Origin of the sequence: Bacillus sp. FSL K6-0268, from assembly GCF_038005425.1 — a bacterium.
GTDB lineage: Bacteria > Bacillota > Bacilli > Bacillales > Bacillaceae_G > Bacillus_A > Bacillus_A thuringiensis_S.
Map to the genome: position 1 here is coordinate 2732501 of NZ_JBBOTF010000001.1, position 115343 is coordinate 2847843.

Here is a 115343-nt window from a genome sequence, read left to right on the forward strand (position 1 = left end):
ACCTTATCTCAGGGACTTGACGCTGAAACGATGACAAAAGACGTAACTGACCCTCTCGAAAAACAATTTCGTAATTTGGAACATATCGATACCATCACTTCTTCTACGCACGAGGGATTATCACGTATCGACATTGCATATACATCAAAAGCAAACATGAAAGATGCAGCACGCGAAGTCGAAAAAGCCGTCAATACAATTAAATTACCTAAAGATGTAACCAAGCCCGTAGTTAGTCAATTAAACACTTCTATGATTCCACTCGCCCAAATTACTATCCAGAAACAAAACGGTTTTTCAAAAGCAGATGAAAAACAAATTGAAAAAGAAATCGTACCACAACTCGAAAACATTGATGGTGTTGCCAACGTTATGTTTTTCGGAAAATCCACCTCTGAATTATCTATCGTACTTGATCCGAACCAATTAAAAAACAAAAACGTAACATCACAGCAGGTACTAACTGTTTTACAAGGAAAAGAAACTTCTACTCCAGCCGGGGCAATTACTGTTAATCAGGAAGAATACAACCTCCGCGTCATCGGGGACATAAAAAATGTAAATGACATTAAAAACATCACTGTGGCACCCCAAGTGAAATTACAAGACATTGCTCAAATCGAAATCAAACAACACTACGATACAATCTCACATATAAACGGCGAAGAAGGCACAGGGTTAATCATCATGAAAGAACCGAGTAAAAATGCAGTTGCCATCGGAAAAGAGATTGATAAAAAAGTTAAAGAGATAAATAAGGAATATAAAGATCAATTTTCTATTAAACTTTTGGCTTCAACCCATGAACAAGTTGAAAATGCTGTTACTAGCATGGGAAAAGAAGTAATACTTGGAGCAATCGCTGCAACTCTAATTATCTTAATCTTTTTACGTAACTTCCGAACAACACTCATCGCTGTTGTCAGTATTCCATTATCTATTTTATTAACACTCTTTTTACTACATCAATCTAACATCACACTTAACATTTTAACCCTTGGTGGTTTAGCTGTTGCGGTTGGACGTCTCGTCGATGATAGTATCGTTGTCATCGAGAATATTTTCCGCCGTTTACAAAAAGATTCTTTCTCTAAAAATATTATTCTTGATGCAACGAAAGAGGTCGCCGTCGCAATTACTTCTTCTACTTTAACAACGGTCGCTGTTTTTTTACCTATCGGCCTCGTATCAGGAGCAATCGGAAAATTAATGTTACCTATGGTATTAGCAGTTGTATATTCTATTCTATCATCCTTAATCGTTGCACTAACAGTTGTTCCACTTATGGCTTTTTTACTACTCAAAAAAACAAAGCATCGAAAGCCAAGTTCTTCATCACGATATGTTGCTACCTTAAAGTGGTCTCTTTCTCATAAATTCATTATTCTACTTACTGCATTTTTATTATTTGCAGGATCAATTGCAGCCTATATATTACTACCGAAAGCAAACATAAAATCTGAGGACGACACAATGTTATCTATTAACATGACATTTCCAGCCGATTATAATGCTGAAGCTCAAAAACAAAAAGCATTCGATTTCGAAAAGAAATTACTTTCTAATTCAGATGTAACAGACGTTATTTTACGAATGGGATCTAGCGCAGAAGATGCACAATGGGGGCAAACAACTAAAAATAACCTTGCTAGTATATTTGTAGTCTTTAAAAAAGGTTCTGATATTGATCAATATATTAAAGAGTTAAAAAAGGAAAATAAAACTTTTGAACCTGCTGAACTTGATTATATAAAAACAAGTTATTCAAGCTCTGGTGGCGGCAACAACTTACAATTTAACGTAACAGCTACTAACGAAGCAGATTTAAAAGAGGCGGCTACTATCGTTGAAACAAAACTAAAAAGCATGGATGATCTTTCTAAAGTAAAAACGAATTTAGAAGACTCTAAGAAAGAATGGCAAATTCATATTGATCAAACAAAGGCTGAACAACTAGGTTTAACACCAGAAATAGCTGCGCAACAAGTAGCATTCCTTATGAAGAAGTCACCTATTGGCGAAATTACAATTAATAATGAAAAAACTACTATTATGATAGAACATAAAAAGGAAAACATTACTAAACAAGAAGATATTTTAAATACAAACATACTATCACCTATTAATGGACCAATTCCTTTAAAAGACATCGCAACTATTTCAGAAAAACAAACGCAAACAGAAATTTTCCATAAAGACGGAAAAGAAACAATTCAAATTACCGCCGAAGCTTCAAATGAAGATTTGAGTAAAGTAAACAAAGCAGTAAATAAAGCGATAACTGACTTAGATTTACCTAGCGGTTCAAAAGTAAATATCGCAGGAGCTACTGAATCTATGCAAGAGAATTTTACAGATTTATTCAAAATTATGGGGATCGCAATCGGGATTGTATATTTAATTATGGTTATCACCTTCGGGCAAGCACGTGCTCCTTTTGCAATCCTATTCTCCTTGCCGTTAGCTGCTGTCGGTGGTATTTTAGGATTAATCATTTCACGAACACCTGTTGATGTAAATTCCTTGATCGGTGCATTAATGTTAATTGGGATTGTCGTTACAAACGCTATTGTATTAATAGAAAGAGTCCAACAAAACCGAGAAAACGGACTGGAAACGAGAGAAGCTTTACTAGAAGCTGGATCCACAAGACTTCGCCCAATTATTATGACGGCTATAACAACAATCGTTGCTATGCTCCCACTCCTATTTGGCCAATCTCAAGCAGGAAGTATGGTATCAAAAAGTTTAGCAGTCGTTGTCATCGGCGGTTTGGCAGTCTCAACTGTTCTTACATTAGTAGTCGTTCCAGTTATGTATGAACTATTAGATAAAATCGGGAGAAAAAGACGCTCTCGTAGGAAAATAAACACTTCTACAGAAACACCTGATTTTTAAAAAGAAAAGGCGTTATCTTCACAAATGAAGATAACGCCTTTTCTCTATTTAGTCATATAATCCATCATTTTTTCCACATATTGCTCTATAGGTTTACTAGAATCCACAATAAGGTATTCATTATTTGAAGGTCTTTTACTACCATTTAACCACTTTTTAAAACCTACTTCCGACTCCACCTTTTCAATTTGACTTATCATACGCTTACGTGTTTGCAGTCTCCTATTAATCTCCTCCATATCATTAAGATAACACTCAATATATTTATATTTCACACCATGTTTATTTGATAATTCAATCCCTTTTTCAACCATTCCCTCATATAAACACGGACTATCCAATATAACACTATGCCCTTGTTCTAAATAAGAATCAATCAATACCCATTCGGCATCATACACAAGCCCACCAACAATCGTCGATTCAATTCCTTTTACTTTTAATGATTTTAACAACGCGGATTTCAAAACATCATGATCTATAATTACAGCACCTGTTAATTTCGCTATATACTTAGAAACTGTCGATTTTCCTGACCCAGGAAAACCTGACATTTGCAGAAAAAACAAATTAAATCCACTCCCTCATTTTCACCTCTTTATCTATATAACGAATTACAAATTCAACAATCGCTACACCTTTTCCTTCTATATTAAAATGCAAAAAGAACCCTCTACTTATAAATAGAGAGTTCTCCTTTGTAACTTATGCCGCTTTTATCTTCTTCGTCGTTTTACTTTTTCTTTTCGTTCCTGTAAAGCGCTTATGCAATACAGATGCTATCAAGCGTGAAATGACATTGAATAGTAATACCATAATAATTAATACAGCTGCAGATTTTGTCGCAATCAACTTCGCATCTGGAATAAACCCTTCAGAATTTAACTTCCAAATATGAACTGCTAACGTTTCAGCTGGTCTAAACGGATTTAAAGGATGCGCAGGACTCGAGAAGTCCGCTGCTGAATTTAAAATCGGAGATGTTAAACCCGCTGTGTAAATTAATGCTGCCGCTTCCCCAAATATACGACCCGCCGCTAAAATAATCCCTGTAATAATTTGCGGTAATGACGATGGGATAATAATACGAACGATTGTTTGCCACTTTGTTGCACCTAATCCAAGACTTGCCTCTTTTACATTATGAGGCACTTCTGAAATAGCATTTTCACAAACACGTGTTAAACCTGGTAAGTTTAAAATAGTTAAAGCAAGAGCACCACCCATTACTGTGTATCCCCAGCCTGTCATTGTAACGAACACTAACAAACCAAATAAACCAACAACAATAGATGGTAAAGACGCCATTGTCTCAATGCATAAACGAACAAAATTTAAAAAGCGCCCTTGTTTTGCATACTCTGCTAAATATATTCCAGCACCTAGTCCAAGAGGAATAGATATAATAAGCGTTATAACAAGCATGTAGAATGAATTGAATAACTGCGGACCAATCCCACCACCAGCTCTTGTATTACTTGGTTCTCCAAACAAGAAATTAGGATCCCAAAAACCCCATCCCTTTTGTAAAATTTCAAACACTAAGAACACTAGCATAGCTACGACCAAAGCCGCAACCGCATAAAAGATACCCGTCCAAACTTTATTTACCGTTCTTGCATTCATTATTATCGCTCACCTCTTTGCCCAATCGCTCGAATTACTAAAATAAACAGGAATGAAATAACAAGTAAAATCATTGCTAAAGTCCATAGCGCATTATTCCAAGCAGTTCCGTTCAATGTATTTGTCATGTCCATTGTCAAAATACCAGTTAACGTTGCTGTCGGACTATATATTCCTTCTGGTAATTTAATCGTATTCCCGATTACCATTTGAACGGCTAGCGCTTCACCAAAAGCTCGCGCTAAACCTAAAACAACACCTGTTAAAATTCCTTTTTTCGCAGCAGGAACAATCACTCGGCTAATTGCTTGCCATTTCGTTGATCCTAGGCCATAAGAAGCTTCTAAATAATCAAATGGAACAGAGCGTATTGCATCAGAAGCGATACTAGCAATAGTAGGTAAAATCATAATACTTAATACAACGATACCCGCAATTAAACTAAAGCCCACTCCCCCGAACGAATCACGTAATAACGGAACTAAAATCGTAACCCCTAATAATCCGTATACTACTGACGGAATACCGACTAATAATTCTAAAACAGGCTTCAATACTTTATTTCCAAACTTCGGCGAAATTAAATTCATGAATATAGCCAGAGCTATAGCAATTGGTGCACTAATAATAACCGCACCTAACGAAACCACTGTTGAACCTACAATAAAAATTAAAGCCCCAAAAGATCCTTGATCAGCATTTGGATTCCATTTTGTCGATGTTAACATCTCAGTAAACGAGATACCACTTTGTGTAAAAGATTGAATTCCTTTGCCACAAATAAACGCAATAATAGCTAATGTAATTAAAACAATAAAAATACCACAAAACGTAACAAGTGATCTTCCTATATATTCACTTTTCACGTAATTAATTTGTTTTTTCCCCTTCATCACAGGACAGACCCCACTTCACAGATTGAAATGAACAGGACTGGCCTTGCAGCCAGCCCCATAAATTTGATTACTTATTTAATTTAGACATTGGAATGTAGCCCATATCTTCTACTTGCTTTTCAAAGTCTTTACCTTTTACATAATCGATGTAAGCTTTTGTTGCTTCTTTCGCTTCACCTTTTGTTACCATATACTCGTAAGACCAGAATGGATATTTACCAGACGCAATGTTTTCAACTTTTGGATCAGCACCATCAATTTTCACTGTTTGCAGTGCACCTTTTTTATCACCCACCATGTAAGACATTGCTAAATAGCTTACTGAACCTGGAGTAGAATTGATAGCTTGCTCTACTGCACCGTTAGAATCTTGTGTTGTTCCAGTTCCATCATTGATTTTTGCGTCTTTCATAATTGTTTTTTCGAATGTAGCACGTGTACCAGATGAAGCTGGACGATTAATTACGTTGATTTTTTCATCTTTTCCGCCTACTTCTTTCCAGTTTGTTACTTTTCCAGTGAAGATATCTTGTACTTGTTGCACTGTTAAGTTATCAACTTTTACATCTTTATTTACAACAAGAGCGAATGCAATACCCGCTACCTTGTTATCTACTAATTCTTTCGCCTTTTCAGCATCTTTTATTTTATCTCCGGACGGAACATCTGAATTACCAATTTGCACTGCACCAGATGCTACTTGGTTAATCCCAGTTCCACTACCGCCACCTTGAACTTGAATAGAAACTTTTGAATTTTTCTCCATGAATTTCTTTCCAGCTTCCTCCGCAAGAGGTAGAAGAGCTGTAGAACCAGCTGCTGCAATCGTACCCGATAATTCTTGTTTTGTATTATCGCTTCCTTTAGCAGTTTCTTTACTAGTTGTATCTTCTGCTTTTCCACACCCAACTAATGCTCCTGCTACCACTAAAGCTGCTAAAGAGAATTTAATACCTTTTTTCATAACCATGTCTTGTACCCCCATTTGGATTATCACTTTTCGAATTCATTTTCTTTCGAACACAAATTCATTGTAGGACAACAATATTATGTGAGTGTTAAGCAATTTTTAATTTTAAGTAAATGACGATAATAACCCTTAAAATCTATGAATCCCAACATTTACAGTTAAAGAATCCAACAAAAACCACACTAACTATGCTGTAATGTAAATTTATTCTTAACAATGTAAATTCAATGTAAATGTTTTTCTCTCTTTTTCCCTTTTAGTTAAAGTTATATTTACAATTCCGCTGTATTTTGTAACTTTTACACGCCTAATTTATGCACATTAAAAAGAATTTCAGTAATATTTTTTAGTACAACTAAATAAATTGGAACAATTCTAAAATTAAATGAATATTTTTAAAGTACTAATTGACAGCATCATCCAATGTAGTCTACTATATTACTAACAAAAAGTTTACCCAAGGAAACTTTTTAAACTAACACTAACAATATAGAGAAGAGGTAACTTTTATGGTATCGGCTAATACTAAACCCCTTTCCGATTTTAAAACAGGGGAATTTGTACAAATTGAGAAGATACAATTAGAAGGAACTATGAAACGACGTTTATTAGATTTGGGATTTATCCCTGGGGCAACGATTAAAGTATTGCAACGCAGTCCACTTGGAGATCCGGTCGCCTATCAAGTGAGCAACACAACTATTGCACTGCGAAAAGAAGAAAGTTCCCTTATTTTCGGGGTATTAATAGGAGATGATTTCAGATGAGCAAACATCGTATTGCTTTAGCTGGCAACCCGAATACCGGGAAAAGTACATTATTTAATACTTTGACAGGTTTAAAACAACATACTGGAAATTGGACAGGAAAAACTGTTTTAAAAGCTGAAGGAGAATATGAACATAACGGAAGTACTTATACATTAATAGATTTACCTGGAACTTACTCATTATACTCAAATTCCGCGGACGAAGAAGTGGCGAGGGATTATATTATATTTGAAAAACCAGAAGTAACTGTAGTTGTCCTAGACGCAACTGCTATGGAAAGAAATTTAAATTTAGCACTCCAAGTGATGGAAATGACAAACAACGTAGTCATTTGCATTAACTTAATTGATGAAGCCGAGAAAAAAGGTATTGTTATTGATGAAAAAAAATTAGCAAAATCACTTGGTGTACCTGTAGTTAAAATTTCAGCACGTAACCGAGTAGGCATTGGTCATTTACTAAATGTTATTGCAAAAGTATCAAATAAAAAACTAATTCCAACACCAATTAAAATTACTTACAGCGAAAAAGTCGAAAATATGATTCAAGAATTAGAACCACAAATTTATAAGGTGTTCGGTGATACGTATCCAGCACGTTGGATTGCGTTACGTATATTGGATGGAGATAAAAATTTCTTAACTACACTTCAAAAGCACCATAATGAACCACTTGTAAGGGAGGTCATAATTAATGGAATCTCACTCAGCCAGTAAAGCTCTTCCATTAGACTATATTATTCAACATGCACAAACACTTTCAAATGAAGATATACGAGATGATATAGTCGGAGATATTTACCGAACATCTGCAAGCATATGTAAAGAATCCGTCCAATATACAAATACTGATAAATTATATCGTTCCGAAAAACTAGATAAAATTTTCACATCTCCAATCTGGGGATTCCCAATTATGCTCGGTATTTTATCTATTATTTTTTATCTTACAATCGCAGGCGCTAACGTACCATCTGATATGATTGCCGAATTCTTCGGATGGGCCGAAGGATATTTAACATCTTGGTTCCAAGCAGCGCATGCACCTGAATGGTTACATGGCATTTTAATACTTGGTTTATTCCGTGGTATCGGAGCTGTTATTAGCGTTATGTTACCACCTATGGCAATCTTTTTCCCTATGTTCGCGCTACTAGAAAACTACGGATACTTACCACGTGTCGCGTTTAATATGGACCGCTTATTCAAACGATCCGGCGCACACGGGAAACAATCTTTAACAATGGCAATGGGATTTGGTTGTAATGCAGCAGCCATTATGTCAACACGTATCATTGAATCACCACGTGAACGTATGCTAGCAATTTTAACGAACAACTTCGTTCCTTGTAACGGTCGCTGGCCTATGTTAATTTTAATGGCTTCACTATTTATGGCTGCTGGTTATACAGGCAGTATGCAAACATTGGTTACTGCTGGCGTTGTAGTTGGAATGGTTGTAATTGGTGTTATTATGACATTAACTGTTTCTTGGGTACTATCAAAAACAGCCTTAAAAGGGGTTCCAACTCACTACACACTTGAGTTACCTCCGTACCGCAAGCCAAAAGTTTGGAATACAATTGTTCGCGCAACACTCGATAAATCAATCTATGTTTTAAAACGAGCTATAGTTGTTGCTGCCCCTGCGGCTGCATTAACTTGGTTACTTGCTAACATTTTTATCGGTGACACAAGCTTACTTATGTATTTTGTAAACTTCCTAGATCCATTTGCTAAAATGTTAGGACTTGACGGGTTTATTCTAGCTGCATTCATTCTTGGACTACCCGCTAATGAAATTGTAATCCCAATTTTATTAATGTCTTACTTATCAACTGGGGCTTTAACTGAAATAGATGATTTTAATCAAATTAAAAATCTATTCCTAGAAAATGGTTGGACTTGGTTAACAGCGTTAAACACAATGTTGTTCTCACTTCTTCATTTCCCGTGTGGAACAACATTGGTTAACATATATAAAGAAACAAAAAGTGCAAAATGGACATTCTTATCGTTTGCAATCCCTACCGTTATCGCCATTGTTGTTACATTCCTCTCTACACAATTGGTACATTGGTTAGGGCTTGTATAAAGCAAAGCATACATAGAAGGTATCCCCCTTCACGTTTGCTTTGCACGAAAGAAACCTGAAAATCATTCAGGTTTCTTTTTTTGTACATCAGTATTCCACGGCTGTGCTCCATACGTTGTGAGTTTTTTATGAATAAAATATATAGCTCCTGGAAGAACTGCCATTAATATCGTGCAACTAATCCCTAAACCCGTAAACAACTTACATCACCTTATTTCACTCTTTTAGGTAAAGCCGAGCCTGAATGCTCAATCGTCGGGTGAACATGAACAGTAATTTCAGCTTTACTAAAGTAATTTTCGCCTTGATCCCAATTCTTACTTACCTTTTTCCACTCTTTATAATTATGTCGCTTATACACTTCCCCTAACTCTAATACATCTACCTTATATTTTTTTTGAACAAGTTTAATTGATTTTTGAATACGCTTCTCCATTTCTTCCGATATATCCTTCTCTAAACGCTTTTCATTCAAAACCTTTTTATGATCACTAAAATGCAACTCAGCTATTGTACCTTCCAGAGATAAATGAATATTAAACTTTGGTTTTGTAGCATTCGTTGTAGATACTTTAATTTTTCGACGCAACTTATGAATTTCATATGTAATAAGTTGATCCTTTTTACGAATGGTAAAAAAACCTCCAATTTTTTTACCTATTATATAATTCATCCCTAATGTTTCTTCCCCACTCAAGTTGCCTACACACTTATTATCCTTTCCACGAAACAATGCTGCACCGTCCATTTGCACCCCTTGTTTTGTTAGTTCAAGAATAGGTAATACAAAACTCCGGTTAGAGATCATCTTTTCCTGTACCTCACCAATTCTTGCAGCCTCAATCATTTGGGCATTTTTCGGAGGGTGTTCAGCTAACATATCAATATACTGCGCCGGTAAATTTTCAGGTTTTGCACTCTGTTTTAAAATAGATTCTGCATTTTTCTTTGAAACAAACAAACGAATATTTCTTCTCATTTCATGATCGCGAATATATACATCTAACGTATTTTGTAAAATGTATGGATGTGAAAGTAATTCTTCAGAGAAAATAATCACTTGTATATGAGGGAAAAATAATGTACGACTAATTTTTTTAGCGATTATTCTTATTTGTTCAAACACACTATCTGCTTTCGCACTAACATTAATATAATTTTCGCCATCTCCATCACCTTGTCCACCTTGCTGCGCTAACTTACTAGGAAGTACCATTTGATACGTCCCTTTCATAATTGGATTCGCTTTCTTCTCCTTCACGATATCATAAGCCGCTCCTACTACAAATCCTCTTTCTTCTATCTCTTCTAACTCAGAACACCCACTCATAAATCCAGTTAAAGTCATAACCATTATAATTTTAAGAAGGTGTTTCATTTCCACCATTCCTTCTTTTTATTTTATATACAATTAAAACGAGCAAAGGCGCTAACACAACAAACCCCATATCTATCCAAGCTAAATAAGTCCCATAACTTGATAAAGCATTCAAACTACTAGGTATCATATTCGCCATAAAAATAATAGGGGCACTTACGAAAATAAAAATATGTTTCTTCACTTTCGGAAACATAGCACAAAACAATAAAGATGCGACGTCATAATACATTGCTGTAGTGTTATAAATAGTAATAATCCAAGTCGTAAAAAAAATCGCATCGAACCTTTCTAAAAACCCTCCGCCAATTTCAATTTCTTTCCCTAATTCAATTGTTGGATATGTCAATCCACGTGTGGTCATATACGTAAAAACACTAATACAAGTTACATAAATTAAAATGTATGACAACACGTTTACCATCACCGCTTTCGCGACTGCCATTGGCGCTTTTTTCGCTGACTTATCATTCAGCAACACCGCATAAAATAAAGCTACTTCAAATCCAATAAACGTAAAAATAGAATTTTTAACTCCAACAGCATATTGACTTACTTTCGTTTGAAAAGCTGGTAGTAAATTATTTATTTCCATTAAATTTATATTCAATAAAGAAAGAAGTACTATCGCAATTAAAACAATAGGTAAGAATAAAACATTTAACCTTAATAAGGCTGCTCTTGATCCTGCTATTCCATAAATAACAACTAGCAAGAAGAAGAAAGACAGTAGTTGTATCGGTGTATCACTAAATAAATACGTTTGAGAAATAATTGAAATCATTCGCGATTCATATGCTGTCAAAGCAGCAAACGTTAATACTAAAATACTACTAATTGTGTATGCAACAGGCTTCGTCAAATGCGCACTCGTATATTGAACAAAATTTTGTTTCGGAAATAAGATCGCCACCCTCGTCACAAACCAACCTAAAACTGTACAGATCAATCCACCCAAAAGCAAAATAATCCAACCGTCCGAAAATAAAGTTTGGTTAGCGATATCTCTTGGCATAGACAATGCTCCTATACCAATAATGGTCGATGATACCGCAAACCCAATTTCCCGAGATCCAATCTCTTCATCGCCATACTCAAATGGTTTCAATTATTTTCGCTCCTTTGGACGTATTGTAGAATCTTTTGTTTGTAAGTACTCTGGTCTATCTTTCAACATCGATTTTGGCATGCGAATAAATTCTTCTTTCCAATCTTTATAAAATGCAGGAGCAATTGGAGTTGTATACGGTATACCAACGCTTGTTAAATTTGTAATATGAATAGCAAGTGCGATCAGAGCTAGAATAATCCCATACAAACCAAAAGCCGTTGCAGCTAATACAAAGACGAAAAGTAAAATTCGGAACGTAATTGTAATGCTATATACAGGAAGCGAAAATGTAGCAATCGCAGTAACTGCAATAATAATAACTAAAAATGGATTTACAATCCCTGCATTTACCGCAGCTTCTCCAATTACAAGACCTCCTACAATCCCTATCGTTTGTCCCATCGGTTTCGGCAATCGGATTCCAGCTTCTCGTATTAATTCCATAGTCAAGGCCATCATTAACGTTTCAATATACGCTGGAAACGGAACACCTTCCCTAGCACCTGCAATTGAATAAGCCAGTTTAGAAGGAATAAGTCCTTGATGGTAAGATACAAGTGCTACATACATAGCTGGTAACAAAACCGCAATTATACCTGAACCCATACGTAAAAATCGTAATAACGTTCCAATCACCCAGCGCTCGTAATGATCTTCTACAGATTGAAAAATATCAACAAATACGAGTGGCGCAATAAGAGCAAATGGGGATCCGTCTACCAAAATGGCTGCCTTTCCTTTCGCTAATGAGGCTATAATATTATCAGGCCTCTCTGTATTCAAAAACTGTGGAAATGGGGATAAATTATTATCCTGAATTAATTGTTCAATCGTACCTGTTTCCAAAACGACATCTGTCACTATTGATTGAAGACGGCGATCCAACTCTTTTACAATGTGAGGATTAATAATATCTTCTATATATACTAGGGTTACTTCTTTCTGCGATCGCTTCCCCATAATATAAGATTGGAACCTCAACTTTGGATCACGTAAACTACGTCGGATTAACATTTTATTCACATTAATATCTTCATTTAATCCGATCCTCGGTCCACGTATTAAATCTTCAGTTACTGGTGGTTCTAAACTTCTTTTTTCCCAAGCTCTACTATTAATCACGATAGCCGTTTGAATATTATCAATTAATATAACCGTATCTCCCGCTAAAATCGCATTCATAATGTCTGGAAACTTCGTCTTTACACCCACTTCTGCGATAGAAATAAAACGATCCAATAACGTTTGAACAACGGCTTCCTCACTTGGAATTTCTTCGTATTGCAGCGTACGAACGACATATTTATAAACATTATCCTTGTCTGTTAATCCACATAAAAACACAACCGCACAACGTGTAAAACTCCCAGCAAGAGCAACTTCTCTAATTGTTAAATCATTAGGTGAACCTAACTCATCCCTAATTTCTTTCATAACTTCAAATAAGTTACCTTCAAGCTCTAACAATTTCCCCACCTAACTTCCTTTTCAACAAGTTTTTAGTTAGATTCCGCTAATAGAAGAAAATATATACAAAAAAGAGCTATCTCTTTTCAAAGATAGCTCTAATAAACGAATTACTTTTCTACTATTATGCTGTTTTTCTTTATAGATACACTTTTTGTAAATCCACTAACTACAAACATCACAATCATATTAATTAACAATGCGACTATACCTACATTTAAATCTTTTATAGACTGCGGAAAACTCGGAAACATCGTAGCTATATTAGAGCCCGATAAAGTGATATATGCAACAACTAATAACCCCATTCCCATTCCTGCAATCGCTCCTTGCTTTGTAATAACCTGACGTGGAAACAAGCTACATACAAGTGCAGGGAAAAGTTGTGTAACAATACTGTACCCCATTAATAGAAGGGCTCCTATTGTTTCTCCTCCTTTAAATGTAAATAAAACTGCTACGAGCGTTACTACAGGTACAAATAACTTTGCAGCTTTAGCAACTTGTCTATCTGAAGCAGATGGAACCATCGTTCGATAAATATTTTTCGCTAACAGTGTAGAAGCCGCCATAACAAGCATAGAGCCTGGAACTAACGCCGTTAATACTCCCGCACTACCAATAATTCCAATAAACCAAGGATCAAAAGTTTGTAAAGCAAGACGGAATAACGAAAGATCCACATCCGCTCCCTTTAACCCAGGAACTTGCAATATAGCAGCAAACCCTGCAAAAAATACGAAAAGTAACACTAAAGAATACAATGGCATAATTGCTGCATTTTTACGAAATACTTTTTCATTTTTTGCAGAAAAAGCAGAAGCAAATGTATGAGGCCACATATAAAAACCTAGGGCCGTTAATATAATAGTAGAAACAAACCAAGAAATACTCATTCCTTCTTCAGGTAAAGATAAAAATCCCGGCTTTGCTGCTTCTACAGCCTCAAACATAGGCTGAAATCCTCCATAATAATGATACGGTAAATATATACCTAAAAACATAACGATAAACAGTATCATAATATCCTTCAAAGCAGCCGTCCAAGCCGAACCGTGTATACCTGAAACCATTACATATATAGTTATAACAATAGCACCAATCCATACTGCAACAACAGGTGACACCCTTCCGTAAGAAGCTTCTGAAACGATAATCCCCAGTCCCTTTAACTGTAAAACAAGATATGGGATGATGGAAACAACACCAACAACTGAAACAATAAGTCCAAGCGCTTTACTTCTATATTTCTTCGCAAAAAAATCCGACTGCGAAACAAGGTTATGCTCTTTCGCATACTTCCAAATTGGTGGTAATAAAAAATACGATAAAAGATAAGCTAAAGCACCATATCCCAAAATATAAAAGGTAGGTGCTCCTTTACTATACGCCCAGCCGCTTCCCCCTAAAAATGTAAACGTCGTATAAATCTCACCTGCCATCAGGAGAAAAACAAAAATAGTGCCAAATCCTCTTCCCCCAACTGACCATTGCTCTAAATTCATATCTTTTCCATGTTGTGCCCGAATCCCTAAAAATAGTGCGAGAAACAAAAATAAAATAATGATAAGTAATGCAGTCATTTTACATCCTCCTTATTAGCGGGATCAAACACGTACACAAGCCCCATACAAAGAGATGTAATAAACACTGATAATAATACCCAAAATAATAAAAATGGCATCCCTAATACGTAAGGAGTAACTGAATTCGCAAATATTGGCCCAACTACTAAACAAAGAACTGGAATAAGCGCTAGGATGTATATTTTCTTCATCTCATTCTCCTTTACTTATAAAATTCATAATGGCTGATACAAAGACTTCCACTCCAATCGGTAATGCATCTTCATCAATTGTAAAACGAGGATGATGATGAGGATATATAATACCTTTCTCTTTATTTCCCGCTCCGATAAAAAAGAATGTCCCTGGTACCTTTTGTAAAAACGCCGAAAAATCTTCTCCAGCCATCGTCGGCTGCAAACGAACAACTCTATCTCTTCCATAAAGTTGTAATGCCGTTTGTTCAATAAGCTCTGTAACTTCATAATTATTTACAACTGGTCGATATCCATATTCATAAGAAAACGTATATTTCGCTCCGTAAGATTCCGTAATATGCTTCACAATCCGCTCAATCTTCTTCTCTGTTTCACCTCGTAACTCATGTCTTAAACTTCGCACTGTCCCTTCAATCTCCGCTTGCTCTGGTATTACATTATGAGTTGTCCCCGCATGAAATTGAGTAACGGATATTACGAGAGAATCTAATGGATTCGTGAGGCGAGATACAATTTGCTGAAGTTGCGAAACGACTTGTGTACCGATTGCGATACTATCCACCGTTTCATGAGGGATTCCAGCATGTCCACCTTTTCCCTCTATCCTAATTTTAAAAACATCCGGTGCAGCCATTGCAGGACCATAAATAACGCCTATTTTCCCAACCTCTAACGACGCCCAAAGGTGAGCACCAATGATATAATCCACACCTTCCATTACACCTGCCGCAATCATCTCCTCTGCACCACCAGGAAAATTTTCTTCAGCATGTTGGAATAGAAAACGAATCTCCCCTTTAATCTTCTCTCTTGCTTCTACTAACTTATATACAACCCCAAGTAATATCGCTATATGTCCATCATGACCACACGCATGCATCACACCTTTATATGTAGAAATAAAATCAAACTCATTTTCTTCATGAATAGGAAGAGCATCCATATCGGCTCGAACCGCAACTGTTTTGCCCGGCTGTTTACCTACTAACTTTGCCATCACACTATATTTAGTCGGCCGTGACACTTCTAAATATGGGCATTTCCGAAGTATATCGAACACAAACTGCGATGTTTTTTCTTCTTGAAAAGATAACTCTGGATACTTATGAAAATGCCTTCTCCACTCAACTAACTGATTTTTTGACAAAACAAGTTCCTTTGCAACATCCATACCCCTTCACTCCTTCTTCACCAAGTTAAATGTTATTATAACGCGAATTGTTAACTTTTAAAAGAATCTTCTGAATTTTCAATTATGATAAACCAAAAAGAAAAAGCCATCCAAAAGATGACTTTTTCTTTATTATAAAATAGTAATCGCTTGTTTTCCCATTTGCTCCCAAGCTTTCTCAAATTCTGCTCGTGGAACAGCCAAACGTGGATTATTTTTCAGAGGATCATTTACATATACAAAGTTTTGATCATATCCAATTACTACTGCACTATGCTCATAATATGTAATTTTCACTTCGCCTGAACTCGTATTCCATGTTTCAAAACTACTTTCAGCTAGCGGCTTAAACGTCGTATTAATAATGACCCATACCGGGGAGCCAGAACTAATTACTTTATATATATCTTGCATGTCTCTACCTGTTAAATTAATTACTTTTTCAGGAACATATTTTTCTGCTAAATCAAAGATTGGTTTATTGTATACACCATATCCAGGCTTTGCCTTTGTATAAATATTTCCTACAAACCCCTCGTAAGGATTTCCACGCAAACCATTTTGTTCAAATGGAACACGATAAATTTCGCTAGCAAGTTGCATCTTATCTACTTGTACACCTTTATATTGCAGCAACATAGCTAAACTTGTCACTTCACATCCTCGAGGTAATTCTGGTAATTGTTTAATAAACGGAACATCTTCAATCATAGCTGCTTCTTTCATTTCAGATAGAAACTCTAAGCGTAAAACTTGCGCCTTTTGCATGATTTTATCTTTCCCTATAAAAAATGCAGCAGCAAGTATAATACCAAAAACAAAAAGATATTTTAACTTTTTCATTATAAACAAAACTCCATTAATTATTATTTTACAGACACAACTCTTATCATTGTACCCTTCTTCTTACTAGTTTGCTAGAAAGATCATGTGAATTATCGCTCATAGAATTAATGTAACTACTCAGCCACCTTTCGGTGGCTTTTTTTAATTTTACTAGTTTCATATGCCTCCTATTTGTAAATACTGAGTATATCAAACAGGGGAGGTGAATATTATGGTCGATCGAAAAATTATTTTAGATACATATAAAAAAGGACCTGAAGCTGTTATTTCTTTATTTGAAGAAACATTTTCTAAATTAGAAAAACGTATACAAGAACTAGAAAATGCTTCAAAAAAAAACTCCAAAAATAGTCATAAGCCACCTTCTACAGATGGTTTAGGTAAGCCTGTTACAAAAAGTTTGCGCAAACCGTCTCATCGTCAAACCGGTGGCCAGTTAGGCCACAAGGGACATACTCTTGGTTTGACAGCGACTCCAGATCATACGATTACACATTCTCCTACATATTGTACTTGTTGTCATACTTCCTTGAACCACGAGCCTGTAAAAGGGTATCGCATTCGCCAAGTGTATGACTTACCACCTATTCAGATTGAAGTGACAGAACATAAAGTAGAACAGAAAGAATGCCCACATTGCCATTCTATCCAAGAAGCCCAATTTCCTTCGACAGTATCTCGTCCTGTTCAATATGGTCCAAATATAAAAAGACTGATTCCCTATTTAACGCATTATCAATGCATTTCTTTGAAGCGAACAAAAGAATTCTTTCAGGATTGTTTTGGACATTCTATAAGCGAAGGAACCCTGGTAAATCATACACAGGCTTTCGCTTCTCAATTGCAGCCATTCATAAAAAAAGTAACGGAAAAGATCCTGCAGTCTCCTATTGTCCATTTTGATGAAACCGGTATGCGTGTAGAAAACAAAACACAATGGTTACATACTGCCAGTACACCGGAGGTGACATTGCAACATATTCATCACAAACGCGGAAAAGAAGCAATGGATGCGGGCGGAATTTTACCGTCTTTTTCTGGAATTGCGATGCATGATGGTTGGAAATCGTATGATGCGTATACAGATTGCCGACATGTATTATGTAATGCCCATCTCTTACGAGATTTGCAAGGAATTATAGATAGTACGGGGCAAAAATGGGCGCAACAGATGCAGAAATTTCTCACGCAAGCTTTAACGCTGAAAAAACAATACAAAGGAAATCTGCCAAAAGTAAAGCAACAGCACCTGTTTACTGTTTATCAAGCTATATTGAAAGAACAACCAGTCTTTTCTACAGAATTAAAAAAGAAAAGAAAGCAGACGCCTGCTCAAAATTTATGGAATCGCTTCGTCAAATATGCTGACAGAATTCTAGCATTCTTAGAACATCCAGACATTCCATTTGATAATAATCAAGCGGAACGGGATATTCGAATGACGAAAGTCAAACAGAAAGTGTCTGGGACTTTCCGAAGTAAGAAAGGCGCAGAATCTTTTTGCCAGATACGAAGCTTTATGAGTACCATGAAAAAACAAAAACAATCTGTCTTACAAGCGATAGGACAAGTTATAGAAACCGGAACGGTTCCTTGGAATCGCACAACTTCATAAGAGAAATTCTCTGTTTGATTTAGATTCTTTCTCTTATTGGAGTCTTTTCTTTTTTATGTTTTCGAATGAAAACATGTATTTGGTATGCCCTTTTTCCTAATTAAGCTGAGTAGTTACGAATTAATTATAAAAATTCTAATTATTTTTAATAAAAAGAAAAATAAATATACATTTCCAGAATATTTTGCTAAAATCAAAATTGTTAACATGGTGAAGATATCACCATGTTAACAAACATTCTTAGAGTATTTAGTCATAGTTCATTTTTTACATACTCCATTCATTTCATAGCAAATAAACCGAGTGTGTGTTGCATCCCCCACTAATGATTAAAAACTCAGAATAAAATGAAGTTCACACATTCAAGAAAATACGGGGTGAGGGGCATATGAATCAACAAATTGAACAAACAAATTTAAAACGAACAATGAAAAGTAGACACCTATTTATGATTGCACTCGGTGGTGTTATCGGAACCGGGCTATTTATGGGATCTGGTCAAATCGTCCATAATGCCGGACCTGGTGGCGCTATTCTTGCATTTTTAGTCGGTGGATTTGTTATGTATTTAACGATGTTATGTCTTGGTGAATTATCTGTTGCTATGCCAGAAGCAGGTTCATTCCAAAGCTATGCAAGCAAATTCATTTCACCTGGTTTTGGATTTGTTGTCGGTTGGATGTATTGGTTAAATTGGGCTGTTACAGTTGGCGTAGAGTTAACAACTGTAAGTATTTTAATGAAACGCTGGTTTCCAGACGTTTCTTCATGGATTTGGTGCGTTACATTTGCAGCAGCGCTCTTCCTCGTAAACGCTTTATCAGCAAAAGCATATGCAGAAGCAGAGTTTTGGTTCGCAAGTGTAAAAGTTGCAACAATCGTTATTTTCATCGTACTTGGTGGCGCTGTTATGTTCGGTTTACTAGACTTTAATGGAAAGCCAGCTCCGATGCTTCATAATTTCACTGAAAATGGCGGGCTATTTCCAAACGGTGCATTAGCTGTTCTTCTTACGATGATTACAGTAAATTACTCCTTCCAAGGAACAGAATTAATCGGAATCGCTTCAGGAGAAAGTGAAAATCCTGAAAAAACAATTCCAAAAGCGATCAAAAATACAATTTGGCGAACTCTCTTCTTCTTCGTCTTAGCGATATCAGTTGTTGTAGGTTTACTCCCATGGCAAGAGGCTAATCTAGTCGAAAGTCCGTTTGTACTTGTTTTTGATGTAGCCGGGGTCCCATATGCAGCAGACATTATGAACTTTGTTATTATTACAGCTGTATTATCCGTTGCTAACTCTGGTCTATACGCAAATTCTCGTATGCTGTGGGCGATGGCAAAACAAGGAATGGCAAGCCCAGCATTTACGAAATTAACTAAAAAAGGTGTACCGCTAAATGCATTAATTTTCAGTCTGATTTTTGCTAGCCTTTCCTTATTAACAAGTGTATTTGCGGCAGATACTGTCTTTCTAGTTTTAACATCTATTGCAGCAATGGCTGCCGTTGTCGTTTGGATGTCAATTGCCGCTTCACAGTTTTTCTTCCGTAGAAATTTCGTGAAAAATGGTGGCGACATAAATGATTTAAAATATCGTACACCGCTCTATCCGCTAGTTCCAATCGTGGCGTTCTTACTCAATTTCATTACATTTGTTAGTTTGGCTTTCATTCCAGATCAAAGAATTGCTCTTTATTGTGGCATTCCATTTATGATTATTTGTTACATTTTATACCAAGTTAAATATAAAAAAATTGTCACACTTGAACAGCCACGAACTATCACACAAAAAATAAACTAAATATACAAAATATTCAGCTATCTTTCTTATGATAAGATAGCTTTTTTCTATTTCTTGGATATCCTGGTATAACTTTATTTATCTTAAAATTTTCACAATCACGTTTTTCTCTGGAAAATAGTTTACAATGTAATCAAGTTACAAATGATATTCACCTTAAAAAGTGTGCATTTGTGTCTATTTTTTAACAATATATCAAAAACTATTGCCTTCTATAAATTAATAGGTTTATATTGTTTTATTGGCATAGTTTCAATCCAAGGAGAAAGGAGATTTTCAATCGTGCAACTAAAGAAAGCGTTTTGGAAGTTGGCTTCGCTTCTTCCGTTATCATTACTTCTGTTCCTCGGTGGCTGTGATAAAAAACTCGCAGTATTAAATCCGCAAGGACCTGTTGCAAAAGCACAGTATGATTTAATTGTTTGGTCATTCTTGCTTATGTCATTAATTATCGCAATTGTATTCATTCTGTTTACAGTCATCTTGATTCGTTATCGTGAAAAACCAGAGAATATGGACTATGAGCCACCTGAACAACACGGTAACACATTACTAGAAATTATTTGGACGCTTGTTCCTGTTATTATCGTTATCGCATTATCGATTCCAACAGTAAAAGCAACTTATGCTTCGGAAGAGGTTCCGAAAGAGTCCAAACATATTAAACCAGTTGAAATTTATGTTACATCTGCAAACTGGAAATGGTTATTCAGTTACCCAGAGGAAAAAATTGAAACCGTTAACTATTTAAATATCCCAGCTGGTGTACCAATTCAATTCAAACTGACTTCTGTCGGCCCAATGAATGCTTTCTGGGTACCAGAACTTGGTGGTATGAAGTACACAATGGATGGCATGATTATGGATCTTTATTTACAAGCTGATAAGCCAGGTTCTTACCTAGGCCGTAGTGCGAACTTCTCTGGTGAAGGATTCACACACATGGAGTTCGAAGTTGAAGCAAAAACTAAAGAGAAATATGACAAGTGGGTTAAAGAAGTACAAGAAAAGGCTGATAAGTTAACCGAAGAGAAGTACAACGAAATTATTAAACCTGGTGTAGTTGGACGCATGACGTTCTCTAGTCACCACTTAAGTTATGTAGATCCAAAATCACTTGAATATTGTGATTACAACTACTACAAAAACAAAAAATAATAGCTATTATTCCAACAGATTGGAGTGAACACAGTGAAGCTTGATGAATTCTTTGTCACAGGTGACCCGATTATTTACGGTGCAGACGCTTCTATCGTTCTTGTGACATTAGCAATCATTTTCGTACTAACAAAGTATAAAAAATGGAAATGGCTTTGGGACGAATGGTTGACAACTGTTGACCATAAAAAAATCGGAGCCATGTATATTATTTCTGCGGTTATCATGTTATTCCGTGGTGGTATGGATGGTTTAATGATCCGTGCACAGTTAACATTCCCAGAAACAACTTATTTAAACGCTGAACACTATAACGGAATCTTTACAACGCATGGTACAGTAATGATTCTTTTCATGGCAATGCCATTCGTTATGGGATTAATGAACCTTGTAGTACCATTACAAATTGGTGCTCGTGACGTTGCATATCCGTTCTTAAATGCTTTAAGTTTCTGGTTATTCTTTGTCGGAGCAATGTTATTCAACATCGCTTTCGTAATCGGTGGTTCTCCAGACGCTGGGTGGACTTCTTACTTCCCAATGGCAGGTACAGAGTTTACTTCAGGCGTAGGAAATAACTACTACGCAATTGCATTACAGATTTCAGGTCTCGGTACGCTAATGACCGGTATTAACTTCCTTGTTACTATCTTAAAAATGCGTACACCTGGTATGACTTTAATGAGAATGCCAATGTTTACTTGGTCAATCTTAATTACAACAATTATCATTATTTTCGCTTTCCCAGTATTAACAGTTGCTCTTGCATTAATGACATTTGACCGTCTATTCGATGCTCACTTCTTTACGATGGCGAGCGGCGGTATGCCGATGTTATGGGCCAACCTGTTCTGGGTATGGGGTCACCCTGAAGTATATATCGTTATTTTACCGGCATTCGGTATTTTCTCTGAAATCATTAGTACATTCTCACGTAAGCGTCTATTCGGTTACAGTGCGATGGTATACTCAATGGTTGCAATTTCTTTACTAAGTTTCGTCGTATGGCTTCACCACTTCTTCACGATGGGTGCAGGTCCAGCGGTTAACTCATTCTTCTCGATTTCGACAATGGCGATTTCGATTCCAACCGGGGTTAAGATCTTTAACTGGTTGTTTACACTGTATAAAGGACGTATTCGTTTTACAGTTCCAATGCTTTGGTCATTGGCATTTATTCCAAACTTCGTAGTCGGTGGGGTTACAGGGGTTATGCTTGGAATGGCAGCAGCTGATTATCAATACCATAACAGCTACTTCCTAATTGCTCACTTCCACTACGTATTAATCGCAGGTACAGTATTCGCTATGCTTGCTGGATTCACATTCTGGTATCCAAAAATGACTGGTCATATGTTAAATGAACGCCTAGGTAAATGGACATTCTGGATCTTTATGAGCGGATTTAACATCTGTTTCTTCCCAATGTACTTCTTAGGTTTAGACGGTATGACTCGTCGTATGTACACTTACTCTGAAAGTCTTGGATGGGGATGGCTAAACCAAATCGCATCTGTTGGTGCGGTAATGATGGGTATTGGCTTCCTACTTCTTTGCTACAACGTAATTTGGAGTGCACGTCACGGTGAACGTGACACAACTGGAGATCCATGGGATGGTCGTACACTTGAATGGGCAACTCAATCTCCTGTACAACATTACAACTTCGCAAAGCTTCCTGAAATTAAAGAAGCTGATGCTTTCTGGTACATGAAAAAACGCGGAGAAACAGTTACACCAGCAGCAGAAGATATCAAACCAATTCACATGCCAAGTAACTCTGGTGTGCCTATTATTGCGTCTTTATTCTTCGGTCTTGCAGGTTTCGCATTAGTATTTAGCTGGTTCTGGCTTGCAGCAATCGGTGGTATTGGTATTTTAGCTTGCTTAATCTATCGTTCATTCGATTATGACGATGGTTACTACGTAAGTGTTGATGAAATTAAAGAAACAGAACATATAGCATGAGAGGTGAAATGACATGGCGGCTTTAGATAAAAGCTTACCTTTGGAATATCAATCCGAACAAAGCAGATTGAATATCCTAGGATTCTGGATTTTTCTTGGGGCTGAAATTATGCTGTTCGCAACACTTTTCGCCTCTTATCTAGTCCTTGCTGGTCGTACGGCAGATGGCCCAACTCCAGCGCAACTGTTTGAACTTAAAACGCTTTTAATTCAAACATTACTACTTTTAACAAGTAGTTTCACATGTGGTATCGTAATTCACGAAATGCGTAAGCACAACCAAAAAGCGATGCTTGGATGGTTCGTCCTTACATTACTTTTAGGTGCAGGTTTCCTATTCTTCGAGATTGAAGAGTTCATTATGTATATTGGTGAAGGCGCAACAATTCAAACAAGTGCTTTCCTATCTGCATTCTTCGTTCTTCTTGGAACGCATGGAGCCCACGTAACAGGCGGTATCATTTGGGCAATTTGTGTTATTATCCAAATTTTAAAACGAGGTCTAACACCAGTTACAGCTCGTAAAGTATTCATTATCAGCTTATACTGGCATTTCCTTGACCTTGTTTGGGTCTTCATTTACACACTAGTTTACTTGAACGGGATGGTGGCGTAAATGGCTCAAAACAACAATCAAGCAAATGGGCATGCGCATAGCGGATTCCCTTGGTCACACGTTTTCGGATTTATTTTATCGCTTGCATTAACGTTTCTAGCGTTATACGTGGCACTTTACACAACATTGCCACTTTCAACAGTCTTAACAACTATTATCATCATGGCTGTTGCGCAAGCATTGTTACAATTAATTATGTTCATGCATTTAAAAGAAGGAGAAGGAAGAGTTCAAATTCTTACAATGATATATAGTTTCTTCGTTGCAACTGCAACAGTTGGTTTAACTGTATGGATCTTCTTCTCAATGTAATGTACATGAAAAAGACTGCTGAGATTCCTCAGCAGTCTTTTTTTATCCCCTCCCCTATTACATCCACATTACGGAATTAACAACAGAATCATGAAAAATATACTTATTATGACAAATGTTAAGAAAAGTCTTTCTTTATGAAATCGAATCCATATGCGTTGCTTTTCTACCTATTATATGGCTAAATAGGTACTATATTTATTTGAAGGGAGAGAACGCAATGGAACATCATACTTCTGTTCTATCACTTATGGTTATCGTTGCAATCGCGTTTTTCGTTCCCCTTTTGTTACAACGCTTTAAATTAAAAGCACTTCCTGTTGTCGTTGCAGAAATTATTGCAGGAATCTTTGTAGGTAAAAGTGGGTTTAATATTATTGAGCCAGATATATGGCTTCAAGTTTTATCAACATTAGGATTTATCTTCCTCATGTTCTTAAGCGGTTTAGAAATTGATTTTTCTATCTTTAAACAAAAAGGGAAAAAAAATACGACAAACGAGCCAAATACATTTCAAGCAGCAAGCATTATCTTCTTATTTATTTTCATCTTATCTTATGCCCTATCATTACTATTCGTATGGCTAGGATTCGTAGATAATGCAATGTTCATGACTTTAATTATTTCAACTATTTCTTTAGGTGTTGTTGTACCAACATTAAAAGAGAACAACCTAGGAAAAACTGCAATCGGACAAATCATTTTATTAGTTGCTGTTATTGCAGACTTAGTTACAATGATTTTACTCGCTGTTTTCGTCGGATTAAATTCCGAAAGCGGCCAAAGTATGTGGCTCTTACTTCTTCTATTCGGTGCCGGTATTGTCATTTACTTTATTGCAAAACGCTTTAAAAACATTCCATACTTAGATAGTTTAAAAGCTGGTAGTGTACAAATTGATACACGGGCTGTTTTTGCACTCATTTTAATCTTAGTTGGTTTATCAGAATCTGTTGGAGCAGAAAATATTTTAGGTGCCTTCTTAGCAGGCGTACTTGTATCGTTATTATCACCAAATGAAGATATGGTTGAAAAACTTGATTCCATCGGCTATGGTTTCTTCATCCCTATTTTCTTCGTAATGGTTGGTGTAAATCTAGAGGTATGGTCTATTTTCAAAGAACCTTCTAGCATGCTAATGATCCCAATCTTAATTGTAGGACTCTTTATTTCAAAACTCTTACCATCACTCGTCTTACGAAAATGGTATCCACGTAATATCGTACTTGGAAGTGCAATTTTATTAACATCGACACTTTCTTTAGTTATTGCGGCTGCACAAATTGGTGAAAAACTGGGGATTATCAGTCCAAGTTTATCTGCCTCTCTTATTTTAAGCGCAGTTATTACTTGTATTTTTGCACCTATATTATTTAAAAAAATGTTCCCAAAAGTAGAAACACCAAAACCAAAAGTAGCTATTATTGGCGCGAGCAGAATTACCCTTCCGTTATCACTAGATTTAAAACGAGAAGATTATGACGTAACGCTATATATGATGCGTCAAAACAAAATAAATGATGAAGAAGCGAAATCACATGACTTTCCTATCGTGAAATTAGATGACATCACAATTGCATCATTAACTGAACAAACAGCATTTGATGCAGATCGCGTCGTTGTTGCAACAAGCGATGATGAACAAAACTTATTATTGGCAGAACATGCAAAAGAGCTAGGTGTTGAACATGTTATTGCAAGTGTAGAAGATCCACTTCTACAAGAAAAAGCAACGCAAGAACATATCGCTGTATTCTCAACAATTAACTCTACACGTATTTTATTACGTGCACTTATTGATAAACCTAGTCTCGTTCGCTTAATTACAACAGCAAACGAAACAGTACGCGAAGTTGAACTGCGCAGCAATAAATATAACGGCATTGCGCTTCGCCGCCTCCCGTTTTTAGGTGATGTACTTGTCATTCAAATCTACCGCGGTAATAAAGCATTAATACCACATGGTGATACAAGACTACAACACGGTGATACATTACTTGTAACAGGTTCGAAAGAGCATATCGATACACTAAAAAACATATTAGAGTAAAAAAAATGCCCCCCACATAATTGAGGGGCATTTTTTAATTTTCATATGGTAAAATGTTACTATCACATATTATGAGGATGGATTACATTATGTCTATTGTAACTTTAGCTCTCTTATTATTAGCAGAAGTACTCGTCGCCATTATTCTCATCGGTGTTAGCATTGAAATTTGCAGCTATGGTTGGAAAAAATCAAATGGAGTTAAATACTCATGCCTTTTTCTTTCACTCCTTCTAGGAACCGCTAGTATACTCGGCCTTCTCGCTGCACCTGCATACTTCTTTATACAACTTATAGAAAAAGGTTTATAAGAAAGGATGATAATATGATTACTGTGCAGTATATTGATGCATCCGAGACACACTTATTACGCCAAGCGGTGTTGCGTCCCAATCAGTCCCTAGCAGACTGTAAATACTCTTCTGACTACGAAAAAGACACATTCCACTTAGGTGCCTTTATAAACGATGAGTTAATTAGCATCGCTTCCTTCTCAAAAGAAATATATCCTGATTTGCAAAATGGTATCCATTATAGACTACGAGGAATGGCAACATTACCTAACTTTCGGAACAAAAGAGCTGGAAGCTCCTTAATTCAGAAGGCAGAACAAATTTTAAAAGAACGGAAAGCAAACATTCTATGGTGTAATGGCCGTATTACTGTAACTGACTATTACAAGCGATTAGACTTTCAGGAGCATGGTGAAATCTTTGAAATTGAACCGATTGGCCTTCATAAAGTTTTGTATAAAAAGATATAAGAAAAGCTTTCCTCAATACGGGAAAGCTTTTCTTATATTTCAATCTTCACTTTTTATCTTTTTCATATATATGTAGATAAATAAACTAGGAACTAAAAAACAAGCAAACATAATAAGTGCTGTTATACTTATTTCTTTTATCGAGATATCTGGTGTTACAATGATACAAACAGCTAATATCCCAATAATAATACCTACTGGAATTAATAATAATTTCATGAAATAGCTACGTGACACTCCGCCTGTGTGCTCATATACCTCTACAGAATGTTTTAAATTTAAGAAGTTAATAACTACGATCCCGCCAATAAATATCATTAATAAATCCGAAACACTTTCATATCCTGCCTCTTGCAAGACATAGCGGTAAAAGATGATAGCTAGTATGACGATATTTTGTAAGATGAAAGCCAATCTAATATGTTTTAACCCTTCAATCATTAAACGTTCATCTTTCACGATTTTCATCCTATCACTCCTTTTCCTCCCAAAACAACTCATTCAACGTTTTATCTACTGCATAACAAATTTTCAAACATAAATCTAAAGATGGATTGTATTTCCCCTTCTCAATTAAACTAATCGTTTGCCTTGTAACGCCTACTTTTTCTGCTAATTGTTGCTGTGTTAAATCTAACTGAACACGCGCGACTTTTATTTTACTTACAGCCATTCATGTTCCTCCTCCACCTTTATTGTAACATATATATTCCTTTAAGTAATTTATATTTTACAAAATCAATTAAGTTTTCACCTTATTCCAATTAGTGCGGGCTAATACACAGTGGGGATCCTCCCTACTGCCTATAGTCTCACTTTATTATACACAAAAAAGGAGCCTCTCATAAGAAGCTCCCTCTCCTATATCTATATTATAAGAATAAATGACATCCAAATAAAATTGTAAATAAGTATAGTAATGGATGTACTTCCTTTCCTTTACCCTTCACAATTTTCAAAACTGGATATACTAAAAATCCAATTGCGATTCCATTTGCAATACTAGATGTTAACGGAATACCTATAAAAATCAAAAATGCTGGTAACGCATCTTCAAATTCATTCCAATTAATATCTCGAATGCTTTGTGCCATTAAACTACCTACTATAATTAATGAAGGAGCTGTAATAGCGGCCACACTTGATAAAGAAGCAATAACAGGACTGAAAAATGCCGTTATAATTGTTAGACCAACAACTACAATCCCTGTTAATCCAGTTTTCCCACCTGCAGCAATACCTGCTGACGATTCAATCGTCGCTGCTGTTGGGCTTGTTCCAAAGATAGAACCTGTAGTCCCTCCAATTGCATCTGCAATAAACGCTTTACCAAAACGCTTCTCTGTATTGTCTGTAATTAAACCTGCTTGTTTAATTAAACCAAGTAATGCACCTGTTGTATCGAATAAAAGTACAAGTAAAAATGAAAATACAACACCATATAATCCGTATTCAATTACATCTGAAAATGCATTGGTTGGGTTTGAAACGATAATACCCTCTGGCAAATGAGGCATCGCCACAATTTTATCAGCAAACTTCAATTGCCCTGTAAAGAAAGCGATAATTCCTGTCACAATCATACTAATAAATAATGCACCACTCACACGTAATGCCATTAATACCGCCGCTAATATTAAACCAATTAAAGTTAAAATAACAGCTGGAGAATGAAAATCACCAATCGTAACTAAATTAGACGGATGATCTACGATAATTCCAGAAAGGCGCAATCCAATAAAAGCAATAAATAGTCCAATTCCACCTGCAATTGCATGCTTTAAACTATCAGGAATTGCTAAAATTAACTTTTGCCTAAACGAAGTAAAAGATAATAAAAGAAAAATAATCCCCGTTACAAATACAGCTGAAAAGGCAACTACATATGTAATCCCTTCTGCCTTCTGTACAACAGAATAAGCAAAATATGCATTCATTCCCATAGCTGGAGCAATAACAATCGGGTAATTCGCGAAAATTGCCATACCTACTGTTCCAACAACGGTGGCAATAATTGTTGCTGTAAACGCTTGGTCAAATGGTACACCTGCATCAGATAATATTTTTGGATTGATGACAAGAATATACGCAAATGTAAAAAAAGTTGTGATGCCAGCTAAAAACTCTTGCTTCACAGAAGTGTTATATTTTTGTAATTGAAACATGCTTATGTACCCTTCCTACACCTGAATTATTATCACACATTCTTTTCTTACTAGTATGTGAGAAAATATAATACTTAATCTTAACAATCAATAAAAAGAAGAGTCAATATATTCCCTAATAGTTCGAATTTTAAGTTTAAGTCTGACAAGTACAGATGTAGTACAGTTCATTATGATTATTTTTGTAGCATAACAGATAGAAATGTTTTATAATTTGAAATAGTTAAATATTTAGCAAACGCATTCAAATATCGTTCACTCTACAAGGGGGATTCTTCTTATGCAGCACACAAACAAATCTGGAACTTTAAATCGTGGTTTAAAAGAACGACATATTACTTTAATGTCACTTGGCTCAGCTATTGGTGTTGGGCTATTTTTAGGATCCGCTTCCGCTATTAAACTAGCCGGTCCTTCTATTTTACTAGGCTATATGATTGCCGGACTCGTTATTTTTTTCATTATGCGAGCTCTCGGGGAAATGGCAATTGAACAACCTGTTGCCGGTTCTTTTAGTAAATATGCATATGATTATATCAGCCCACTCGCTGGTTATATTACTGGTTGGAATTACTGGTTCTTATGGGTTGTTACTTGTATGGCTGAAATTACAGCAGCTGGTATTTACATGCAGTACTGGTTCCCAGATATCCCGCGCTGGACTTGGGCATTACTTGCTCTATTGTTAATGAGCGCTTTTAACTTCTTATCGGTAAAAGTATTTGGAGAACTTGAGTTTTGGTTTGCTCTCATTAAAATTGTCACAATTATCTGTATGATAGTAGTCGGAGCTGGTATTATTTTATTCGGATTCGGAAACGGTGGTATCGCTACTGGTATTTCAAACCTTTGGTCACATGGCGGCTGGTTCCCAAATGGTTTTTCTGGGTTACTACTCTCCATGCAGATGGTACTATTCGCTTATTTAGGCGTTGAATTAATCGGTGTTACAGCTGGTGAAGCTCAAAATCCGAAGAAAACACTCGCAAAAGCAATTGATAACGTGTTTTGGAGAATATTACTGTTCTACGTAGGAGCTCTATTCGTTATGATGGCAATTTATCCATGGAACGAACTTGGTGAGAAAGGAAGCCCATTCGTATTAACATTCCAGCAAATTGGTATCGCAAAAGCAGCAGGTATTATTAATTTTGTCGTATTAACAGCAGCTCTTTCTTCTTGTAACGGTGGTTTATTTAGTACAGGCCGTATGCTATTTACATTAGCTCAGCAGAAAAAAGCTCCTGAAAGATTTGGTCGTTTAAATAAAAACGGCATTCCAAGCCAAGGAATTGTAGCAACTGCTATCGTTTTACTCATTGGTGTTATATTAAACTATCTCGTACCTGCAAAGGTATTTACATGGCTTACTAGCATTTCAACTTTCGGCGCAATTTGGACTTGGGGAATTATATTAGTTGCTCAAATTAAATTCCGTAAAAGCTTACCTACTCAAAATAAACAAAAGTTATCATATAAAATGCCTTTATACCCATTAAGCTCATATTTCTCACTCGTTTTCCTTGTATTAGTACTAGGTATAATGGCGTATTCAGAAGATACACGAATTGCATTGATTGTCGGCCCAATTTGGCTTATCGGCTTAGCAATCGTATATTACATGAAAGGGTTTCATAAGATTGATGAAACACCTAACTCAAAAATTAGTTAAGCAAAACACCCCTTCCTTATTACTTGGAAGGGGTGTTTTTATATCTATATAAATATTTCTCAACAAAATTCACGGTATTTTTACAATCTTTTAATATTTTTTATGTTTTCCGTCTTTATTTTTACAGAAAAATAAATTACATTATTAAAGCACATATATTTATTATTAGGGGGATTCTTCTATGAAGAATAAAAAATGGATTACATTTTCTTTAGCAACAGCAATTACACTAAGTATAGGGACCTCGTTCATACCGTCTACTTATGCCGAAAGCTCTGTAGACCCAGCTCCTGAAATTGCTGCAAAAGTTGTAAATCAAAACAATGGGAAGAAAGTATTATTCGATAATACACACGGTCAAACTGCTGGGACAGCTGACTGGGTTATTGACGGCGGCTTTTCTGACTTCGGAAACGGCATTGCAAAAAACGGATATCACGTAAAAGAACTTCGTAAATCAACACCTATTACGTACGAAGACTTAAATGGTTACAATGTATTTATCGTTCCAGAAGCTAATATTCCTTACAAAAAATCTGAGCAGGACGCTATGTTACAATATGTAAAAAATGGTGGTAGTATCTTCTTTATTGCCGATCATTACAATGCGGATCGTAATAAAAATCGCTGGGACTCTTCTGAAGTATTTAATGGATATAGACGCGGTGCTTGGGATAATCCAGCAAAAGGAATGTCTAATGAAGAAGCAAATTCACAAGCTATGCAAGGAGTAGAAAGCTCTGATTGGCTATCTGACAACTTCGGTATTCGCTTCCGCTACAATGCACTTGGTGATGTTTCAGCGAAAACAATTGTATCGCCTGAACAATCTTTCGGAATTACAAAAGGTGTTTCTTCTGTAGCAATGCATGCTGGTTCTACTCTAGCAATTACAAACCCAAAACTAGCAAAAGGACTTGTTTACCTTCCAGAAAATCCATCAAAATGGAATAACGCTGTTGATAGTGGCGTTTATAATGGCGGTGGTATTGCAGAAGGCCCATATGCTGCAATTGCAAAAATAGGACTTGGAAAAGCTGCCTTTATTGGTGACTCTTCTCCTGTTGAAGATGCAACGCCAAAGTACGTTCGTGAAGATTCTGGCCAAACAAAGAAAACTTACGATGGTTATAAAGAAGAAAACGATGCGATTTTATTAGAAAACATCGTAAATTGGTTATCGAATAAAGAGACATTTACAAGTTTAGATCAAGTAAATGGTTTACAACTTGATTCACCTACAGCTCTACAAACATTTGAACAGCCAAGCTTATCAACAGAACCACAACCTGAACCTTGGAGTGCACCAAATGCAGGTTATCAATGGTTTAATACAAATACTTTTAAACCAGGTTCATACGGTTATAACGGTGCGGTAACAACAAGCGACTACGTCGTTACACACCCTAGCATTCTACCAAACAATGAAATTTTCCAAATGAAGATTCAAGTAAACAACTTACTACCTAATACAACTTATAACAACTATTCTTTAGGTATATTCACTACTGGTGGAACACAAGTAGCAAAAGTTCAAAATACAAACGGCACTTGGCCATCTGCTTTCGGATATAGTAGTGCATTCTCTTTCACAACAAACAGCTTAGGCTCTGCTGAAAAAGTTGTAAATGTACAGATTGATTCAAATACAACTGGACAAGCAACGCTTCGTCTACGTCAAAATACAACAGCGAAATATAATGAAACTGTAACGATTAATAAAAAATAATGAAAAAGGCAATCCATACATGGATTGCCTTCTTTTCACTTCTCTTCTTTTGAGAAAAACATTCTTGAAATAACGATACCTATACTACCGACGATTAGGAATAACACTGCCCTAATCATCATCGAAACCTCCGGTAAGTCAAGTAGGAATAACTTCCCTACCGTTACTACTAATACGATTAATCCAGCATATAATATTTCATTCATCTGTCTATAACGGCCAAACCAAACTGCAAATAACGCATATATCATCCATAATAACGATACAGATACGCTAATTATACTTCCATCTGTAGAAAGAACTTCACCAATTCTAGTAATTGTAATAAATACAATGACCATTAACCAGTAGAGCGCTATAGAGTACACATACTTACCAAAACTCGCTAACACTTCTTTCGCTTGTCTCATGCAATAATAGAATGTTCCTATTAAAATAATATGAGCAACAAAGCCTGCCGAAATAAATTGATCAAACGGACTAAAAATCGTTTGTATCATTCCAATCGCGTAAATCGTTGCACTAACATACAATTTTATCTGTTGTTTTCCTTTAATAGAAGTAACCATTCCAAGGAAACCTTGTAATAATAGTACGATCGCTGCATTTACTAAACTATACTCGTATAAAATCGCTAAACTAAATGCTCCCATTGTGAAACCAAATAAGAGATTTGTAAATGTAGAATGTCTATTCTTCCTATACTCAAGCACAAACATAGTAGCGTGCACAATTGCACTAATAATTAATCCCCATGTTGTAAAATCAGGTATTTTTGAAATAGCTAGTATAAAGAACACTGCATTCGCACTAAATATCGCCAAACGCGGTTCTGGTATAAAACTTCTCTCCGTAAACATATGCCAAAATAATAGTAAATGAATCAAACCATATACAATCGTTAACTGTATTTGCAAGTTCTCTACTAATATTGACATAACAGCAAAGAAGACAAAAAGAACAATGGCCGCAACAGCGTAAGAAATCATATATAAATAGTAACTACTCAGCTTAATTAGGAAAAAGGGCATACCAAATACATGTTTTCATTCGAAAACATAAAAAAGAAAAGACTCCAATAAGAGAAAGAATCTAAATCAAACAGAGAATTTCTCTTATGAAGTTGTGCGATTCCAAGGAACCGTTCCGGTTTCTATAACTTGTCCTATCGCTTGTAAGACAGATTGTTTTTGTTTTTTCATGGTACTCATAAAGCTTCGTATCTGGCAAAAAGATTCTGCGCCTTTCTTACTTCGGAAAGTCCCAGACACTTTCTGTTTGACTTTCGTCATTCGAATATCCCGTTCCGCTTGATTATTATCAAATGGAATGTCTGGATGTTCTAAGAATGCTAGAATTCTGTCAGCATATTTGACGAAGCGATTCCATAAATTTTGAGCAGGCGTCTGCTTTCTTTTCTTTTTTAATTCTGTAGAAAAGACTGGTTGTTCTTTCAATATAGCTTGATAAACAGTAAACAGGTGCTGTTGCTTTACTTTTGGCAGATTTCCTTTGTATTGTTTTTTCAGCGTTAAAGCTTGCGTGAGAAATTTCTGCATCTGTTGCGCCCATTTTTGCCCCGTACTATCTATAATTCCTTGCAAATCTCGTAAGAGATGGGCATTACATAATACATGTCGGCAATCTGTATACGCATCATACGATTTCCAACCATCATGCATCGCAATTCCAGAAAAAGACGGTAAAATTCCGCCCGCATCCATTGCTTCTTTTCCGCGTTTGTGATGAATATGTTGCAATGTCACCTCCGGTGTACTGGCAGTATGTAACCATTGTGTTTTGTTTTCTACACGCATACCGGTTTCATCAAAATGGACAATAGGAGACTGCAGGATCTTTTCCGTTACTTTTTTTATGAATGGCTGCAATTGAGAAGCGAAAGCCTGTGTATGATTTACCAGGGTTCCTTCGCTTATAGAATGTCCAAAACAATCCTGAAAGAATTCTTTTGTTCGCTTCAAAGAAATGCATTGATAATGCGTTAAATAGGGAATCAGTCTTTTTATATTTGGACCATATTGAACAGGACGAGATACTGTCGAAGGAAATTGGGCTTCTTGGATAGAATGGCAATGTGGGCATTCTTTCTGTTCTACTTTATGTTCTGTCACTTCAATCTGAATAGGTGGTAAGTCATACACTTGGCGAATGCGATACCCTTTTACAGGCTCGTGGTTCAAGGAAGTATGACAACAAGTACAATATGTAGGAGAATGTGTAATCGTATGATCTGGAGTCGCTGTCAAACCAAGAGTATGTCCCTTGTGGCCTAACTGGCCACCGGTTTGACGATGAGACGGTTTGCGCAAACTTTTTGTAACAGGCTTACCTAAACCATCTGTAGAAGGTGGCTTATGACTATTTTTGGAGTTTTTTTTTGAAGCATTTTCTAGTTCTTGTATACGTTTTTCTAATTTAGAAAATGTTTCTTCAAATAAAGAAATAACAGCTTCAGGTCCTTTTTTATATGTATCTAAAATAATTTTTCGATCGACCATAATATTCACCTCCCCTGTTTGATATACTCAGTATTTACAAATAGGAGGCATATGAAACTAGTAAAATTAAAAAAAGCCACCGAAAGGTGGCTGAGTAGTTACTATAAATATTTATAACGATTTTTCAATCCATACCATAATAAACTAAGTGTTAACACTGTCTCATATCCAAAGAAAATATAAGGATTAGGAGTCGTACTATTTAACAAGAATGGCACGAAGAACGCTCCTACCGCTACGAAGATAGTAAGGTATTCCGAGTTATATCTTTTCGCTAAATAAATCCCTAAAATAACCCATGTAATATTAAAGAGAAACGCGATACTTGCCGGAATAAATGCATACAAATAATGTGCCGCAAACGTCGTTAAAACAATCCCCGAAATACTTCCTCCAACCAATACTAATCCTAACGCCTGCCGCTCTCTTTTAATTTGAATATCTCCTATATAATACAAACCGATAGATAATGCGATACCAAACACAATTCGTATTGCTGGTGTTAATAAACCAGCATCTACCCCTGCTTTAAATAACCAGATCACTCCAAGCAACATAATACCGACAAATACACGCGGTAACCACGTTTGACAAAACTTAATAATATTAAATGGCTCTGGTTTAAAAGCAGATATATCTACTTGTTTTACCTCACATTCTTGCAAAGGCTCTTTTATCTTAACTATTTCTTCTTTTGGCTTTTCCTCCATTACCGTTTCAATATATTCTTTCTTATCCTTACTAACATGTTGCTGAGCGTTTTCTACTTCTATTTCCCTTTGCTTCACCTTTAATTCAGCAAGTGCTTCTTGAATCGTTTCAATTGCCGTTTCGAGTGCTTCTATTTTCTTATCCAAATCCTTCTTCATATGCTACCCCCTTATTCGTAACTCTCATTAAACCTATATATTACCAATTACCTTTATCATACTCTTAGTCTATTCATTTTCAATAGTATTTTTCCAAAAAAAGAAAGGTGTCTTCCCAAAATAGGAAAACACCTTTTTACTCATTTATTCTTATTTAAAGCAATGCTAACGATGAAACCAAGACACATGCCTACAATAGCTGGAACAATCCATCCAACACCTTCTGTATAAAACGGAATGTATTTTAATACTGACGTCCACTGATTCATCATTACATTTTTATTTAAAATATCAATTGCACTAAATATTGCTACAATCCAAACAGTTACTGTATATACGTATGCATACTTCCCAATATACTTATGGAATAACCCTAGAATAATAAGCGTTAATGCAATTGGATAAATAAATCCAAGAATTGGTACTGATACTTTTAAAATTTGCGTTAATCCTAAATTAGCTAAGATCATACTAACAACGCTTACTATAAATGCCCACACTTTATAAGATACTTTCGGAAATGCACTCGAAAAAAATTGACTACAAGACGTAACAAGTCCAATTGAAACACATAAACATGAGATAGTAAAAATAAGACCTAATAAAACGACTCCGCCCTGTCCAAATAATGTAGTCATAACTTGTGCTAACACTTTGGCACCGTTATCAAATGTTCCTAATGAGCCACTAATTGCCCCCACATATCCAAGGATGACATAAATAATCGATAATAATAGTCCTGCCCCGATTCCAGCAATACTCATATATTTCGCTAAACCTTTATCATCTTCAATACCCTTTGCACGTAATGCATTTGCAATAACAATTCCAAAGATTAAAGCAGCTAACGCATCCATTGTTAAATATCCATCTAAAAACCCTTGAAACATAGGAGCTTGGCCATAGTTCCCTATTGGTTCTTTCATATCTCCTACTGTTGTAAACATACTCTTTATAAAAATAAGTGCAATCATACATAATAATAACGGCGTCAAGACTTTTCCAAACAACCCCATTAGTTTAGATGGTGATAAACTTAACCAGTAAACAATACTAAAGAAAATAACTGTGTAAAACAATAATACTCCGCTTCCTGCTTCAGGGAATAACTGACCTGGCCCCATTTCAAAGGCTAAACTTCCCGCACGTGGTATACCAAGCCCAGGTCCAATAAATACATACACGATACATGGAAAAATAATTGCAAATGAAGAATGAACTCTACCCGCTAACGTTTGAAAACTTCCTGCTTTTGCAATAGAAATAACACCTAATATAGGAAGACCTGTTGCTGATATAATAAATCCTACTAACGAAATCCACACATGTTCTCCTGCTTCATATCCAAGAAAAGGTGGGAATATAAGATTCCCTGCTCCAAAGAACATCGAGAATAACATAAGACTAATAAGTAAAATTTCTTTTTTCTGTAACAATTTCATTTCTTTCTCCTTCTTTAATTTCATCTTTTATGAAATCAATTCCACATATAAAAAAAGTACAATAACCCGCTTCCTTACAAAGAAAACATAGTCCATAGTCTATCACAAAAGAAACACCCCTTCTATAGCTATTCCCTTTTTCCAATCTCTTCTGAAAAATCAACCTTTATTGACTTACAATAGTTAATAAAGTAAAATATTAAATGTACAAAATTATTAACTTTGTTTTTGTTTGTGTCAGGAGGAAAATAACATGGAATCAGCGATACAACTAGAAAGAGAACAACAAAGAAAAAAGAAACATCCTCCAGGTTTATACTTACTCTTCTTTACAGAAATGTGGGAAAGATTTAGTTACTATGGATTACGAGGATTATTAACATTATATTTAACGACAGCTTTAGTAAGCGGTGGTCTTGGGTTTAGTCCCGCATGGGCACTCTCTATTTACGGATTTTATACTGGAGCCTGTTATTTCACACCAATGATTGGTGGATACTTAACAGACCGTTTTCTAGGTAGACGAAAAGCAATCACAATTGGTGGTATAACAATGGCAATCGGTAACCTTACACTATTTGCCTTGCAAAACCAATTAGGCCTATACCTCGGATTAGCGCTTATTATTATCGGTAACGGATTCTTCAAACCGAACATCTCTACACTGGTTGGAGAATTATACGAAGAGAACGATCCAAAACGTGATAGTGCATTTACCATTTTCTATATGGGTATTAACGTCGGGTCATTTTTAGCTCCACTCGTTTGCGGGTTTTTATCAGAAAATTTATTCAAAACAACAGTTGATGGCGTTGTACATTACGGATTCCGTTACGGTTTCTTAGCCGCTTCAATCGGAATGATTATTGGACAAATTTTATTTACAACATTATCAAATCGCTTCCTTGGTGATATCGGTAAAAAACCAACTCGCGATTTACAAACAACAGATGGACAACCATCAGTAGGAGATACACCGTTAACAAAAAAAGAAAAACAACGTACCGCAGTTATCGTCATTTTAACATGCTTCGTTGTCTTCTTCTGGGCTGGCTTTGAACAAGCTGGTAGCTCGTTAACATTATATACAAACAAATTTGTAGACCGCTCTGTGTTCGGATGGGAAGTTCCAACATCTTGGTTCCAATCGGTCAATCCATTATTTATTATTTTACTTGCTCCAGTCATTTCTGCATTATGGGCAAAACTTGCAACTCGCAAGCGCGGTGATTTAAAAATCCCAACTAAAATGGGACTTGGTATGATCTTGCTTGGTATCGGTTATATCATTCTCGTTATCGCTACATTAAAAACAGGTAGTGATGAACATAACATTACAGAAAAAGCAAACTTACTATTTATCGTCTTTACGTATCTTTTCCATACGTTAGGTGAGCTATTCTTATCACCTGTCGGACTATCAATGGTTAGTGCGCTTGCTCCGGTAAAATTAGCATCTTTACTAATGGGTGTATGGCTAGCAAGTTCAGGTATCGCCAACATTTTAGGCGGACAACTTGCAAGCTTCACAACCTCACTTGGATACGCTGAAGTATTCACGGTTATTGGCGCTGTGGCAATTGTATTAGGTTGTGTTTTATTATTAATTTCTAAGAAATTAGTGAAATGGATGGATTAAAAAAGATGAGGAATTTCTCCTCATCTTTTTTTATGCCGTTTTACCTTTTTCTATTGCTTGTTCGTACAGCTCTTTATGTTCTTTATATTCACTTGGTACGAAACTCTTATAGAAGAATGAGAACCAGCTGTCTCCCTTTTTATACCCTTCTTCTCGAATTTCTGCTGCTTTTTTATTCAATTTAAACCCTTCAGTAAACCATTTCTTTAACAATTCATTTCTTTCATACTTAGCAGGAACTTTTAAATTATAGTTTTCAAATGCATACTTATAGCCAGCCTTTTCTACTGCCTTTTTTGTAGACTTATAGCCTTTTTCATACGCTGTTTCATATGCCTTCACGTATACTTCTTTCTCTCTATTTCCAGGATTCTTTTCAGCTAGTTCTTTCCCTGTCTTTTCTCCTAATTCAGCTTGTTCTTTTTCAATTTTTTCTGTTCTTTCTTTATTCCCTACTTTGAACCCGTCTACAAAGTTTACCTTAAACTCTGGAGCAACTTGACTATCGTCCATCGTCTCTTGTGCTAAACCTTGTTCTTTTCCTTTTTCAAAATGCGTTTTCTTCTGCTCTTCTAAAGACCATGCGGCTGCATAAGTCGCTTTAAACGCTTGTTTATATGCATCAGATTTTCCAGCTACATGCACTTCTGCATCATTTTTTCCTGCTTTAAAATCAGTTTCTCCATTCTTTTGACCTTCAAGTTGACCTTTTTCCATATCAGCTTGGCGCTGCGCTTCCTCTTGCTTACGTGCCTCTTCAGCTTTTCTTTGTTCTTCGGCTACACGTTGTCTCTCTTCTTCAGCTTTACGCTGTGCTTCTGCTTGTCTCTCAGCTTCTACAGCACTATTATTATTCTGGCTAGGAGCTGGGCTCGTTGCACCACTACTAGAAGCTGGTTTATTGTGATAATGATATTCCCCGTACTGTAATCCCCATTTCTCACAATTTGTACGACACGTATGTCCGCCATTAGCATCTGTACGCCCTGGATGCGCATAAGCTGAAATTGGAGCTACCAATAACGCTATACTCGTTGTTAAAAGAAGTTTCTTCACCTGTTGTCTCACTCTTGTTCCTCCCAAAATATAGAATTATAACTTTATTATACATAAATAGAAGAATACTTAAATACAAACCAAAACATTCTATTTTTTCTCAACATTAGTAAAAAAGAAGGTGAACTCTTTAAAGAGTTCACCTTCTTTTTTACTTCTTCGCCTTCGTTCCTACTAAATCACCAGCAACAACATAACGCTTAGAATTATCCTTTACAGATACACATGTAATAAGCGTTATCTCATCTTTCCCATGATCCTCCACAACTTCCCACTTATCAGGAGTTACTTCAGATACACCAGTAACCGCATACTCATATTCATTTTCATTGTCATACAAATAAATTTTATCGCCTTTTTTCAAAGAAGCTATATCACTAAATAAAACACCTTTTTTAGACATGTTATGTCCTGCTAGTGCGTAATTTCCTTTTCCCATAACTTGATTCTCTTTTACTGTCGCTGCACCTGTTAATAAGTTTTTTTCAGTAGAAGCTTTCAAAACAGGCAGTTCTACTGAAACACTTGGAATCGAAATACGACCAATTACTTGTTTCTTATCTAATGATGCATTCGCTACTTCCGCCAAGTCTGGTTGATTAATTTTGGAAGCATCTACAAATTCCGTCTCATGCTTTTCATAATCCATCTTTTGAACAGCCTGCACATTTTCAGTCTGTTTCTTTTCAGCCTGATATCCATCATAAAATGGCTTTCCAATTAACACCCCACCTACAACAAATAGCAGGATTGCTACTATACTATAAATTCTTTGCTTATTCATATACAATTCCTTTCCCTTACAAAATCTTACTCTATATAAAATGATAAAATAATATCGCCATATGTACAAGTATTAGCTGAAAAGAAACCTTCTTGCCGGTGCAAGAAGGTTTCTTTTTAAGCTAATTTATTTCTGTATAATGATACGTGAAATACTGTCATTTGAATAAAGAAAATAGAAAATAGAATATATAATGGGTATCCAGGAAGATATTCATTAATAATAGGCGAAAAAGTTAAAAATCCAACTGCACAAGGTAACACAAACCATAACGATACAAATGTTGTTCGACAAGCTTTATCCGTAATCGCTTTTTCACGTTCATCTTCTAGTGGAAATAATAATGGATACATCCAAAAAGATAAATTCTTATATTTTTTCTTTTGAATTCTATAAAAAATTGTAACTATAATAGCTCCAATAAATAATAAAATAAATGGTACTCCATTAACCGCTACTTCAAACGGGAATTTCTCGTTTTTAAATATGTCTGCTAACTCTGTAATAACACTATAAAATTCAACAAATGTCCAGCATGCTAGTGCAGTATAGAGTACATTTATAATATAAGAAAAACCAATTCTACTCATCCTCTTCCCCCTCCTTATTTAAAACAAACACGTCTTCCATCTTTAACTGGAATACATCACAAATCATCAATGCTAGTAACAATGAAGGAACGTAATCCCCTTTTTCAATTGCAGCAACTGTTTGTCTCGTCACTCCAACCTTTTCTGCTAATACACTTTGTGAAAAATTAAAACGAGCTCTTAATTCTTTTACTCTGTTTAAAATGGTCAAATTTACCACCTCTCACCATTATTGTATGCTATCCTTAACAAAATGTAAACTTAACTTAACATTAATATTGTAAAAAATCCAACTCTACGTATTGTAAAGTTGGATTACGTTTTAGTTTAAAATTGTAACTTTAACGATTTTTCTTCCCCATTGACTAGAAGACCCTTTATCAGGCATTAACACATCAATTCTGTTACCTTTAATCGCTCCACCAGTATCTGCTGCAATTGCGACTCCATAACCTTCAACATTTACAGTTTTGCCTAATGGAATAACACTTGGATCTACAGCAATTAATTTCATTCCTGGGTTTGCAGTTAGATTATAACCTTTACCACCTGGTCCCCATGCAGAAAATACTTGTTGACCTGACGCATAACCATTTTCCGCTGGATCAGCTGTATAAGCTGTAGCTTCTACATAAATTTCTTTCCCACCAGCAGTTGGCTTAGAAGGTTGTGCAGGTTCTACCTTCGAATTATTATTAGCAACTGGTTCTGCCGGTTTACTAGCTTTTTCTTGCTTTTGCTTTTCAGCAATTTCTGCTTGTGCTTTCGCTAAAGCTTCTTGCTCAGCCTTTGCAGCCGCTTCTGCTTTTGCACGCTCTTCCGCTGCGATTCTTGCTGCTTCTTGTTCACGAGCAATTGTTTCTTGTACTGCCTTCATATTTGATTCAATTTTAGCTTTCTCTTCCGCTGCTAAATTAAGCTGACTTGCAACCTCATTATATTTAGCTTGAACTGTTTGTAAGTTATCTTGACGTTTTTTCAAGTTATCTTGCAGTTCAGCTTGCGCTTTTGCTAATTTTTGTTTGTCTACTACTAAAGATGCTTCTTTTTCGTCAATTGTTTTCTTATCTTCTTCAATTTGACGAAGATCTTGTTCTTGTAGACGTAAAATTTCTTTATCAGCTTCTAGAATAGTAGAAACTGCGTTCATACGTTGTAAGAAGTCTGCAAAGTTTTTTGACTCTACTACAACTTCTACTACTAAACTTGTATTTGAACTGTTTTGAACAGAAACCATACGTTTTCTCATAATGTCTTTACGAGCAAGGACTTTATCCTCTAAAACGACAATTTCTTCCTTTTTTTGTTCAATCTGCTTATGTGTTTCATCGATTTTACGTTGAATAGCAGCTTGATCCTCTTTATTTTTTGCAATTGTATTATTTAAATTATGTAGTTCGTTTTCAATACCTTTAATTTCTTTACTAACAGCTTGCTTCTCTTGCTCTTTCTTTTGCATTTCTGCATCGTTTTGTTGCAATTGCTGTTGCATGTTGTTAAGTTTCTCGTCGTTTGACTCTGCTTTAACAGCGACTGTACTAGAAAGACCGATAATTCCTGCTAATACTAGACAGCTGATTCGCTTAAAATAGTTCATAATCCGACTCCCTTCTTATACAGTTATACATGATTTATTTTACAGTTTGTTTACAAAACGATTAAATACAGTTTATTTTTCGTGACAAAAAAAAGAGAATTATGAATAAAATGTAATAGATTCTTAAATATTTAACAATTCCTATATTTAAAAAATACAAAAGATGCTAAAATCCAAATATAGAGAAAATATAACTTTCGAAGGCGGTTGAAATAAATACATGTTTACTCAAAAGAAATCACTCCAACATACAATTGCTCAATTAGAAGAGCGTATACAAGAATTAGAAGCAGAATTGAAACAAAAAGATATTGAAAAACAAGAGACTATTTCGACTATCCACGATCGTGTACAAAGCGTTGTACACGAGCATCAACTTGTAAATAACCAACACAATACACTCCAAAATTTAGTTCAACAATTAAGTTCATGTTTCGAAAATGTTTCAACACGCACGACACATTCCAATGAGTTAAATAATGAAATGTTGCAAAAGGAACAAAGCTTAATTCAGTCTATTGCAGAAATTATTGACTGCTCTAATGAAGGAAAAGAATCCGTTCACCGCTTACTTATTGTAATTAATAAATTAGGTGAACAATCTCAACGCACGTCTAATAGTATGAATCATCTAAGCGAACGCTCAAAGGAAATCGAGCAAATTGTAGAAGTCATTCAAAACATTGCAGCACAAACAAATTTACTTGCCTTAAATGCGAGTATTGAAGCCGCACGTGCTGGAGAGCACGGTAAAGGATTCGCTGTCGTTGCCAATGAAGTAAGAAAACTAGCGGAAAGTACAGCAGAAAGCACAAAAAACATCGGCAACTTAACGAAAAAAATTCAAGAAGAAATTGAAAAAGCATACGATAATACAAAAGATAATTTACATTTAGTCGATGAAGGTGTAGAAATGAGCGCCGATACAAACGCTAGAATTGAAAATATTTTAGTTATGATTCAAACGTTACAAAATGGCGCTACAAATGTTATTAAGGCTATTGAAAACCAAAAGTCTTGTAATGATGACATATTACGAGAATTCGCTAATACACAACAAATGTTCCAAAAATTAAATACTACTATTATGAATCATATTCATGATGCTGAAAAAGTCGATGTTCAATTGTCTAAAAGTCTTCAAGGAACAGTAACTTCTTAATTAAAAATAAAAATCCCTTATACTGCTATAAGGGATTTTTATTTTATTTCGAATATTTATTTCTTTTCAATATTCATCCATATCTTTGTTATAATGGAAAAGTTGTTTCTTTCAACTAATAAACAAGGAGGTTATTATGGAACAATTTTACTACGTTTTAAAATATTTAATTCTCGGTCTGTTCCAAGGACTAACAGAACCAATTCCGATTTCTTCAAGTGGTCACCTCGTTTTAGCACAACATTTGCTAGGACTAAAAATAGAAGGATTTAGCTTCGAACTACTTGTTAATTCAGCTTCATTATTAGCTGTATTACTTATTTATAGAAATGATTTAATTCGTCTGACGAAGAATGGTCTCTCTTATATATTTACAAGAGCAGAAGACGCGAAATCAGATTTCTTCTTTATTATTTATCTTGTTATTGCAACCATTCCAGCAGGTGTTATTGGTGTTTTATTTAAAGATTACATCGATCAGTACTTAAAAGGTGTGAAGATGGTTGGGATTTCCCTTCTTATTACTGCTGTCGGCCTTTGGATTATTAGAAATTTACGCGGTCGTAAAAATGATGGCGACCTTTCTATGAAAGATGCAATCATCGTCGGATTAGCACAAGCTTGCGCACTGATTCCTGGAATAAGCCGATCTGGTGCCACAATCGTAGCAGCAATGTTACTTGGTATGAAGCAAGAAACAGCTCTTCGCTTCTCATTCTTACTATACATTCCTGTTAGCTTAGGTGGCTTATTGTTAAGCATTACAGACATTGCAAATGATCCAAATCTAGACACATTATTCGTACCATATGTCGTTGCATTCATCGCAACATTTATCATGACGTATATTTCACTAAAATGGTTTATGAACATTATGGCAAAAGGAAATTTAAAGTATTTCTCTTTCTATTGTATTATCGTAGGTGTACTTACTCTTATTTTCTTATAAAGTGAAACTTACAAATCGAAAGCGAGTCATTCTATTACACTAGATGACTCGCTTTTTTATACCTTTATTAAGTTAAAACCTATCATTCACTTCGAATTTTCAGAATATTATAATAATTATTAAGTTCACTATTATAGTAAAGCTATCTTTCCTACTATTATCGTAAAAGAGGTGTTTATATACTTATAGTTACTAAACTCATTCACATTAAGTACGGATATGAAAGTGAGCTACTTTGTGAGCTTAAACAATATTATCCTTCCCCTGGAACGAACGGTTTTATTAACATAGAGTTTTCACATGTTCATCGTACAAATGATAAGACAGAATATATGTTTCGTATGTTATGGAAAACACAACAAGATTACCATACATGGCTTTCTCAAAGAAAAGGCCATGAAACTTTGAAGTACAAAATACAAGGCTATATCCTTTCTTCCAAATCAAATGCTACCTATGTGCATTAACTCTTCTCTTTTTATTCCTTGCGAGGAGAAAAATGATAAAGTGAAACTTTAATCCTCACCAATCGTGCTTCCCACAAATAGCGGGATAAAGAGCCCTCTTACTTTTCATACTGTAAGAGGGCTTCTCTTATGCATACACTTTCTTTTCTTGACAATACAAACGAATAACATGTTTATTTTGTTGAAATACATCATGCGTCAGACGAATAATAATAAAGTTTCGTTTTGTTTGATCATCATGAACAAAAATCTGTTCTCCCTCCTGAAAACGCCATGCACTTTCAAAAGTCGTAATATGATCCCCACTTACAGAAAAAAGTTCATATCGCATCTCTTGTACCCTCTCTCAACTTATATAATCATAATATCCTCATATTAAATTTATTATAACTTAATTCCTATAAAATTAGTAATTATTTCTATTTCGAAATATTTTAACTTTGTATTTAAATATTTTTAGCGCTATAATGATAAACGAATTTTTATTGAAAGGAGTTTCACTTTGACTGCATATTTATTTCCAGTAAAAACAGCATTTATTTTATTTCCTTTTTTAGCAATGTTTCTTTTAATCCCTTTTCTAATATTTAATTATCGAAAATACGGTTATTTAAATAAATGGCGCTCATTTATTTTATACTCATTATTACTTTACTTATTAAATGCCTATTTTCTTGTTATTTTGCCGTTGCCACAAACGTTTGATACTTGTAGCCTACAATCGGCTAATACACAACACATGCAACTCTCACCATTTTATTTCATACAAGAGATTAGTAGTCATACATCGGCAGTTTTAACGAAACCGGCTACTTATTTCTACTTATTAAAAGAGTCTGCTTTTTTACAAGTTGCATTTAATGTTCTATTAACTGTTCCATTCGGTATTTACTTACGTTATTATTTCCGACGTAGTTTCCTACAAACAATTTACATTTCCTTTTTCCTTTCACTATTTTTCGAGCTAACACAAGTGACTGGATTATACGGTATATACAATTGTGCATACCGATTATTTGATATCGATGATTTGTTTTTAAATACATTAGGTGGCGTAATTGGTTTTATCATTGCACCAATATTTACGTACTTCCTTCCAAAAACAAACGAGTTAGATAGTCATATTAATTTAGAAACGAAACCAGTCGGATTCATTCGTCGCCTTATCGCGATGCAAATTGATTGGATTTTCTTATCTATCGTTGTACCTGTCATTAAAAACAAAGGAAATTCTTTCTTCGTTTCTAATATGCAATCTTACACCAATATGTATGAACTCATTTTCATTACGTGTTCAATCCTTATTTACTTTATTATTATTCCATACTTTACGAATGGAAAAACAATTGGGAAAGCATTGCTTCGCATTCACCTGAAAGGAAAATCAGATCGTATTACATTAAAAGAACTATTTATTCGATACGGTATATTTTATTTTGCGTTAGGCGGAATCAATTATATTCTTTCTAGTAGTTCTATGTTAAATCATACAGAACCTTTAGTATTACTCGTTACATTGTTATTCCTATTCATCATTAACGGCCTGTTTATTATTCATGTTTTACTGCATGTATTTAGCCGTGATAAACTACTATTTTATGAGCATATTAGTCATACAAGAAATGCAATTACACTAAAAAAAGCTGACAAATAATTATTTGTCAGCTTTTTCATATACATAATGTGAAACTTTAATCAACCCTCCCAAAACGAGCGGTTATCTCCCACCGAATTTTGAGATGGGAGTATTACTGCCCGTTAATGCGGGATAAATAACTTTTCTGCATAAGGATTAAAAAACATTCCAAGTTCATCTAGAGACTTCCTCGCCTGTAAAAACGAATGAAACTCTGGATATATATCTTGTAATTGCTCATACGATAATGTATGCATTTTCCCCCAATGCGGACGCCCTTCATACTTCAGAAAAATTTTTTCCACTTCGCCAAAGTAAGCAGCATATTTCATACCTTTATACATATGAACAGCGATATACGCTGAATCTCTTCCATAGGCTGGACTAAGCCATATATCATCACCTTTCACATAGCGGCATTCGATCGGGAAGTGCACCTTATACTTTTTCTTTTCAATAAGATTTGAGATTTCTTCTACCACAGTCCTCATATACTTTGAAGGAATGCTATACTCCATTTCATAAAATGGTACCGTACGTGATGTAGCAAATACTTCATAGCTCGGGCCAATTATTTTTGTGTTTGGTACAGCCTTAGCTGATAATCGACTCACTCCTTTACTTATAGAAGGAAACCATTTACACCCTTTAGATAGTAAAGAGAACATCCTATTTTCAAGTAACTCCACCTTTAGTTTATGCCATTTCAAATCACTGCCTGTATTCGTTGTTTCGTTCGTAAGTTTTACTTGTACTTCATCAGAATAAGGAAAAACGAAAAATTCAAAGTGACGATGCTTCTTATACTCTTCTAGTTTGTTCATTACAGTAGATAATGACTGTTTTTCACTTTCATAAACGAGTGAATACGCTGGAATAACCTTCAATTTTATCTTTACAATGATACCTAACATTCCAAGTGACAACTGAAACGCTCTCCAATATTCTACGTTCTCAGCTTCCGAACAAACTATACTCTCACCATTAGATAAAACTGCCGTAATCTCTATAACTTGTGTTGATAAGCTCCCAAAGGTAATACCCGTTCCATGAGTCCCCGTACTAATCGCTCCTGCAATAGATTGCGAATCAATATCTCCTAAATTTTCTTGCGCATAACCTTTTTCCTCAAGTAACTTCCCTAAATCATATAACTTTGTTCCTGCCCACACTTCAGCGACCATCTTCTCTTCATCAATATTCACAATGCCCTTCAATTCATCTAAAGAAACTAAAACTTCTTCCGTTTGCACAAGGGGTGTAAACGAGTGTCCTGAACCAACAACACGAATTTTCTGCCCCTTTTTTCGTGCAACCCCCACTACTTCTACTACATCTTGTATACTTTCTGGATACATCGTATAATGCGGCGTCCCTTCTACATTCCCTGTCCAATTCCTCCACCTTTGTCCCTTTATAGAAAGCATTGGCCATCCCCCCGATATGTTGAATACTCCCCAACAATCTCTCCTTGTTTAACACGATACAAAAAAGGAAAGCGTTCACATAATTCACCAGCCTTACTATGACGAAACAAAATGGACTCTCCTATGTCCACTCTTTCCTCGCCGTTATAAAATATTGGCGTTTGTACCTCGCCAGCACCTTCTAAAGCTAATAGTTTTGCACCCTTTGGTCTCCAAACTTCAGGCTCTTTATCTTTTCCAACTGCTCCTGAAGCAATATATCCACCACCTAGGCAAGTGTAAATAAACGGGACTGGTTTACGCACAACTGGTAAGGCAAATCCGACCGCTGGATGAAATTTCACCTCTTTATAATAATCAAACAGCTTCGGAGAATAAAAAGCAGAACCTATTGTAATCTCTGAAACTGAATTATCTTTCTCAGTTGTTTTTATGCTTCCTGTTCCGCCTCCATTTACAAACCTTAGCTCAATACCAAGTTTTTGTATTGCTTTTACAATATATTCTCTTCTTTCTTTAACTTCTAGCACTGATTTCTGCTTTAAATACGAAATCACTTTACTTTTCAGCCATTGATTCGGTATATGGTCTCCCACCCCAGCAATTTGAGCTTCATAACCCATCACACCATCTAACATTAAATATGATGACCTTCTCACCTTTTCTACTACTTTCAACGCATCCTGCACATTTTTTACTGGGGATCTTTGTACACCAAAATGAAATTGAAAGAAACGACTACTCATATCAATATCCAAACAAACACGAAAACATCCTTTAGATTCCTCAGCAATTTTTTCTAAATACACAATATGCTCTTCACAATCCACCATACAAGTTATAATGAAACCTTTCTTTGTTAGCAAACTAATTTCATACAAAGCTCTTTCATCATAAGCAGGATATCCAAGCAATAAATCATTAAATCCTTGTTCTATTAAAAATAAAGTCTCTCTAGGTGAAAAGCACATAATACCTTGAAATCGATCATTTGCAGCTAAAATCTTTTGCATAATCGGAACAGAACGTAACGATTTACTCGCTATACGAATCTTCTTATTTCCACTTAACTCTATAATTGATTGAATATTTCTATCTAAAGCCACTTCATCCAAAAATGCACACGGTAATGGAACTTCTTTAAAAATTCCTCGATCCACATTTTTCTCTCCTCTTCTCAATATGTCTTATACATATTGGAAAGAAAGTGTGATTTTCCTGTTTGCAAATAAAAAAAGTTTCTTCTTTACGAAGAAACTTTTTGAAACTACTTCATAGAAATAGTCGCCTCTACTGGATAATGATCAGAGTAATCATTATACGTATATTTTTGGAACCATGATGTAACAGTCCATTGTGGAGATTTCGGCTGTAACACCTTATTCTCTATATACGATGGGTTCGCATGGTCTTTGCTTGCAATAATATAATCTAAATACTCGGCAGGACTATCAGGGAAATTATATTTTGCAATACTGTTTGTCGTTGCATCCCAAGTCGCTGTATGTCCAGTATAAGATGGTACAGAAGCGTTCAATGTTTTAAACATAGATGTATACTCTGAATCATTCTTGTTCTCTGCATTTATTTTATTTACGTTCATATCACCACCAATTAACACATACTCATTATTTGGTATATTTTTATTTTTAATAAAATCTTGAATTTCTTTTAATTGGTTCGTACGTACAGATGCAGGTGAAGTTTTTCCGCACATACTATCTTCAGCCTGCAAATGCGTCCCAATTACGTGAATGAAACGATCATTTTTCTTAATTTTCGTATATACAAATCCTTTATTCGATAAATTATCTGGCCCGCATCCTTTTGCAAATACATATTGAATCTTTTCAGCGATTGGCCATTTGCTGACAATCGCAACGCCACCATCTTCAGGAGTTGAAGATGAATAGTTCCCTAACGTTTTATCCCATTCGCTTCCACTACTACGACCTAATACTGCTGTTTGATTTGGATATTCTTTCTTCAAATTACCTAATAAACGATCTGATGCGCTATTATCAAACACTTCATTTAATATAACAACATCTTGATTCTTTATATAATCTGCCGCCCCAATTAAATCAGCACGCTCAGTTTGTCCCCAGTTTGGATATAAGTTTGTTGATAGCATATATACATTATGCGTCATCACTTTTAATGTATCATTTTGATTTGTAGATGCTTCTGCTTGAGCTGACGTTCCGCTATATAAAGCTCCTAAACCAACACCTAAGCTAAGTACACCTTTTAGCAATTTACCTTTCACGTTTCATACCTCCATGTATTGTATAGTGATAAAAAGGCCAAATACTCTATTCTGAGATTTGACCTTCTTCAAATACTTAACGATTTCCGTACGTATCAAACCAAAGCTGAATATATCCAGCAGTAACACGTTGTGCATCCATTAAACGCTTACCTGTCATTGGTGTAACTTCAGCGCGCCATTTATCTGCATATTCTTGTGATACAGCTGCTCTTACGAACCAATCTTTCGTATTATCATTTACAATGCCAGCATAATCTTGCTTCGCAACTACTGCCGCTCCATGAATCCAATCTTCTGGATTCGTACCTTTCCAGTTCCAATACCCATTTCCATCCGTTACTTTATAATTATCTTTTATCGTATCTACAAAGTTTTCATATTTAGAATGGAATCCTTGTGGATACGAAAGATTCGTAAAGTTTGCCGCATGCATCGGTTGGTTTACATCACCTAAATAATGAAGAGATAATCCTAAATAGAAGAATGCTTGTTTCATATCTTTATTTTTGTAAGACTCACCAGCTAATTTAAAATATTTAGCTCCAGTTTCCTTTGCCTGCTTTGCATACGGAATATAAGTTTTCCCATTGTCAGGGTCATAGAAATGTGAAGCAAATGTGCTATTATCATAATAAGGATTTTCATAGTCAGAAGCATAAATACCGTTCTCTAACTCAGTACGCCATTCATTTAATAGTGCAACTCGATCTTGTTTTACAAGTGTTGTATTACGAGACATAATATCAATTGCACGATTTACAATCCATAAATGAGAATTCACGCCTTCTTTATGTTTATCTTCAGCAGACCAGCGCGGAATAACTCCAAATCTCTGTCCCCCATCATTTTCATGAGCAAATGCAACACTTTGTAATGGAGCAACTAATGTAATAGCTGCCGCTAAAGCAAGTACTTTCTTTTTCATATAAAATCCTCCATTTTATAATTGAATTATTGTAAACATTTTGTTAGGATCCTATGATGTCATCCGGTTAACCTATGACTAGAATATCCCACCTTTCATGAAAATTCTATCACTAAATCAAAATACGCAAATGTTCATATCATTATAACTTTATACACAGTGAATATAATGAATGAATACACTTTCATTTTAATAAACTATTATTAAGGCTTGTCTAAACTAATGTAAAAAAAGAGTAAAGCATCTGAATGCTTTACTCTTTTTTTCTATTTGATAATATCGTTGGTAATTGTACATTAGTTGCCAGCTTACGAATAAATCCAAACACTAATCCCATTCCAATAAATATATATAATATCGTGAAAATCTTTCCAAAATCTGTCTGAGGACTAAAATCTTTATCTCCTACAGTTGTCAATGTCACAACACTAAAATATAACGCATCTAAAGGACGTAACCCTTCAACCGTACTATAAAAAATCGTACCCGATATTAAAGTCAAAATTGTTAATACGAATAATACTTGAAATTCTTTATCTTTCCACGCTCGTAAACAGGCTCTTAACATTCGCTTTAAAGTTAACAAAAATGAAAGCATTAGATTCTCCCTTCCAAACAAAAATACATTTAGTCAAAGGAAAGTCTATCACCTTTCAGTATAGAAAAAAAGTAGCCCTCTTCTATTTCTAGAAAAGGGCTACTCTTTTCGATTCTATCTTATTTAGGTGAAACAAGAATTTTCACTTGTGTTTTATCTTTTACAAGTGCTTCAAATCCTTCTTCAACAACTTGATCCACTGTAATTTTTTTCGTAATTAATTTCTCTGCTTGAATTTGACCAGAGCTAATTAATTTAATAACAGCTGGGAAGATGTGACGGTATCCTAAAATACCAATAACTTCTTTTTCTTTTAATACTAAATTATTCGGAGTAATTGTTGCGTCTTTTTCCCATACACTAACAATTACAGTTTGTCCTTCGAAGCTTGTACTTTCAATCGCTTGGCGTAATACAACTTCAACACCTGTTACTTCAAAGCTAACATTTACACCTAAACCATTTGTTAAGTTACGAATTTCAGCTAGCACATCTTGAGTTGCTGGATTTAATACATAATCTGCACCTGCTAATTTCGCTAACTCTTGACGTTCTTTAGAAAGCTCAACTGCAATAACAGGAGTTGCTCCTGCTGCTTTAGCTGCTTGGATAACAAGAAGTCCAATTGGACCGCAACCAAATACTGCTACAGCTTCCCCTTCTTTTAATTTACTTTGACGTACTGCATGAACTGCTACTGCTGCTGGTTCTACAAGCGCACCTTGTTCATACGTCATTTCATCTGGAATGTGATGAACCATATCTTCTGGTACTACTGTATATTCAGAGAAACCGCCGCCTTCTCCGCCAAGACCGTGGAAAACAAGTTGTTCACAAACATTGTAATGTCCATGTTTACAAGCTTCACATTTACCACAAGAATAAATTGGTTCTACAACAACACGGTCTCCCACTTTATGAGATGTAACTCCTTCACCAATCTCTATTACCTCACCACTAAACTCATGACCTAAAATAACAGGTGCTTTCACATGTGTTAATGGATGTTCTTCTGTTGGAATAAAAATAGGCCCTGCTAAATATTCATGCAAGTCTGTCCCACAAATACCACACCATTTAACTTTGATTTTCACTGTTCCTGGTTTTACTGTTGGTTCTGGTACTTCTTCTACTCGTACATCACGTTGATTATGCCAAAGTAGTGCTTTCATTTTATACATCCCTCTCTATGTATATACTTAACCTGGTGAAGTTTACAAATCTATTATAATACTTCTATCCATATATTTCAAAAAAACAATCACATCCCTACTAATTTTTTACAAATAACGTTCAATATTTTGTCACTTTGTACTTTTTTCCACATCTGTTAATTCAATTTCATTGCAGGTGAAATTAGCATTGTGCCATAATAGCATTGGAGAGGTGAATATCGCTTGAAATATTTTATTTACTTTATCGTTATCGTGGCTTTTTTAGATACATTTTCACAATTACCTATTATGAGTACTTTCGCTCAAAGCCTTGGAGGAACTCCTCTTATTATCGGGCTAGTTGTCGGTATGTACTCATTCGCTAATATGATTGGTAATATTATTGCTGGAGCCGCTGTCGATAAATTTGGTGCAAAAAAAATCCTTTATATAAGCATGGGAATTACGAGTTTCATAGTCTTGTTATACACCGTTGTTCAAAGTGGTGAACAACTATTAGTTGTGCGCTTTATGCATGGATTTAGTGATGGCTTTTTAATTCCTGCTGCCTTTACATTTTTATCAAAACAAACAAATGCAAAAAGACAAGGAAAAGCAATGGCTCTATCTGGTGCTGCTGTTGGAACAGCGGCAATCGTAGGACCTGCTTTCAGCGGTATTATGAAAGCAACAGCTGGCGTAGAATGGGTCTTCATTACTATTTCTATTTTAATGGCTCTTGGTACAATCGTATCTCTATTCTTCTTACCAAATAACGTATCAAGAAAAGATACATCAAGAACGCAAATGATGAACAAAGAAGATATGATTGAACTGTTAAAATCAGAACCGTTATTACAAGCATATATTGGTGCTTTCACATTAATGTTTTCACAAGGAATTGTCACTTATATGTTACCAGTAAAAGTTGAGGCATTAGCGCTTAAAGCATCTACAACAGGCATGATGTTAAGTGTATTTGGTATTACTGCTATCCTCTTCTTCTTGCTTCCAACAAATCGTATTTACGATCGATTTAATCGTTCGAAACTAATGCTAATCGGAATTGCAGTTATGGCATTCGCATTATCTTTACTCGGATTATTTGCTACAAAAGGTATGCTCTTTATTGTAATGATGATTTATGGAATTGGATTCGCAATCCTCTTTCCGTCTATTAACGCTTTACTCGTTGAAAATACTACAGACGATAATCGCGGAAAGGCATTCGGATTATTTTATGCCTTCTTCTCATTAGGAGTTGTTGCTGGCTCCTTTACAGTCGGCGCAATCGGAGCATCACCTAGCATCAGCTTCATTATCGGGACAGCATTTTTATTAACATTTGCTGGGATGATTTATGTAAGAAGCAAAGTAAAAAAGACAATGATGGGATAATCCATCGTTGTCTTTTTTAAAATGCATATTGATATAATCCGTAATATAATGGAAGCGTTGGAATAATTCCAATTAATTTAAATATAAAAGGTAATGGCTCATCTCGCTCTTCATATAAACGAAAAACAAAAACTGCAGTTAAAGTCCAAATGACGCTAAACAAGAAGATACATTTCCAAACAATCGAGGTTAATATTTGTATATCAAATACAAAACCAAAGAGCCCTATCCACGTAATAATAGATACTACAAAGTCAAACTTTTGAATTGGTGTTTGAAACATACCCCTTACTAACGAAATAATAGCTAACATTGCTACAATAACTAAATATATTTTCCAAAGCATAATGATAATCTCCTATTCAATTCAACTTTTAACTTTCAGCAAACCATATTTAATAAACAATATAGCATTATATTTTTCATAGAAATAATACAATGGATAACAAAATAAAAAGAAAATAAGTACAGTTGGTACATTGTCTACAATAGAAAAATATTTTACTAGTAATTCCTTAATACTCTCTCCAATAATAATAAACAATGGAATTATACAAATCATCGCTAATATTAAACATGACGTTACCCTTATTTCTTTCAACTTCACCTTACAATGTGGACACCTTAATGAAAAAGGATGTGGGAGATCAATAATATGTTGTACAGTAATATCCCCTTCACACTGTGGACATCCAATAACTTCTTTCATTTATCGCTTACTCCTTTCTATCTATAAAAAGAGCCATATTGAATAGAACTCTTTTTTGCCCAATATATTACTTTTGTGTATAACCAAATAACAATGTAAATAAATTGAGCCGTAAAGGCAATAATACATTACTTCTTTTAAAAAGAAAGTTTATAAATAACGACGATACTTCGACAATTTCCTCGGAAATATTTCCTTTCTCCACATAATTTGATACACTACACATGAATAAACATTTGTATTACATAAACTAAAATAATAACTTACTGTACAAATTAAAAAGCACACTCTTCATATGAAGAATGTGCTTTTATGTTATTAACGTTTAATCCAAACAGCGCCTGCCGATTTATCTTCTGCCTGTCCAACAACTTGGAATTTAAGTCCAAGGTTTGAAACTTTTCTTCCTGAATCTACAATTTGCTTGTTACTATATACTTTTGAATCATCAAAAGTTGTAACACCTTGTAATCCAGAATAGTTAAACTGGCCACGTGTTAATGAATTTACACTCCATGCTGGTGTTTTATCAAATGAAAATGCAGCGTCTGCAATTTGCATGCCCGTATTACCGTACGCTGGTTTCCCGTTCAGATTACCAACAAGTGCTTCTGGATGAGAATCTACAACCCCAAGGAATCCTTCACCTGGATGCACCCCCACCCAGTTATCTTTAAAGCTATCATCTGCATACCAAACGACAAGACCTGTATTATACACTGGACCTTTTCCTGCTTTTAATCCATTATCTGATCCCGCATAGTTTCTCCATTCTAAGTAGTAATAATGAGCTTTCTTCTCTGTCCCATCAGAAACAACAAAACCATTTAAATTCATTTTAGACTGTCCTTCTGCATCATCAGAAAATACAACTTGTCCATCAACAGTTACATTTACATCGTCCATCGCAAAACCTTTATATGTTACAGCCGGATCTGTAATATAGTCGAATTGTAGTTTCACTTTTTTGCCTTTAAATTGACTTAAATCATATGATTTATCAATCCATTTCCCATCTGTTGTATCTTTATCTCCTTGGACTACTTTTTCTCCAAGTCTATCAATTAACGTCTTCGTTCCATCTTCTGTTACTGCATGTACTTCGACGAAATCGCACTCTGCTTCTAACTCATAATTTGCTTTATAATCGAATTTTGCATTTGTTCCTTTTGTTAAATCAAAGAAAGGTGTCTCTAACGTTGTATGCATATCATCGCCTCTTGTACTATAATATGCATGCTTTCCAAACTCCGGTTTAATCGTTTCAACACTTTTACCTGGTAAGTTAACACGTACAACGCCTGGACGATTTGATTTCGTAACACTTTGATCAATATAGGTAGGAACTCCCACACCACTCTTAATTTTATCGTAATCTACTTCTAATATTTTTGCCCAGTTGCCACCCATATTCTTTTGTAAGAAGTCTTTATTTTGTGGTGAAAAACTTGTCGGCTCCGTTCCTGCGATTTTTCCTGTCCAACTACCTCCACTCATTAATGACCAAGCTTCGACAGGTGAACCATTTCCAGTATATTTCGTGTCATATTCATCTGGTAATCCAAGATCATGTCCAAATTCATGCGCAAACACACCTACAGCTCCATCTTCTGGTTCAATTGTGTAATCATGTGCTGCTACTTTTCCACCAAAGTAATCTACCTTTGATTTTGTACCTTCAATCGCTACTGGATCTACTGCTAATTTTGAACGATGTGACCAGATCGCATCATCACCTAATTTACCGCCACCAGCTTCTTGACCAACACCAGCATGGATTACCATTAAATGATCAATTACACCGTCAGGTTCGTTTTGATTCCCATCCCCGTTTGTATCATATCTATCAAACTGATCAAACTGAGATAAATCTAGTCCTTTCTCAGCAGCTGCATGCAAAGCTTCTTTCACTAAATCACGTGCACCTTTCGGACCTTTATTATCGTGACCACTGCTACCATCAGCTCCATAATCAGATGCTTTTCCTGGAACTGTTAGCCACTCCGTTACATATCCGTCTGTCGTATAACTACCACCAGACTGCTCTTCATAGTATTGTTTAAATGTTTTTACTTTTGAACCATCAAATAATGTATAAGGCTCCTTACCAAACAACATCTTTTGATAATGTTCTCTACTGAAGTCTTTCGAATACATATAACCTGGTGTTTGATCAATATTATTATGTTTATAATCACTAAATTCAACGAGTAGCACTAATACTTTATCAGATCGAACAGATCCTTTATATGGAGCTTGCTTTGCTTTTGAAGTTGGAACTTGCCCATTCAATTGCTTTTTATTTGGTTCTGGCTTTTGCTCAAGATTAATATTTTTTTCAGTCTTTTTTACATTTTCCTTTTCTTCCATCTTTTTCTCTTTTACTTTTTTTGTGAAATCAGACGTTTCTTGTGAGTGAGCATCTGGAAGAATTTCTTTGTTCGCCTGATCTCCTTGTTTCTTTTCAATATATTGCTCGACAGCCTTTTTCGTCTCTTCTTTAGAAGATGCTGGATTAATTGTTCCTCTTTCTTTCAAAGCTTCCGCTAAACGATCTTCTTGAATTAAATTGTAATCAATTGGCGTTGTAGACACATTCTCTTTCTCTTTTTCTGGCGTTTCTGCATATGCTAACGGCGCACTCATTACAGATGTGCATCCGATAATTGCTGCAATTGCTAATGATGACAACACTTTAAATGGGGCTTTTCTTCTCATTCCATTTCTCTCCTTTTATAAAACTTAAAATTCAGATAAATCGGTGCATTTTTGTCGAAATCTCTGTTTACTACCCTCCCTATATAAAAAGACATAATTCTATAAACATTGAACTTTCTGTTATAGAATCATGCCCTCCAGTTTTCTGGTCAGACCCTCTATCTGTTTATCCCTTGGTTCAACTAATAATCAGTGTGCTGATGAACAAAGCCCCCACTGATTAAAGTTTCACTTTATATCGAAATATGAAAAATAAAGAGTTATGTGATATATATTAAATATCTTATATAACAAATTTAAAAGACAATATGCAAAATTGCATGAAAATTCTTTTAAATAAAAAAGAATCCTAGTCAATTAAACTAGGATTCTTGATTTTCTATTATTTCTCTTGTGTTTTTTCCCAATCAGCTAAGAATTTCTCAATTCCTTGATCTGTTAATGGGTGCTTCACTAATGAAGCAATTACGTTTGCTGGGATTGTTGCAATATGTGAACCGTTTAATGCTGCATCAGTTACGTGAACGCTGTGACGTACAGATGCTGCAATGATTTCTGTTTCGATGCCATGAATTGCAAAGATTTCTGCGATTTGACGAATTAAATCCATACCGTTATGACCGATATCATCTAAACGACCTAAGAATGGTGAAACATATGTTGCACCAGCGCGAGCTGCAAGTAATGCTTGAACTGCTGAGAATACTAATGTAACGTTTGTACGAATTCCTAAATCAGAGAACGCTTTTACTGCTTTTAAACCTTCTGTTGTCATTGGAACTTTTACAACAACGTTTGGAGCAATCTTCGCTAATTCTTTTCCTTCTTCAATCATTTTATCAGCTTCTAAGCTAATTACTTCTGCACTTACAGGTCCTTCTATAAAGCTGCAAATTTCACGAATACGCTCATGGAAATCTACGCCTTCTTTTGCTACAAGTGATGGGTTTGTCGTTACTCCAGCTACTACGCCTAATGCATTTGCCTCTTTAATTTCGTTAATGTTTGCTGTATCAATAAAGAATTTCATTTGTTATTCTTCCTTCCTAATTTTCATTTTATATTTATTTATTTTTCTTAATAAGCTCTAATTCAATCGGAATAGATTTGTCCACTTTTTTACCTTGTGTTATCTCTTTTGCTGTTTGCATCGCCTTCTCTCCGATTAATTCCGGTTTTTGAGCGACTGTTGCAGCCATACGCCCATCGTTAACCGCTTTCACAGCATCTTCAGTTGCATCAAATCCAACAACGACTACATCTGTTTTTCCAGCAGACTTCAATGCTTCAAGTGCACCTAATGCCATCTCGTCGTTATGCGCAAACACGGCTTTAATATCGCTATTTGCTTGCAAAATGTTTTCCATAACAGATAATCCTTTCGCTCTATCAAAATCAGCCGCTTGTTTGGCAACTACTTTTAAAGACTTATCGGCTACGTTATGGAATCCTTTCCCACGTTCACGAGCAGCAGACGATCCAGGGATTCCTTCTAACTCAGCAACGTTTGCTCCTTCGCCGACTAATTCACGAATGTAATCACTAGCCATTTGACCACCTTCGATATTATTAGATGCAATGTGAGAAACAACCTTACCTGAATTCGCAACGCGGTCTACTGTAATAACAGGAACATTTGCTGCATTTGCCGCACTTACCGCTGAAGCAACAGCATCTGAATCGGTCGGATTAATAACAACTACATCGACACCCTTTTGAATTAAATCTTCAACATCGTTCGTTTGCTTCGCTGCATCATTTTGCGCATCAACAGCAATCAATTCGATGCCGCTATCTTTCGCTTTCTTTTCTGCACCCTTTTTCAAAGTTACAAAGAAGGGATTATTTAAAGTTGAAACAGAGAATCCAACTTTAATAGTTTTATTTCGACCTTTATCGCTAGAATCCTTTGCCCATTCTGGTGGTTCCATTGAACAACCAGCAGTAATGACCATAATACATGCAACGAGTATAAGTAACCATTTCTTCATGAACTGTCCCTCCATTACGCTTCTTTTCGGCGATCAATTAATACAGCTAGTAAGATTACAAGTCCTTTTACAACTTGTTGGAAGAAAGAAGATACACCTAATAAATTTAAACCGTTATTTAGTACACCGATAATTAGTACACCGATGAATGTACCAACAATCCATCCTCTTCCCCCAGAAAGACTTGTTCCACCTAATACAACTGCTGCAATTGCATCTAATTCGTAAGAAGTACCTGCAGTCGGCTGTGCAGAATCTAGTCGTGATGTTAAGACAATACCTGCAAGCGCTGCCAAAATTCCGGAAAGACCGTAAATCATTACTTTAATTCTCGTAACATTAATACCTGATAGTGCTGCTGCTTCTTCATTTCCACCAATTGCAAATGTACGACGGCCAAATGTCGTTTTCTTCAAAATGAAGTACAGTACTGCGAAAGCGATCATCATTGTAACAGCTGGTACCGGAATACCAAGAAAATAACCGCGGCCAAACATTTGGAACATTAAATGATCACCAAGACCAGTGATCGGACGTCCGTCCATATAAACAAGCGTCAACCCACGAAAAATAGTCATTGTTGCTAAAGTTGCAATAAATGGAGCTACTTTTCCTTTCGCAATGATGATACCGTTTACAACCCCCATTACAAGACCTGCTAATAGTCCAACTGCCATTGCAAGGAACGGATCCATGCCACTTGCCATCATTCCAGCAACAAGTGCACTTGATAATGCTAAAATAGAACCTACCGATAAGTCAATACCCCCTGTTAAAATTACGAAGGTCATTCCGAATGCAATAAGCGCATTAATCGATACTTGACGCAGTATATTAAATAAATTTGGAATTTCAATGAACGCTGGATTTAAAACTGTAATTACGACGATAATTAATACTAAACCGATTAAAGAACCGAGTTGTTGTAATACATTCCCCTTCTTAGCCATCCTTACTCTCCCCCTGTAGCTAGTGCCATAATAGACTCTTGTGATGCCTCATCTTTCCCTAAAATGCCGCCGACTTTTCCTTCATGAATAACAAGAACTCGATCACTCATTCCTAAAACTTCCGGAAGCTCAGATGATACCATAATAACGGCATCGCCTTGCTCAGTAAGCTTATTCATGATAGAGTAAATTTCTTTTTTCGCTCCAACATCGACACCTCTTGTTGGCTCATCTAAAATGAGTAATTGCGGATGAATGCCTAGCCATTTTGCGATTACAATCTTTTGCTGATTTCCACCAGAAAGAGATTTCACTGCCTGCTCTCCGCTAGATGCTTTCACATTAAGAAGCTTCATCATATCCTCTGTAAACTGTTGTTCTAGCTCGTTGCTTAGAACACTTCCCTTTGAAAGACTTTCTAAATTCGGTAAAGCTAAATTTTCTCGAATTGAAAAATCTAACACTAATCCTTCAGACTTTCTATCTTCTGTAATGAAAGCAATTCTTTGTCTAATTGCATCTATCGGACTATCAATCTTTACTTCTTGTCCATTTATAAAAATTTGTCCAGAATCTAAAGGTTCATAACCAAATATCGCTTTCATAATATCAGTGCGACCAGCTCCCATTAAACCAGCTACACCAAGGATTTCACCTTTCCTTACTTGAAACGAAACATTTTCAAATTTCCCTTTCTTCGTTCCGTTACGCATTTCAAAAATGACATCACCAATTTGACTATTTCGCTCTGGGTAACGTTCACCAATGCTGCGCCCCACCATCATACTCACTACTTCATCAAATGATGTTTCTGGAATTAATCTCTTTCCAACGTATTCTCCATCACGCAAAATCGTAATGGCATCACATATCGAGAAAATCTCTTCCATACGATGCGAAATGTACACGAATGAAACACCTTCTTTACGTAACTTATTGATTACTATAAAGAGCGTTTCGATTTCACGATCCGTCAGTGCCGCAGTAGGTTCATCCATAATAATAACGCTCGCGTTTGTCATTAACGCTTTCGCAATTTCGATAATTTGCTGTTGTCCAACCGATAGTTCCTCTGCTAACATAGCACCTCTTACATGCAATCCTAGCTCTGCTAGTTGCTGCTGCGCAATCGCGTTCATTTGTCGAGTGCGTAAAATACCTGTTTTCCCATACATTAACTCTTTACCAAGAAACATATTTTCAGCTACTGTTAAATTCGGCAATATGTTTAGTTCTTGATGTATAAATGCGATGCCGTACTCTTCAGCTTCTTTCGCATTTTTAAAGGTGCGCTCTTGCCCATCAATCGTGATTGTCCCATCATCTTTTTTGTATACACCTGTTAAAATCTTCATGAGCGTTGATTTACCCGCTCCATTTTCCCCCATCAATGCATGGACTTCTCCTGTTTCAATCATAAACTGTGCATTCTTCAAAACAGGATTGCCATTGAACGCCTTTGAAATGTTTTTCATTTCAATATGCATTCCCATCACTTCCCTTTATTAAAAAATCACGCCTGCATGTAAAATTACATTTGCATAAGGCGTAGCCTCGCCTGTACGAATAATCGCCTTCGCTTTCTTTGTATGCTCTTTAAATTGTTCATGAGATACATACTCAAATGCTGGCTCTATTAATTTTTGCTCGATCTCTTTATTTACTTCCGCATTATTTATAATGACTTCTTCTGCTAACGTCACTTTTTCGATTGCCATATCATCAGCTACAACTTGTAACACCTCTAAAAAACTCGGTTTTCCAATCTCAACAGCTAAATCAATTCGTTTTACTCCATCCGGAATCGGTAACCCGCAATCAGCAATTACAACCGTATCTGTATGCCCAAGTGAAGCAAGGACTGCCGCGATTTCACTGTTTAATACACCATGCTTTTTCATCCAACAATCACCTGCACTTCACGTACTCGATCTCTCGTTGGCATACCGCCCTGTGCTCCAAGTTTCGTTACAGAAAGACCACCGGCAATATTCGCGAAACGAATTGCTTTTTGAAGTGTCTCTCCTTCAGAAAGTGCAACTGCTAACGCACCATTAAATGTATCACCAGCTCCAGTTGTATCCACTACATCAACAGCAATGCTAGGAACATGTACAATCTCTGTGCCATTATGGAAACGAACACCGTTAGAACCTTCTGTCATCAATAATTTATTTGGATACTTCGCCAATAAATCTTCAATTGGTGATGTAAAATCATCTAATACAATGCGGCACTCATGTTCATTTGGCGTAATATAAGTTGCTTTTTCTAAAATTTCTTCTGATAAAACTTGTGCTGGCGCTGGATTCAACATAACAGGAATATTATGTTCCTCACAAATAGCCAATACATATTTTACTGTTTCAAGTGGAATTTCTAGTTGAAGAACAACCATATCCGCTTTTACAAGAAGGTCTTTGGAGCGATCTACAACTGACTTATTTACAAGAGCATTTGCCCCTTGTACGACAACAATACTGTTATCTTCTTCTGCTAAAACGATATGAGCAATTCCTGTCGTTCTATCTGTAACCGGTACCACATAATCGATAAAAATGCGTTCGTTCTCTAAATTTTTTCTAACTACTGTTCCATAATCATCATTTCCTACCGCTCCAACCATCGCTACATTTGCTCCTAACCTAGCTGCAGCAACTGCTTGGTTTGCCCCTTTCCCTCCTGGGATTGTATGAAACGCTTCACCAATTACTGTTTCTCCTGCTTTCGGCCGTTTTTTTGAAACAGCCACTAAGTCCATTGAAATGCTTCCTACTACTGCAATATTTGGCATCTGTTTCATCTCCTTACTTCGTTGTATTTCGTTCTATAATTTCAATCGGCAAACGATAGTGTTTCTCTTCTAATGTATTTCCTTCCATTTGCTCTAACAACAACTCTGTTGCAATTTTCCCCATTTCATATATCGGTTGTGCAACTGTTGTAATAGATGGATACATCATTTCTGTTAAAGAAATTCCATCAAATCCAATAATTTGTAAATCATCTGGAATGGCAATCCCCTTTTGAAGTGCAGCCTTTACAATACCAATCGCAATTAAATCATTCCCAGCAACAATACCATCAATATGCGGGTATTCTTCTAATAATTCCATCGCTACACGCTCACTATTTGCTGGATCAAACGTACTCTCTGCAATCATATACGAAAGATTATTTTGCGTAATAACGTCTACAAAACCTTCAAAACGTTCATTTGCAGTACTCACATCACGTGGACCGCGAATATGTGCAATATGTTTACATCCTTTATCTAGTAACAACTTTGTCGCAGCCTGACTTCCTGCATAGTTATCTGCATATACAGTAGGAATACGCTCATTAAACATACGGTCAATCGCAACAACCGGGACAGATAAATTCATGTAATTAACACTATTTTGTGGATTCGTTGCTACAATAAATCCATCTACATTATTTTGTCTAAGTACATCAATGTATTGTTTCTCTTTTTCTAAACTTTCATCAGAGTTACAAAGGACAACTGTGTAACCTTGTTTATGTGCTACATCTTCTACGGCACGTGCAACTTCTGGAAAGAACGGATTCACGATATTTGGAACAACTAAGCCAATTAAACGAGACTTTTTATTATACAGTGAACGCGCTACTGTACTAGGCTTATAATCTAACATCTCAATTGCACGCTCTACCTTTTTTAATGTATCTTCGTGAACATATCCATTTTTATTTAAAACTCTGGAAACGGTCGCAACAGATACTCCCGCTAATTTCGCAACGTCTTTAATCGTACTCATTCTCTTTTCTCCTCATTTCATGTAACCGTTTACAGAAAATAATATAACGTATTTCTAAAAATACGTCAATCATTTCTCACTAAAAAGCTTTTAAGGTTATACTCAAAAAAGCACCGCCATAAGGCGATGCTTCTTCATTACGAGTATGATACAGTTTTTTCTTTTTCTTCTACAGCAGGCTCTTTAGCATCTTTTTTACGATCTGATAATTTAATTTTTTGTAAGAAAATCGTAAAGATGGCACCTACTACGATAAATACTAATCCTGTTAAGAATACAGTATGAAGCGAGTCTACTAAAGAGTTTTTCAAAATAGGTACAATGCTGTTAGCGAACGCTTCTGGCATTTGTTTTAATGCCTCTGGGCTAAATAGCATCGAATATAAACCTTGTGGATCTGTGTGAATCATATCTTTAAATTTCGTTACCATTTGTCCCGCTTCTTTCGGGAATGTATCTAATACAGGTACTAATTTATTTGTTAACGTTGTACCTGAAGTGTTATTCATAATTGATCCTAAAATTGTAATACCAAATGTTCCACCAATTTGACGGAAGAACTGACTTGATGACGTTACGACACCAAGGTCTTTTTTCGGGAAGCTTTCTTGTAACGCTAATGTTAATGTCGGCATTACAAGACCCATTCCTAAACCGATAACCATCATATAAGAAGTAGCTGTAAGCTTCGTTGTGTGCATATCCATCGTTGTTAATAACCAGAAACCACCCGCCATAATAAGCATACCTGCGATAATTTGTGGTTTTACACCAACTTTTAATACAAGTTGCCCACCGATAATACTCATTACAATCATTGTAATCATCATTGGAGTCATAATTGTTCCTGATTCAGCAGCACTTACTCCTACAATACCTTGCATGAAGAATGGTACGAACATAATCGCGCCGAACATTCCAATACTCATAAAGAATCCAATCGCATTCAGTATTGTAAATGTGCGATTTTTAAAGAAATGCATTGGTAAAATCGGCTCTTCAGCTTTCGTTTCAACAATAACAAAGCTAACGATACCAATTACAGCTAGTGCAAATAAACCGATAATTTGCCAAGAGTCCCATGCATAATCTTTTCCGCCAAACGTTAGCGCAAGTAATAAACTTACAACACCTAGAATCATCGTAAAGATTCCAGCGATATCAATTTTAATTGGTCCTGTTTGTTTATGTGATTTTAATCCCATTGCAATAAAGATTGTTGCTAAAATACCAACCGGTAAGTTAATGTAGAATACCCATCTCCAGTTCACTGCATCTACAATCCACCCACCAACTTGTGGTCCAATTACAGAAGCAAGACCGTATAACGCACCAAAAATACCTTGCCATTTCGCACGTTCTTTTCCCGTGAACATATCTCCAATAATAATCATAGCCATTGGCATCATAATACCGCCACCAAGACCTTGAATACCACGGAAAATAATTAATTCTGTCATACCATTTGCCATACCACATAACGCCGAACCAATCATGAAAATAACTAGCCCTGTTATATATACGTTACGACGACCAAGTAAATCCGCTAACTTACCTGCAATTGGTACAACTGTCGTTGATGTTAACATATATGCTGTTGTTAACCATGTCATTAAACTTAATCCGCCTAGGTCACCGACGATACGTGGCATTGCTGTACCAACAATTGTTCCATCTAATGCAGCAAATAGCATCGCGATTACTAAACCGATTAACAACAACTTTCTATTTTGATTTTCTTGTTGTTCCATGTAATCTCCTCAATTCCTCTTAGTTATTCTCTTTTTTCTCTTGTGTCCCGCAAATAATGGTTTCTAACTTCTCAAAGAGACGTAATAAATCTTCTCTTTCTTGCAACTCTAAATGTGAAAAGTATTTTGCAATATGCTCGTTGCGAGCTGTCATTGCCTCTTCTACTCTAGATTTCCCCTTTTTCGTTAACTCGATGATGACAACACGACGGTCATCTTTGTCGTGATAGCGTTCTACAAGTTCTTGATCGATTAGACGATCAATCATCACTGTAATTGCGCTAGGCTTCACGTACATCTTTTTTGCTAATGTTGTCGCTCTTGAAGCCCCATAATGATCTAGAATCTTTAAAATATAAAACTGCGGTGGTGTAAGTCCTGTTGCTTGCATTTGTTCTAATAACTCCGTCTGCATTTTCTTTCCAATCGAAAAGGCTAGAGCTTGAATTTTATCGATATGCGTCATATCATTTGGCATGTTATCCACCTCTTATTTAAACAATAAAATATTTAACGTATTTAAATATTAATCCCACGAACAAAATCCGTCAATACTTTTATTCATAAAAACGTTTACATTTTTGTCACAAAGTTGTATAATTTTCGACGAAGTTAATATTGACAGTCACGGAGAAACGGAGTACACGGCTATGAATCATAAAAAAGGAAACTTTTTTATATTTCATGGCCTTTTTATATTCTCTGTCTTAAAACGCTTCGAATTAATTAGGGGAGGATTTTCATTTTATGTTTTTCACACAATTATTTAAACCTGCGCCCCACGCGGAACGCTTACCAGCTGATCGCGTTGATAGCGAATACCGTAAATTACGTTTACAAGTATTCTTAGGTATCTTCATTGGTTATGCAGGTTACTACTTTGTTCGAAAAAACTTTTCACTAGCAATGCCATACTTAATCGAGCAAGGATTTAGTAAAGGGGAACTTGGGGTTATCCTTTCAGCAGTATCTATCGCTTACGGATTAAGTAAATTTCTTATGGGTATCGTATCCGACCGTTGTAATCCTCGCTACTTTTTAGCAGCTGGGCTATTTTTATCAGGTATCATTAATATTATTTTCGGCTCATTTTCTTTCATTACAACGAGCATTATACTTATGTTTGTACTTCAGTTTTTAAATGGATGGGTACAAGGCATGGGATGGCCTCCTTGTGGTCGTACGATGGTTCACTGGTTCTCTATTAGCGAACGTGGTACAAAAATGTCTATTTGGAACGTCGCTCATAATGTCGGCGGCGCGCTGATGCCTTCTCTTGTAACATTAGGCTTATACTTCTTTGCAAATGACTGGCATAGTATTTTTTACTTCCCAGGTATTCTTTCAATTTTAGTTGGTATTTATGTACTAATTACAATGAAAGATACACCTCAATCTTGTGGACTACCTTCTATTGAAGAGCATACTGGAGAATATCCACCAGATGAGAAAATAAAAGATCGCGAACGCGAACTTTCGGCAAAGGAAATTTTATTTAAATACGTACTAAACAATAAATTTTTATGGTACATCGCTATTGCGAACGTTTTCGTGTATTTCGTACGTTACGGCGTTGTAGACTGGGCTCCTACTTATTTAGTAGAAGAAAAAAGCTTTACTCATAGTAGCTCACGTACTGCTTACGCTCTATATGAATGGGCTGGTATTCCAGGTACACTTCTTTGCGGATGGATGAGTGATAAACTATTTAAAGGACGTCGTGCACCTGCTGGTATTTTATTTATGATTGGTGTATTTATCGCAGTTCTTGTTTACTGGTTAAATCCTCCTGGTAATCCAATGGTTGATAGTATCGCTCTTGTCGCAATTGGATTTTTAATTTACGGACCGGTTATGTTAATTGGTCTACACGCTCTTGACTTAGCACCAAAGAAAGCTGCTGGAACTGCAGCAGGCTTAACTGGATTCTTCGGTTACTTAGGCGGAGCTGCTTTCGCTAGTGCCGCTATGGGCTTTATCGTAGATGCATTCGGGTGGGATGGCGGATTCATCTTATTACTTGCATCTTGCATACTTGCAATGTTCTTCCTTGCCCTTACTTTAAATACAGGGTCAGTAAAATCAAAACAAGCTTAAATAACATATAAAAATCATAAAAATAGCTCTTAGCATCTACATACATGCTAAGAGCTATTTTTTATTTTCATTGCTGTTCCTACTAATGATAACAACCAATTCCTTCCCTACTCTAATATTAAAAAATTTGATGAAACACCTTTATTAAAACAGCTAACGTAACAGATGCAGCAAATCCCCCTAGACAAATTAAGCTTACCCCTTGACTATATGACAAATTTTGAAATGATTTCATTGCTTCCATCCTCCCTATCTCCCCTGTGATACTTTTATTTTACCAATGGGAAAAATTTCATAACATCGATTTCTCTAACAACTAACTTACAAATTTGTAAGTTAACATCTTTTCAACTTATATATCTAGTATTTCCACAAATAAGAGTTATTTATACATAAAAAAGACCTCAGTTATACTAAGGTCTTCATTACATTCTATTTTATTTTATAATCATCACCGGACATTTCACTCGTTTTGCTATTTTATGACTGACACTACCAAGCACCATTTCTTGCAGTGTATTTAGCCCTCTGCTTCCAGCGATAACAAGATCTATATCTCCTGTATTTACATATTGAACAATTGTATCTCCAGGATCACCATGTAATATCGTAATTGTATAAGAAATGTTCTCTTTCTTTAATAGACCTTCAATCTCTTTTAATTTATCTTTTCGACTAGCTGATATTGTTTCTAAGTCTGTTTGACCTTGTATAATATCTGATTTTGCCGTTCTATTATCTACTACGTACACAACTTCAACATTTGTTTCTTCGCTACATTTCGCAATATATGTTGCATGTTCCGCTGCTCGAAGTGCATGTTCAGAACCGTCACATGCTAATATAATTTGTTTGTACATATGCTGAATCCCCTTTTCGTTATCCTACTCGTATTATATAATAAAGCCCCCTAAAAAGGAGGCTTTTAACTAGCAATTCTTTTATTATAAGTAGCCAAATTTGCAACAAGTTTTGAGCTACGTTCATTTAATCCTGTTATACTTACTTTCACACCACTTTGCTCATACTTCATGATAACTTTATCAATTGATGCCACTGCTGAATCATCCCATACGTGCGCATGAGTAAAATTCATTTCAATTTCTTTTACATCTTCATTAAATGAAAAATTATTTATGAAATCGGCTGTAGATGCAAAGAAAAGTTGACCGTGAATTTCGTATATTTTCTTATTTTCAATATATAAATGTTTCACGTGAATCTTTGCCATATTGAATGCAAATAACACCGCACTAATTACTGTTCCGATAATTACACCTAATGCTAAATTATGTGTAATTAAGACAATCACGACTGTTACAATCATAACAAATGCGTTTCCTTTTGGTACTTTATGAATCGTTGTTACAGAGTTCCAATCAAACGTTCCGATTGAAACCATAATCATAACCGCAACTAAAGCTGCCATCGGAATATGAACGACATAATTCCCTAAAACGAATAGTAATACGATTAAAAATCCGCCCGCTACAAATGTTGATAGGCGACCTCGTCCACCTGATTTAATATTAATAACAGATTGACCGATCATTGCACATCCTGCCATTCCTCCGAAAAATCCAGCAACGATGTTTGCGATCCCTTGTCCGCGTGCCTCTTTATGCTTATTACTTTCTGTATGCGTCATATCATCTAAAACTGAAGCTGTTAATAAAGACTCTAGTAAACCAATGATTGCAAGCATAACTGCATAAGGTAAAATAATCCCTAATGTTTCTAATGTAAATGGCACATCAGGAATACTAAAGAACGGTAATTCTTTCGGTAGGCTTCCCATATCCCCTACTGTTTTCAACTGTAATCCGCTCATAAGTGCAATACTCGTCACAATAATAATTGAAATAAGCGTAGAAGGTACAGCCGTTGTAATACGTGGAAATAAATATATAATTGCAAGTCCTAATACAACGAGTGCATACATTTGCCAAGTTGCATTTTTAAAATGCGGTAATTGCGCTGTAAAAACTAAAATTCCAAGTGAATTTAAAAAACCACTCATAACAGATTTCGGAACAAACTTCATAAATGAGCTCAGTTTGAACACGCCAAAAATAATTTGGACGATACCTGTTAATATTGTTGTAGCAAATAAATATTGCAAACCATGATCTTTAACAAGCGTTACCATTAATAATGCCATTGCACCTGTTGCAGCTGAAATCATTCCAGTTCTTCCGCCAACAAATGAAATGGTAACCGCAATACAAAAGGCTGCGTATAGTCCAACTGTCGGATCCACGCCTGCAATAACAGAGAAGGCTATCGCTTCAGGGATTAATGCTAAAGCAACGACAATTCCTGATAACACGTCCCCTCTCACATTAGAAAACCAGTCATTTTTTATCGTTTGAAACAAAATACCACTCCTCTACTCCTTTATAATTTGATTTTCTCCATAAGAAAATCTAGCCGACTGCACGAAAGCTATTATATAACGAGTAGAAGATTTTTTGCTATGTAAAAGTTTCCTAAAGAAAAAGACGCTACCTTAGCAGCGCCGCCTTTACTCACTTTATTAATGTCCACCGTGTCCTTGACCACTTTCCTGAACAATTTCTAACCTCTCATCTAGTATTCCTTGTGTTTCAAATGAAATATCACTCGTACTTCCTAATAAGAAGCCATGATTATATGGTCCAAGTGTTGGATCATCTTTAAACTTCGGCTGAATAGTAGCAAGGAAGTCATACACTGGTTGTGAAGCTTTCCCTTCTTCTAACAAGACAACAGGTGCGTGTTTACCCATATGTGAAAAAGGTGCTCCAGCAACTGCTAAATCTGGTGTTTTGCTTGAAACAAATGATAAACCGTGACCAGGTTTTGTGAATCCCCAGCCAAATTTTGTTTTTTCATCTTTAAATTTAGCGAACGTAATCGAGTTTTCTGTAGGGGTCTCTCCACTAATACGCGTTACTTTCCCGTATTTGCTTAACTCTTTTTCTACTTCTTTTGAAACAATTTTTTCTGGCCCTAATACATATATATTTGCTTTATCTTTTCTCATTTTTAATGCCTCTATTGTCGCTTCTGGCACTTTATTCTTTTCTGTATAGAGTAGTGGTTCCGGCATATGAGAAATCCAATTTACAGCGGGTGTTGTATATAAACGTCCTTCTTCTGCAGACGAACCGATAATAACACTATTTGGGTAGCTTCCTGTTATATCGGCATACTCCTTATCAACATCCTTCGCAAATATAGCTGGGTCCGTTTCTTTTATTTGTTTTACTTTATAACCTTTCAATTGTTCAAGCGCGCTAGTACCTACATCTCCCATCACCATAATTTGTGTTCCATCTTTCGTTCCGATTGGATTTAATCGTTTTATTTCTTTTAACGTCATTTCCGGTATCTTTTCTTTTTCTATAAATAAAATCGGCCCGTTATTCGGATGATGAATAAGGTCTGCACTCGCAATACCTAATTGCCACTCGCTTGCTGGTACTAAAATAACAGCACCTGGCTGGTTCTCTTTATGGGTTGCTGGCCATATCGTTTGCGAAGTTAACACTGCCATTTTTAGGGGGTCATTTGTATTTAACCTCGTTACATTTTTTAGACTTGTCGTTAATAAATCATTCGATGCCCCTTCGTTCATTTCTTTTGGCGCGGTTACTTCCTGATTCATTTTCATTTCCTTTTGCTCTGTTTTCTTCTCTTTTGTAGATTCATGATTTTTATGGTCTGTATTCGTTTGCCCACATGCAGCAAGACCAACTGCTGTAATTATTGTTATCCCAAAAATTCGGGTCATTTTTTTCACTATACCGCCTCCGTATTAATCATTTTTGAGCCAATATGATTACCTAAAATGTAATTTCAACTCCACAATAACAAGCAATTCTGAAGAAATTATGCAGACACATCATAATCTGCACCATTTCTTCATGATTTTGCATTACACTTTAAGTAACGATTATAAATATGGAGGGCTCTCTATGATTGATATACTGCTCGTAGACGATGAACCGAGAATGCTTGAATTATTAACGCTTTATCTTACTCCAATTGGATATAACTGCGTATGTGCGACTTCCGGAGAAGAAGCTATTTTACATATAGAAAATCGAAACTTTAAATTTGTTTTACTCGATATTATGATGCCAAAGATGGACGGATGGGAAACGTGCAAAAGAATCCGTTCATTTAGTAACGTTCCTATTATTATGGTTACCGCTCGTGATCAAACAGTAGATGTCATCCAAGGATTAAAACTCGGAGCGGATGATTACGTAACGAAACCTTTCCATGAAGAAGAACTTTTCGCAAGAATTGAAGCCGTTTTAAGACGTACAAATGAACATAAACAAATCCAATATCACGGTATTGTATGGGATGAAACAAAACACTTCGCTTCTGTACATAATGAAGAACTTCTTCTCACACCGATCGAATTCTCTTTACTCGGGTTATTTTTACGCCATGTGAATTATGTATTAAGCCGTGATCAGCTCATTGAACGAATTTGGGGATTAAACACAAATACAGAAGATCGCACAGTCGATTCACATATTCGTAATTTGCGTGATAAATTGCGAAAAGCAAATTTCCCTATTGATCATCATTTAAAAACCGTGTATGGAGTAGGTTATCGATGGATTGATACCGAACATTAAGGAGCAAAGTGATGAAACGAATCTCTATTCAATTCGGATTTTATTTTTTAATTGTCACACTTTTAATTGAAAGTGTTCTATTTGTATTGCTCTATTATAGTCTCGTAAACACTAGAGTAAATGAAGAAATGACTGCTTTATTAAAACGTGGAAACAGTCATCGTGATGTACTTGAAAAATATTATGATAAGCAAACAATCTCTCACGTAGCACTAATGGAATCTGAAGCTGAAACAACTGTCGTTATTACAAATACAAATAAAGAAATACTAGCTAAATCTAACGAAATAAACACGACTATAAACGATCATATTAGTAAAATGCAAACTCGAACAGACCATAATGGAGCGATTATAGAAAATCATTGGAAAACATCTAATTATATATGTACAGTTAGCCCTATTGTAGTCGATGGAAAACATGAAGGCTATGTGTACATGTTTCTTGGAACAGAATCAATTGAAAAGTTGGTTAATGGATTAACGAAACAATTCATTATTGCTGGTGCCATCACGTTTCTACTCACAGTCATCACAATTTTCCTATTATCACGTTTATTAACAAAGCCATTGTTACACATGAAACATGCAACTGAAAAAATGAGTAAAGGCGATTTGTCCGTTTCATTAACGACTACTCGAAATGATGAAATTGGTGAACTAGCATCATCTATTCAAACGCTCGCAAATGATTTACATTATATGAAAACAGAGCGAAGTGAATTTCTAGCAAGTGTTGCTCACGAATTACGAACACCGTTAACATACGTACGAGGTTATGCTGACATTGCTTTAAAAGAAAGCACCCCTCCTGAACAACGTTTGCGATATTTATCAATTATAAAAGACGAGTCTGATTACATTACAAACTTAGTTCAAGATTTATTTTCACTTGCACAAATAGAACAACATAGCTTTTCTATTCAAGTAAAGGAAGTGCATTTACACACCTTCCTTACTCGCATAGCTAAAAAAGTAAACGCCATGTATAAAGAAAGATACATTAAAGTTTCTTTCTCTTGTTCTCCTACATTGCTAGTAAACTTAGATGAACAGCGATTCGAACAAGTGATAGTGAACATTTTAAATAACGCTTATAGACATTCAAAAGAACATTCTCATATAAACATTTCTATTACAGACGAACATAAACGTATCTCCATTACAATTGAAGATGAAGGCGAAGGTATTCCACCTGAAGACCTCCCTCACATTTTTGACCGCTTTTACCGTGTCGATAAAGCAAGATCACGATCTACAGGCGGAACTGGTTTAGGACTCTCTATCGTGAAGGAAATTGTAGAACTACACGGCGGAAATATTACTGTAACGAGCGAAGTCGATTACGGGTCTTGCTTTATAGTTTCATTACCATCCATAAAGAAACACAACTATCATCAATAGTCGTGTTTTTTTATCCCGCATTAACGGGCAGTAAGACCCCTACATCAAAATTCAGCGGAAGCAAAGAAGTTAGGTGGGGGATCAACTGCCCGTAAAAGCCCGATTGGTTCAACTAATAATCAGTGGGAGATGAACAAAACCCCCACTGATTAAAGTTTCACTTTATCATTTTACTTTATAATATAAATTTACAAATTGCCCAAAACGTTTCGTATCCGTTAAAGTTAAATTAATTTCTGGATTCTTGTCTTGAAATAACGGAACTCCAGAACCTAATATATGCGGTGTAATTGTAACAACATATTCATCAATTAAATTATTCTTAAAGAACTCTCTCAGTAGACTCCCTCCACCGACCATCCATATTTTAGATCCTTCTTGCTCTTTCAACCTTTTCGTAAACTCCACTACCTCTTCATTTACAAAATCCACGTGTTCATTTGAACCTTTTTGTGAGTTAGAAAAAACATAACATTTTTTATCTAAATACGGGAATGTTTCCATATGCTCTACTACATAATCGTACGTTCTTTTTCCCATAATTATTGTATCAATCGTTTCGTACATTTCTGTATAACCGTTATCTCCCTCTCCTTCGGTTTCCATTAACCACTGTAAATCATCATCTTCTTTCGCAATATATCCATCCAAGCTAGCGGCTATAAATAAAACTATTTCACGTGACATATTTTTTCCTCCTTACATCTCATCTTGATAACATTATGCTGTAAACAATATACTAACAATAAAACACGACAATTTATGTCATGTTTAAAAAGAAAAAAGGTGATACATTTGTCAAAAGCTAAACGCTTATTAGATATTCTTATATTTGCTTCTGCAAAAAAAGCATTTACAGCTCAAGAAATAGCTGATGAATTTAATATTTCCGTTCGTACTGTCCACAGATACATTTTAGATTTAAGTGATATGGGATTACCTATTTATGCAGAACAAGGTCGTAATGGAGGATATAAAGTATTAACGAATAAAGTCATTCCCCCTATTTTATTTACTGAAGAAGAAGCGGTATCCATCTTTTTTGCTTTTCAATCTTTAAGTTACTATCGAGACTTACCTTTTAACACAGAAATCAATTCCGTTACGCATAAACTGTATAGCTCTCTACAACATGATGCGAAAGTGAAAGTTAATAAAATACGTTCTTATATCGCTTTTTGGAATCCGAAGAGAACAATTGATACACCTCTATTAAACGCAGTGTTAAGTGCGGCTATTGAAAATAAAAATTTACACTTTCAATACGAATCTAAATCGGGGATAAAAACAAAACATGTTCATCCTATCGGTGTATACGCTCATGATGGGCTATGGTACTTACCATCCTATGACTTCAGGAGAAAAAAAGTATTACTGTATCGTGTTGATCGTATTCTTTCTATATTATCAACAGAAAAAAATGAAAGTACGTTCATGAATTTAGAAGAATGGTTTACCTCTAGCTCTAACGTAGTGCACATTCCTACCCAATTACATGTTTTACTAACGACAGAAGGCGTGCGCCAATGTAAAAGTGTTCCTTACCTTGAAGAATTCGTGGTAATAAACGAAGACGGGACAGGATATATACATTCAACAATTGATAAAGGCGAAATCAACTTTATTACCCCTTTATTTTATAGACTTGGAAAAGATGCACGAATTTTAGAACCGAAAGAATTGATAGATGGTTTACTTATGCGTGCGAAAGAAGTTTTACATATGTATGAAGACGAAAAAAGCTGCTAAATATAAGCAGCTTTTTTCGTCCCGTTGTTCCTATTGTTTTATTATTGACGAATGTCAAACCACCAACGATTTTTCGAATTCATATTCTCAGTTCCACTAAAACCACTGTAACGGAAAGCATCAAGGAAAATTGAATCTAGTTTATCCTCATCCACAAAATAACCTAAATTAACTTTCATCGTTTGGCCAGGTAGGATACTGCCAATATTGTAGAAGCTTTTCCCATCTCCGTGAGGCTCTAAATAATCAACTTCTCCCGTCATAATACGCGTTGCATCCATTCCCTCTTCTTTAGCGTATTTCCATGCATTCCCTTCAAATTTAAGCTGCTTTATGGATGGATGCATATAGATTTCTTCTGTCGCCTGTTTACCAATATTTCTCACTGTTGTTGTCAAGTAGACAAATTTAACATTAACTAATTGCGAATCTACTAATGTATCAATTGAATCTTTACCATTCCCTAATTTATATATATCCCGTCTGTACGATAGCAGTTTTCCCGTCTGATCTAAAGCCTTCTTCTTGCTTAATATCCCTAGGCCAAGTTCATTAAAGTTCTCTTGTTTAAAATCTTTAATCGAATCAAAAACTTCAACTTTTTCTATCACATATTCAATTTGGCTGTTATCCATAGATATCGTTACTGGAACCTTTTGCCCTATATGAAATAGTCGTTTGCTATCTTTTTTCAAAGGAATCACTTTAGATTTTTTAGGTTCATCTGCTTGGCTAAAATACTTTTTATCATAATTTGATATATGTGATGCCTTTTCTTTTGACGTGGGCTCAAGTGAAATATTCCCTAAGACATCTATCATTTGTTCTTCATTTATATCTGATCCAATAAAACTTTCTAACATAATCCCTTCTTTCTCAAAAAAGAGAAAGACCTTCCTATCAAACATTACATTGTTGTTTCCAGTTTCTTTATGAACAATTACTGCTTTCTTGCCACCTATCTCTTTTTCTTCGTAGCTTTTTGAATATAAAGTTTGAAAGTCCGCATTTTCCCCTACTCTCCAAAGACTAAATGAAAAGCCTCCATTTGCGTCGTTATCTTTAAATGAATATTTCATAGCAGAGTCATCAATTGCTTCCATATTTTCTGGTAATTTATCAATTTTCAGCTTATACCACTTATCAGCCTTTTTCGTGTCCTTATTTGTTACCGACACATTTACTTCATAATTTTGTTTTTGAACAATCATATTATAGACTTTTACTGCACCAAAAACGGTTGTCGGCATACCAATCAATAAGCAGGCAGCAGCGATTAACATACGATGTCTTTTACTCTTTTTCTGTGGTCGCTCGTCCTTCAGCTTCATTTCCTCCATAAACAGTTTCTTTTTGCGCGTATATGTATGTGAAAATTCATGTTGTTCTTCGGATTTATCAAAATCATCTAAAGCAATTTTTTCAGCAAGTTCATATATTTCTTTGGAGTTCTTTGAATTCGTCATGTTGTATACCTCCTATCATATTTTGGACTCGTTTTCGAGCGCGTTCAAACTGCTTGCGGACATTAGCCTCCGTAATCCCCATTACACTTGAAATTTCTTGATACGTTAAGTTATAGAAGACTTTGTACTTAAACACCTGTCTGTTAGATTCATTTAACTCTTTTAGCAATGTATCAATTTGAACCTCAGACATTTTACGTTTTTCCCACTCTTCAATATTTTCATCTACTGCTTCTATTGATTCTCTTTCATATTCTTCTAAAAATGTTTCATGTCGTTTATTTTTCCGGTAACTATCAATCGCCTTGTTTTTCGCGATCCTCAAAATATAGCGTTTAAGCTCTTCAGTGCTCAAGCTATGGAGCTTTTCCAAGTTCTTATAAAGAGTAATAAACGTCTCTTGAACCGCATCTTCAGCCTGTTGAATATTATTTAAAATAGAATACGCTACATAATAAATTTTTTGTTCGTACAACTCGTATAGCTCTTCCATCTTTTCATAATCGTTATTTGTAACTTTCATATAATTCCTCCTCTCACTCTATATAACGAATGAGCACTGTACTTTGTGACACTGCAAAATCTTTTTATAGATAAAATTTAATAATAGAATAAACAAAAGCCCAATTTCTCTATTGTAACTGAGAAATTGGGCTTTTTAATATTAGAATTTTCCTGACTGTATCTCTAAGAAAAATTCTTTTACACCTTTTCAATATGCAGTATTTGCTCTATCGCTTCTTTTAACAAATTCTTTGTCTCTTCAAAGTTATGATTCTTCTTTTCCTCCGGTTGCACCGTATAAAACTCAGCAAACGAACGCTCTTTATATCTTGGTACGACATGCATATGGTAATGTGTTAACTCGTTAAATACTCCACCATTTTGACAAACTGTAATTCCATCTGGTTTATATAATGCCTTAATCGCTTTTGCAATCAGCTTAGAAGCATCCATAATTGATCTTGCTACAACGTCATCTAATTCTTCTACTTCTACAACATGTTGCTTTGGCACAATTAAAGTATGTCCTGGGTAGAAAGGCGCATGATCTAAAAAGCAAGTTACATAATCATCTTCATATACTTTATATATTTTTTCCTCTTCGTTTGCTAATTTACAACCTAAACAGTCCACTACACTTTCCCCTCTTTCTAAAAACATAAAAACGTGAGAATACGGCTCTCACGTTTTTATGTTTCATTTTATTAGTTCAATTGTTTCCGTAACCTTTATACTATCTTTTACAGATTGAACAATCGTACAATTTTTCACTGCAAGCTGCAATGCTTTGTCCAACTGCTCTTCTGTAATGTTTTCCGCTTTAATTTTATATTGCAAATGAACACTTTCAACTGGTTTGGATAAAGCTTCACTTCTACCAATTTCAGTTTCGATCGTAAACGTATCGTATGTAATACGTTTCTTTTCTAAAATTGTTCGAAAGACAATTGCACTACATCCTGCGATAGAAGAAACGAGTAATTGTAACGGTGAATACCCGTTTTCTTTTCCAATCGCTAATTGAGCGTACGATAAATCTGCCTTTATATCATCGTGTTTGATTGTTAGTTTCATTTGTTTTGTCCATCTCCACTTTCATCGGTTTCTGCTGTTTCTTACTCATATAATAATAATATATATAGCAGAAAATGATAAATGGAATACCGCAGTATAACGCCATTCTTTGTTCAGGAATAAACGCTAAACTAATAACAACGATGCTATTTGTAATTAAAGCTAAAATTGGAACAATCGGATATAGTGGTGTTCTATACTTTAAGTCCTCTAACTTTCCTCCACCTTTTATATACTGACTTCTAAAGCGAAGTTGCGATAGAGCAATAATGATCCAACTTGAAACAGCCGATAAACCAGCTATCGATAATAAGTACATGTATACTGTATCTTCTGCAAGGAAACTTGTGAATAGGGATAATCCAGCTACCGCAATCGTTACGACTAGCGCTGTAATTGGAATACCACGTTTATTTACTTTCTTGAAAGAAGTTGGTGCCATTCCTTCATTTGCAAGTGACCATAATATACGTGTCGCTGCATATAATCCAGAGTTCGCTACAGATAATAACGCAGTAATAATAACAAAGTTCATAATATCAGCTGCATATGGAATACCGATTTTATCAAATACAACTACGAATGGACTTTCAATTACGCCTGCTTCCTTCCAAGAAATTAATCCTACTAAAATTGTCATTGTTAAAATGAAGAATAACATAATGCGCCATACTGTATTACGGATCGCACGTGGAATTGTTTTTTCTGGATTTTCACTTTCTCCCGCTGCAATCCCGATTAACTCTGTTCCTTGGAACGAGAAGTTAACTGTAATCATTGTAAGTAATACGGCAGCTAGTCCATTCGGGAAAAGTCCACCATCGCTTACAAAGTTAGAGAAAAGAGGTGCTGCTTCTTTTCCGTCATATGATATAAATCCTAATAATGCACTACCACCAAGAACAACAAATGCAAGGATTGTAATTACTTTAATACTAGAAAACCAAAATTCTAATTCAGCGTAGCTTTTCGCTGAGATAGCATTTGACGCATATAGAATAACGCCGAATACAAGGCACCATACCCAAACATCAACATTTGGAAACCATCTTTTCATCATTAAACCTATTGACGTTAATTCTAGACCCACTGTTACTGCCCAGCCGAGCCAGTATAACCAACCAATCATAAAGCCTGTTCCTGGTCCAATAAACTTCGTTGCATACTTTTGGAAAGATCCCGAAACCGGCATTGCTACCGTTAACTCTCCAAGACAAAGCATTGTTAAATACATAATAAATCCGCCTACTAAATATGAAAGGATGGCCCCCCCTGGTCCAGCCTGATTAATGGTGTAACCCGAACCTAAGAAAAAACCAGTTCCAATTACACCACCAAGTGCGATCATAAATAAATGTCTACTCTTCATCGTACGATGTAATTTCTCATTCGTTGGTTGCTGCATCTAAATCCTCCCCCTACAAATACCCCTATATCTTGTTAAAATTTTCTGATAATAAAAATATACACGAAAGCGATTACATTTTCTATATAAAATTAAAACTTTTCTGATAAAATAATATAAAAAATCTAATTATAGCTAGATTTAGATTCTATTTAGAGGAAAATAAGGAGAAACAAGGAAAAACCCTTACATATATTGTAAGGGTTAACGAAGTTCTAATCTTCTGGATAAAATTGATAAACTATAATTTACGATAAAGTACATACAAGCTACTACCATAAACGTTGGAATCATATAATTCACATTTTGTCCGCTAATAATTTGAGCATTATGCATAAGCTCTGGCAGTGATATAACAACTGCTAATGCTGTATCTTTCAGCAATGAAATAAATTGACTGACAAGCGGTGGAACCATTCTCCTTAATGCTTGTGGTAAAATGATATGCCAAAGCGCTTGCACATACGTTAATCCTGAAGATCTTGCGGCCTCAATTTGTCCTTTTTCAATCGATAATAGACCACTTCGAACAATTTCAGATATCATTGCTGCTTCAAATATTGTTAAAGCAACAATTACAGCTGTTATAATTTCTAATTTCAAGCCTGCTTCTGGTAGTGCAAAATACGTGAAAAATATAATCAAAAGTAGTGGTAAATTTCGAATTACTTCAACGATAATTCCTAATACTTGTGAGACGACAGGTATTTTCATGTAGCGCAATATCCCTATTACACTACCAATAATAAAGCTAAGTACAATTGCTACGAGCGCTACCTCTAACGTTATAAGTAATCCTTTTAATAAAAATAGAATATGATCCCCTGTAATTGCTCCCTTAAAATCCATTTACACCGCCTCCTTTGCTAAGCGTTTTTCTAAATAACGCACTAGCATACTGAGCGGAATTGTTAATATTAAATAAAACATCCCGACAAATATATATACATCAAACGTAACAAACGTCTTCGTTGAAATTAAATCTCCTTGATACATTAAATCAGCACCAGCAATAATTCCAAGTATTGAGGAGTTTTTAACTAAATTGAGAAACTGGTTTCCTAAAGGGGGAATTACAATTTTCATAGCTTGAGGTAAAACGACATGGTACATTGCTTGCGTATAAGTCAATCCTGAGGAACGTGCTGCTTCCATCTGACCTTTCTCGACTGATAGAATACCAGCGCGAATAACTTCCGCAATAAACGCTGCTGTATATACGGTAAGCGTAACTGTTCCTGCTACAAAACCATTTAAAGTAATTCCTATTACAGGTAACGCGAAATAAAATATAAATGCAATTAATACGAGTGGAATATTTCTTACAAACTCTACAAAAGCTGAACCTACCCAATTTAAAATACGAATCGGTGCGATGCGCATTACTGCCAAAATTACTCCTAAAATAAAACTGCCTATCAATGCAATTACACTAGACATAACTGTATATTTAAATCCTTCTAAATACATATCAATGTTATTCGTTAATATAGAAAAATCAGGCACATATTCTCCCCTCTTTCTTTACAAGAAGAGGATGAGCACTCTCATCCTCTCACTTTTACTATTTATCAAGAAAAATAAAGTTTCACTTTACTTCTCTTGTTTTTGACCGATCCATTTTTCATACAATTTATCGTATTCCCCGCTCGCCTTCATATCTTTTAGTAAGTTATTAATCTCTTTCGTTAAATCGTCTGCACCTTTTTGCACTGCAATTCCGTACGGTTCATCTGTAAAAATTTTTCCTACTACTTCATAATTAGAATCTTGTTTTGCCATTCCGTAAAGGATTGCATTATCTGTCGTTAACACATCACCTTTACCTGCCTTTAACGCTGTAAATGCCTCACTATAATTTTCAAATTCTAATACAGTCGCTTCTGGTGACTTTTGACGAATGTTATTTGTAGATGTTGATCCTTTTACAGCTAATACTTTAACGCCTTGTTTTATATCATCGATGCTCTTAATATTGCTTCCTTTTTTCACAAGTAACGATTGTCCGGCTTTAAAATATACATCTGAGAAATCCACTTCTTTTTTGCGCTCTTCCGTAATTGTCATTGTCGCAATAATTGCATCAATATCACCATTTTTCAGCATTGGAATACGTGTTTTAGACGTTACTTCTTTCAGCTCTAGCTTCTTTTCATCTCCAAGAATTTTTTTCGCAAGTGCCTTCGCAACATCAACATCGAATCCTTCTACTTGCCCTGTTGAAGGATTTTTTAATCCAAATAAATTCGTATCATTCTTCACCCCGACTACTAATTCTCCTCGTTTCTTAATTTGCTCAACAGCCCCGCCTTGCTTCGTATTTGTTTCCTTTGCCTCATCTTTCTTACTTCCGCATCCAGCAACAACAAGCACGAATAAACATGAAAATACGATTAAAGTAAATAACTTTTTCATTTTAAGCATGGAATTCCTCCTCTAATGATTTAGCACCCGACTTAAAAATAAACGAGCTCTTTCTTGTTCAGGATTTGCAAAAAATTGCGCCGGTGTCGTATCTTCAATAATTTGACCATCATCCATAAATAAAATCCGATCTGCTACTTCTCGCGCAAATCCCATTTCATGCGTGACAACGACCATTGTCATCCCTTCTTTAGCTAGCGTTTTCATAACATCAAGTACTTCCCCGATCATCTCCGGATCAAGAGCAGACGTAGGCTCATCGAACAGCATAATTTCCGGCTGCATCGCAAGTCCTCTAGCAATTGCTACTCTTTGCTGTTGTCCTCCGGATAATTGATGTGGATATACATTAGCCTTCTCCGGGATTCCTACTTTCTCTAAATAAAACATTGCTGTTTTCTCTGCTTCTTCTTTGGAAACTTTATTTACTTTAATCGGTGCTAGTGTAATATTTTGCAGAACTGTTTTATGTGGGTATAAATAAAAATGTTGAAAGACCATCCCAATATTTCGCCGTAATTCATTCATGTCCGTCTTTTTATTGTGTACCTCTGTATTTTGTACAATTAATTCTCCATCTGTAATTGCCTCTAATTGATTTATACATCGAAGCAATGTACTTTTTCCTGATCCTGAAGGCCCGACAACTACTACCACTTCTCCTTTTTTCACTTGCACATTAATATTTTTCAAAACTTGAAAATTACCATAATATTTATTTACATTACGAAATTCTATCAACATACTCCCCCTTCCCCTAACAACGCATGTACATTCTTTTTATATTCAAAAATAGTCCCAAAAATAACTTTCAGCTTCAATTTGTCCATAAGAAAAACCGGGAAAACCACCCGGTCCTTTTTCGTCTAGCGAAAATCCGATAAATTGTACATAATCCCATCAATCCCTGTGTAATCCTGCGGATACATATCTTCACCACATCGTTCACAGGAAAACCTAGGCGGAACAATCGAATCTCCTACATCCATGATATCAAATCTTCTTACCACAGAATCGGGAATATTTTCTGTTTGAGCACAGCCTACACAAACATACTGTACATAGCTAATTCGCTTATGTCCAACTGTGTTTTTCTTCTTTTTCTTTTTTCGATGTTTGCTTACTGGCGAAATAATCAATCACCCTCTTTAAATAATTTCGCGTATTTTGGCATAAAGCTACTTTTATTTTCCATTCTCTGCTTTCTAGGCAGACTTCCCCCTTGTATTCATAAAATGATTCACATTTTGGACAAAGAAGAGGATCTTTTTTTCCACTCGCGATAACTCGTTCCCTCCACGTCTGACGACGTAGTGTTTTTTTCACTTTTATTATCCAACGTCTGGCTTTCTTTTGCCATTCATTTAATAGTTTTTTACATAATGTTTTAATTCGACGTGCATACATGCCATAATGACGAATCATTTTGAATTGCTCATCTGGAATATGACGAATTAATCGAGAAATAAACTCTTCTACAGATATCGTTTCTACTTTTTTCCTCCCATCTAATTTGTCCGTATATGTAAAAGAAACAGATTGCCCATCATATTCCTCGATCCGGTTCAACCCAATAGCAGGTCGACGAATATAGCGGCCAATATACCGAAGTTGTTTTTTTACGTTTCCTTTCTGTTTCGGAGCATGTACATAGAAGCCTTTCCCATTATCAGAAAATGCTTTTTGAAGTTTCGATTGAATTGGCTTTTTTTCTGCCACCGTGAGCTCTTTTCGAATCAGTTTTAACACGATGGTTTGCCACTGTTTCCGAAGCATCTCAAACGGAAGAAAATCATACCCTTTCCACTCTCCAATCTTTGTCATCCCACCCATTGTAACAAGTATATGAACATGCGGATTAAAATTAATTCTAGTGCCGAAGGTGTGAAGACCTACGATAATACCGGGTGTTACCTTAATTTTCTTTTGAAAATAATCCACCAACAGCCTGGCGGCCTCATCCATAAAAATCTTTAATAAATGGCGGTGCAAAAGAAAAATATCTCGAAGTCCTTCATCTACGGTAAAAATAACATGACGATGATTCACCTGAAGTACGTCTTCTGAAAGAAGTCTACTCCATTCTTCACTTTCTCCTACAGAACAAGTTGTACAAAATCGTCCTTTACAACGATAAGGAACTTTTCGAACATGATGACACCCTTCACATACAAACAATTTAAATCCATTTTCAGGGTCTCCACACCCTCTAAATTTTTCAATTTCTTTCAAAACAACTGGACGGATCCTCGCTCCATATTTATCTTTAAATCGTTCCCAATGATTATGTTCATCAAAGAAAATACGTTTTAATATATTTGCTTCCATAACTAAAAAATATCACAATCTAGCGCATTATGGAAATTCCAAATATTGTTCAAAATCCCTTACATAACAAGCTTTCCAAGGAAGCAATTCGTGCTTAAAAACTTATACTTTCTTATCTTTTAAAAAAATTAGATATCCCTTTTCAAAACGGAAAAGGAATAATTTTATATATCGAATCTTTAGCAGACCCAAATTTAATTCATCAATTAGCTCTTGAACCCTTATTAACTCGATCTGATCTATCTTTAGATAAAGCATTTTCTACATTAAATATGAAAAAAGAAACGAATTTAAATTACGGTGTACAACTTTTATTACAAGGTAAATCTTTATATTTCCATGAACATGTCGAAAGCTTTTGTACTTTTGAAACAGCATTATCTTTAAAAAGAGCTATAACAGAACCTGATAATGAAGGGATTGTACGCGGACCACATACTGGTTTCGTAGAAGATTTAGCAACCAATTTAGCGTCTATTCGTAAACTCATAAAAAGTCCAAATGTCGTCGTTAAATATTTCACACTTGGTGAAGAAATGCACACGAAAGTGGCAATTACTTATATTCAAAATATAGCTAATGACGATCTCGTTGCAGAAGTGAAAAGAAGATTAGAAATGATTAAGACAGACGCACTCATGCCACCAGGCTACATACAAGAATTTATAGAAGATACGTCTTTCTCACCATTCCCACAGCAATTAAATACAGAGCGCCCAGATAGAACTGCTGCTAATTTAATGGAGGGACGAGTCGCTATTTTATCAGATGGAGATCCAACAGCACTTATCGTTCCTGTTACACTCTTTGCCTTCTATCAATCACCAGATGATTATAATAACCGCTGGATCGTCGGTTCTTTCGTCCGAATGATTCGCTTAGTAAGTTTCTTAATCGCCTTTCTCTTACCAGCTATATATATCGCAACCGTCGCTTTTCATCCAGATGTGTTGCCACTCGAACTCGTCTATACAATTAAAGCCTCATTAGAACAAGTGCCACTTCCTCCTATTTTTGAAGCTCTCTTAATGGAATTGATCTTCGAATTATTACGAGAAGCTGGTATTCGTTTGCCGAGCCGCGTTGGACAAACAATCGGTATTGTAGGCGGTTTAGTAATTGGGGATGCAATTGTAAAAGCTGGACTCGTTTCTTACACAATGATTATCGTTGTAGCTTTAACTGCAATTGCTTCTTTTCTCGTACCATCAAATGATATGAGTTCAGCAGTTCGGATTCTGCGTTTCCCGTTAATGGTTCTTGCTGCTATATTCGGCTATGTAGGGATTTCATTCGGCATAATTATAACTTTCGTTCATTTATGTCAACTTCATTCTTTTCATACACCATATCTTTCTCCTCTTGCACCAATGCGGATAAAAGATATGAAAGATTCCTTTGTAAGATTTCCAATTTGGTCATTTTGGGAACGACCACATGATTCAAAACCAAAAAAAATGCAACGACAACATGTAACGAGAGAGGATGAGAACGGTGACAAACACGCAAAGTAAAATTTCACTTGTTCAATTGACCTTTTTCGTTATCCAATGTCAAATCGGGGTTGGTATACTTTCTCTCCCAAACCGTCTTCACCCAATAGCAAAAGGTGGTGGATGGATTTCTGTTCTCATTGCGGGGCTGGCAACTCAACTTATCATTTTACTCATGTGGTTTTTATTAAGAAGGTTTCCTGATGCAAATATGTATGAAATTGCTTGTATGATGTTTGGTAATAAATTTGGAAAACTATTAGGGTTTTCTTATGTTTTTTATTTTACTCTTATCGGTATGACCGTTATGTTAAATGCATGTACCGTCATTAAAATATGGATTTTACAAGCAACTCCTTGGTACGCAATTCTCCTATTATTTACAATAGCTTGTTGCTACGTAGCCTATAATACCTTTAAAGTAATTGTACGATTTTATGTCATGGCCTCTATTCTCATTTTACCTATGGCGCTTTTAATTGGACTTGGGCTCTCACGGGCTGATTTTTCTTATATTTTTCCCATTACAGAGGCTGGATGGTGGAATATTATTAAAGCATCGAAAGAAACAATTACAGCTATGTATGGTTTTGAAATCTTTCTCATCGCATTTCCTAAAGTAAATGGGACTGCTGTTGCAAAACTAAAGGCAATTTCTATCGCTAACGGATTCGTAACTCTTTTTTATGCTTTTACTGTTTGGATTTGCTTTATCGTATTTAGTCCAAAGCAAGTTGAGCTTATTCCAGAGCCAGTTGCTTACTTATTGCGCTCCTTACATATTGGGATTGTAGACCGTACTGATTTAATATTCATACCAATTTGGATGATAACTGTCGTAGCTTCTATTGCTAGTTGTTACGCTGCTGCTTCTATAGGTATTGGGCATATATTCAACCTTGCTAATCATAAAAAATCTGTTCCAATTGTTGGAGTTATTTCTTTTAGTATCGCCTTATTTATAGATACACCTGAAGAATTAAAATTGATTGCAAATTTCACTGATAAATTCACTTATATTTTCATTATCGTTCTTCCTTTTTTATTTCTTCTTTATTCCTTATTAAGAAATAAGAAAGGAGCTCCATATGCACAAAAAAACAGTTAAATTATGTAGTATCTTATGTGCTAGCTCACTTCTTTCTGGTTGCTGGGATCAAGAGCCTTTAAGAGAGGCTAGATTAGCTTATAGTATTGGATTTGATATTACAGAAGAAAATCAACTTCAGCAAACGGTTGAACTTGTAAGAAGTTCAGGAAGCCAACAATCTTCATTTGAAAATGAAATACATTCAGCAACCGGCCGTAACATACGCGATACTAGCGATACTTTGAAAGAAAATGTGACTGGAAATATTCGCTATTTCAAATACGGTGTGCAACTATTGGGAACAAAAATTCAAAAAAAGGGGATATTACCTTATTTAGATATTAGTTTTCGGGACCCTACAAACCCCACTGCTCTGGTAAAACTTATTTCAGTAGATGGTGAAACAGCTGCAATACTAGAAAAAAAGAAAGTAGGAAATTTACTAATTGGAGATTTTCTAAAGAAAAAAATTAAAAGCTTAGAGGACATGAGCATATTTCCAAATGAAACTTTGGAAACAGCCGCTACAAAAATGTTAGATCCCGGCAAAGATTTCACCCTCCCATCTATAAAGCTAAAAGGAAAAGAAGTTGTAACCAATGGGATAGCTCTATTTAATAAGGATAAATTAACTGGGCTTTTACCTTCACGACAATCGGTACTCTTCGTATTACTAACTGATAAAATGGGAACGAGCGCTCGCATAACCCAAAAGCTTACAAATAGCGATTCATCTAATACGTCTGACTACATTACCATTGACGTGAGCAATCAGAAATTAAAACGAAACTTAAAAATAACAACAGATAAAAAAGGAAATGTTTATGCTCACATTAAGCTCCAACTAAAAGTTATAGCAATTGAATCTCCAAGAGATAATCTGTATACAATGGACGACAGAGAAAAACTAAATAAAGAACTGTCTAAACAGCTCACGAAAGAAGCGAAACAAATAACAAAAAAGCTACAAAAAGCAAACTGTGATGCTTTCGGTATCGGCAGACACCTTATCGCTTATCACCCTGAGTTATGGAGGAAAAAAAATTGGGATAAAGATTATGCAAAAGTAAAGTTTAAACCTGAAGTAGAAGTAAGCATTTTGTATAGTGGTGTCTTAAAATAAAAAGGTTGTATGCCCATGCGGCATACAACCTTTTTATTTCGTATATCGATACACAATTGATTCATATGGTCTTAAGTTAAGTTTTGCAATATCCTTGCTGGCATCTTTATAATTCGACAGTAGTACTTCTTGTTTCATTCCATCTAATTGAACGTGCGCTGGTACAGAGTACGTTATTTCTTCTCCATAGAAGTTATTTATAACAAGTAGTACTTCACTTTCTGTAGTACGAGTATATGCCCAAATTTCAGGATCATTTTTATCCAAAATAGCATATTCTCCTTCTGTAATTACATCATACGTTTTTCTAAGTTCTATTAACTTTTTATAATGATAAAATACAGACTCTTTATCTTCTAATGCCTTCTCTACGTTTATTTCTGTAAAGTTTTCAGCCACTGAAATCCAAGGTGTACTTGTTGTAAAACCACTGTTCATCTCTTCATTCCACTGCATCGGAGTACGAGAGTTGTCACGAGATTTCTGCTTTAAAATCCTTATAATCTCTTCTTTTGATAGCCCTTCTTTTAGCTTAATATCATATATATTTAACGATTCCACATCACGATATTGCTCGATGGATTCAAATTTAGGATTCGTCATACCGATTTCTTCCCCTTGATAAATATAAGGCGTTCCTTGCAGCATGTGCATGGCTGTCGCTAACATTTTTGCAGATTCGTTTCGGTATTTTCCATCATCACCAAAGCGTGACACGATGCGAGGCTGGTCATGATTACACCAAAATAACGCATTCCATCCTCCGCCCTTTTGCATTTCAATTTGCCAGTTAGACATAATCTCTTTTAATTTAATAAAATCAAACTCTGCTTTCGTCCACTTATCACCATTCGGATAATCTACTTTTAAATGATGGAAACTAAACGTCATGCTCAGTTCATTACGCTCAGGATTAGAATATTTAATACAATTATCAATTGTCGTAGATGACATTTCTCCAACTGTAATTACATCTTTTCCTGCAAAAACTTTTCGGTTCATCTCTTGTAAATATTCATGAACACGCGGACCATCTGTATAATACTTGCGTCCATCACTTGTCGCAGTATTACCTTCATCGTTTAAGAAACATTGGTCTTTTGAAATTAAGTTAATGACATCTAATCGGAATCCTGTTACCCCTTTATCCAGCCAAAAACGCATCATATCATATACTTCTTCGCGAAGTTGTTCATTTTCCCAATTTAAATCAGCTTGTGTTTCATCAAATAAATGTAAATAATATTGCTCCGTCTTCTCATCATATTTCCAAGCAGATCCACCAAACTTAGACTGCCAATTATTTTTTTCATCACGCCAAATATAGTAATTACGATATGGACTATTTTTATCTTCCTTCGCTTCTTTAAACCACTTATGTTCAGTCGAACTATGATTTACAACAATATCAAGCATAATTTCAATGTTACGTACTTTCGCTTCTGCTAAAAGTTCCTCAAACTCTTCCATCGTTCCGTAAGATGGATCAATGCTGTAGTAATCACTTACATCATATCCATTATCATTTTGTGGTGATTGGTATATCGGTGTTAACCAAATATAATCCACTCCGAGTTCTTTTAAATAATCTAGTTTCTCTGTAACCCCTTTTATATCACCGGTTTCTTTATTGTAATAGCTATTAAAGCTCTTCGGATAAATTTGATAGACTACACTTTTATGCCAATCCTTCATGTTTAACTTCCTCCTACTTCTGTTTGACTCTTTTTGCAAATAACCATGTTAAAGTAAATGGGATTACAACTGCAATAATCATTCCTACAATAAACATTGGAATCGATTTCGGAATGATAGAAATAAATGCTGGCAATCCGCCAATTCCGATAGCAGGTGCTAATACACCATTTAATGTAATGAATATCGCTGCCACAGCAGACCCTATAATCGCTGCATAGAACGGGAACTTATTTCGTAAATTCACACCAAACATCGCTGGTTCTGTAATACCGAAGTATGCTGAAATGGCTGATGTTGATGCCATACTTTTATCATTTTGATTTTTAGAAATCCAGAACATTGCAAGTGCCGCACTACCTTGCGCAATGTTAGAAAGAGCAATCATTGGCCAAATGAATGTGCCACCGTGCTGTGCAATCAATTGTAAATCAATTGCAATAAACATATGATGCATACCTGTAATTACAAGCGGTGCATATAATGCTCCAAACAATACTGCTCCAACTACTGGTACTGTTTCATATACACCTACTAATCCTACTGTTAATAAATCTCCAATATGACGTGTAACCGGACCGATAATTCCTAATGCTAACACACCTGTCACAACGATTGTTGTAATTGGTACAACTAATAATTGAATTGCATTTGGTACATGTTTCTTTAAGAAAATTTCCACTTTACTTAATACAAAAGCTGCTACTAAAACAGGTAAAATTTGTCCTTGATATCCTACCTTCTCAATTTGGAACAGTCCTAAAATATTGAAGTACTCAATCTTTTGACCCTCTAAACCAGTCGCTGCTTTTCCATAGTCCCAAGCGTTTAATAAGGCCGGGTGCACAAGCATTAATCCCATAACAATCCCTAGTATTGGACTACCACCAAAACGCTTCGTTGCTGACCACCCGACAAGTGCTGGTAAGAATACGAATGCTGTATTGGCCATCATATTAATTAAATCCCAAAGCCCGCCTAAGTTCGGATAAACATCTAATAAATTTTTCCCATCAAAAAATAAGTCCTTTGCCCCTAATAGATTGTTAATACCCATTAGTAAACCAGCTGTTACGATCGCTGGTAATATCGGCATAAATACATCCGAAAATATTTTCACAAACTTTTGAGCTGGATTTAACTTCTGATTTCCAGAATCTTTTACGTCAGCTACAGTCGATTCTTCCATACCTGCAAGCGTTATCAATTCAGCGTAAACACGATCTACATCCCCTGGACCAATTACAACTTGAAATATACCAGCGTTATGAAACGCTCCTTTCACTAATGAAACAGACTGTAATTTATCATTATCTATTTTACTTTCATCTTTTAAAGCGATACGGAGCCTCGTCACACAATGTGCAGCTTGTTCAATATTGTCTTTCCCACCAATATACTGCAACACTTCCTCTGCTGTTTTACGATAGTCTTTCCCCATATTCCCGTCCCTCTTTTCTTTTTTTGATACCGTTTACAATTACATATTAACTCGTATATATAAGTTAGTCAACACTCGTATATACGAGTTTGTGTTTTTTTTTTATAAAAAAAGAGATGAAACAATATTTTGTTCCACCTCTTTACTTCCTGCGTGCCACATCCGAAAAGTGAAAAATATCTAAACGGTGGCGTGATTCTGTGTATTCAAACTGACTTCCATCATACAAATGTGTAAAGTTTTTCACAACGACAACATAGTCTGTTCCATTTAAATCTAAATACTTTCTGTCATCCTCTGTACACGGCTGTACTTCAATTACCCTCTGCGAATAACTAATATGTAGCCCAAGCTCTTTCTCAATGTATTTATAAATCGATGCAGTTGCAATTTCTTTCGTTAATCCTGGAATAAACTCAGATACAAAATGATTTATATCTAAAATTACTTTTTCTCCATCAATATTTCGTACACGTTTAATATGATCAATCTCTGTTTTTTCTTTTACATTTAATAATTTCGCAATTTCTTTTGTGGCTTTTTCTTTGTCCATTTCCACAACTTCCGTAATACAATGACGTCCTAAACGTTCATTTTCTTCTTGGAAACTTACAATACCGCCAAAATTAAATTCAATATTTTTTCGCTTTAAAACAAAAACACCTTTTCCATGAATTTTTTGCACATATCCACGCTCTTGCAGTAAATCTACAGCTTTTCTTACCGTGCCTCGGCTTGCCTCATACTGCTTCATTAATTCTGTTTCTGATGGGATTTTGCATCCCTCTTTTAATTGTTTATTATCAATAGATTTACTGATTTCTGTATAAATTTGTTCATACTTACTCATCATCTACAATAGCCCCTTGTCACCTTCTAATTCTATATGTATTATAACATGCTTCACTCTTCTGCCAATCTCTCACTTATTTTCCAGTACAAGAAAAATATAGGTAAATATTTAATCTTTAAAACGTATTTTTATAAAAATTTTTATATTTTTCTTTTCATTCAAAAAAACATGTAGTATACTAACTTCAAAATCAGAGGAGAAAGGGAGCAAAGAACTATGCTTACTTATACAACAACTGTAGTTTCATTTGCACAAAAACATCATCATCATACGTAACCCTTGAAACCTAGCGGAAAAATTACGCGTAGGTACAAGGGTTATTCCCGTTGTACCTACGCTTTGGCGAAAGAGCCATGTAGGTATTTTTTTATCTACATGGCTCTTTTTTTATTGTCAAAAAGCTAGTAAAAAATGATGTTTAAGCAAAACTTACTACAAAGGAGTTAACAAAAATGGAAACGAAAAAATGGGGATTATGGGTTTTAACAGCATTTGTTATCGGGAATATGGTTGGCGGTGGCGTATTTATGCTTCCAGCAAATTTAGCACAAGTATCAGGGCCAATGGGTTCTACACTCGCATGGAGTATTACAGGCCTTGGCGTATTTATGATTGCACTTGTATTTGGAAATTTAGCGATTCGGAAACCAGAATTAAAAGCTGGACCACAAAGCTACGCTCAAGCGATGTTTCCTTCAAAAAAAGCTGGTAAAGTTGCGGGATATAGTATGGCATGGGGATATTGGGCTGCTAACTGGGCTGCAACAGCATCTGTTATTATTTCCTTTGCTGGATATTTATCAACATTCTTTCCAGTTTTACAAAGTAAGCAAATTCTTTTTTCAATAAACGGATTTTCACTAGAACTCGGAAAAGGATTAACTTTCCTCGTATGTAGCCTTATGCTGTGGGGAATTCAATATATTCTTTCTCAAAATATTGATCGAGCTGGAAATATGAATCTACTTGCTACCATTGCAAAAATTATCGGATTTACAATGTTTATTGTAATTACATTATTCATTTTCAATGCCTCTAATTTCGGAGACGGTCAAACCTTTATGAATGAAGCAGGACAATCCATCTCGTTAGGTGGACAAATCAATTCAGCTGCTATTGCAACACTCTGGGCATTTATCGGTATTGAATCAGCAGTTATGCTTTCTAATCGTGCAAAATCACAGCGCGATGTAAAAAAAGCTACGATTTTCGGATTAATTATCGCTCTTCTTATTTACATGTCAATTACTTTACTTACAATGGGAGCTCTTCCGCAAGATGCTTTAAAAGAGTCTCAAAAACCATTAGTAGACGCATTAAATTTAGCAATTGGAAATAAAGGCGCATATATCATGGCTTTACTCGCTCTTATATCTTTATTTGGATCTACAGTTGGTTGGATTGTTGTTAGTTCAGAAGTACCTTACCAGGCAGCAAAGAATGGACTTTTCCCTAAGTTTTTCGGGAAAACAAATAAAAAAGGTAGTCCTTCAAAATCATTATTGATTACAAATGTAATGACGCAAATTTTCTTATTTTCAACGATTTCTGGTACTGTTTCAGAAGCGTATAGTTTCGCTATTGTCGTAGCAACATTAGCCTATTTAATTCCATACCTAGTTTCTACTCTGTACCAATTCAAACTGGTTATTACAGGAGAAACGTATGATATAATGCCTGGTTCTCGAATAAAGGACGGGATCATCACTACATTAGCATTTGTATACTCAATTTGGGTTATCAAAACGGGAACTGCTGATTTAAAAACGTTCTTCTTAGGAATTGGATTGTTCGTATTAGGTCTTATTCTTTATCCAGTACTAATGAAAGACTCACAAAAAACGGATTAAATAAAGAGAAGCTGCTGGCTTCTCTTTTTTATTAAAAATCTGTAATTAACTTTTCTTTTAACTCTCCTACAGATAAAGGTTTCGCATAATAAAATCCCTGTACATAATCACAGCTCATTGATTGTAACAAACTCTCTTGCTCTACTGTTTCTACCCCTTCAGCAACTACTGCTAAATTTAAACTATGAGCAATTTCAATAACAGATTTTACAATTGTTCGTTCTGGTTGCGCGTGATCATAATGAAATTCACGAATAAAATTACGATCAATTTTCACAATATCCAGTGGTAGTTGTTTTAAATAATATAAGGAAGAATAGCCAGTTCCGAAATCATCCAAAGCAATTAAAACACCCATATTTCTTAATTCTTGTAATGTAGCAATAATATAATCAAAATGGCGGACTGCAATGCTTTCCGTTATTTCTAATATTAAACGGTTCGGAGGAAAACCAGTTCTCTTTAAAATGCTACGTACAGACAAAATAAAACGTTTCTGCATTAATTGTTGTATAGATAAATTCACAGATAACTTTAGTCCTTCTTGATAATTTGGCAATGTTTTAAACAATCGGCACGATTTTTCTAATACCCAGTCTCCTAGCTTTATAATAAGTCCAGACTCTTCAGCTACCGGGATAAATTCGCTTGGTGCAATGGGGCCGTCTTCTGTCATACAGCGTACTAAAGCTTCTATACCAGAATATCTCTTCGTTTTCAAATCAATAATAGGCTGCAATGCTACATCTAACTCTTCATCACGAATTGCCTTTTGCAAAGCAAACTCAACTTTCATTCTACGATTTATTTTCGCCCGTAGCTCATCTGTAAAGAAACATGCAGCGTTTCTACCTTGTTCTTTTGCACTATACATAGCTAAGTCAGAGTTTTTCAATAACGTTTCCACGTCTAGTCCGTCTTGTGGATAAGAACAAAGTCCTAGACTAGCTGAAATGTATACTTCATGGCCTTCCAACATAAATGGTGCCTGAAAACATGACAACACAGATGTCGCTAACTGACTCATATCATCTTGCCTATGATTTTTTGTTAACAGCACAAATTCGTCGCCACCTAGCCTAGCCAGAACATCTTTCTCTCCTAGTACATAATGCAACCGTGAAGCGACTTCGCTTAAAAGTAAGTCCCCTATCATATGACCTAACGTATCATTTACTAATTTAAAACGGTCCAAATCAAAGTAAATCATACCAAATTCTTTTTTATCTGCAATCAATTTATTAACGGTTGTTATTAATTGCAAACGGTTCGGCAAACTGGTTAAAGCATCATGATAGGCAAGTTCCCTATAACGACTTTCACTTAGCCGCAATCTATGTTCTGCTTCTTTTCTACTACTAATATCATTTCGAATTGCGATAAACTGGTATGGCTCTCCTTTTTCATTTAAAAATGGAACAATTGTTGTTTTGACCCAATAATATGTACCATCTTTTGCTCGATTCCGAATCTCACCTGTCCATACTTTCCCATTCAAAATACGTTTCCATAAGTTTTGAAAAAAGGTTTTCGGATGATGTCCTGAATTTAAAATACGGTGATCTTTTCCAATTAATTCTTCTCTTTTGTATTTAGAGATTTCACAAAATTTATCATTTACATATGTAATAAGACCTTTTCGATCTGTAATTGCAACAATTGAAGACTCATCTAATGCTAACTTTAAATCTCGCAATGAAGAGTCATATAATGCATGACCTCTCTGTTCTAGCATGCGCATCTCTCCTTGCTTCCTATCTGACTAAAACACAACCTGTTTCTCTTCATAGAAATAGAGATATTTCATTTTCTAATACTAGCCCATTACATAAATTATCTTTTTAAATAGACCGATTAAAATAACATAATATTATTTGTAATAAAAAGCAATATTATACCGTTTCAATTATAACTAGTAGCTTCTCATCTCCCTAATTATTTCGCACCTTATTATACTGCAATCCTTTTAAGTGGCTCTATCCAAGCCCTGTTTCTAACTAATACCATTCACATCTGATCTCTTTACTCTTTAATAACAAAATAGAAATTAGACCATACTACATAACTATTCACGAATAATAATATGAAAATCTACATTAATGTATATGTTTTTGAATTACAATAACAAAATATTAACATATTTTCACCTTAATTTTGGAAGTATTTTATAAATAAATACCGTATTAAACTAAAAAAGAGGGTAGCCTCTTTTTTAGTTTAATACGAATATGGTATTTGCTGATAACCTGGGTATGGCATTGGATACGTTACAGGGTATGGTGATGGATAAGTTACTGGATATGGCGCTGGATAATACCCTCCACTTGCTGCACCCGTTAATGCGCCAGCTGTCAGTCCACCTAACACTCCTCCTGCAAAGCTTCCAGGGAAAAATCCGCCTCCCCATGAACTCCCCCCCCAGCCCCATCCGCCTCCGTGATGATGATGGTGATCATGGTGATTGTGTCCTCCATGGTGATGATGTCCGCCGTTATGATTGTGCCCACCATGATTGTGTCCTCCATGATGATGATTCCGATAATACAATCCATTATTTTCTATATAATTCATGTTTCTCCGCTCCTTTTCGATTTTTTCATTTTCATATGCATTAAGAGTGGGATAAAAATGTGATAGTACACTGTATGTAGGACAAATGCGGAAAGTATAGGTGAAATGTCTATATTTTGTAAAAAAAGCAAAACACCTTATAATAAAGATGTCATATTACATCTTCTATTTAAGAAATCTATATTGAAAAAAGATTAGGGGAATTATATAGAAATGAAGAAGCCTATCGTTCAGTTACTATTAATATTTACAATTGTATCTATCGTTCTGTTCCTATTAAATACATCGTATATTTCGTTATATACATTTGTCGGTGCTCTATGGTCCATCACAATCGTAGGAATTTCATTCGTTATCTTTATAGAAAATAGATCTCCACAAAGCACATTGGCATGGTTTTTAGTATTAGCACTTCTTCCTATTATAGGTGTGCTTTTATACGCTATTTTCGGGCGCAGCCGCTGGAGAAGAAAAAAACATCTCCATCGTTCAGAAGAACAAAGAAAATTATTCCGTGAAATATTAGAAGGAAGAAGACTAGAGTTATTACTCACAGTCCCACTAAATGAACGTTCCATACATTTAACAGAAGTCATACAAAAATTTGGAGGCGGTCCTGCCGCAGATAAAACAACTACAAAACTTTTAACAAACGGAGATCAAACATTTTCAGAAATTTTGCGAGCTATAGAGCAGGCAAAACATCATATACATATTCAATACTACATTTATAAATCTGATGAAATTGGTACAAAAGTTCGAGATGCTTTAATACAAAAAGCAAAAGATGGTGTTATTGTACGCTTCCTTTATGATGGTCTTGGAAGTAACACGTTAAGAAGACGATTTTTGCAACCTATGAAAGAAGCTGGGATTGAAATTGTAGAATTTGACCCTATTTTTTCAGCTTGGTTACTTGAAACTGTCAATTATCGTAACCATCGAAAAATTGTTATTGTAGATGGAGAAATTGGTTTTACCGGAGGACTCAATGTCGGTGATGAATATCTTGGCCGTTCAAAGAAATTTCCTGTTTGGCGTGATAGTCATCTAAAAATAGAAGGAAAAGCATTATATAAATTACAAGCAATCTTTCTAGAAGACTGGCTCTATGCCTCTAGTGGTTTAAATACTTATTCCTGGGATCAATTCATGAATAGACAATACTTCCCAGGTAAAGAGATTTCACATGCAGAAGGTGCTGTTCAAATCGTAGCAAGCGGACCAAGCTCCGATGATAAAAGTATTCGTAATACATTATTAGCTGTTATGGGCTCTGCAAAAAAATCCATTTGGATCGCTACACCCTACTTTATTCCAGATCAAGAAACTTTAACATTATTACGCTTAAGTGCAATTGCCGGAATAGATGTACGGATTTTATATCCAGGTAAAAGTGATAGCATCATTAGTGATCAAGCATCTCAATCCTATTTCACTCCACTTTTAAAAGCTGGTGCTTCTATTTACAGTTATAAAGATGGTTTTATGCATGCAAAAATTGTACTCGTTGATGATACAATTGCAACTATCGGAACAGCGAACATGGATGTACGTAGCTTTGAATTGAATTACGAAATTATTAGCGTACTTTATGAATCAAAAACAGTTCACGATATTAAACGTGATTTTGAAAAAGATTTTAAACATTCAACTGAAATTAAATGGAACTCTTTCCAAAAAAGAAGTATAAAAAAACGCATATTGGAGTCTTTCATGAGGCTCATTTCTCCTTTACTGTAAGCAATCAACTTCATCTTGATTGCTTTTTCTTTTCCCTTTATCCTCCTTCCTTTTCTTTGCATACCATATTAAAACAAGTTATCATAAGATGTATTACTTTATGAAAATAATGTTAGGTGGGAAATACATGTTAGAACAATTTCATATACATTCTGATTTAAAACAGCAGCTTTCTACGATTCATGAAAAGAATAAACAAGAAGCTGGTGAAAATGCTCATTTAATCGGTACTAAAATATATAAAGCATCTGATAACAGCATTATCGAAGATGCGATTACAGCACTTCTTCTTGGCAAGAACATTCTATTAAAAGGACCGACTGGTAGTGGTAAAACAGTACTAGCGGAAACTCTTTCTTCTTTATTTCAAAAACCAATGCATAGCATTAACTGCTCTGTCGACTTAGATGTAGAAGGTATTTTAGGATACAACACACTACAAACGAAAGATGGTGCATCTGAAGTTTCATTCGTTAACGGTCCTCTTATGAAAGCAATGAAGAACGGTCACTTCCTATATATTGACGAAATCAATATGGCAAAACCTGAAACTTTACCGCTACTTCACGGCGCATTAGATTACCGTAAAATGATCACAAACCCATTTACACAAGAGGTTGTATACGGTGATGAAGAATACCGTGTAATTGCTGCGATTAACGAAGGTTACGTTGGAACAAGTGAACTAAATGAAGCATTAAAAAACCGTTTTGTTATTATTGAAGTTCCTTACATTCAAGGTGACACATTAAAAGAACTATTATTAGCAGAATCAAAATTAAATGATGTTGCAACAATTGAAAAGTTTGTTGCATTTGCAAGCGACCTTATGCCTTTAGCTCGCGATGGACGTGTAAGTGAAGAAGCAGCAAGTATTCGTGGTATTATCGACGCATGTGATTTAGGTGTATATATTCCTGTTATGCGCGCTATTGAACGAAGCATAATTGCAAAACTTAATGATGAAACAGAACAAATGACTGTCCGTGAATTAGCAGAAAGTTATTTCTTTGAGGGATAATTTATGAGACAAATTTTTAGTGACAAAAAAATTGATGCGTCGCTGTTTCTACAAATGGAAAACTTAATGTATGCCCTTCTAAAAGAAGACGATGCCTATCTTGAATATGGCTATAAAGCATACTACGACGAAATTGAAAAGAAAGTTGTCATTAGTCACTTTTGGGATGATCGAAAAGAAGAAGATACAGTAATCGGATTAAAAAGCGAAGTGTTCTTAAAAGCACTTGGTAATAAACATTACTCGGACATGACTTTAATTCGTTCTTATGCGATTGAATTGCAAGAATCGCCCCTAAAAAAGTTTTTAACACAATTATTTGTTCTATTAGAAGATTTACGCGTTGAGGAAATCGTAAAGAACTTACGTCCTGGCACGAAGCATATTTTTAAACGCCGAAAAGAAATGTACCGCAATTATTTCGGCTCTCAAAATGAAATAAACCGCGTTCGTAATTATCACGGTGATCGTTTGTTTTGCCTATGCTATCTTTCATTAACGAGCGATAAATATGAAATGTTTAATAATGAATATTTTGAGCAAATTGAAGCGATTTTACATGAAACATTCCAAGCACGTAATACAGAAGATATTATGTATGTCGTTGAGAAAATTCGCTATCGCTTAGAGGCGCTTCTTGAAAGTGATATGCTTAACAACTATTTCGGACATGCTCCACTTTACTTATCTGTTCTTGCAGACGAAAAGAACTGTCGCGTCGAAGATTTAGCAAATGATGATACACAGCTTATAGATGACGATGAAAATAAAAACAAAATGGATGAAAGTTTCTCCACATGGCATCGTGAAAATAAAAATAACGAAAACGAGAACTTTTTACGCTTTGAATTAGAAAGCGGAACAAAAACAAACATGATGGGCGATACTGCTCGTGAATCAGAAGATGGCGACCAAGCACTTGGTTCTGTACAAGGTACTTCTCAAAAAAGTACACAATCCAACTTTGATGGCGCTGATACAGAAGAAGCAAGAGCTTCACACGCTTCTAGCCAGCACGACGGTGCATACGGTAAGTATAATGTAGGTGCTTCTCATACATTTAAAGAAGCTCGCAAAGCAAATATCGATGAGAAAAAAGATTACCAAGCTATCAAATCAGTCGTCAATAAAGATGTAAAAGAATTAAAGAAAATTATCGAAAAAACGATTGAAAATAAAACGAATGCGAATAGTGATAAATATTACGGAAGGCTTCGCAAAAAATTCCTTCGTATTTATACCGAAAAACAACCGCGTATGTTTTATAAAAAAGGACAAGAGTCACAAGAACTCGATGTTGCATTCCAACTGTTAGTTGACTGTTCTGGTTCTATGTATAACAAAATGGAAGAGACGAAGAAGAGTGTTGTACTATTCCATGAAGCTTTAAAATCTTTAAAAATCCCGCACGCTATTAGCGGATTTTGGGAAGATGCCTCTAGCGCTAAACCTGAAGATAAGCCGAACGTTATCCATGAAGTTGTAAATTATAAAAACTCAACGTTACCAAACGTTGGTCCGGAAATTATGCAACTTCGTGAAGAAGAAGATAACCGCGACGGATATATTATTCGTATCGTTTCTGAAAAGCTTGCAAAAAGACCTGAGAAACATAAATTCTTACTAGTCTTCACAGATGGTGAGCCTTCTGCGCTAGACTATCAACAAGATGGAATTTTAGATACGCATGAAGCTGTTAAACTCGCGCGTAAAAGTGGCATGGAAGTAATCGGTATCTTCATCGAAGAAGGCGAGGCAAAAGAAGCAACTTATCAATTGATGAAGAACATTTATAACCATCACTTCTTAGTTGCAAATCATGCTGAAGATTTACGATTGAAGATTAAACCATTACTGAAAAAATTATTACTGAAGACGATTGAATAGAAGATAGGAGCCTTGTGGCTCCTGTTTTTTCATTCAATTACTTTGTTTCTGGTTGAAACTTATATGGAATGGCTACTTCTAATAAGGATTCAAATCCTCCGTCATAGTATGGGAAGCGCTCATTCGCAATTGTTCGATCCACCCACTCTATTGCAGAAATTTCACCTTCATCTTCCGCAATAAGTTCACCTTTTACTACATTCGCTCGGAATGTAAAAAATAGTGCATGATTCCCTGATTCCTCAAAGAATTTTTCATTGATCGCAACAAGTCCACCTAACGTAGCAATTAAACCTGTCTCTTCTTTCACTTCTCTTATTAGTGCTTCCTCTAATATTTCACCTTTTTCCACAGCCCCACCTGGCAATGACCAAACGTTTTGTTCTGCATTATGTACCATTAATATTTTATCTGTTTCCTCGTCATGTATTAGTGCGTATACGACATCTACTCTTTGCATAAGACTTCTCTCCTCCCAAAAATAATGAAGAGCCGATTCCTAAGAATCGACTCTTCCTATTAATTCATCACTAACTCAGCTGTGAGCTTTTTTTTTAACTTAGCCAACATGTCCGTTGTCATTTTGTCTAAATCGTATTCTGCTTTAAAGCCCCACTCTTTCATTGCTGCAGTTGCGTCAATAGAGTTTGGCCAACTATCAGCGATTGTTTGACGAGCTGAATCTACTGCATAATCCATTGTAAACGTCGGAATGTGTTTACGAATTGATGCTGCAATTTGCTCTGGCTCAAAACTCATTGCCGTAATGTTAAATGCATTTCTATGCACTAGCTTACTTGGATCAGCTTCCATTAATGAAATGATCGCTTGTAAAGCATCAGGCATATACATCATGTCCATGTACGTTCCTTCAGCAATGTATGAGGTGTATGCACCTTTTTTAATCGCCTCATAATAAATTTCAACTGCATAATCAGTCGTTCCGCCTCCTGGAGGAGCTACGTAAGAAATTAAACCTGGGAAACGGACACCGCGCGTATCTACGCCAAACTTTTGATGATAATAATCACATAGTAATTCTCCTGCTACTTTGTTTACCCCATACATCGTAGTAGGACGCTGAATTGTATCTTGCGGTGTATTATCTTTTGGCGTCGATGGACCGAATGCACCGATCGAACTTGGCGTGAAGAACTTACAGTTTAATTCACGAGCTGCTTCTAATGCATTTACAAGTCCGCCCATATTTAAGTTCCATGCGAATAACGGATTTTTTTCTGCTGTTGCTGAAAGTAAAGCTGCTAAATGAATAATTGTATCTACTTCATTATGCTTTGCAATATCATGTAATTTTTGTCCATCTGTTACATCTAACGTTTCAAACGGACCAGACTTTACTACTTCACTATCTGTTTCACGAATATCTGTTGCAATAACATTTGATGCGCCGTATACATCACGAAGTTTCATTACTAGTTCAGAACCAATTTGCCCTAAAGAACCGGTTACTAGAATTTTTTTCATTTTCCCCACTCCTCATTTGCAAGCTATTCAAAAGATGCCCTTACTTAAATGATGCCCATTTCTTTTCCTACTTTTTCATACTTACGAATTGCTTCATCTAACATTTCTTTCGTATGAGCTGCTGTAGGCATATTACGAACACGACCTTTTCCTTTTGCTACAGTTGGGAACACAATAGATTTTGCGTATACACCTTCTTCATTTAGACGCTTACTAAATTCTTGTGTTAACACCTCGTCCCCAATAATACAAGGTGTAATTGGCGTTTCACTTTCCCCAATGTTAAAGCCAAGTTCTTTTAATCCTTGTTTTAAGTAGCGGCCATTTTCCCATAAACGATCATGTAACTCTGTGCTTTCCATTAAGATTTCAATTGATCTCATGCAAGCTGCTGCATCAGCTGGTGTTAATGCTGTAGAGAATAAGAATGGACGTGAACGAACTTTTAACCAGTCAATTAAGTTTTGTTTCCCTGCTACATATCCACCAATTACCCCAATTGCTTTTGATAATGTACCAATTTGGAAATCAACTTTATCAGATAGACCGAAGTGCTTTACAGTTCCTGCACCTTTTCCAAGTACACCTGAACCGTGTGCATCGTCTACATATGTCATTAAATCTAATTCTTCTGCAATCTCAACAATTTCTGGTAGTTTTGCAACATCTCCATCCATTGAGAAGACACCGTCTGTAATTACCATTAATTTATTGTAAAGACCCGATTCTTTCGCCGCGATTGCTTTTTGGCGTAAATCTTCCATATCAGAATGTTTATAAACAATAATTTTTGCCTTTGATAGACGACTACCATCAATAATAGAAGCATGGTTTAATTCGTCTGAAAGAATTGCATCATTTTTATCCATAACAGCTGAAATCGCTGCCATATTACAGTTAAATCCTGATTGGTAAGCAATTGCCGCTTCTGTATGTTTAAACTTTGCAATTGTCTCTTCTAATTTAATATGCAAATCTAAAGTACCGTTAATTGTACGAACAGCTCCTGCCCCAACACCGTACTTATGAATTGCACCAATTGCTGCTTCTTGCAAACGGCTATCTGTTGCTAATCCAAGATAGTTGTTTGAAGATAAGTTAATATATTCTTTTCCGCCAATTGTAATGATTGGTCCATTTGAACTCTCAAGCGGATCAATTACGTTATAAAGCCCCTTTGATTTTAAATCCTCTAAATTTTCTTCTAAAAATTTTGCAAGTGTTTTACTAGACATCGTGAAGCCTCCCATCGTTCATGTAAGCGGATTATTGTCTTAATAGTTCTAATAATCCCTCTACTAGCTTAACACGTTTTCAGAATTTATTATAGAAAAATAGTTTAAAGTAACCGCTTACAATTTTAGATTATATATGATTCATTATAATAAATCTATCATTTACTTTTCATATTTGATAGAATTAAAAAAATATTTTGGGAGGTTTCAAACATGGCATTTACAGAATCTGATGTATACAATAACACAGCATTTTTCGAACAATATATGAAACGAAGATACCGAGAAAATAGCCCAAATGAATCCATTGAAAAACCAGTATTCTTTCAGCTCATTGGTCATGTGCAAGGAAAACAAATTCTCGATTTAGGCTGTGGTGACGCTAAGTTTGGTGCGGAATTATTAGAAAAGGGATGCTACTCTTACACTGGCATTGAAGGCTCCGAACTTATGTATGAAAAAGCTAAAAATCAACTAGAAAATAAAAATGGATCTGTTCATTTTTTAAACCTCAAAGATTATACCTATCCCTCTTCCACTTTTGATTTAGTAACATCTAGACTCGCCTTACATTATATTGAACATCTTGATACCATTTTTCAAAATGTGTTTCAAACTTTAAAAACAAATGGCACCTTTACCTTTAGCGTTCAACATCCCGTTATTACTTCTTCATTTGAAAGCTTACAAACAAGTGGTAAAAGAACGAGTTGGCTCGTCGATGATTATTTTAAACTAGGCAAACGGGTTGAACCATGGATTGACCAAGAAGTTATTAAATATCATCGTACAACGGAAGAGTATTTCACATTATTACAGCAAGCTGGATTTACCATTACATCATTAAAAGAAGCTACACCAAATCCAATCTATTTTCAAAATGAAGAAGAGTATAAACGTCGCTTACGAATTCCTCTCTTCCTCTTATTTTCTTGTACCAAATAAAAAAAAAACGATGAATCACTCATCGTTTTTTTATCTTATCGCCTGAGCAACTTCTTTAACTACACGTCTTCCTCTTCCATGCGGGATACAAAGCGGTGTTCCAAACAACGGATCCGTACTAATTTGACACTCCATTCGGAATACATCACGTACTAGTTTCTCATCTACCACTTCTTCAGGTTTACCTTGTGCATATATTTGTTTATCTTGAATTGCTACAATGTTATCTGCATAGCGGCATGCTAAATTTAGATCATGTAATACCATAACAATTGTTCTTTGTTCTGTTTCATTTAATTCGAATAATAAATCCAGCACTTCAATTTGGTGAGTCATATCTAAGTATGTAGTGGGCTCATCCAGTAAAATGATATCTGTATCTTGTGCAAGTGTCATTGCGATCCAAGCACGTTGACGTTGCCCACCTGAAAGAGCATGCACATCACGCTCAGCAAATTCTGTCATACCTGTCGCTGCAAGTGCTTTCTGTACCATTTCCTCATCTTTTTCTGACCATTGCTTCAGCCATGTTTGGTATGGATAACGCCCTTGCTTTACAAGTTGTAATACTGTAAGTCCTTCTGGTGCTTGTGGTCCTTGCGGTAAAATCGCCATTTGACGAGCGATTTGCTTCGTTTGCATACTTTGAATGGCTTGATTATCTAACAAAATATCACCAGTTGTTGGTTTTAATAATCTAGCTAGTGAACGTAATAAAGTTGATTTCCCGCAACCGTTAGAGCCGATAAAGATTGTAATTTCGCCTTTTGGAATTTCTAAATTCAACTCATCAATAATACTTGTTTCACCATAAGACAACGTCAAGCGTTTCGTCTCCAATGCTTTTTGCATATTCATCTCCCTTTATGAATTCCGACTTTTATAAAGTAAATAAATAAAATAAGGTGCACCAATTGCTGATGTAAATACCCCTGCTGGAATTTCAAGTGGCGTGAAAATTGTACGCCCTATTAAATCTGCAGCAAGTACTAGAATTGCACCGACAATAGCTGCAACTGGGAGTAATGCACCGTATAAAGAACCAACCAATCTTCGTGAAATATGAGGTGCCATTAAACCGACAAATCCAATCCCTCCGGCAAAAGCTACCGCACCACCAATTAAAGCTGTACTAAGTAATAGCATAAATACACGCGACTTCGTTAAAGGAACCCCAAGTCCTACCGCTATATCATCCCCTAGCTCTTGTGCATTTAAATGCCTAGCTGCGATAAATGATATTACTGTTAAAATGAGAACCCAAGGCGCAAGTACCATAACATTTTGCCAAGAAGAGCCATAAACGGTACCCGTAATCCATACATTTGCTTGGCTCGCTTGATAAATTGGTGCTAGCAACATAAATAATGTTGTCGCAGCCTTCGTTAATGCCCAGAATCCAACACCAATTAAAACGAGACTAATTGGTGATAATCCATCATTTTGCCATGCAAATAAGTATACAAAAACCGCTACAATCGTTGCTCCTGCAAAAGCTGCGAGCGGCATATAATGAATACTTACCGTTAGTGCATTATTTTTATCACTAAATAGCGCTAAAAATAATACAACTGCAACACTTGCCCCGCCCGTAATCCCGATGATATCAGGAGAAGCAAGTGGATTTCGAACAAGCCCTTGTAAAATACAGCCCGCTACCGCGAGCGCAATTCCTACGAGGATAGCAATTAAAATACGCGGCATACGAAACTTATTTACAACCATGTTTGACATCGCATCGCCATTTCCGGTAATTGCTTGCCATACGTCATAAGGAGCAATTTTCATGTCTCCCATACCTGCGCTCGCAAAGAATAATCCTATTAAAACAAGTAGTAAACTTAACAAGACGAGACAAGCTCGTTTATACATTAAAAACGAGAGCTCGCCTTTTCCTATACGAAACGGAATATATTTCTTCATTTGCTAAGCCCTCTCTTACGTGCAATATAAATAAAGAACGGTGCTCCAATAAATGCTGTCATAACTCCTACTGGTACTTCTTGTGGCATAATGACATATCTTGCTGCTATATCAGCCAATATTAGTAGTATTGCACCTAACAATCCGCTATAAGGCACTCTCCATCTGTGGTCAACTCCAACAAGAAATCTAGCAAAATGCGGAGTAATAATCCCAATAAATCCAATTGGGCCAGCAACCGCAACTGAACCACCAGACAACAGTACAATAATAAGTAACACGAATGATTTCATTAAAATTGTTCGTTGTCCAAGTCCTTTCGCGACGTCTTCTCCCATCATCAATGTATTTACTTTTCCTGCCATAATAAGAGATGCAATCCATCCTATTAATAAATATGGGAATACAGATTGTAAAATTTCTAACTTTCGCCCTTGCACAGATCCAGCAAGCCAAAATAATACCTCTTCAAGTGCTTTTTCATTTAACACAAGTAATCCTTGTGTTAATGATGAAAATAACGCACTAATTGCGACCCCTGCTAACGTTAACTTAAGAGGAGTAGTCCCTTCTTTTCCTAAAGAACTAGAAGCAAATACAAGCACAGCTGCAACCGCCGCTCCTAAAAAGGCGATCCATGTGAAAGCTGATAATGATGTTACTGAAAAGATTACAATTGCTACAACTATGAAGAACGCAGCACCTGAATTTAATCCAATAAAATCTGGAGAAGCAAGTGGATTCTTAGTTAAAGTTTGCATAAGACAACCAGCAATGGCTAAACTAGCACCAACACTAGCTGCAATTAACGCCCTAGGCAGACGTACATTTTGAATAATAATATGTTCATTGGAACCGTTAAAATGGAAAAAAGCATCCAATGCTAGTTTCCAACTCGTATTTGTATATCCGAAAATAATACTTCCCCAAATACAAATAACGACTGCAATGATTCCAACAAATAATCCAATCCCTTTTGCTCGATTTGTTTTTAATAACATGCAGCGTTTCCCCTTCAATGTATAATGATACGTTGTTAGTGTATTTCAACTTAATTCTTATTGTCAACGGAAATGAGAATTATTTTCACCCATATATATTGACAATTAAAAGATAAAGGCTTAATATCATGCTTGCTATTGAAAAATATTCTCAACATGTAGGGGGTACATAATGAATTTCATGCGGAAGAAATCGTTTACAGTATTTGTATTTTTACTAGCATTTTCAATGCTTTTAAGCGCTTGTGGAAAATCAAGTAACAAAGAAGAATCTACAAAAGAAGATAATAAAAAAGAAGTGGTTACTGTAGAACATGCAATGGGTAAAACAGAAGTTCCTGCTAATCCAAAACGTGTAGTTATCTTAACAAATGAAGGAACTGAAGCTTTACTTGAATTAGGTGTGAAACCAGTTGGTGCTGTAAAGTCTTGGACTGGTGACCCATGGTATCCACATATTAAGGATAAAATGAAAGATGTAAAAGTTGTTGGTGATGAAGGACAAGTTAACGTTGAAACAATTGCTTCTTTAAAACCAGACTTAATTATCGGTAACAAAATGCGTCACGAAAAAGTGTACGAACAACTAAAAGCAATTGCACCTACTGTGTTCTCAGAAACATTACGTGGTGAATGGAAAGATAACTTCAAATTTTATGCAAAAGCATTAAATAAAGAAAAAGAAGGTCAAAAAGTTGTAGCTGATTACGAATCACGTATGAAAGATTTAAAAGGCAAACTTGGCGATAAAGTAAATCAAGAAATCTCTATGGTTCGTTTCATGCCTGGTGATGTTCGTATTTATCATGGTGATACATTCTCTGGTGTTATTTTAAAAGAACTTGGATTTAAACGTCCTGGAGATCAAAACAAAGATGATTTTGCAGAGCGTAACGTATCTAAAGAGCGTATTTCTGCAATGGATGGTGACGTATTATTCTACTTCACATTCGATAAAGGAAATGAGAAAAAAGGATCTGAATTAGAAAAAGAATATATTAATGATCCGCTATTTAAAAATTTAAATGCAGTAAAAAATGGTAAAGCATACAAAGTTGATGACGTTATTTGGAATACAGCTGGTGGCGTAATGGCCGCTAACCTACTATTAGATGACATCGAAAAACGCTTTGTTAAATAATATTTCCTTAACCAGCTCCCTTCTATGGAGCTGGTTATTTTTCAATTCACTTAAATGTCACATTATTTCGTTTTGTATTTTTATTCCCAATATGTTATATTTAGAAAGTAAATAGAATATATTTTCTTTATATCAGAATAAATATTTTAATCTAAATTTTCTGATTAATCACTATTTTATTTTCTTTTAGAATTCAATTATTACATTTGAAAACGCTTATCATCTTGTTTTCAGGGCAAAATACAGTAACGGTCGAAGAAAAATAGAACTTTTTCAGAAATTTTCTTTCTATTTCCATATAATTCTATTGACTTCTAAATATTTTGTAAATTAAAATGATTACATAAATATCCGTTATACAGGATTAGGGGGAAACAAACATGGATGCAGCTTTAAAATTAGACAAAGCTGGAGAGCAACAATCACCAAAAAAACATCCACCAGGGTTATACTTGTTGTTCTTTACAGAGGCATGGGAAAGATTTAGTTATTACGGAATGCGTGGCTTATTAGTTCTTTATTTAACAACGAGCTTAGTAAGCGGCGGTTTAGGATTTGATAAAGCAGTTGCAGTTCAAATTTACGGTATTTTCACAATGCTTGTATATTTCACACCTATTATTGGTGGTTGGTTAACTGACCATTTCATTACGAAGCGACATGCCATTACTATTGGTGGTATCATCATGGCAATTGGTAACTTCGTACTATTTTCAATGAATACGAAAACTGGACTATTTTTAGGATTAGGATTATTAGTTATCGGTAACGGATTCTTCAAACCGAATATTTCGACTTTATTAGGTCAATTATATAGTGACAACGATTCTCGTCGTGATAGTGCCTTCACTATCTTCTACATGGGGATTAACTTAGGAGCTCTTATCGCTCCATTCATTTGCGGTTACTTCGCAGATTATAGATACGGTTTCTTAACAGCTTGTATCGGTATGATTATTGGACAAATTGCATTTAACTTATTAGCACCTCGTTACTTAGGATCAGCTGGAACAACAGTTGTGGGTAAAAAATCTAAAGAACAAAATGCAAAAGCTGTTGAGAAAAAACCTTTAACACCACAAGAGAAAAAACGTACTGTTGCAATTTTAATTTTAACTTGTTTCGTTGTATTCTTCTGGGCAGGATTTGAACAAGCTGGTAGCTCTTTAACACTTTACACAGATAAGTTCGTAGATCGTACAATTGGTGGATTTACAATTCCAACACCTTGGTTCCAATCTGTAAACCCACTATTCATTATCTTACTAGCATTACCTGTTTCTGCGTTATGGATTAAGCTTTCAAAAACAAAAAATGGTGATTTGAAAATCCCAACAAAAATGGCATTAGGTATGATTTTACTAGGGATTGGATATTTAGTTCTAACTTTAGCTGTTTTAAAAACTGGTAGCGATGAAGGTAACATTACAATGAAAGCAAACTTACTATTCATTGTATTCACTTACATGTTCCACACAATCGGTGAGTTATTCTTATCACCAATCGGATTATCTATGGTAAGTGCAATCGCTCCTGTTAAACTAGCATCATTATTAATGGGTGTATGGTTAGCTGGTACTGGCTTCGCAAACTTATTAGCAGGACAATTAGCCGCTTTCACTCAATCTTTAGGATATTTAGAAGTATTCGCAAGCATCGGTATTATCGTAATTGTACTGGGCTTAGTACTTCTTATGTTCTCTAAGAAAATTGCACATATGATGGAATAACAAAAAGACGCTTCTAAAATTAGAAGCGTCTTTTTTATTATTTCTCCTCTAAAGCTGTCACGTCCACATGAACGCTCTCACCAGGATTAGATACATCATACACTTGAGCACTCCCCTTCTGCTCATCACAGCTCTCAATCCATACTGGTACGCCCTCATATGTAACGTCAATTCTACTTGAAGAAGATAAGATTTGTTTCACACGTTTCACATCCATACTACTATCCCTCCTTTTGCTTACTACACTCCTTTCTATTTTTTCTTTTCCTTTTAGAATATATTCGGTAAGGCAGCATATTGATTAATAGTCATTTCTACCTCACATGCTAATATTTACTCTCTCGCTACCTTTCTGACAAATAAAAAAAGACGTATATTCTACACGTCTTTTTCCATAATATTCAAATTTTAAGAAAATAATGTTTTTACTACCGCACTTACTTTATCATTATGGATTTGATAATACACTTCTAATCCTCGTCTTTCAAAGCGCACTACTTTATTTTGCTTTAACTTCGTTAAATGTTGTGAAACCGTTGATTGCGGAATTTCTAATACTTCCTGTAGTTGTGTTACATTACATGTTCCTCTTTGCATAAGTTCCATTACTAGACGTAGACGAAGTGGGTGAGCTAACGCTCTTAACATTTGTACATCTTCTTCTGAAATACGACATTCGAATTGATTTTGGTTCATAAAGTTCCCCTCATTTTCGTTTTTATTTGCGTTTTTATGTTCTTTTTATTTATTTATATATCTGTTCTTATATTTCCTGTTACGACATAACTTTATCAACCTATAAAGCCGAAAATTTTTTCCATCTTCATCAGCAAAAATTCAGGAAAAAATCCTTGCTGATTTTGAATATTATACTATATGATATAACGAAAAAGCAAAATAATGGCCTACGAATACTTTGCTTACAAACGTTGTTTTATCAGGCTTTTTGTTATATTTTCACCTCATTGAAATGCACAGTAACGGTATTGTAAAATATCGTCTATAATTGATAACCTATCGTAATGTAGTTGAACTATACTTAACCTCTTTGTTACGCTAAAAGGAATTTTCAGTAAAAAGAGATGATATGGTATTAAAAATTTGTTTCTTATTTTTTATTCGTATTGCAAGCGGTTGAATTGTTGTGAAAAACTTCCTATTAAATCCACTGACCGTTCCTCTCTCACTAAATCAAACAGGACAGATAAGTGCATATATCAAACTTTAATCAGTAGGGTTTTTGTTCATCCCCACTGATTATCAGCCCTCACCAACCGGGCGTTTACTGGCAGCCCGATCCCCACCTAACTTCTTTGCTTCCGCTGAATTTTGAGGTGTGGGTCTTACTGCCCGTTAATGCGGGATAAGAGACGGCATCTAATATACACCTATAGGGAACATGCCATCTGAATAAGCAAAATAATATGCAAATAATTTATACAGCACACTTAAATTCATTTGAGTGTGTTTTTTTGTCTACTTTATGAACAAAGCTTTTCTTTTAACACTATTATGGAATAATTATACTTTTTTACGTTGACAATAGTGTTGAAGGAGAATATACTAAGCATGTAAGTTGATTGTGAATAGTTTCACAAATAATGTGAATTTATTCACATATAATAGATAGGAGTTGTCATTATTATGAGTACTTGGACACAAATTTATGATCCATTAAACAATATTTGGTTATCTGCACTAATCGCAGCACTTCCAATTTTCTGCTTCATCATTTGTTTAATGGGACTGAAAATGAAAAGTTATATCGCTGGTCTTTACAGTGTGATTGTCGCTATTATTCTTGCAATATTTGTTTATAAAATGCCAGCAACAGTAGCTGTAGCATCTGCTGGATTCGGTGTTTTATCTGGATTTTATCCAATTTGTACTATCGTTATTGCCGCAATTTTCCTTTACAAATTAACTGTTAAAACAGAGCAGTTCAATATTATTCGCGATAGTATTTCAAGCATTACAAATGATCAACGTTTACAAGTATTATTAATTGCTTATTCTTTCGGTGCTTTCTTAGAAGGCGCAGCTGGTCTAGGGGTTCCAGTTGCTATTACAGCTGCACTACTTGTGGGTATGGGCTTTAATCCATTAAAAGCAGCAGGTATTTGTTTAGTAGCTAATATTGCTGGTGGTGCTATGGGTGCTATGGGTATTCCAGTTACAGTACCGGCACAATTAACTGAACTTGACGCATTAACTATTGGTCGTCAAACTGTTCTTATTTTACCTTTCATTAGTATTATCTTACCTTTCTTACTTGTTTCAATGGTCGATGGAGTTAAAGGTATTAAAGAAACTTGGCAAGGTATTCTTGTAAGTGGTGTTTCTTTCGCTATTACTCAATTCGCTGTAACTTACTTCTTAGGTGCAGAACTTACTAATATTTTCGCAGCCGTTGTAAGTATGATTGCTCTTGCATTATTCTTACGTGTTTGGCAACCAAAATCTTCTACTAAAGAAGAAAAACAAGAAACTAAAGTATCACATACATTCAATCAAATTTTATATGCTTGGTCTCCATTCGTATTCTTAACTGCATTTGTAACAATCTTTAATTTAAAACCAATTAAAGCTTTATTTGCTCCAGATGGTGCGTTAGCAAACTTAGTATTTAACATTCAGTTCCCTGGTCTTCATAATGCTGTTATGAAAACTACACCAATTACAAAAGCTGATACACCTTTCGCAGCTGTTTTCAAATTTGATGTATTTTCTTCTACAACTACTGCGATTGTACTAGCAATTATCGTTTCACTTATCGTTTACCGCG

103 protein-coding genes and 4 pseudogenes (2 of these 107 running past the window's edge) are annotated in these 115343 nt (G+C 35.5%); 36 read left to right on the forward strand and 71 right to left on the reverse strand.

All coding sequences use genetic code 11. The annotated features are described in order from the left end of the window. On the forward strand, positions 1–2898 hold the 3' portion of the coding sequence (locus tag MHI28_RS14200) for an efflux RND transporter permease subunit (protein WP_000375603.1). The gene continues 147 nt to the left of window position 1, outside the view; 2898 of the gene's 3045 nt are visible here — the last part of the coding sequence; its start codon lies off the left edge, out of view; its stop codon occupies positions 2896–2898. A 44-nt stretch (positions 2899–2942) separates the two neighbouring features. Here the strand turns inward: MHI28_RS14200 and MHI28_RS14205 are convergent, their stop codons facing one another. The 4 genes from MHI28_RS14205 to MHI28_RS14220 all read right to left on the reverse strand — a co-directional run bounded on the left by MHI28_RS14205 (position 2943) and on the right by MHI28_RS14220 (position 6390). After that, positions 2943–3467 carry an AAA family ATPase gene (locus MHI28_RS14205; protein WP_000465759.1) on the reverse strand — a complete coding sequence of 175 codons (525 nt, stop codon included), beginning with the start codon at positions 3465–3467 and terminating at the stop codon, positions 2943–2945. A gap of 136 nt (positions 3468–3603) precedes the next feature. Further along, positions 3604–4524 (reverse strand): phosphate ABC transporter permease PstA, encoded by a 921-nt coding sequence (gene pstA / locus MHI28_RS14210; RefSeq protein WP_000994151.1) that lies wholly within the window; start codon positions 4522–4524, stop codon positions 3604–3606. Positions 4525–4526: 2 nt separating this feature from the next. After that, positions 4527–5417: a phosphate ABC transporter permease subunit PstC gene (gene pstC, locus MHI28_RS14215; protein WP_000676676.1), complete on the reverse strand. Its 891-nt coding sequence runs from the start codon at positions 5415–5417 to the stop codon at positions 4527–4529. Positions 5418–5487: 70 nt separating this feature from the next. Further along, positions 5488–6390, reverse strand: a complete 903-nt coding sequence (locus MHI28_RS14220) for a phosphate ABC transporter substrate-binding protein PstS family protein (RefSeq protein WP_000245111.1) — start codon at positions 6388–6390, stop codon at positions 5488–5490. 509 nt (positions 6391–6899) lie between these two features. On the opposite strand from MHI28_RS14220, the gene MHI28_RS14225 reads away from it, so the two are divergent. Genes MHI28_RS14225 through MHI28_RS14235 form a run of 3 tightly spaced genes read left to right on the forward strand, consistent with a single transcriptional unit; the run spans position 6900 to position 9254 of the window. Beyond that, the gene (locus MHI28_RS14225; RefSeq protein ID WP_000252988.1) at positions 6900–7157 is read left to right on the forward strand and encodes a FeoA family protein; all 258 of its coding nucleotides are present in this window, start codon (positions 6900–6902) and stop codon (positions 7155–7157) included. Further along, entirely contained in the window at positions 7154–7876 is a 723-nt protein-coding gene (locus MHI28_RS14230; protein WP_000033874.1) for a FeoB small GTPase domain-containing protein, read from the forward strand. The genes MHI28_RS14225 and MHI28_RS14230 overlap by 4 nt, the downstream gene beginning before the upstream one ends. Continuing rightward, positions 7854–9254 carry a nucleoside recognition domain-containing protein gene (locus MHI28_RS14235; protein ID WP_000443621.1) on the forward strand — a complete coding sequence of 467 codons (1401 nt, stop codon included), beginning with the start codon at positions 7854–7856 and terminating at the stop codon, positions 9252–9254. The genes MHI28_RS14230 and MHI28_RS14235 overlap by 23 nt, the downstream gene beginning before the upstream one ends. Before the next feature lie 62 nt (positions 9255–9316). Here the strand turns inward: MHI28_RS14235 and MHI28_RS14240 are convergent, their stop codons facing one another. From MHI28_RS14240 to MHI28_RS14275, 8 genes are all read right to left on the reverse strand, one after another. Further along, the gene (locus MHI28_RS14240; protein ID WP_000493991.1) at positions 9317–9454 is read right to left on the reverse strand and encodes a hypothetical protein; all 138 of its coding nucleotides are present in this window, start codon (positions 9452–9454) and stop codon (positions 9317–9319) included. An 11-nt stretch (positions 9455–9465) separates the two neighbouring features. Then, entirely contained in the window at positions 9466–10632 is a 1167-nt protein-coding gene (gerLC, locus tag MHI28_RS14245) for a spore germination protein GerLC (protein WP_000681639.1), read from the reverse strand. Beyond that, positions 10616–11740: a spore germination protein GerLB gene (gerLB, locus tag MHI28_RS14250; protein ID WP_000802019.1), complete on the reverse strand. Its 1125-nt coding sequence runs from the start codon at positions 11738–11740 to the stop codon at positions 10616–10618. Before gerLB ends, gerLC begins: the two co-directional genes overlap by 17 nt. Continuing rightward, positions 11741–13219: a spore germination protein GerLA gene (gene gerLA, locus MHI28_RS14255; RefSeq protein ID WP_003309092.1), complete on the reverse strand. Its 1479-nt coding sequence runs from the start codon at positions 13217–13219 to the stop codon at positions 11741–11743. It lies immediately after the preceding gene. 101 nt (positions 13220–13320) lie between these two features. Next, on the reverse strand, positions 13321–14793 hold the full coding sequence (locus tag MHI28_RS14260) for a sodium:solute symporter family protein (RefSeq protein ID WP_000125940.1): 1473 nt from the start codon (positions 14791–14793) through the stop codon (positions 13321–13323). Continuing rightward, a complete protein-coding gene (locus tag MHI28_RS14265; RefSeq protein WP_000725525.1) occupies positions 14790–14987 on the reverse strand; it encodes a DUF3311 domain-containing protein in 198 nt (65 codons plus the stop codon). The genes MHI28_RS14260 and MHI28_RS14265 overlap by 4 nt, the downstream gene beginning before the upstream one ends. A 1-nt stretch (position 14988) precedes the next feature. Then, positions 14989–16164, reverse strand: a complete 1176-nt coding sequence (locus MHI28_RS14270; protein ID WP_000382123.1) for an amidohydrolase — start codon at positions 16162–16164, stop codon at positions 14989–14991. Positions 16165–16296: 132 nt separating this feature from the next. Continuing rightward, complete coding sequence (locus MHI28_RS14275) at positions 16297–17007, reverse strand: C39 family peptidase (protein ID WP_000734492.1); 711 nt, start codon at positions 17005–17007, stop codon at positions 16297–16299. Between the two features lie 214 nt (positions 17008–17221). On the opposite strand from MHI28_RS14275, the gene tnpC (MHI28_RS14280) reads away from it, so the two are divergent. The 9 genes from tnpC (MHI28_RS14280) to MHI28_RS14320 all read left to right on the forward strand — a co-directional run bounded on the left by tnpC (MHI28_RS14280) (position 17222) and on the right by MHI28_RS14320 (position 27296). Beyond that, on the forward strand, positions 17222–18625 hold the full coding sequence (gene tnpC, locus MHI28_RS14280; protein WP_340828062.1) for an IS66 family transposase: 1404 nt from the start codon (positions 17222–17224) through the stop codon (positions 18623–18625). Between the two features lie 388 nt (positions 18626–19013). Then, on the forward strand, positions 19014–20429 hold the full coding sequence (locus MHI28_RS14285) for an amino acid permease (protein ID WP_001075767.1): 1416 nt from the start codon (positions 19014–19016) through the stop codon (positions 20427–20429). Positions 20430–20711: 282 nt separating this feature from the next. Next, positions 20712–21587 carry a cytochrome aa3 quinol oxidase subunit II gene (locus tag MHI28_RS14290; RefSeq protein WP_001176164.1) on the forward strand — a complete coding sequence of 292 codons (876 nt, stop codon included), beginning with the start codon at positions 20712–20714 and terminating at the stop codon, positions 21585–21587. 33 nt (positions 21588–21620) lie between these two features. Then, the gene (qoxB, locus tag MHI28_RS14295; protein ID WP_000762373.1) at positions 21621–23555 is read left to right on the forward strand and encodes a cytochrome aa3 quinol oxidase subunit I; all 1935 of its coding nucleotides are present in this window, start codon (positions 21621–21623) and stop codon (positions 23553–23555) included. Between the two features lie 13 nt (positions 23556–23568). After that, complete coding sequence (gene qoxC / locus MHI28_RS14300; protein WP_000729316.1) at positions 23569–24171, forward strand: cytochrome aa3 quinol oxidase subunit III; 603 nt, start codon at positions 23569–23571, stop codon at positions 24169–24171. Next, a complete protein-coding gene (gene qoxD, locus MHI28_RS14305) occupies positions 24172–24483 on the forward strand; it encodes a cytochrome aa3 quinol oxidase subunit IV (protein WP_000068425.1) in 312 nt (103 codons plus the stop codon). A 220-nt stretch (positions 24484–24703) separates the two neighbouring features. Next, the gene (locus tag MHI28_RS14310; RefSeq protein WP_000399955.1) at positions 24704–26533 is read left to right on the forward strand and encodes a monovalent cation:proton antiporter family protein; all 1830 of its coding nucleotides are present in this window, start codon (positions 24704–24706) and stop codon (positions 26531–26533) included. 53 nt (positions 26534–26586) lie between these two features. Next, positions 26587–26844 carry a DUF4022 family protein gene (locus MHI28_RS14315; protein ID WP_003260542.1) on the forward strand — a complete coding sequence of 86 codons (258 nt, stop codon included), beginning with the start codon at positions 26587–26589 and terminating at the stop codon, positions 26842–26844. A 14-nt stretch (positions 26845–26858) separates the two neighbouring features. Beyond that, entirely contained in the window at positions 26859–27296 is a 438-nt protein-coding gene (locus MHI28_RS14320) for a GNAT family N-acetyltransferase (protein WP_000633847.1), read from the forward strand. Positions 27297–27335: 39 nt separating this feature from the next. On the opposite strand, the gene MHI28_RS14325 is transcribed toward MHI28_RS14320, so the two are convergent. The 3 genes from MHI28_RS14325 to MHI28_RS14335 all read right to left on the reverse strand — a co-directional run bounded on the left by MHI28_RS14325 (position 27336) and on the right by MHI28_RS14335 (position 29461). Further along, on the reverse strand, positions 27336–27764 hold the full coding sequence (locus MHI28_RS14325) for a hypothetical protein (protein WP_000706625.1): 429 nt from the start codon (positions 27762–27764) through the stop codon (positions 27336–27338). A 4-nt stretch (positions 27765–27768) separates the two neighbouring features. Next, positions 27769–27969, reverse strand: coding sequence for a helix-turn-helix transcriptional regulator (locus tag MHI28_RS14330; RefSeq protein ID WP_000301184.1), 201 nt, complete (start codon positions 27967–27969; stop codon positions 27769–27771). 199 nt (positions 27970–28168) lie between these two features. Then, entirely contained in the window at positions 28169–29461 is a 1293-nt protein-coding gene (locus tag MHI28_RS14335) for an NCS2 family permease (RefSeq protein ID WP_000487187.1), read from the reverse strand. Positions 29462–29741: 280 nt separating this feature from the next. On the opposite strand from MHI28_RS14335, the gene MHI28_RS14340 reads away from it, so the two are divergent. Next, complete coding sequence (locus MHI28_RS14340) at positions 29742–31133, forward strand: amino acid permease (protein ID WP_001164901.1); 1392 nt, start codon at positions 29742–29744, stop codon at positions 31131–31133. A 181-nt stretch (positions 31134–31314) separates the two neighbouring features. Beyond that, positions 31315–32862: a DNA-binding protein gene (locus MHI28_RS14345; RefSeq protein ID WP_000791516.1), complete on the forward strand. Its 1548-nt coding sequence runs from the start codon at positions 31315–31317 to the stop codon at positions 32860–32862. Positions 32863–32897: 35 nt separating this feature from the next. Here MHI28_RS14345 and MHI28_RS14350 read toward each other — a convergent pair. The 4 genes and pseudogenes from MHI28_RS14350 to brnQ1 form a co-directional block, all read right to left on the reverse strand. Then, positions 32898–33866 (reverse strand): annotated as a pseudogene (locus tag MHI28_RS14350) (DUF2339 domain-containing protein); the annotation flags it as partial. Between the two features lie 111 nt (positions 33867–33977). Further along, on the reverse strand, positions 33978–35381 hold the full coding sequence (tnpC, locus tag MHI28_RS14355; RefSeq protein ID WP_340828062.1) for an IS66 family transposase: 1404 nt from the start codon (positions 35379–35381) through the stop codon (positions 33978–33980). Positions 35382–35485: 104 nt separating this feature from the next. After that, positions 35486–36250 (reverse strand): annotated as a pseudogene (locus MHI28_RS14360) (DUF2339 domain-containing protein); the annotation flags it as partial. A 140-nt stretch (positions 36251–36390) separates the two neighbouring features. Next, positions 36391–37692 carry a branched-chain amino acid transport system II carrier protein BrnQ1 gene (brnQ1, locus tag MHI28_RS14365; RefSeq protein WP_000771705.1) on the reverse strand — a complete coding sequence of 434 codons (1302 nt, stop codon included), beginning with the start codon at positions 37690–37692 and terminating at the stop codon, positions 36391–36393. A 253-nt stretch (positions 37693–37945) separates the two neighbouring features. On the opposite strand from brnQ1, the gene MHI28_RS14370 reads away from it, so the two are divergent. Beyond that, on the forward strand, positions 37946–39331 hold the full coding sequence (locus MHI28_RS14370; protein ID WP_000443141.1) for a peptide MFS transporter: 1386 nt from the start codon (positions 37946–37948) through the stop codon (positions 39329–39331). A 30-nt stretch (positions 39332–39361) separates the two neighbouring features. On the opposite strand, the gene MHI28_RS14375 is transcribed toward MHI28_RS14370, so the two are convergent. From MHI28_RS14375 to MHI28_RS14395, 5 genes are all read right to left on the reverse strand, one after another. Further along, on the reverse strand, positions 39362–40399 hold the full coding sequence (locus MHI28_RS14375) for a YHYH domain-containing protein (protein WP_001249807.1): 1038 nt from the start codon (positions 40397–40399) through the stop codon (positions 39362–39364). A 139-nt stretch (positions 40400–40538) separates the two neighbouring features. Further along, positions 40539–41171, reverse strand: a complete 633-nt coding sequence (locus MHI28_RS14380; protein WP_001041729.1) for a class A sortase — start codon at positions 41169–41171, stop codon at positions 40539–40541. Between the two features lie 116 nt (positions 41172–41287). Next, complete coding sequence (locus MHI28_RS14385; RefSeq protein WP_000086544.1) at positions 41288–41761, reverse strand: hypothetical protein; 474 nt, start codon at positions 41759–41761, stop codon at positions 41288–41290. Next, entirely contained in the window at positions 41754–41972 is a 219-nt protein-coding gene (locus MHI28_RS14390; protein WP_000154017.1) for a helix-turn-helix transcriptional regulator, read from the reverse strand. Before MHI28_RS14390 ends, MHI28_RS14385 begins: the two co-directional genes overlap by 8 nt. A 111-nt stretch (positions 41973–42083) precedes the next feature. Continuing rightward, the gene (locus tag MHI28_RS14395; RefSeq protein WP_001105781.1) at positions 42084–43358 is read right to left on the reverse strand and encodes a 3D domain-containing protein; all 1275 of its coding nucleotides are present in this window, start codon (positions 43356–43358) and stop codon (positions 42084–42086) included. 631 nt (positions 43359–43989) lie between these two features. Between MHI28_RS14395 and MHI28_RS36150 the strand changes: the two are divergent. The 3 genes and pseudogenes from MHI28_RS36150 to MHI28_RS14410 form a co-directional block, all read left to right on the forward strand. Continuing rightward, a pseudogene (locus MHI28_RS36150) lies at positions 43990–44520 on the forward strand (methyl-accepting chemotaxis protein); the annotation flags it as partial. 136 nt (positions 44521–44656) lie between these two features. Continuing rightward, positions 44657–45469 (forward strand): undecaprenyl-diphosphate phosphatase, encoded by an 813-nt coding sequence (locus MHI28_RS14405; RefSeq protein WP_000434794.1) that lies wholly within the window; start codon positions 44657–44659, stop codon positions 45467–45469. Positions 45470–45648: 179 nt separating this feature from the next. Further along, a complete protein-coding gene (locus tag MHI28_RS14410; RefSeq protein WP_043333453.1) occupies positions 45649–45936 on the forward strand; it encodes a hypothetical protein in 288 nt (95 codons plus the stop codon). 127 nt (positions 45937–46063) lie between these two features. Here MHI28_RS14410 and MHI28_RS14415 read toward each other — a convergent pair whose 3' ends face one another. Next, positions 46064–46267: a hypothetical protein gene (locus MHI28_RS14415; protein ID WP_001268332.1), complete on the reverse strand. Its 204-nt coding sequence runs from the start codon at positions 46265–46267 to the stop codon at positions 46064–46066. 171 nt (positions 46268–46438) lie between these two features. Here MHI28_RS14415 and MHI28_RS14420 point away from each other — a divergent pair, with 171 nt between their 5' ends. Further along, positions 46439–47590, forward strand: a complete 1152-nt coding sequence (locus MHI28_RS14420; RefSeq protein WP_000128031.1) for a VanZ family protein — start codon at positions 46439–46441, stop codon at positions 47588–47590. A gap of 104 nt (positions 47591–47694) precedes the next feature. Here the strand turns inward: MHI28_RS14420 and MHI28_RS14425 are convergent, their stop codons facing one another. The 6 genes from MHI28_RS14425 to bdhA form a co-directional block, all read right to left on the reverse strand. Continuing rightward, positions 47695–48999: a D-arabinono-1,4-lactone oxidase gene (locus tag MHI28_RS14425; protein ID WP_000948963.1), complete on the reverse strand. Its 1305-nt coding sequence runs from the start codon at positions 48997–48999 to the stop codon at positions 47695–47697. Beyond that, complete coding sequence (locus MHI28_RS14430) at positions 48987–50159, reverse strand: amino acid deaminase/aldolase (RefSeq protein ID WP_000373748.1); 1173 nt, start codon at positions 50157–50159, stop codon at positions 48987–48989. Before MHI28_RS14430 ends, MHI28_RS14425 begins: the two co-directional genes overlap by 13 nt. 107 nt (positions 50160–50266) lie before the next feature. Beyond that, the gene (sph, locus tag MHI28_RS14435) at positions 50267–51268 is read right to left on the reverse strand and encodes a sphingomyelinase C (protein ID WP_000676793.1); all 1002 of its coding nucleotides are present in this window, start codon (positions 51266–51268) and stop codon (positions 50267–50269) included. Positions 51269–51344: 76 nt separating this feature from the next. Beyond that, positions 51345–52196, reverse strand: a complete 852-nt coding sequence (cerA, locus tag MHI28_RS14440) for a phospholipase CerA (RefSeq protein WP_340828063.1) — start codon at positions 52194–52196, stop codon at positions 51345–51347. Positions 52197–52449: 253 nt separating this feature from the next. After that, the gene (locus tag MHI28_RS14445; protein WP_000948212.1) at positions 52450–52794 is read right to left on the reverse strand and encodes a potassium channel family protein; all 345 of its coding nucleotides are present in this window, start codon (positions 52792–52794) and stop codon (positions 52450–52452) included. Between the two features lie 119 nt (positions 52795–52913). Further along, positions 52914–53966: a (R,R)-butanediol dehydrogenase gene (bdhA, locus tag MHI28_RS14450; RefSeq protein ID WP_000645827.1), complete on the reverse strand. Its 1053-nt coding sequence runs from the start codon at positions 53964–53966 to the stop codon at positions 52914–52916. A gap of 225 nt (positions 53967–54191) precedes the next feature. Here bdhA and MHI28_RS14455 point away from each other — a divergent pair, with 225 nt between their 5' ends. After that, positions 54192–55346 carry an MFS transporter gene (locus tag MHI28_RS14455; protein WP_000873268.1) on the forward strand — a complete coding sequence of 385 codons (1155 nt, stop codon included), beginning with the start codon at positions 54192–54194 and terminating at the stop codon, positions 55344–55346. Positions 55347–55362: 16 nt separating this feature from the next. Here the strand turns inward: MHI28_RS14455 and MHI28_RS14460 are convergent, their stop codons facing one another. The 12 genes from MHI28_RS14460 to MHI28_RS14515 form a co-directional block, all read right to left on the reverse strand. Further along, the gene (locus MHI28_RS14460; protein WP_000964465.1) at positions 55363–55692 is read right to left on the reverse strand and encodes a hypothetical protein; all 330 of its coding nucleotides are present in this window, start codon (positions 55690–55692) and stop codon (positions 55363–55365) included. 21 nt (positions 55693–55713) lie between these two features. Next, positions 55714–56055, reverse strand: a complete 342-nt coding sequence (locus MHI28_RS14465; RefSeq protein ID WP_000665762.1) for a hypothetical protein — start codon at positions 56053–56055, stop codon at positions 55714–55716. 318 nt (positions 56056–56373) lie between these two features. Next, entirely contained in the window at positions 56374–58773 is a 2400-nt protein-coding gene (gene inhA2, locus MHI28_RS14470; RefSeq protein ID WP_340828064.1) for a M6 family metalloprotease immune inhibitor InhA2, read from the reverse strand. 382 nt (positions 58774–59155) lie between these two features. Next, positions 59156–59803, reverse strand: a complete 648-nt coding sequence (gene fsa, locus MHI28_RS14475) for a fructose-6-phosphate aldolase (RefSeq protein WP_000667667.1) — start codon at positions 59801–59803, stop codon at positions 59156–59158. A 34-nt stretch (positions 59804–59837) separates the two neighbouring features. Continuing rightward, entirely contained in the window at positions 59838–60764 is a 927-nt protein-coding gene (gene rbsB, locus MHI28_RS14480) for a ribose ABC transporter substrate-binding protein RbsB (protein WP_000758976.1), read from the reverse strand. 14 nt (positions 60765–60778) lie between these two features. Then, the gene (locus tag MHI28_RS14485) at positions 60779–61714 is read right to left on the reverse strand and encodes an ABC transporter permease subunit (protein WP_001074650.1); all 936 of its coding nucleotides are present in this window, start codon (positions 61712–61714) and stop codon (positions 60779–60781) included. A gap of 2 nt (positions 61715–61716) precedes the next feature. Continuing rightward, positions 61717–63201, reverse strand: a complete 1485-nt coding sequence (rbsA, locus tag MHI28_RS14490) for a ribose ABC transporter ATP-binding protein RbsA (protein WP_002162933.1) — start codon at positions 63199–63201, stop codon at positions 61717–61719. An 18-nt stretch (positions 63202–63219) separates the two neighbouring features. Beyond that, the gene (gene rbsD, locus MHI28_RS14495; protein ID WP_000716151.1) at positions 63220–63615 is read right to left on the reverse strand and encodes a D-ribose pyranase; all 396 of its coding nucleotides are present in this window, start codon (positions 63613–63615) and stop codon (positions 63220–63222) included. After that, complete coding sequence (gene rbsK, locus MHI28_RS14500; RefSeq protein ID WP_001132865.1) at positions 63612–64508, reverse strand: ribokinase; 897 nt, start codon at positions 64506–64508, stop codon at positions 63612–63614. Before rbsK ends, rbsD begins: the two co-directional genes overlap by 4 nt. A 13-nt stretch (positions 64509–64521) precedes the next feature. Next, entirely contained in the window at positions 64522–65493 is a 972-nt protein-coding gene (gene rbsR, locus MHI28_RS14505) for a ribose operon transcriptional repressor RbsR (protein ID WP_000104047.1), read from the reverse strand. Between the two features lie 137 nt (positions 65494–65630). Continuing rightward, complete coding sequence (locus tag MHI28_RS14510) at positions 65631–67244, reverse strand: MDR family MFS transporter (protein WP_000437648.1); 1614 nt, start codon at positions 67242–67244, stop codon at positions 65631–65633. Between the two features lie 19 nt (positions 67245–67263). After that, positions 67264–67722, reverse strand: a complete 459-nt coding sequence (locus MHI28_RS14515) for a MarR family winged helix-turn-helix transcriptional regulator (protein WP_001132366.1) — start codon at positions 67720–67722, stop codon at positions 67264–67266. Positions 67723–67991: 269 nt separating this feature from the next. On the opposite strand from MHI28_RS14515, the gene glpT reads away from it, so the two are divergent. Next, positions 67992–69341 (forward strand): glycerol-3-phosphate transporter, encoded by a 1350-nt coding sequence (gene glpT, locus MHI28_RS14520; protein WP_000466386.1) that lies wholly within the window; start codon positions 67992–67994, stop codon positions 69339–69341. Positions 69342–69459: 118 nt separating this feature from the next. Here glpT and MHI28_RS14525 read toward each other — a convergent pair whose 3' ends face one another. From MHI28_RS14525 to MHI28_RS14540, 4 genes are all read right to left on the reverse strand, one after another. Further along, on the reverse strand, positions 69460–69576 hold the full coding sequence (locus MHI28_RS14525; protein ID WP_000834733.1) for a DUF4027 family protein: 117 nt from the start codon (positions 69574–69576) through the stop codon (positions 69460–69462). A gap of 202 nt (positions 69577–69778) precedes the next feature. Beyond that, entirely contained in the window at positions 69779–70201 is a 423-nt protein-coding gene (locus MHI28_RS14530; RefSeq protein WP_000277998.1) for a universal stress protein, read from the reverse strand. A gap of 65 nt (positions 70202–70266) precedes the next feature. Further along, positions 70267–71718 (reverse strand): SulP family inorganic anion transporter, encoded by a 1452-nt coding sequence (locus MHI28_RS14535; RefSeq protein ID WP_000487912.1) that lies wholly within the window; start codon positions 71716–71718, stop codon positions 70267–70269. 159 nt (positions 71719–71877) lie between these two features. Then, positions 71878–73125 (reverse strand): hypothetical protein, encoded by a 1248-nt coding sequence (locus tag MHI28_RS14540; RefSeq protein ID WP_000738866.1) that lies wholly within the window; start codon positions 73123–73125, stop codon positions 71878–71880. A gap of 175 nt (positions 73126–73300) precedes the next feature. On the opposite strand from MHI28_RS14540, the gene MHI28_RS14545 reads away from it, so the two are divergent. Both MHI28_RS14545 and MHI28_RS14550 read left to right on the forward strand, forming a co-directional pair. Continuing rightward, complete coding sequence (locus MHI28_RS14545; RefSeq protein ID WP_000565487.1) at positions 73301–73978, forward strand: response regulator transcription factor; 678 nt, start codon at positions 73301–73303, stop codon at positions 73976–73978. Between the two features lie 11 nt (positions 73979–73989). Next, positions 73990–75381 (forward strand): sensor histidine kinase, encoded by a 1392-nt coding sequence (locus MHI28_RS14550; RefSeq protein ID WP_000822550.1) that lies wholly within the window; start codon positions 73990–73992, stop codon positions 75379–75381. A gap of 165 nt (positions 75382–75546) precedes the next feature. Here the strand turns inward: MHI28_RS14550 and MHI28_RS14555 are convergent, their stop codons facing one another. Beyond that, a complete protein-coding gene (locus MHI28_RS14555) occupies positions 75547–76068 on the reverse strand; it encodes a dihydrofolate reductase family protein (RefSeq protein WP_000085772.1) in 522 nt (173 codons plus the stop codon). Between the two features lie 75 nt (positions 76069–76143). Here MHI28_RS14555 and MHI28_RS14560 point away from each other — a divergent pair, with 75 nt between their 5' ends. After that, complete coding sequence (locus MHI28_RS14560; RefSeq protein ID WP_114365429.1) at positions 76144–77130, forward strand: helix-turn-helix transcriptional regulator; 987 nt, start codon at positions 76144–76146, stop codon at positions 77128–77130. 41 nt (positions 77131–77171) lie between these two features. On the opposite strand, the gene MHI28_RS14565 is transcribed toward MHI28_RS14560, so the two are convergent. The 10 genes from MHI28_RS14565 to MHI28_RS14610 all read right to left on the reverse strand — a co-directional run bounded on the left by MHI28_RS14565 (position 77172) and on the right by MHI28_RS14610 (position 86331). Beyond that, positions 77172–78596 (reverse strand): DUF4367 domain-containing protein, encoded by a 1425-nt coding sequence (locus tag MHI28_RS14565; RefSeq protein WP_000185124.1) that lies wholly within the window; start codon positions 78594–78596, stop codon positions 77172–77174. Beyond that, the gene (locus MHI28_RS14570; protein WP_000869275.1) at positions 78562–79119 is read right to left on the reverse strand and encodes an RNA polymerase sigma factor; all 558 of its coding nucleotides are present in this window, start codon (positions 79117–79119) and stop codon (positions 78562–78564) included. The genes MHI28_RS14565 and MHI28_RS14570 overlap by 35 nt, the downstream gene beginning before the upstream one ends. 179 nt (positions 79120–79298) lie before the next feature. Beyond that, positions 79299–79733 (reverse strand): HIT family protein, encoded by a 435-nt coding sequence (locus tag MHI28_RS14575; protein WP_000340518.1) that lies wholly within the window; start codon positions 79731–79733, stop codon positions 79299–79301. A gap of 63 nt (positions 79734–79796) precedes the next feature. Further along, complete coding sequence (locus MHI28_RS14580) at positions 79797–80174, reverse strand: OsmC family protein (protein WP_000778854.1); 378 nt, start codon at positions 80172–80174, stop codon at positions 79797–79799. Next, positions 80149–81579 (reverse strand): amino acid permease, encoded by a 1431-nt coding sequence (locus MHI28_RS14585; RefSeq protein ID WP_001187093.1) that lies wholly within the window; start codon positions 81577–81579, stop codon positions 80149–80151. The genes MHI28_RS14580 and MHI28_RS14585 overlap by 26 nt, the downstream gene beginning before the upstream one ends. A gap of 204 nt (positions 81580–81783) precedes the next feature. Beyond that, the gene (locus MHI28_RS14590) at positions 81784–82428 is read right to left on the reverse strand and encodes an amino acid ABC transporter permease (protein WP_000345975.1); all 645 of its coding nucleotides are present in this window, start codon (positions 82426–82428) and stop codon (positions 81784–81786) included. After that, on the reverse strand, positions 82429–83085 hold the full coding sequence (locus MHI28_RS14595; protein WP_001112685.1) for an amino acid ABC transporter permease: 657 nt from the start codon (positions 83083–83085) through the stop codon (positions 82429–82431). Between the two features lie 87 nt (positions 83086–83172). Then, positions 83173–84003: a glutamine ABC transporter substrate-binding protein GlnH gene (glnH, locus tag MHI28_RS14600; RefSeq protein WP_000916474.1), complete on the reverse strand. Its 831-nt coding sequence runs from the start codon at positions 84001–84003 to the stop codon at positions 83173–83175. Positions 84004–84015: 12 nt separating this feature from the next. After that, positions 84016–84744 carry an amino acid ABC transporter ATP-binding protein gene (locus tag MHI28_RS14605; RefSeq protein WP_002162934.1) on the reverse strand — a complete coding sequence of 243 codons (729 nt, stop codon included), beginning with the start codon at positions 84742–84744 and terminating at the stop codon, positions 84016–84018. A gap of 333 nt (positions 84745–85077) precedes the next feature. Then, positions 85078–86331 (reverse strand): IS91 family transposase, encoded by a 1254-nt coding sequence (locus MHI28_RS14610; protein ID WP_100910182.1) that lies wholly within the window; start codon positions 86329–86331, stop codon positions 85078–85080. 116 nt (positions 86332–86447) lie between these two features. On the opposite strand from MHI28_RS14610, the pseudogene MHI28_RS14615 reads away from it, so the two are divergent. From MHI28_RS14615 to MHI28_RS14625, 3 genes and pseudogenes are all read left to right on the forward strand, one after another. Then, positions 86448–87845, forward strand: a pseudogene (locus tag MHI28_RS14615) (spore germination protein); the annotation flags it as partial. Beyond that, a complete protein-coding gene (locus tag MHI28_RS14620) occupies positions 87826–88932 on the forward strand; it encodes a GerAB/ArcD/ProY family transporter (RefSeq protein WP_000185806.1) in 1107 nt (368 codons plus the stop codon). The pseudogene MHI28_RS14615 and the gene MHI28_RS14620, both read left to right, overlap by 20 nt. Continuing rightward, positions 88913–90037, forward strand: a complete 1125-nt coding sequence (locus MHI28_RS14625) for a Ger(x)C family spore germination protein (RefSeq protein WP_000549147.1) — start codon at positions 88913–88915, stop codon at positions 90035–90037. Before MHI28_RS14620 ends, MHI28_RS14625 begins: the two co-directional genes overlap by 20 nt. Positions 90038–90070: 33 nt before the next feature. Here the strand turns inward: MHI28_RS14625 and treC are convergent, their stop codons facing one another. The 3 genes from treC to treR all read right to left on the reverse strand — a co-directional run bounded on the left by treC (position 90071) and on the right by treR (position 94026). Further along, positions 90071–91732, reverse strand: a complete 1662-nt coding sequence (gene treC, locus MHI28_RS14630; protein ID WP_000656108.1) for an alpha,alpha-phosphotrehalase — start codon at positions 91730–91732, stop codon at positions 90071–90073. Positions 91733–91745: 13 nt separating this feature from the next. After that, the gene (gene treP / locus MHI28_RS14635) at positions 91746–93173 is read right to left on the reverse strand and encodes a PTS system trehalose-specific EIIBC component (RefSeq protein WP_000513939.1); all 1428 of its coding nucleotides are present in this window, start codon (positions 93171–93173) and stop codon (positions 91746–91748) included. Positions 93174–93315: 142 nt separating this feature from the next. Then, the gene (gene treR / locus MHI28_RS14640; protein ID WP_000987242.1) at positions 93316–94026 is read right to left on the reverse strand and encodes a trehalose operon repressor; all 711 of its coding nucleotides are present in this window, start codon (positions 94024–94026) and stop codon (positions 93316–93318) included. Positions 94027–94478: 452 nt separating this feature from the next. Between treR and MHI28_RS14645 the strand changes: the two genes are divergently transcribed. Further along, positions 94479–95876 carry an amino acid permease gene (locus tag MHI28_RS14645; RefSeq protein WP_000448446.1) on the forward strand — a complete coding sequence of 466 codons (1398 nt, stop codon included), beginning with the start codon at positions 94479–94481 and terminating at the stop codon, positions 95874–95876. Positions 95877–95907: 31 nt separating this feature from the next. Here the strand turns inward: MHI28_RS14645 and MHI28_RS14650 are convergent, their stop codons facing one another. Together MHI28_RS14650 and MHI28_RS14655 are read right to left on the reverse strand one after the other, a co-directional pair. Continuing rightward, entirely contained in the window at positions 95908–97611 is a 1704-nt protein-coding gene (locus MHI28_RS14650) for a putative bifunctional diguanylate cyclase/phosphodiesterase (protein WP_000893348.1), read from the reverse strand. 482 nt (positions 97612–98093) lie between these two features. After that, positions 98094–98447, reverse strand: a complete 354-nt coding sequence (locus tag MHI28_RS14655; RefSeq protein WP_001106404.1) for a hypothetical protein — start codon at positions 98445–98447, stop codon at positions 98094–98096. 213 nt (positions 98448–98660) lie between these two features. On the opposite strand from MHI28_RS14655, the gene MHI28_RS14660 reads away from it, so the two are divergent. From MHI28_RS14660 to MHI28_RS14670, 3 genes are all read left to right on the forward strand, one after another. Continuing rightward, positions 98661–100190, forward strand: a complete 1530-nt coding sequence (locus tag MHI28_RS14660) for a cardiolipin synthase (protein ID WP_000743027.1) — start codon at positions 98661–98663, stop codon at positions 100188–100190. A gap of 127 nt (positions 100191–100317) precedes the next feature. Further along, positions 100318–101211: an ATP-binding protein gene (locus MHI28_RS14665; RefSeq protein ID WP_000892989.1), complete on the forward strand. Its 894-nt coding sequence runs from the start codon at positions 100318–100320 to the stop codon at positions 101209–101211. A gap of 3 nt (positions 101212–101214) precedes the next feature. Next, a complete protein-coding gene (locus MHI28_RS14670; protein ID WP_001248845.1) occupies positions 101215–103098 on the forward strand; it encodes a vWA domain-containing protein in 1884 nt (627 codons plus the stop codon). Between the two features lie 37 nt (positions 103099–103135). On the opposite strand, the gene MHI28_RS14675 is transcribed toward MHI28_RS14670, so the two are convergent. The 3 genes from MHI28_RS14675 to MHI28_RS14685 are packed head-to-tail and all read right to left on the reverse strand — an operon-like array spanning position 103136 to position 105818. After that, positions 103136–103558 (reverse strand): NUDIX hydrolase, encoded by a 423-nt coding sequence (locus MHI28_RS14675; RefSeq protein WP_001189930.1) that lies wholly within the window; start codon positions 103556–103558, stop codon positions 103136–103138. Positions 103559–103617: 59 nt separating this feature from the next. Beyond that, positions 103618–104583, reverse strand: coding sequence for an L-threonine 3-dehydrogenase (locus MHI28_RS14680; protein ID WP_000723120.1), 966 nt, complete (start codon positions 104581–104583; stop codon positions 103618–103620). Positions 104584–104627: 44 nt separating this feature from the next. After that, on the reverse strand, positions 104628–105818 hold the full coding sequence (locus MHI28_RS14685; protein ID WP_000095903.1) for a glycine C-acetyltransferase: 1191 nt from the start codon (positions 105816–105818) through the stop codon (positions 104628–104630). A gap of 213 nt (positions 105819–106031) precedes the next feature. On the opposite strand from MHI28_RS14685, the gene MHI28_RS14690 reads away from it, so the two are divergent. Then, positions 106032–106763, forward strand: a complete 732-nt coding sequence (locus tag MHI28_RS14690) for a class I SAM-dependent DNA methyltransferase (RefSeq protein WP_000885973.1) — start codon at positions 106032–106034, stop codon at positions 106761–106763. 30 nt (positions 106764–106793) lie between these two features. Here the strand turns inward: MHI28_RS14690 and MHI28_RS14695 are convergent, their stop codons facing one another. From MHI28_RS14695 to MHI28_RS14705, 3 genes are read right to left on the reverse strand one after another with little or no spacing between them, the layout of a single operon-like run. Beyond that, on the reverse strand, positions 106794–107615 hold the full coding sequence (locus MHI28_RS14695; RefSeq protein ID WP_001167972.1) for an ABC transporter ATP-binding protein: 822 nt from the start codon (positions 107613–107615) through the stop codon (positions 106794–106796). A 12-nt stretch (positions 107616–107627) separates the two neighbouring features. Then, positions 107628–108686 carry a FecCD family ABC transporter permease gene (locus MHI28_RS14700; protein WP_000760052.1) on the reverse strand — a complete coding sequence of 353 codons (1059 nt, stop codon included), beginning with the start codon at positions 108684–108686 and terminating at the stop codon, positions 107628–107630. Further along, the gene (locus MHI28_RS14705; RefSeq protein ID WP_000925213.1) at positions 108683–109687 is read right to left on the reverse strand and encodes a FecCD family ABC transporter permease; all 1005 of its coding nucleotides are present in this window, start codon (positions 109685–109687) and stop codon (positions 108683–108685) included. The genes MHI28_RS14700 and MHI28_RS14705 overlap by 4 nt, the downstream gene beginning before the upstream one ends. A gap of 172 nt (positions 109688–109859) precedes the next feature. Between MHI28_RS14705 and MHI28_RS14710 the strand changes: the two genes are divergently transcribed. Beyond that, positions 109860–110828: an ABC transporter substrate-binding protein gene (locus MHI28_RS14710; protein WP_001010281.1), complete on the forward strand. Its 969-nt coding sequence runs from the start codon at positions 109860–109862 to the stop codon at positions 110826–110828. Positions 110829–111208: 380 nt separating this feature from the next. Further along, entirely contained in the window at positions 111209–112558 is a 1350-nt protein-coding gene (locus tag MHI28_RS14715; protein WP_000338303.1) for a peptide MFS transporter, read from the forward strand. Positions 112559–112595: 37 nt separating this feature from the next. Here MHI28_RS14715 and MHI28_RS14720 read toward each other — a convergent pair whose 3' ends face one another. Together MHI28_RS14720 and MHI28_RS14725 are read right to left on the reverse strand one after the other, a co-directional pair. After that, complete coding sequence (locus tag MHI28_RS14720) at positions 112596–112775, reverse strand: acid-soluble spore protein H (RefSeq protein WP_000382679.1); 180 nt, start codon at positions 112773–112775, stop codon at positions 112596–112598. Positions 112776–112966: 191 nt separating this feature from the next. Further along, positions 112967–113254: an ArsR/SmtB family transcription factor gene (locus MHI28_RS14725; RefSeq protein ID WP_001075219.1), complete on the reverse strand. Its 288-nt coding sequence runs from the start codon at positions 113252–113254 to the stop codon at positions 112967–112969. 948 nt (positions 113255–114202) lie between these two features. Here MHI28_RS14725 and MHI28_RS14730 point away from each other — a divergent pair. Further along, positions 114203–115343: the 5' portion of an L-lactate permease gene (locus tag MHI28_RS14730; protein WP_000109120.1), read on the forward strand. It continues 479 nt past the right edge of the window; only the first 1141 of its 1620 coding nucleotides appear in the window; its start codon is at positions 114203–114205; its stop codon lies off the right edge, out of view.

Excerpts from the sequence above, each read along its gene's own strand:
- pstA (WP_000994151.1), bottom strand. The coding sequence starts at position 4,524 with ATGAATGCAAGAACGGTAAATAAAGTTTGGACGGGTATCTTTTATGCG.
- pstC (WP_000676676.1), bottom strand. The coding sequence starts at position 5,417 with ATGAAGGGGAAAAAACAAATTAATTACGTGAAAAGTGAATATATAGGA.
- MHI28_RS14220 (WP_000245111.1), bottom strand. The coding sequence starts at position 6,390 with ATGGTTATGAAAAAAGGTATTAAATTCTCTTTAGCAGCTTTAGTGGTA.
- MHI28_RS14225 (WP_000252988.1), top strand. The coding sequence starts at position 6,900 with ATGGTATCGGCTAATACTAAACCCCTTTCCGATTTTAAAACAGGGGAA.
- MHI28_RS14230 (WP_000033874.1), top strand. The coding sequence starts at position 7,154 with ATGAGCAAACATCGTATTGCTTTAGCTGGCAACCCGAATACCGGGAAA.
- MHI28_RS14235 (WP_000443621.1), top strand. The coding sequence starts at position 7,854 with ATGGAATCTCACTCAGCCAGTAAAGCTCTTCCATTAGACTATATTATT.
- gerLC (WP_000681639.1), bottom strand. The coding sequence starts at position 10,632 with ATGAAACACCTTCTTAAAATTATAATGGTTATGACTTTAACTGGATTT.
- MHI28_RS14260 (WP_000125940.1), bottom strand. The coding sequence starts at position 14,793 with ATGACTGCATTACTTATCATTATTTTATTTTTGTTTCTCGCACTATTT.
- MHI28_RS14265 (WP_000725525.1), bottom strand. The coding sequence starts at position 14,987 with ATGAAGAAAATATACATCCTAGCGCTTATTCCAGTTCTTTGTTTAGTA.
- MHI28_RS14270 (WP_000382123.1), bottom strand. The coding sequence starts at position 16,164 with ATGGATGTTGCAAAGGAACTTGTTTTGTCAAAAAATCAGTTAGTTGAG.
- MHI28_RS14275 (WP_000734492.1), bottom strand. The coding sequence starts at position 17,007 with ATGAAAAAGTTAAAATATCTTTTTGTTTTTGGTATTATACTTGCTGCT.
- tnpC (WP_340828062.1), top strand. The coding sequence starts at position 17,222 with ATGGTCGATCGAAAAATTATTTTAGATACATATAAAAAAGGACCTGAA.
- MHI28_RS14285 (WP_001075767.1), top strand. The coding sequence starts at position 19,014 with ATGAATCAACAAATTGAACAAACAAATTTAAAACGAACAATGAAAAGT.
- qoxC (WP_000729316.1), top strand. The coding sequence starts at position 23,569 with ATGGCGGCTTTAGATAAAAGCTTACCTTTGGAATATCAATCCGAACAA.
- qoxD (WP_000068425.1), top strand. The coding sequence starts at position 24,172 with ATGGCTCAAAACAACAATCAAGCAAATGGGCATGCGCATAGCGGATTC.
- MHI28_RS14310 (WP_000399955.1), top strand. The coding sequence starts at position 24,704 with ATGGAACATCATACTTCTGTTCTATCACTTATGGTTATCGTTGCAATC.
- MHI28_RS14315 (WP_003260542.1), top strand. The coding sequence starts at position 26,587 with ATGTTACTATCACATATTATGAGGATGGATTACATTATGTCTATTGTA.
- MHI28_RS14320 (WP_000633847.1), top strand. The coding sequence starts at position 26,859 with ATGATTACTGTGCAGTATATTGATGCATCCGAGACACACTTATTACGC.
- MHI28_RS14325 (WP_000706625.1), bottom strand. The coding sequence starts at position 27,764 with ATGAAAATCGTGAAAGATGAACGTTTAATGATTGAAGGGTTAAAACAT.
- MHI28_RS14330 (WP_000301184.1), bottom strand. The coding sequence starts at position 27,969 with ATGGCTGTAAGTAAAATAAAAGTCGCGCGTGTTCAGTTAGATTTAACA.
- MHI28_RS14335 (WP_000487187.1), bottom strand. The coding sequence starts at position 29,461 with ATGTTTCAATTACAAAAATATAACACTTCTGTGAAGCAAGAGTTTTTA.
- MHI28_RS14340 (WP_001164901.1), top strand. The coding sequence starts at position 29,742 with ATGCAGCACACAAACAAATCTGGAACTTTAAATCGTGGTTTAAAAGAA.
- MHI28_RS14345 (WP_000791516.1), top strand. The coding sequence starts at position 31,315 with ATGAAGAATAAAAAATGGATTACATTTTCTTTAGCAACAGCAATTACA.
- tnpC (WP_340828062.1), bottom strand. The coding sequence starts at position 35,381 with ATGGTCGATCGAAAAATTATTTTAGATACATATAAAAAAGGACCTGAA.
- brnQ1 (WP_000771705.1), bottom strand. The coding sequence starts at position 37,692 with ATGAAATTGTTACAGAAAAAAGAAATTTTACTTATTAGTCTTATGTTA.
- MHI28_RS14370 (WP_000443141.1), top strand. The coding sequence starts at position 37,946 with ATGGAATCAGCGATACAACTAGAAAGAGAACAACAAAGAAAAAAGAAA.
- MHI28_RS14380 (WP_001041729.1), bottom strand. The coding sequence starts at position 41,171 with ATGAATAAGCAAAGAATTTATAGTATAGTAGCAATCCTGCTATTTGTT.
- MHI28_RS14385 (WP_000086544.1), bottom strand. The coding sequence starts at position 41,761 with ATGAGTAGAATTGGTTTTTCTTATATTATAAATGTACTCTATACTGCA.
- MHI28_RS14395 (WP_001105781.1), bottom strand. The coding sequence starts at position 43,358 with ATGAACTATTTTAAGCGAATCAGCTGTCTAGTATTAGCAGGAATTATC.
- MHI28_RS14405 (WP_000434794.1), top strand. The coding sequence starts at position 44,657 with ATGGAACAATTTTACTACGTTTTAAAATATTTAATTCTCGGTCTGTTC.
- MHI28_RS14415 (WP_001268332.1), bottom strand. The coding sequence starts at position 46,267 with ATGCGATATGAACTTTTTTCTGTAAGTGGGGATCATATTACGACTTTT.
- MHI28_RS14425 (WP_000948963.1), bottom strand. The coding sequence starts at position 48,999 with ATGCTTTCTATAAAGGGACAAAGGTGGAGGAATTGGACAGGGAATGTA.
- cerA (WP_340828063.1), bottom strand. The coding sequence starts at position 52,196 with ATGAAAAAGAAAGTACTTGCTTTAGCGGCAGCTATTACATTAGTTGCT.
- MHI28_RS14445 (WP_000948212.1), bottom strand. The coding sequence starts at position 52,794 with ATGCTTTCATTTTTGTTAACTTTAAAGCGAATGTTAAGAGCCTGTTTA.
- bdhA (WP_000645827.1), bottom strand. The coding sequence starts at position 53,966 with ATGAAAGCACTACTTTGGCATAATCAACGTGATGTACGAGTAGAAGAA.
- MHI28_RS14460 (WP_000964465.1), bottom strand. The coding sequence starts at position 55,692 with ATGCTTTGGAAAATATATTTAGTTATTGTAGCAATGTTAGCTATTATT.
- MHI28_RS14465 (WP_000665762.1), bottom strand. The coding sequence starts at position 56,055 with ATGAAAGAAGTTATTGGATGTCCACAGTGTGAAGGGGATATTACTGTA.
- inhA2 (WP_340828064.1), bottom strand. The coding sequence starts at position 58,773 with ATGAGAAGAAAAGCCCCATTTAAAGTGTTGTCATCATTAGCAATTGCA.
- fsa (WP_000667667.1), bottom strand. The coding sequence starts at position 59,803 with ATGAAATTCTTTATTGATACAGCAAACATTAACGAAATTAAAGAGGCA.
- rbsB (WP_000758976.1), bottom strand. The coding sequence starts at position 60,764 with ATGAAGAAATGGTTACTTATACTCGTTGCATGTATTATGGTCATTACT.
- MHI28_RS14485 (WP_001074650.1), bottom strand. The coding sequence starts at position 61,714 with ATGGCTAAGAAGGGGAATGTATTACAACAACTCGGTTCTTTAATCGGT.
- rbsA (WP_002162933.1), bottom strand. The coding sequence starts at position 63,201 with ATGCATATTGAAATGAAAAACATTTCAAAGGCGTTCAATGGCAATCCT.
- rbsD (WP_000716151.1), bottom strand. The coding sequence starts at position 63,615 with ATGAAAAAGCATGGTGTATTAAACAGTGAAATCGCGGCAGTCCTTGCT.
- rbsK (WP_001132865.1), bottom strand. The coding sequence starts at position 64,508 with ATGCCAAATATTGCAGTAGTAGGAAGCATTTCAATGGACTTAGTGGCT.
- rbsR (WP_000104047.1), bottom strand. The coding sequence starts at position 65,493 with ATGAGTACGATTAAAGACGTTGCGAAATTAGCGGGAGTATCTGTTGCG.
- MHI28_RS14510 (WP_000437648.1), bottom strand. The coding sequence starts at position 67,244 with ATGGAACAACAAGAAAATCAAAATAGAAAGTTGTTGTTAATCGGTTTA.
- MHI28_RS14515 (WP_001132366.1), bottom strand. The coding sequence starts at position 67,722 with ATGCCAAATGATATGACGCATATCGATAAAATTCAAGCTCTAGCCTTT.
- glpT (WP_000466386.1), top strand. The coding sequence starts at position 67,992 with ATGTTTTTCACACAATTATTTAAACCTGCGCCCCACGCGGAACGCTTA.
- MHI28_RS14525 (WP_000834733.1), bottom strand. The coding sequence starts at position 69,576 with ATGAAATCATTTCAAAATTTGTCATATAGTCAAGGGGTAAGCTTAATT.
- MHI28_RS14530 (WP_000277998.1), bottom strand. The coding sequence starts at position 70,201 with ATGTACAAACAAATTATATTAGCATGTGACGGTTCTGAACATGCACTT.
- MHI28_RS14545 (WP_000565487.1), top strand. The coding sequence starts at position 73,301 with ATGATTGATATACTGCTCGTAGACGATGAACCGAGAATGCTTGAATTA.
- MHI28_RS14550 (WP_000822550.1), top strand. The coding sequence starts at position 73,990 with ATGAAACGAATCTCTATTCAATTCGGATTTTATTTTTTAATTGTCACA.
- MHI28_RS14555 (WP_000085772.1), bottom strand. The coding sequence starts at position 76,068 with ATGTCACGTGAAATAGTTTTATTTATAGCCGCTAGCTTGGATGGATAT.
- MHI28_RS14560 (WP_114365429.1), top strand. The coding sequence starts at position 76,144 with ATGTCATGTTTAAAAAGAAAAAAGGTGATACATTTGTCAAAAGCTAAA.
- MHI28_RS14565 (WP_000185124.1), bottom strand. The coding sequence starts at position 78,596 with ATGACGAATTCAAAGAACTCCAAAGAAATATATGAACTTGCTGAAAAA.
- MHI28_RS14570 (WP_000869275.1), bottom strand. The coding sequence starts at position 79,119 with ATGAAAGTTACAAATAACGATTATGAAAAGATGGAAGAGCTATACGAG.
- MHI28_RS14580 (WP_000778854.1), bottom strand. The coding sequence starts at position 80,174 with ATGAAACTAACAATCAAACACGATGATATAAAGGCAGATTTATCGTAC.
- MHI28_RS14585 (WP_001187093.1), bottom strand. The coding sequence starts at position 81,579 with ATGCAGCAACCAACGAATGAGAAATTACATCGTACGATGAAGAGTAGA.
- MHI28_RS14590 (WP_000345975.1), bottom strand. The coding sequence starts at position 82,428 with ATGGATTTTAAGGGAGCAATTACAGGGGATCATATTCTATTTTTATTA.
- glnH (WP_000916474.1), bottom strand. The coding sequence starts at position 84,003 with ATGCTTAAAATGAAAAAGTTATTTACTTTAATCGTATTTTCATGTTTA.
- MHI28_RS14610 (WP_100910182.1), bottom strand. The coding sequence starts at position 86,331 with ATGGAAGCAAATATATTAAAACGTATTTTCTTTGATGAACATAATCAT.
- MHI28_RS14625 (WP_000549147.1), top strand. The coding sequence starts at position 88,913 with ATGCACAAAAAAACAGTTAAATTATGTAGTATCTTATGTGCTAGCTCA.
- treC (WP_000656108.1), bottom strand. The coding sequence starts at position 91,732 with ATGAAGGATTGGCATAAAAGTGTAGTCTATCAAATTTATCCGAAGAGC.
- treP (WP_000513939.1), bottom strand. The coding sequence starts at position 93,173 with ATGGGGAAAGACTATCGTAAAACAGCAGAGGAAGTGTTGCAGTATATT.
- treR (WP_000987242.1), bottom strand. The coding sequence starts at position 94,026 with ATGATGAGTAAGTATGAACAAATTTATACAGAAATCAGTAAATCTATT.
- MHI28_RS14645 (WP_000448446.1), top strand. The coding sequence starts at position 94,479 with ATGGAAACGAAAAAATGGGGATTATGGGTTTTAACAGCATTTGTTATC.
- MHI28_RS14650 (WP_000893348.1), bottom strand. The coding sequence starts at position 97,611 with ATGCTAGAACAGAGAGGTCATGCATTATATGACTCTTCATTGCGAGAT.
- MHI28_RS14655 (WP_001106404.1), bottom strand. The coding sequence starts at position 98,447 with ATGAATTATATAGAAAATAATGGATTGTATTATCGGAATCATCATCAT.
- MHI28_RS14660 (WP_000743027.1), top strand. The coding sequence starts at position 98,661 with ATGAAGAAGCCTATCGTTCAGTTACTATTAATATTTACAATTGTATCT.
- MHI28_RS14665 (WP_000892989.1), top strand. The coding sequence starts at position 100,318 with ATGTTAGAACAATTTCATATACATTCTGATTTAAAACAGCAGCTTTCT.
- MHI28_RS14670 (WP_001248845.1), top strand. The coding sequence starts at position 101,215 with ATGAGACAAATTTTTAGTGACAAAAAAATTGATGCGTCGCTGTTTCTA.
- MHI28_RS14675 (WP_001189930.1), bottom strand. The coding sequence starts at position 103,558 with ATGCAAAGAGTAGATGTCGTATACGCACTAATACATGACGAGGAAACA.
- MHI28_RS14680 (WP_000723120.1), bottom strand. The coding sequence starts at position 104,583 with ATGAAAAAAATTCTAGTAACCGGTTCTTTAGGGCAAATTGGTTCTGAA.
- MHI28_RS14685 (WP_000095903.1), bottom strand. The coding sequence starts at position 105,818 with ATGTCTAGTAAAACACTTGCAAAATTTTTAGAAGAAAATTTAGAGGAT.
- MHI28_RS14690 (WP_000885973.1), top strand. The coding sequence starts at position 106,032 with ATGGCATTTACAGAATCTGATGTATACAATAACACAGCATTTTTCGAA.
- MHI28_RS14695 (WP_001167972.1), bottom strand. The coding sequence starts at position 107,615 with ATGCAAAAAGCATTGGAGACGAAACGCTTGACGTTGTCTTATGGTGAA.
- MHI28_RS14700 (WP_000760052.1), bottom strand. The coding sequence starts at position 108,686 with ATGAAGAAATATATTCCGTTTCGTATAGGAAAAGGCGAGCTCTCGTTT.
- MHI28_RS14705 (WP_000925213.1), bottom strand. The coding sequence starts at position 109,687 with ATGTTATTAAAAACAAATCGAGCAAAAGGGATTGGATTATTTGTTGGA.
- MHI28_RS14710 (WP_001010281.1), top strand. The coding sequence starts at position 109,860 with ATGAATTTCATGCGGAAGAAATCGTTTACAGTATTTGTATTTTTACTA.
- MHI28_RS14715 (WP_000338303.1), top strand. The coding sequence starts at position 111,209 with ATGGATGCAGCTTTAAAATTAGACAAAGCTGGAGAGCAACAATCACCA.
- MHI28_RS14720 (WP_000382679.1), bottom strand. The coding sequence starts at position 112,775 with ATGGATGTGAAACGTGTGAAACAAATCTTATCTTCTTCAAGTAGAATT.
- MHI28_RS14725 (WP_001075219.1), bottom strand. The coding sequence starts at position 113,254 with ATGAACCAAAATCAATTCGAATGTCGTATTTCAGAAGAAGATGTACAA.